We start from the raw sequence: 110,681 nt of genomic DNA on the forward strand, positions 1-110,681 counted from the left end.
GGCGATCAGCGCGAGCACCCCGGCGGCGTGCGGGGTGGCCATGCTCGTGCCGCTCAGCGTCTGGTACGAGCCGTCCGGCGCGGCCGAGAACACATCGACGCCGGGTGCCGCGATGTTCACCTCGCCGCCCTCGCCGTTGATCGCGCCGCACGAGAAGAAGGCCGTCGCCAGTTCCTTGCCGAGCGCGGCCACCGCCAGAGCGGAGGGGCAGTTGGCGGGCCGGCCGACGGCGGCCACGAACCCCGGCCGTCGGCTCTCGTTGCCCGCCGCGGCGATGGTGACCGTGCCCGGATCGCGGTGAAGCGCGCGCCGGAACACGTTCTCGTACGTCTGCGGGAACAGCTCCCCGGGGGCGACCGGCGCCCCCAGCGACATGGAGATCACCCGGGCGCCGTGCGCGACGGCCCAGGCGATGCCCGCCAGGATCTGCCCGTCGGTGCCGGTGCCGCGATCGTTCAGCACCTTGCCGGCCAGGATCCGCGCTTCGCCCGCCACTCCGTAACGGGGCGCGTGTTCGGGCTTCGCGGGACCGGCGACGGTGCCGATGCAGTGGGTGCCGTGGCCATTGCCGTCCTCCACGCTCGCGCCGGGTATGAAGGAAGCCGTCTCCTCCAGGCATCCCGCCAGGTCCGGGTGTTGGGTGGCCACTCCGGTGTCCAGGACGGCGACCTTCACCCCGCGCCCGGTCAGGGTGGAGAAGTTCGCCCGGATCGCCTGGAGGCCCCAGGTGACGCTCTGCTCGTCCCAGGCCGGGCCCAGCGCGGCGGCGAGTTCGGCCCGGGTGTGCCGGTCGACCTCGTCCTCGTCGCTGCGGTAGGTCGGGAAGAACCCGGTCAGCGTCCGCTGCGGCTCGGTGATCACCGAGGCGTACACCATCCGTTCGGGCTCGGCCGCGATGATGGAGGGCTCGCTCTGCGCCGCGGTCACCAGCGTGTGCCGCTGGTCGGGCTGCACTTCGACGACGGCGGCGCCGAGTTCGTCGAACAGCACCGACACGTCGGGGCGTTGGAGCAGTTCGGCGGCGCCGGCGGCCTCCGTACCCCGGACGCGCTCGACGGACGCGATCCCCGCCGACGAGCGCAGCGCGTCCAGTCCGCGTTCCGTCTCCCGCTGGTCGAGCAGCACCACATAGCGGCCGGTGTACTCGGTGGCATGCGGCATGAGCGGCACATCGGCCCGCTCGGGATGTTCGCCATTGGGCGGCCTGCCCATGGGTCCGTTCGTCATGGGGATCCTCCGCTTCCTCAGCGCTGCTTCCCCGGCTCGGGGGCATGCGCCGATGCGCGGAGTGTCGGACGCCAGGAATGACGGAGCGGCTGTGCCGCGTACCGGTGCTATGCCGTCGCCCGAGGCGGGGCGGTCGTCCTACGGTCGCCTCGTGGGCGCCCCCTCATCCACCGTCACCCCGCCCACGGGCGCCCGCAACTCGGGTACCGCGCGCCGCCGCTCAGCGCCGCAGCGTGGAGCCGAACCCCGCCGCCAGCGGCATGCGCAGCCCCAGCGGGGGCGGCGCGGCCAGGGCGTCGGCCACCGGGCGGGAGTAGCCGGTGGCGAAGAGGGAGCCGAGGAGGAAGTCGATGGCCAGCGCCTGGACCTCGGAGCGGTGCTGGTGCAGCCCGTGCCCGTCGCTGTGCACCTCGAAGCGGCACACATCGCGGTTGACCTTCTTGGCCCGCTCGGCGAGCCGGTACGACAGCTCGGGGTCGACGCGCTCGTCGTTCGTACCGTGCGCGATCAGCACCTGCCGTCCCACCAGGTGCTTGACCGGTTCGTCGGACTCCAGCGCGTCCGACTCCGGGAGCCAGGGCGCCAGGGCCACCACCGAGGCGACGGCGGGATGCCCGGCGGCGCGCAGCGCGGCGCGGGCGCCCATGCCGTGGCCCGCGAGGCACACCGGGACGTCGCCGTAGCGCCGTACGACCTCCTGGGTGGCCCATTCGGCGTCGGCGGCCGCGGCGGCGTCGGGCCCGTTCCAGCCGCGGCAGCGGTAGTGCACGACATGGGCGGCGAGACCCTCCTCCTGTCCCGCCCGGACCAGCCGCCGGGCCAGCGGCAGCACGGCGGCGGCGGACATCCGGGTGGGCCGCCGGGTGCCGCCGTCCGGATCGCCGCCCGGAAGCAGCAACACCACACCGTGCACGGTCCTCCGCGAGGCGGCCGCGCCCATCGGCCGCCCCAGCCGGGCGCCCCGTTCGGGCAACGCTTGCTGAGCCATGGCAAAACGATCGCAGAACGGGGGGTGGAGTCCACTACCCGTGCGGGTCACTGTTCCGTATCTATCCGCGACCATCTACGCGCGTAGGGGCTATGGTGCGCAGATGACGAGCGAGCACACCCACCACCCCACCCCCGAACAGATCCGCCGTGCCCCCAAGGTGCTGCTGCACGACCACCTCGACGGTGGGCTGCGCCCCGGCACGGTCCTCGACCTCGCCCGGGAGACCGGATACGAGGCGCTGCCGGAGAGCGAACCGGACAAGCTCGGCCTCTGGTTCCGCGAGGCGGCCGACTCCGGCTCGCTGGAGCGGTACCTGGAGACCTTCGCCCACACCTGCGCCGTCATGCAGACCCGGGACGCCCTGGTCCGGGTCGCCGCCGAATGCGTCGAGGACCTGGCCGAGGACGGCGTCGTCTACGCCGAGATCCGCTACGCCCCCGAGCAGCACCTCACCCAGGGGCTCACCCTGGAACAGGTGGTCGAGGCGGTGAACGAGGGCTTCCGGCTGGGGGAGCGGCGGGCCCACGACAACGGTCACCGGATCCGCGTCGGCGCCCTCCTCACCGCGATGCGCCACGCGGCCCGCGCCCTGGAGATCGCCGAACTCGCCAACCGCTACCGCGACCTGGGCGTCGTCGGCTTCGACATCGCGGGCGCCGAGGCGGGCTTCCCGCCCACCCGCCACCTCGACGCCTTCGAATATTTGAAGCGGGAGAACAACCACTTCACGATCCACGCGGGCGAGGCGTTCGGGCTGCCCTCCATCTGGCAGGCGCTCCAGTGGTGCGGCGCCGACCGGCTGGGCCACGGGGTGCGCATCATCGACGACATCGAGGTCGCCGACGACGGCTCCATCACGCTGGGCCGCCTCGCGTCGTACGTCCGGGACAAGCGCATCCCGCTGGAGCTGTGCCCGACCTCCAACCTCCAGACGGGTGCGGCCACTTCGTACGCCGACCACCCCATCGGGCTGCTGCGCCGCCTGCATTTCCGGGCCACCGTGAATACGGATAATCGTCTGATGAGCGGCACGAGCATGAGCGCCGAATTCCAGCACCTGGTCTCGACGTTCCACTACACGCTGGACGACATGCAGTGGTTCACCGTTAATGCGATGAAGTCGGCCTTCATTCCTTTCGGTGAACGTCTGGCGATGATCAGTGACGTGATCAAGCCTGGGTATGCTGAATTGAAGTCCGAATGGCTGTTCCGGCAGGTGGGCTCGACCACCGCTGTGACCAGGGGATCTATGGTCGAGGGCAGCTGATCGTACGGACGGAAGAAAAGTCCGGGGAAAGGGTTCGCGGGTCGTTCCGCTGCCGTTTTTCCCTGTTTGCGGGCGTCCGAAAATCAGGGCTACGTTTCCGTATCGGTCAAGCCCCTCGTCTGCAAGGACAGATTTCTGATGAAGCAGGGAACCCTCAAGACCATCGGCGTGATGGCCCTCGGTGCTGCCGCCCTCGTGGCCGGAGGCGGTGTCGCGTCCGCGGCCAGCGCCCCGGGCCCGCACGGCTCCGGTGCCTCCGGCCTCGGCCCGGGCGTCTCCGCCCCGCAGCAGCTCCCCGGCCAGGCCGCCCCCGCCAAGGGCCGCCCCGCCGCCCCCCGGCCCACCCAGCCCGACGCTCCCCAGGGCCTGCTGGGCGGGCTCGGCGGACTCGGCGGACTCAAGGGCAGCCTGCCCACCAACGGCATCATGCGGCTGGGCTGATCCTCCGTCCGGCACCCGCGGCCGGGCCGCACACCCGCCCAGGGTGCGCGGCCCGGCCGCGTCGTCACCGGCGGACTGCCGGGATCAGACTGGCGGGATCACCAGGCCTCGCGGTAGGAGTCCTCCGCGGGTAGGAGGATCCACAGCGCGATGTAGAGCAGGAACTGCGGGCCCGGCAGCAGACAGGAGACCAGGAAGATCACCCGCATCGTGGTCGGGGTCGTCCCGAACCGGCGGGCCAGCCCGGCGCAGACACCGGCGATCATCTTTTCGTTGCGGGGGCGTACCAGTGCGGCGGCCATGATGGCGGCTCCTCGGCGTATCGGGTTCGTACCGTCTCGGTGCGTCTTGCCCGAGCTGATACCTCCACGCTAGGTGCGCGAGCCGGACGAGGCGTCGCCCCACGGTGCGAGGCCGACCCTGGTCATCGTCGGGGTCACCGTCCGGGCGCCCTCCTCCCGGGGGAGGGCGGCGACCCGGGCCCGGTCCGCCCGGCGGCGGAGCAGGGTCCGTACGGCGGGTACCACCAGCAGATGCGCGAGCGCGACCCCGACGGTGTTCAGCAGCAGCGCGTCCACGCTCACGATCTGGCCGGTCACCTCGCTGCGCAGCAGCGCGATCGCCATGGCCGTCATCGCCCCGGTGAAGGTCGTCCGGGCGAACGAGGCGAAGGGGTACGCGTCCACCCGGCCCCCGGCCAGCGGCAGCAGCACCCCCAACGGCGCGAGCAGCAGCAGCCCCCCGCCGATCGAACGGGCCGCGGCCCACGGGGTGAGCGCCAGATCGGCGCGGATGGCGCCCAGTGGTTCCAGGGTCTCCGCCGTCACCCACGGCACGGTCAGCGGGCGCAGGGTCAGCCAGCAGACGAACGCAAGGTGGGCGACGAGGAGTACGAAACCCGCGGCGCGGTAGCGGAAGGCGGCCCGACGGCCGAAACGACCCTGCACGTATCTCAGGACGCGACCGGCCCGGGTCCCGGTTCCGCGCGCCACCTCGCTGGTCAGTAACGGGTTACCGACTGGTCGGTCACCGGATCGTCACGGGAAACGGGCCGGGAACGGGCGGCGAACCGCAGGGAATCGGTCAGTCCGCGGGCCACCTGGTCTTCCGTCCGTTCCGTCAGTGCACCGGTCCTCCGTCCGTCAGGACACCAGTACCCCCGAGGTCACCGCGGCCTCCGGACGGCTCCGCATCTCCTCGGTGCACTCGTACCGCTTCAGCGGGTCCCGGTCACTGTCCGGACCGCCGAGCACCACCTTGTGGTCCTCGTCCGCCGCCGCCGAGCCCGCGAAGGTGCAGATGATCTGCGCGAGCGCGTGGGGCGGCAGCTCCTCCGGCGGCTGGTTCAGCCGCAACGCGTCGTCCGGATCGCCCCGCGCAGGGCCGGAGACCGTGATCCAGTCCTCCACCGCGGTGGAGAACCCGGCCGAGGACTCGGCCGCCGAGGGCGGCTGCCGCAGCTGCTCCAGCAGCGCCCGGGCCGCCTCCACCCGCTCGATCGGCGCCTTCTTCTCCGAGAGCTGCGCGTTCCGGTCCACCGACAGCAGCCGCGAGGTGCACAGCAGATAGATCCGTACGGAGACCCGGCCCGCCCCCGTGGCGGCCCGGCCCGTCTCCGGCGCCTGGCACGACGCGCGCGACGGCGCGGCCCCGGCGTCCACCGGCACCGAGGTGCCGCGTATGCCGCACCCGGCTGCCAGCAGCGCGGCCACGACGGTCAGCAGCAGGGCGGCCGGCCGCCGCCGGGTCGCTCGCGGGCTCATGGCGCGCCCCCTTCGTTCGTACGGCCCTCATCGCTCGTACGGGGACCGTCCGGGCCGTCGCCCTTCCGCTCCTTCTCGCGCTTCCGGTCCTCGATCGAGGCGAGGCGCGAGGCGTCCATGGGCAGCCGCAGCGTGAAGACGGCGCCGCCCTCCGGAGAGTTCGCGGCGCTGATGTCGCCGCCGTGGATGTGCGCGTTCTCCATCGCGATCGACAGCCCCAGCCCGCTGCCCTCCGAGCGGGGCCGGGAGGCGCTCGCCTTGTAGAAGCGGTCGAAGACATGCGGCAGCACGTCCTCCGGGATTCCCGGACCGTGGTCCCGCACCTTGATCAGCAGATCCTCGCCCTCCGGCAGCACCGACACCCGCACCGGGGAGCCGCCGTGCTTGAGCGCGTTCCCGATGAGGTTCGCCAGGATGACGTCCAGCCGCCGCGGGTCCAGCCGGGACATGATCCCGCGCGCCGCGTCCAGCTCCACCGCGTCCAGCCAGGCGCGCGCGTCGATGCACGCCGTCACCTGGTCCGCGACGTCGACGTCGTCGAGCACCAGCCGGGCCGTGCCCGCGTCGAAGCGGGTCACCTCCATCAGGTTCTCCACCAGGTCGTTCAGCCGCCGGGTCTCGCTGACCACCAGCTGCACCGCCGGGGCGATCATCGGGTCGAGCGAGTCGGCCTCTTCCTCCAGCACCTCGCTGACAGCCGTGATCGCGGTGAGCGGGGTCCGCAGCTCATGCGACATGTCCGCGACGAAGCGACGGCTGGAAGCCTCCCGCGCGCTCAGCTCGTCCACCCGCTTCTGCAGCCGCTCCGCGGCCCGGTTGAAGGTGTGCGACAGATTGGCCAGCTCGTCCGAGCCCGAGACCTGCAGCCGGGTGTCCAGATGCCCCTCGCCCAGCCGGTTCGCCGCCTCGCCCAGCCGCTGCACCGGCCGCAGCACGGTGGCCGCGGCCGCCTGCGCGAGCAGCGCGGAGCCGACCAGCGCCAGGGCGGTGGCGATGCCCAGCGACCAGGCGAGCGAGTTCAGGTCCTGGCGCTCGGTGTCCAGGGACTTGAGCATGTAGCCGGTCGGCCCGCCCCCGTTCACCTTGGCCCCGCCCACCAGGTACGGCGTGCCGTCCAGCGTGATCCGCTGCCAGTAGAGGTGGTACGGGGCGGAGCGCGACCCCTCGGCCGAGCGCCGCTCGTCCACCGCGCGCCGCAGCACCCGCGGCACGGACTTCATGGTGAACAGGTCCGACTCGGAGGCCGCCGTGCAGCCGCCGCTGCCCCGGGTCCGGGTGACCAGCAGCACCTCGTACTTCTGGGTGTTGTCCGCCATGCGGTCCGCGGCGTCCTGCAGCTCTGGGCAGGTCGGCGTGGCGGGCAGCGGGTCGGTGTCGTCCTTCAGCGACTTGCGGAACTCGTCCAGCGCCGCGTCCTGCGTGCGCGTCAGCACCGCGTCACGGTTCAGCCAGTACGCGATCGCCGACGCGGACACCGCGGCCGCAAGCGCGACCAGACCGAACACGAGCATCAGCCGCAGCCTCAGGCTGAGCCACCGCAGAATCCCCGCGGCCCAGCCCCGCGCCCGGCCGCGCTCCTCGCTCACACCGCTCAATTCCGTACGTCTCCGCCCCACCAGCGCGCACCGGACGCCACCGCGTCTCTCACGCCGGTACGTCCAACCGGTACCCGACCCCACGCACCGTCCGGATCAGCGTCGGCGACGACGGCACATCCTCCACTTTGGCGCGCAGCCGCTGGACGCACGCGTCCACCAGCCGGGAGTCACCCAGATAGTCGTGTTCCCACACCAGCCGCAGCAGCTGCTGCCGCGACAGCGCCTGCCCCGGCCGCCGGCTCAGCTCCAGCAGCAGCCGCAGCTCGGTGGGGGTGAGCTGAAGATCCTCACCGTTCTTGGTCACCGTCATGGCCGCCCGGTCGATCACCAGGCTGCCGAACGACGCCGCGTCGTTCGCCTCCCGCTCGCCCCGGCGCAGCACCGCCCGGATACGGGCGTCCAGCACCCGTCCCTGCACGGGCTTCACCACATAGTCGTCCGCACCGGACTCCAGCCCCACGACCACGTCGATGTCGTCGTTGCGTGCCGTCAGCAAAATGATCGGCAACTGGTCGGTACGGCGGATACGGCGGCACACCTCGAAGCCGTCGATCCCGGGCAGCATCACATCCAGCACGATCAGGTCCGGCCGCTGCTCGCGCAGCAGCTTCAGGCCATCCTCGCCCGTCGCCGCCGTCGCCACACGGTGGCCCTGGCGGGACAGGGAGAGTTCAAGGGCCGTGCGGATGGCGTCGTCGTCCTCGATCAGCAACAGGAAAGGCACGTTGGTCATTCTGGCCTACAAGGGGCCTGTAGTTCGACCGTCGGGGGTGTACAAGCTTGATCCCCTGTGACGAGCCTGTGACAGTCGGCAGACAGCGCCATGAAACTGGTTCGGCAAAGTCTTCTGTGCACCGGCCGGAACGAGCGGCCGGGCAGCCAGCAGACGACCGAGCAGGCTCCACCGACGGGGGGCGCGACATGAGCACACTGCACTTCACCCACAACAGCGCAGTCATTCGCACGCGTCTCCACGACGCCGTCCGGAGCGGAGAGAAGTCCGGTGCCGTGAGCGGGCGGGGGTGCGCTCGCGGCACCGGGCGTCAGCGGCCGCCGTACATGGTGGCCATTGACGCGAAGCCGGGGGCCGGGGAGGGCCCCGGGGGGAACGGGGAAAACGGGGGTCCCGGGGGGGACCACGGGGGAAGCAACGGGGGCAGCTCGTACAGGGAGGCAGAGGGGGAGCGGCGCGCGCAGAGCGGGGCGGAGGCGGAATTCACCGCCTACGTCCAGGAGCGCCGCGCCTCCCTGTACGCAACCGCCTACCACCTGACCGGCGACCGGTTCGAGGCCGAGGACCTGCTGCAGAGCGCGCTGTTCTCGACCTACCGCGCCTGGGACCGGATCAGCGACAAGGCCGCGGTCGGCGGCTATCTGCGCCGCACCATGACGAACCTGCACATCAGCGCCTGGCGTCGGCGCAAGCTCAACGAGTACCCGACGGAGGAGCTGCCGGAGACGGCGGGCGACCAGGACGCGATGCGCGGCACCGAACTGCGCGCCGTGCTCTGGCAGGCCCTGGCCCGGCTCCCCGAACTGCAGCGCACGATGCTGGTGCTGCGGTACTACGAGGGCCGGACGGACCCGGAGATCGCGGACATACTGAACATAAGTGTCGGCACGGTCAAGAGCAGTATCTGGCGCTCGCTGCGCCGGATGCGCGAGGACGACGTCCTCAGCTTCGGCCGTGACGAGGAAGAGTCCTTCGGCGAACTCGTCGCCTGAGGGCAAGGGGAAAACGGGGGCCGGCGCTCGGGGGAGCGCCGGGAGCACGGGGAAACGGGGAACAGAGGGAAACGGGGGAAAACGGGGAACAGGGGAAAATCGGGGAAAACGGGATCGGGGGATCCCAGTGGGGGGAGAGCGGGTCCGGACGGCCGGGGGGGCCTGTCCGGGCCCTTTCTCGTGTGCGGTCGTACGGCGGGGTTTGAGTACGGATACTCATGCCCCGTATCGCCCGTTTCGGCAGGCTGATCCACATGAAAACACGCGACGTTCCACGACGCGTCCTCGATGTGGTCGCGGGCGACTGGCTGTCCCGCGGCTACCTCGCCGTGGTCCTCGCCCTGCTGGCCTGGGCCTGGGCGGACGCGAGCTTCTTCCCGTACGACGACGCCTCGTTCGCGGCGGTCGTCCCCGCCCTGTTCACGGCACCGGCCAGCCTGCTCTTCGTCCTCCTCCCGGAGGGCACCGAGGGCTCCTACTTCGGCCTGGTCACGGCGGCGGCCATCCTCAACGCCACCGCGATCACCCTCCTGGCCCGCGCGGCGCGCAGCGCGTGAGTGTGCCCAGAGATTCGGGTTCCCTGGGCGGGGCGTTTCTTTGGTCTTTCCCTAGTGTGGCGCCGGTAAGGGCCGGTCGGTGCTTGCGCATTGATACTCTCCCATTCATCGCCCCTGCCGCCAGGAATTCCGGTCGTGCGGGGGCGAAGTGACAGATCGTGTATTTCCATACTCGACTGGAGAGTCCTATGAAGAAGGCCATGCGCGTAAAGGCACTCGCCGTAGCCGCGGTTGCCACGGCCGCCGTTGCCCTGCCCCTCGCGACGGCGGGCACGGCCTCCGCCGAGACCCGTCTCCTCCCGCACTACACGCACTCCTACCTCGAGTGCCAGACCCTGGGCAACAAGGCGGCGCAGGCCGGTCAGCTGAGCGGCTTCAAGTGCGTCCAGGAAGGCAGCTGGGTCGTCATGTACCCCTGGTAAACAGCCCCTTCCGGCGGCCCTTTTCCGGCCGTGGGCTGAATACCCCGGCGGGGCGCCGCGATTCCGTGGCGCCCCGTCTTTTCGCATCGCGTGAAAGCCGTCGTTCCACGGGCATGAATTCCGCGGAATGCGGTTCGTGCTGCTCAGGTCCGTACACTCTCGTGGCGTCGACTCGCCGTGGCCGCCGCTATCCGCTCCAGTGCCTCGTCCCGCCCGCACGCGTGCGCGCCCAGCGCCGTCTGCCGCTCCACGATGCCGCGCTCCGAGCGCATCAGCCGCCAGCCCCTGCGCACCAGATACGGCGCCGACTTGCGCCCCTCCCGCAGATCGCGCGCCAGCCGCCGCCGGAACGTCGTCGAGGGCCGCCCCCGCAGACAGATCGCGTCCGCCAGCACCCCCAGCGCCCGGCACCGGTCGATGATGTCCGCCGCGAAGATCCCCTCCGCCACGAACACCGCCGCCCGCCCGATGTCCATCGGCTCCGCCCCCACCCGCGAGCTGGAGGCGATGTCGTACACCGGCACGGTCGTCCGCGAGGTCCGGCACAACGCCTCGACCGCCGCCACCGCCGCGTCCGCGTCCCACGACAACGGCGAGTCCCAGTCGGCCCCTTCACCTCCGGCGAGCTGTGGGAGCGTCGGGTCGTCCCCCTCCTTGTAGAAGTCGTCGAGATTCAGCACGGGCAGCCCGGTACGGGCCGCGAGGGACGACTTTCCCGAGCCGGAGGGCCCGGTGAGCAGGACGACGCGCGCGGAGGCGGGATGAAGGGTCACGGAACACCAGTCTGACGCATCCCTGCCGCCCCTTGAACCCATGGGGCCGGGCCCTGTCCGTCACGGCGAGTGGTGACCGGCACCGCTTCGGGGCTCGCCGACGAGATGGAGGCCGTGCAGCTCAACGCGGGGGCCGAACTCCTCGGGCATGTGGGCGTGATGCTCGAAGATCGGCGGGTTGGTGTCAGGGAGCTGCGGTTCCTGGTCAAGCGCCTGTCCGAGGCGCTGCGCGATGCGTTGCGGGTCGCCGAGAGCCGGGGCGGGCGGCTGGGCGCCGATGTGGCCGAGGGCGGGGTGGGGGAATGAGCGAGGTTGTGCCCGTACCGGCGAAGGCGCCGGAGTGCCGGGCGGCGGTGCGGTGTTCCGGTGGGCGGGAGCGGTATTGAGCGGCGGGCCCCTCGCCCCGTGGGGGAGGGGCCCGACCGCTCAGACGCCCATGGGGTGCCAGACCGTTTTGGTCTCCAGGAAGGAGAGGAGGCGGCCGGTGCCGGGGTCGGCGGTCCAGTCCACAGGGTGTGGACGGACCACGCGCTTGAGGTTGTCGGCGGCGGCCGTTTCCAGGGTGGTGGCGAGGGACGGGTCCGCGCCTGCCAGGTCGATCGCGTTGACGTCCTGGTGGGCGGCGAGGGGGGTGGCGAGTTCGGGGGTGCGGCCGGAGAGGATGTTGACCACGCCGCCCGGGAGGTCGGAGGTGGCCAGGACCTCGGCCAGGGAGAGGGCGGGGAGCGGGGCGCGCTCGGCGGCGATGACGACGGCCGTGTTGCCGGTGACGATCGCGGGGGCGAGGACCGAGATCAGGCCGAGGAAGGTGGAGTCCTGGGGGACGACGAGGGCGACCACGCCCGTGGGCTCCGGGGTGGAGAGGTTGAAGTACGGCCCGGCCACGGGGTTCGCGGAGCCCGCGATCTGGGCGATCTTGTCGGACCAGCCCGCGTACCAGACCCAGCGGTCGATCCCCGCGCTCACGGTGGAAGCCGCCTTGGGCGCGGACAGGCCCTCGGCAGCGGCCACCTCGCGCGCGAACTGGTCGCGGCGGCCCTCCAGCATCTCGGCGATGCGGTACAGGATCTGGCCGCGGTTGTACGCGGTGGCACCGGACCAGCCGCCGAACGCCTTGCGGGCGGCGGTCACCGCGTCGCGGGCGTCCTTGCGGGAGGCCAGGGGGGCGTTGGCCAGCCAGCGGTTCTTGGAGTCGGTCACCTCGTACACCCGGCCGCTCTCGGAACGCGGGAACTTCCCGCCGACGTACAGCTTGTAGGTCTTGAAGACGCTGAGACGGTCAGACATCGAGGTATGCCTCCAGGCCGTGGCGGCCGCCCTCGCGGCCGTAGCCCGACTCCTTGTAGCCGCCGAACGGCGAGGCGGGGTCGAACTTGTTGAACGTGTTGGACCAGATGACGCCCGCGCGCAGCTTGCCGGCCATGGCCAGGATGCGCGAGCCCTTCTCCGTCCAGATGCCCGCCGACAGGCCGTACGGGGTGTTGTTCGCCTTGGCGACCGCCTCGTCGGGGGTGCGGAAGGTGAGGACGGAGAGGACCGGGCCGAAGATCTCCTCGCGGGCGATCCGGTGGGCCTGGGTGACGCCGGTGAAGAGGGTGGGCGCGAACCAGTAGCCGGAGCTGGGCAGCTCGCACTCGGGGGCCCAGCGCTCGGCGCCCTCGGCCTCGCCCGCGTCGGCCAGGTCGCGGATACGGGCCAGCTGCTCGGCGGAGTTGATCGCGCCGATGTCGGTGTTCTTGTCCAGCGGGTCGCCGACGCGCAGCGTGCGCATACGGCGCTTCAGGGCCTCCAGGAGTTCGTCCTGCACGGACTCCTGGACCAGTAGGCGGGAGCCCGCGCAGCAGACGTGGCCCTGGTTGAAGAAGATGCCGCCGATGATGCCCTCGACCGCCTGGTCGATCGGCGCGTCGTCGAAGACGATGTTCGCGGCCTTGCCGCCCAGCTCCAGGGTGACCTTCTTCTCCGTACCGGCCACCGTGCGGGCGATCGCCTTGCCGACCTCGGTCGACCCCGTGAAGGCCACCTTGGCGATCCCGGGGTGGGCGACCAGCTCGGCGCCGGTCGAGCCGTCGCCGGTGACGATGTTGACCACGCCCTTGGGCAGGCCCGCCTGGCGGCAGATGTCCGCGAAGAAGAGGGCGGAGAGCGGGGTCGTCTCGGCGGGCTTCAGCACGACCGTGTTGCCGGTCGCCAGCGCCGGGGCGATCTTCCACGCCAGCATCAGGAGGGGGAAGTTCCAGGGGATGATCTGGCCCGCCACGCCCAGCGGCCGGGGATCTTGCCCGTACCCGGCGTAGGACAGCTTGTCGGCCCAGCCCGCGTAGTAGAAGAAGTGCGCCGCGACCAGCGGCAGGTCGGCGTCCCGCGACTCGCGGATCGGCTTCCCGTTGTCCAGCGACTCCAGCACCGCCAGCTCGCGCGAGCGCTCCTGGATGATCCGCGCGATGCGGAACAGATACTTGGCGCGCTCGGCGCCCGGCAGCGCCGACCAGGACTCGAACGCCTTGCGGGCGGCCTTCACCGCGCGGTCGACGTCCTCGGCGTTGGCCTGGGCGACCTCGGAGAGGACCTCCTCGGAGGAGGGGGAGAGGGTCTTGAAGACCTTGCCGTCACCCGCCTCGCGGAACTCGCCGTCGATGAACAGCCCGTACGACGGGGCGATGTCGACGACCGCCCGGGACTCGGGAGCGGGGGCGTACTCGAAAACGGGCATGGCGTATCAGTCCACCGTCACGTAGTCGGGACCGGAGTACCGGCCGGTGCTCAGCTTCTGGCGCTGCATCAGCAGATCGTTCAGCAGACTCGACGCGCCGAAACGGAACCAGTCCGCGGACAGCCACTCCTCGCCCAGCGTCTCGTTGACCATCACCAGGTACTTGATGGCGTCCTTCGAGGTACGGATGCCGCCCGCGGGCTTCACCCCCACCTGCACCCCGGTCGCGGCGCGGAAGTCGCGGACCGCCTCCAGGAGGACGAGGGTGACCGGCGGCGTGGCGTTGACGGACACCTTGCCGGTCGACGTCTTGATGAAGTCGGCGCCCGCGAGCATCGCCAGCCAGGAGGCGCGGCGCACGTTGTCGTATGTCTGCAGCTCGCCGGTCTCGAAGATCACCTTCAGGTGTGCGGCGCTGCCGTCGGGGCGGGCGCAGGCTGCCTTGACCTCACGGATCTCCTCGAAGACGTCGAGGTAGCGGCCGGACAGGAACGCCCCGCGGTCGATCACCATGTCGATCTCGTCCGCGCCCGCGGCCACCGCGTCCCGGGTGTCGGCCAGCTTCACCGGCAGCGCGGCCCGGCCGGACGGGAACGCGGTCGCCACGGCCGCCACGTGGATGCCGCTGCCGCCCAGGGCCTCCTTGGCGGTCGCCACCATGTCGCCGTAGACGCAGATCGCCGCAACCTGGGGGACGGAGCGGTCGGTGGGGTCGGGGTGGATCCCCTTGGCGCACAGCGCCCGGACCTTGCCCGGGGTGTCCGCGCCCTCCAGGGTCGTCAGGTCGATCATCGAGATCGCCAGGTCGATGGCGTACGCCTTCGCCGTGGTCTTGATCGAGCGGGTGCCGAGGGTCGCGGCACGGGCCTGGAGGCCGACCGCGTCGACGCCCGGCAGGCCGTGCAGGAAGCGGCGCAGCGCGCTGTCGGAGGCGGTCACGTCCGCCATCGACGCCAGTCGCTCCGCGGCCTCTTTGCCGAATGCGGGAACTGTGGTGGGCATGGTCACCACCTGAGCATATCTACGCGCGTAGCGGTATGTCACCCCCCGGCCTGGGGCCGAACCGGACGGGAACGGCTCCGATCCGTATTCGTTCCGTGTTGATCCCGAGGCCCAACGCGCTCGGCCGTGCGGCACAATCGGCCGCATGACGAGCCCGGACGACCCCGCCGACCCCCCGCAGCCCGCCGAGGAGCCCGGGGAGCCCACTCCGTACGCCGACCGCGTCTACCGCTCCCCGGGCGGCATCGTGGGTGGCGTGCTGCTGCTCGGCATCGGCGGCTGGCTCGGCATCGACGCGATCCTGCGCGGCGAGGGCCGGACGCCGTGGCTGGCCCTGGCCGGGCTGCTGTTCGCGGTGCCGGTGGTGATCGCCTTCACCGTGCGCCCTGCGGTGTACGCGGGCGCGGACCGGCTGCTCGTACGCAACCCCTTCCGCACGATCACCCTGCCCTGGGGATCCGTCGACACCCTGCGGGCGGGCTACACCAGCGAGGTGCTGGCGGGCGACGCGACGTACCAGCTGTGGGCCGTCCCGGTCTCGCTGCGGCAGCGCAAGCGTGCCGCCCGGCAGCAGAACCGCGAGGCGGCGCCGGGGTCCTTCGGCCGCACGCCCGGCCGCGGCCCCGGCCGCGCCTCCGGCCAGGGCGCGACGGCGGACCGCCGCGCCCTGGCCGACCAGACGATCGGCGATCTGCGCGAACTGGCCGAGTCCCACGCGGACCGCGAGGGCGCGCAGGGCGAGCCCGAGGTGCGCTGGGCGTGCGAGGTCATCGCGCCGAGCCTGGCCGGGGCCGTGCTGCTGGTGATCATGCTGCTGATCTGAGGGGCGTCTCAGATCCCGGCCGCCGTCGAGAGGTCCTTCTTCAGGGCCGCCAGAACCGTTTCCGCCGTGCCGCGGGCCGGGGGCAGGTCCGCGGCGGCGGGGACGTCCACGACCACCTCCAGGTAGCACTTCAGCTTGGGCTCCGTGCCGCTCGGGCGGACGATCACGCGGGCCGAGCGGACGGTGTCCTTCCCGGCGAGCTGATAGCGCAGGCCGTCCGTCGGGGGCAGGGTCTCCGTCCCCCGGGTCAGGTCCTCGGCCGAGGTGATCTTCAGGCCCGCCAGTTCGGCCGGGGGCTGCTCGCGCAGGCGCCGCATCGCCGCGCCGATCAGGGACAGGTCCTCGACCCGTACGGACAACTGGTCCGCGGCGTGCAGACCGTGCGCGACGGCGATGTCGTCCAGCAGGTCGGCGAGGGTGCGCCCCTGCCCCTTCAGCTCCGACGCCAGCTCCGCCACCAGCAGCGCGGCCGTGATCCCGTCCTTGTCGCGCACGCCGTCCGGGTCCACGCAGTAGCCCAGCGCCTCCTCGTACGCGTAACGCAGACCGTCCACCCGGGCCAGCCACTTGAAGCCGGTCAGCGTCTCGGCGTACGGCAGGCCCGCGTCGGCCGCGATGCGGGACAGGAGCGACGAGGACACGATCGTCGTCGCGAAGGCCCCGCGGGCGCGCTGGTGGACCAGGCGCGTGGCCAGCAGCGCGCCGACCTCGTCGCCGCGCAGCATGCGCCAGCCGGTCTCCGTACCGGGCGCCGGTACGGCCACGGCGCAGCGGTCCGCGTCCGGGTCGTTGGCGATGACGAGGTCCGGCGCCGCCTCGCGGGCCGTCGCGAACGCCAGATCCATCGCCCCCGGCTCCTCCGGGTTGGGGAACGCCACCGTCGGGAACGCCGGGTCGGGGTCCGCCTGCTCGGGAACCACCGTGGGCGCCGGGAAGCCCGCCCGCGCGAAGGCCGCGGTCAGCGTCTCGCGGCCCACGCCGTGCAGGGGCGTGTAGACGACGCGGGCGTCACGCGGCGAGCCGGGGGTCAGCACGGCGTCGGTACGGGCCAGATACGCGTCGAGGATGCCGTCGTCCAGCGTCTCCCAGCCGGTGTCGGGGCGGCGTACGTCGTTCAGGCTGCCGATCGCCGCGATCTCGGCCGCGATCTCCGCGTCGGCGGGCGGGACGATCTGCGAGCCGTCGCCCAGATAGACCTTGTACCCGTTGTCGCGCGGCGGATTGTGGCTCGCCGTGACCTCGATCCCCGCGACGGCCCCCAGGTGGCGGATGGCGAACGCGAGCACCGGCGTCGGCAGCGGGCGCGGCAGAAGCGCGGCGCGGAAACCGGCGCCGGTCATGACGGCGGCCGTGTCGCGGGCGAAGTCCGCACTCTTGTAGCGGGCGTCGTAGCCGATGACGACGAGGCCGGCGGTGCCCTGCGGCTGCTTCGCGAGGTACGCGGCCAGGCCAGCGGCGGCACGGATCACGACGGTGCGGTTCATCCGCAGGGGGCCCGCGCCCAGTTCGCCGCGGAGGCCCGCGGTGCCGAACTGGAGCGTGCCGGAGAAGCGCTCGGCGAGCGTGCGGCGCGCCCCCTCGGGGCCGCCCCCGGTGTCCGCCTCGGCCGCGTCGAGCAGCGCGCGCAACTCGTCGCGGGTGTCGGGGTCGGGGTCCTCGGCCAGCCAGGTGCGGGCCTGGTCGATGAGGTCGGGCGCCATGCGGGGGCCTCCTGGGTGGGGGAGCGATGTGTGGTTGTGGGGTGGGGCGTTGCCGATGGGTGCGGGGCCTGCCGGTGCTCCGCACCGGCACCCGCCACCGGACCGTCCGCGCCCCGCCCACCCGAGGAGAGCCCGGGGGCCGGGGCAGGGCCCCGGCGGGGGCTTGGGCGCGGAGCCCCGGACCTCAGAGGCGGTCCAGGGCCTGGGCCAGACCTCAGAGGCGGTCCAGGACCTGGGCCAGCAGGGTGCCCATGCGGGTGGCCGAGTCGCGGCCCGCCTGGAGGACCTCTTCGTGGTTGAGGGGTTCGCCCGTCATGCCCGCGGCGAGGTTCGTGACCAGGGAGATGCCCAGGACCTCGGCGCCCGCCTCACGCGCCGCGATGGCTTCGAGGGTGGTGGACATGCCGACCAGGTCGGCCCCGATGGTGCGGGCCATGGTGATCTCGGCCGGGGTTTCGTAGTGGGGGCCGGGGAACTGGGCGTAGACGCCCTCTTCCAAGGTGGGGTCGACCTGCTGGCAGAGGGCCCGCAGCCGGGGCGAGTAGAGGTCGGTGAGATCGATGAAGTTGGCGCCGACGATGGGGGAGGCGGCGGTGAGGTTGATGTGGTCGCTGATCAGGACCGCCTGGCCGGGGCGCATGCCTTCGCGGAGGCCGCCGCAGCCGTTGGTGAGGATGATGGTCTTGCAGCCGGCGGCGACGGCGGTGCGCACGCCGTGGGCGACGGCGGCGACGCCGCGGCCCTCGTAGTAGTGGGTCCGGCCGAGGAAGACGAGGGCCCGCTTGTCGCCCAGCTTGTACGAGCGGATCGTGCCCGCGTGGCCCGCGACGGCGGGCGGCGGGAAGCCGGGCAGCTCGGTGACGGGGAACTCGTGCTCCGCGCTGCCGAGCGCGTCGGTGGCGGGTACCCAGCCGGAGCCCAGGACCAGGGCGACGTCGTGGGTCTCCGCGCCGGTCAGCTCGCGCAGGCGCGTGGCGGCGGCGTCGGCGGCGGCATGGGGGTCGGCGGGGTCGCCCTGGCTGTTCCTGGTAACAGATGCGTTCACGCGCACGAGGGTAGCCCCTTGTGGCCTACGCGCGTAGACGGCCTCCGTGGGTGGTGTTCGGATCGTTGTGAACCCGGCGCGCTACGACAGGGAGGCGAGGCGCTCGTAGGGCTGGGAGAACCGCTCCAGGGGGTCGCCGTCGGCGTTCCAGGGCCAGGGGGTCACCACGCCCGTGGTGGCGCGCAGGGCCATCGTGGCGTCGGCCATGCGGCCGGACCTGACCAGGGCGTAGGCCAGGACGTTGAGGTCCGCGAGGGCGGCGGCGTGGTGGAGGAAGCCGGGGCGGGTCCAGTCCTGGGTGGCCTGGTCGAGGACCGAGGCGACCTGCTCGCGCCGCCAGTACTCCCCGGAGCTGATCGCCTCCATGCCGCCGGTGGCCATGGCGCGCTGGTGGCCGCGGACGATCGAGGTCAGCTCCAGGGCGGCGGTGGGGGCGTCGGCGGGCATGCGGCCCCGGACCGAGTCGAGCAGGTCGAGGAGCTGTACGGCGGACCCGCACTCGTCGGGGGACAGATAGCCGAGGACCTGAAGGTGCGCCTCGCGGTTCCACGGGTCGCGGGCCATGACCTCCTGCCAGACCGCCGACAGCTCGCGGTGCGGTCGCCGCTCGCGGCGCAGCGTGGCCAGATGCACCACGTGCGGGGTGGGGTCGGCGGGAACCAGCTCGGCGGCGAGGCGGCAGGCGTCGCGGGCGTCGCTCAGGTCGGACTGGGCCTGGAGCAGGTCCGACCAGGCGTGCAGCAGCAGGGCTCCCTGGTCGCGGGGGTGGTGACGCCGCCAGATCCCGGGCAGTGCCCGCCCGGCGGCGGCGGCGAGTACGGAGAGGCGGTGGCCCTTGCGGTCCCAGTCTTCACCGGCGTCCTCGACCGCCCGGGAGACCTGGGCGATCACCGTGGTGTCGAGGTCGCCGCGGACCCAGCTCGTCTCAAGGCGTTGCCGGACCCGGCCGAGGGTGGTGTCGTCGAGTTCGGGGACCAGGCGAGGGCGGTTGCCCTTGCGGCGCCTGAAGACGGGCATATCGTCGGCTTTCGATGGTGGCGGGCGAGATCAACCCGCATCTTCACCCGGGCTCCACGGAGGAGAACAGGGGGACGACCGCATCGGCACGATGACTTCACCAGCCGCGCGCAAGCGGAGTCAGCAGGGACGCTTGCGCAGCTCCATGACGTAGTCGTGGGGCGCCCCGGCGGATTCGGCGGCGTCGGCGATCTCGCCGAGGTAGCGGGCGGAGGGCAGGCCGCCCTCGTAGCCGTTGAGGACGTACAGCCAGGCGGGTTCGTCGCCGTCCAGTGTGTGGACGCGGATCCGCATGCGGCGGTATATGTCCAGGCCGACGCCCTCCCAGCGGTCCATGGAGTCCTCGTCCATCGGGGCGATGTCGTAGAGGGCGACGAAGACCTGGGAGCGCGGGGCTTCGACGATGGTGGGAAGGGCGCCCTCCCAGCCCATCTGCTCCCCGCCGAAGGTCAGGCGCCAGCCGGTGATCCAGCCTGTGCCGCGCAGGGGTGAGTGCGGTGCGCGGCGGGACATCAGCCGCGCGTCGAGGTTGCCGGCGTACGCGGCGTAGAGCGACATGGATCAGAGGGTACGGGAGAGGGGTGGAAGCGCTCTTGGGGTGGCGGGTTCGTAGCGGAATGCGCACTCGAACCCCCGGGCGGAAGCCTAATGGGTGGGTACGGGACAATGGAGCATGTGACTCGGATCGTGATCATTGGTGGCGGACCCGGCGGCTACGAGGCGGCGCTGGTCGCCGCGCAGCTCGGCGCGGAGGTGACCGTCGTCGACTGCGACGGTCTGGGCGGGGCGTCGGTGCTGACCGACTGCGTGCCGTCGAAGACGTTGATCGCCACGGCTGAGGTGATGACGACGTTCGACTCTTCGTACGAGGAGTTGGGCATCATCGTCGCCGATGACACCCCTCCGCTGGAGCAGGCGGCCCGGGTGGTGGGCGTGGACCTGGGCAAGGTCAACCGGCGGGTGAAGCGGTTGGCGCTCGCGCAGTCCCACGACATCACGGCCTCCGTGACGCGCGCCGGCGCGCGGGTCGTACGGGGGCGCGGCCGGCTGGAGCCCGCGCAGGCGCCGGACGGATCGCGGAAGGTGATCGTCCGGGCGGCGGACGGCTCCGAGGAGACCCTGATCGCGGACGCGGTGCTGGTGTCGACCGGCGCGCACCCGCGGGAGATCCCGGACGCGCAGCCGGACGGCGAGCGCATCCTGAACTGGACGCAGGTGTACGACCTCGACGAGCTGCCCGAAGAGCTGATCGTGGTCGGATCCGGTGTCACGGGCGCCGAGTTCGCGGGCGCGTACCAGGCGCTGGGCTCCAAGGTCACGCTGGTCTCCAGCCGGGACCGGGTGCTGCCCGGCGAGGACTCGGACGCGGCGGCGGTGCTGGAGGACGTCTTCCGGCGGCGCGGCATGAACGTGATGTCCCGGTCGCGGGCAACGGCGGTGAAGAGGGTCCCCGGACCTGCATCGGCACAGGGACCCTCCTCGCCGAAGGCGGGCGAGGAGGGACGCGTGGGCGACCGGGTGGAGTGCACGCTCGCGGACGGGCGGGTCATCACCGGCAGCCACTGTCTGATGGCCGTGGGCTCGATTCCGAACACCGCGGACATGGGCCTGGAAGAGGCCGGGATCCGTACGAAGGAGTCCGGGCACATCCTGACCGACAAGGTGTCGCGCACCAGCGCGCCGGGCGTGTACGCGGCCGGTGACTGCACCGGGGTGTTCGCGCTGGCGTCGGTGGCGGCGATGCAGGGCCGGATCGCGATGTACCACTTCCTGGGGGACGCGGTCACGCCGCTGAACCTGAAGACGGTGTCGGCGAACGTCTTCACCGACCCCGAGATCGCCACGGTCGGCTACTCGCAGGCCGATGTGGACGGCGGCACGATCGACGCCCGGGTGGTGAAGCTGCCGCTGCTGCGCAACCCGCGGGCGAAGATGCAGGGCATCCGGGACGGCTTCGTGAAGATCTTCTGCCGTCCGGGCACCGGCATCGTGGTCGGCGGTGTGGTGGTCGCGCCGCGCGCGAGCGAGCTGATCCATCCGATCGCGCTCGCGGTCGACAACAACCTGACGGTGGAGCAGATCGCCAAGGCGTTCACCGTGTACCCGTCGCTGTCCGGCTCGATCGCCGAGGTGGCACGGCAGTTGCACACGCGCAAGTCGTCCGAAGGGTAGTCGGGACGGACTCCAGTGGCGTGAGGTGCGCCCCTTATAGCAGCTTGCGCCCGCGCAGATGAACAACTTCTGCTAATTAGTGCAAGCTGCTGAAAACAGACAGTCGTTGGCGTTACTGTCAGTTTCGTGTTCGCTGCAGAACGTCGCCAATTGATCCTTGAAATGGTGCGTGCGAACGGAGCGGTGTCGCTCCGTGAGCTCGCCCGCGTCGTCCAGACCTCCGAAGTGACCGTACGGCGTGATGTGCGGGCGCTGGAGGCAGAAGGACTGCTCGACCGCCGGCACGGCGGTGCGGTGCTGCCGGGCGGATTCACCAGGGAGTCCGGCTTCCCGCAGAAATCCCATCTAGCGACCGCGGAGAAGACGGCGATCGCCGATCTCGCGGCCGGTTTCGTCGAAGAGGGCGAGGCCGTCGTGGTCGGCGCCGGTACGACCACGCAGGAGCTGGCCCGCCGGCTCGCGCGGGTCCCCGGGCTGACCGTGGTCACCAATTCCCTGCTCGTCGCGCAGGCGTTGGCGCATGCCAACCGGGTCGAGGTCGTGATGACCGGCGGCACCCTGCGCGGCTCCAACTACGCGCTGGTCGGCAGCGGTGCCGAGCAGTCCCTCCAAGGGCTGCGGGTCTCGCGCGCCTTTCTGTCCGGCAGCGGGCTGACCGCCGAGCGCGGGCTGTCCACCTCCAACATGCTGTCGGCCAGCGTCGACCGGGCGCTGGTGCAGGCCGCGGCGGAGGTGGTGGTGCTCGCCGACCACACCAAGCTGGGCTCCGACACCATGTTCCAGACGGTGCCCACCGATGTGATCACGCGGCTGGTGACCGACGAGCCACCCGCCCAGGACGACCGTGCGCTGACCGAGTTGCAGGCCCTGGCCGATCAGGGCGTGCAGATCGCGGTGGCGGGGCCGGGCGCGGGATCCGGCCAGTCCGGTGGCGAGGGCGGCGGCCCGCCGGGCGCGGCGCGCCAGGCGGGACGGCTGGGCTCCTCGGCCCCGCGGACCGGTGAGGACGGGCTGCCACTGCCCGGGCCGCGCCGCAATCCGCACGGCCAGGGGCCCGGTTCCGCCCAGCTGCGCAGCGCGGCATCGCTGCCCGAGCAGCAGACGGGCAGTGGCCGGGTGGCGGATCTGGCGCCGCGGCGGCGCTGACCGGGCGGGCATCGCCGGGGACGGGGACCGGTTCAGTGCGCCTTGAGGCCGGTGAAGGTCAGGGCGAGCAGCCGGTCCGCCAGCTCCGGGTCGTCGGGCGACTGCTCGACGGCCAGCGCGATGGCGTTGGTCAGCTGCATCAGGTCGGCGATCACCACGTCCGGCCGTACGGCCCCGGCCTGCTGGGCGCGGGCGAGCAGTTCGCTGCCCGCCTCGCGCAGCGGCAGTCGGCAGCCGCGGGACAGCTCCGAGCTCTCGTCCCCCGAGCACGCCATCAGGGCCTGGGCGAGTCCGCGGTAGGTGCTCGCGTGCTGCACGATCGCCCGCAGCCAGTCGACCAGCGCGGTGCACGGCTGCGGCGCCTTCGCCAGCTCGCGGGAGCGCGTCAGCAGGGCGTTCATCTCGCCCTGGAAGACGGCTCCCATGAGCGCGGTGCGGTTGGGGAAGTGCCGGTAGAGCGTGCCGATGCCGACGCCCGCGCGGCGCGCGATGTCCTCCAGCGAGGCATCGGTGCCGTGCTCGGTGAAGGCGGCGCGCGCCTCGCCGAGCAGCCGCTCGTAGTTGCGGCGCGCGTCGGCGCGCATGGGGCGGGGGAGCGGTGGCGTATGCGCCGGGGCTGTCTCGGTCGCCATCGCGATCCTCCCTGCTGTGCCGTGCGGTGCCTGCCTGTACGTCAAGCATGCCATTGAGTGACATCGAGAGGACGGAGACCGTCGTCTCCGGCGCGCGAGGAGGGGGGAAACGGATGCGGATCAACGTCCGCGCCGGGCAACGCCCATGGGACTGACCAGCCAACCGCTGGAGTATGTGACGATCGCCACCGCCGTGGTGTGCGTCGCGCTCACGGCCTGGCTGTGGCCGCGCTTCGCCGGGCGGGGCGTACGGGCGTGGCTGGGCAGGCTCGGTTCGCTGGCGGTGACCCAGTGCGCGATGGTCGCCGCGCTGGCGCTCGCGGTCAACGCGCACTTCCAGTTCTACGGGTCCTGGGACGAGCTGCTGGGCCGGGGCGACGAGACCCCCGCCGCCCTCTCGGGCGGGCCCGGCGGCGAGGCGGCCCCGTCCGGTCCGTCCGGGGCCCTGGTGCAGCCCGCGCCGCCGCAGGGTCTGGACCGGGTGCACGGGCTGCCCGGCGGGCCGCCGGAGCGGACCGGCAAGGTCGAGTCGGTGCGGATCCTGGGCCGCCGCAGCCAGGTCGCGGGCCCCGCGTACGTGTTTCTGCCGCCGCAGTACTTCCAGCGCCAGTACGCCCGCCAGCGCTTCCCCGTCACCGTCGCGATCAGCGGCTACCCCGGCGGGTCCTTCCTGCTGGCCCAGCATCTGCGGGTGCCGCAGACCGCGGCGGACCTGATCCGCCGGGGGACGGTGCAGCCGACCGTGATCGTGATGGTCCGGCCCACCATCGCCCCGCCGCGGGACACCCAGTGCGTGGACGTCCCCGGCGGGCCGCGGGCCGAGACGTACTTCGCCGAGGACCTGCCCGAGGCGTTGGCGCGCCACTACCGGATCGGCCATGACCCCAGCGCCTGGGGTGTCATGGGCTACTCCTCGGGCGGCACCTGCGCGCTTCAGCTGGCCATGCGCCATCCGCGGGTCTACTCCGCGGCGGCCGCGCTGTCGCCCGACTACCGCGTGGTCAACGACCCCACCACCGGGGATCTGTTCGGTGGCGGCACGGCGGGCGACCGCCGCAGGAGGGAGCACGACCTGATGTGGCGGCTGCGGAACCTGCCGCGGCCCGAGGTGTCGGTGCTGGTGGCCTCCAGCCGCCGGGGCGAGCCGAATTACGGCGCGACCCGGTCGTTCCTGGCCGCCGTCCGGCCGCCGATGCGCGCCGAGTCGATCATCCTCGACCAGGGCAGCCACAACTTCCGCACCTGGCGGCGTGAACTGCCCACGGCGCTGCGCTGGATGAGCGGACAGCTGACCTTCCCGCAGGACGTGGTGCGCCGGTGAGAGGCCGCGGGCCCCGGCCGTCGGGAGGACAGCGCGCGGGCCCCGGCCGTCGGGAGGACGGCCGGGGCCCGGCTGCGCGCTACGGGGGCGGCGTCAGTCCTTGATCTCGCAGAGGACCGAGCCGGAGCTGACGGAGGCGCCGACCTCGGCGCTCAGGCCCTTGACGGTGCCCGCGCGGTGGGCGTTGAGGGGCTGTTCCATCTTCATGGCTTCGAGGACGACGATGAGGTCGCCTTCGGCCACGGTGTCGCCTTCGGCGACGGCGACCTTGACGATGGTGCCCTGCATCGGGGAGGCCAGGGCGTCGCCGGAGGCGGCGGAGCCGCCCTTCTTGACGGCCTTGCGCTTGGGCTTCTTCGACGCGGCGGCCGGGGCCGCGGCCATTCCGAGGGAGGCGGGCAGGGAGACTTCCAGCCGCTTGCCGCCGACCTCGACCACCACGGTCTCGCGCGCGCCGGTGTCCTCGTCCTCGTCGGTGGCGGCGGGGGCGTAGGGGGCGATGGTGTTGGTGAACTCGGTCTCGATCCAGCGGGTGTGGATCGTGAACGGGTCGCTGGTGAAGGCCGGATCGGCGACCACGGCGCGGTGGAAGGGGATGGCGGTGGCCATGCCCTCGACCTGGAACTCCGCCAGCGCGCGAGCCGCCCGCTGGAGGGCCTGGGTACGGGTGGCGCCGGTGATGATCAGCTTGGCCAGCAGCGAGTCCCACGCCGGACCGATCACCGATCCCGACTCCACGCCTGCGTCCAGCCGGACGCCGGGGCCGGTCGGCGGGTCGAAGGTGGTGACGGTGCCGGGGGCGGGGAGGAAGTTGCGGCCCGGGTCCTCGCCGTTGATGCGGAACTCGAAGGAGTGGCCGCGGATCTGCGGGTCGTCGTAGCCCAGGGCCTCGCCGTCGGCGATACGGAACATCTCGCGGACGAGGTCGATACCGGTGACCTCTTCGGTGACCGGGTGCTCGACCTGGAGGCGGGTGTTGACCTCGAGGAACGAGATCGTGCCGTCGAGGCCGACGAGGAACTCGACGGTGCCCGCGCCGACGTATCCGGCCTCTTTCAGGATGGCTTTCGAGGCGCGGTACAGGTCGGCGTTCTGCTCGTCGGTCAGGAACGGCGCGGGCGCCTCTTCGACGAGCTTCTGGTGGCGTCGCTGGAGGGAGCAGTCGCGGGTGGAGACGACGACCACGTTGCCGTGGGTGTCGGCCAGGCACTGGGTCTCCACATGCCGCGGCTTGTCGAGGTAGCGCTCGACGAAGCACTCGCCGCGGCCGAAGGCGGCGACCGCCTCGCGGACGGCGGAGTCGTACAGCTCGGGGACTTCCTCCATCGTGCGCGCGACCTTCAGACCGCGTCCGCCGCCGCCGAAGGCGGCCTTGATCGCGATCGGCAGCCCGTGCTCCTGCGCGAAGGCCACGACCTCGTCCGAGCCGCTCACGGGGTCGGGGGTGCCCGCGACGAGCGGGGCGCCGGCGCGCTGGGCGATGTGGCGGGCGGCGACCTTGTCACCGAGGTCGCGGATGGCCTGCGGGGGCGGGCCGATCCAGGTCAGCCCGGCGTCGAGGACGGCCTGGGCGAATTCGGCGTTCTCCGAGAGGAAGCCGTAGCCGGGGTGGACGGCGTCCGCGCCGGACTCGGCTGCCGCGGCCAGGACCTTGGCCTGGTCCAGATAGCTGGCCGCCGGGGTGTCACCGCCCAGCGCATAGGCCTCGTCCGCCGCGCGCACATGAACGGCGTCCCGGTCCGGATCGGCGTAGACGGCTACGCTCGCGATCCCGGCATCCCGGCAGGCACGGGCAACACGGACAGCGATCTCGCCACGGTTGGCGATGAGCACCTTGCGCACGATGGCTCCCTCCTTGAAACAAGCCGAGTTTAGGTACAGGTGACACCCCACGCCGAGAAGCACTCGGGCGTGAGCTTGACCACACGGAGCGTTAACCCTGCCCAGGGCAGGCAGCCGAATCCCCCGTCGCTCCACGGTACGCCCGGTTTTCGGGCCCGGGGCGGAGTCCGTGGTGTGGGCAGGATCTCCGCCCCGCCGTGCAGGGGAGCTTCACGTTTCTTTGTGGGATCCCTACGAACGAAGGGCGGAAACTTTGCCGCACGGTCCTGCTCGGACTAGGGCCTCGCACACCCCTTGTGGGGCGGCTTACCCGTTAGTAGCGTTCGTGATGTCGAACGGAAGAGGGTGGGCGGGGTGGCACGCAGACCAGTGGCCGCGGTGGCGGCCGTGACGCTGATGCTGGAAGCGGTCGGCATAGCGCTGCTGAACTGGATCCTGGGCCTGGTCGTGGACCGGCAGCAGATGTCCCTGGGCGGCCTGGACACCGACGCGATGTCCGTGGGGACTTGGGTCGGCGGCGCCCTCTTCGGTGTCTATCTGCTGCTGTGCGGCGTCGTGCTGCTCCGCATGGCGCTGCGCGACCGCGCGCCCGGCCGGCTCGGCCGCATCCTGCTCCTCACCTGCGCGGTGACGCACGGCGTGGTGGGCGCGTTCTCGGTCGGCCTGGTGGGCTGGCCCGCGTTCGCGTTTCTGATGGTGGTGCTGGGGCTGGTGGTGCTCAGCCTGCTGGCGTACGAGCCGGAGGCCGCGGACCGGGGCGGGGCCGCCAAGGCCGAGGGCGGCCAGGACGCCCCCAGCCCCGCCTGAGGCGCTTTCAGGCATCACGCCCAGAGGTCGGTGAGACCTCAGGCCCAGAGGTCGGTGATGCCCACGCCCAGCTCGGCCAGCAGCGTGCGCAGCATCGGCAGCGACAGTCCGATCACATTGCCCGCGTCGCCCTCGATGCCCTCGATGAACGGCGCCGACCGCCCGTCGAGCGTGAACGCGCCCGCCACATGCAGCGGTTCGCCGCTCGCCACGTACGCGGCGACCTCGGCGTCGGTCGGCTCGCCGAAGTGGACCGTGGTGGAGGCGGTGGCCGAGGTGCGGCGGCCGCTCGCGGTGTCGATCACGCAGTGCCCGGTGCGCAGGATGCCCGCCCGGCCGCGCATCGACTTCCAGCGGGCGGTGGCCTCCTCGGCGTCCGCGGGCTTGCCGAGCGCCTGCCCGTCCAGCTCCAGCACCGAGTCGCAGCCGACGACGATCGCCCCGTCGGCCTCCGCGAGACCGGCCACGGCCGCCGCCTTGGCCTCCGCCAGCACCCGCGCCAGCGCGGCGGGCGTCTCGGCGCTCAGCGCGTCCTCGTCCACTCCGCTGACGATCACCTCCGGCGCGAATCCGGACTGCCGCAGCAGTCCGAGGCGGGCGGGGGAGGCGGAGGCGAGGATCAGGGTGCGCTGGGCAGTCATGCGCACCAGGGTAGGCGGGCGGCGTGCCGGGTGTCAGGGCTCGGGCGTGGTGCGGAGGGCGGACCGGGGCCGCCCGTCAGGGGTGCAGCGTGAGGAGACAGGTGGCGATCATGATGGCGATCGCCAGGACGGCTCGGACGCGGCGGAGCATCGCCTGAGCGCGCCGTAGATCTTCTGGCGGCTCATCGGGCGGCTCGGACCACAGCATGCGACCGATAGTGCGTCCGGACGGTCGTGTGGCGCCTGAGTACGCGTACTCAGGCGCCACAGCGCGGAAGAACTATTTCCGGGTAGAGCCGTTATGTCGGATCCGGCCGGATCAGTAGGTACGTCGGATAAGTAGGCACGCCGGACCAGGCGGATCAGGCGGGCCAGTACGTCGTGCGCCACGCCTTGGGGCCGGGCTGCGGGACGCGGTGGCTCGGGATGGTGCGGGCCGGATCGGACCACTCCTCCGGTACGCCCTCGCCCTGCGCGACGGCCGCCGCGGCCGCCGCGCGTGCTTGTACGACCGCCAGTGCGGCTGCCAACTCCTCTGGGGTGGGATTGCCCCGGACGATTCGGATCATGGAAACAGCCCTTCCTGAACCTAGAGCGGGATGTTGCCGTGCTTCTTCGGGGGCAGTTGCTCGCGCTTGTTCCGCAGGGTGCGCAGCCCCCGAACGATGTGGCGGCGGGTCTCGGACGGCATGATGACCGCGTCGACGTAGCCGCGCTCGGCCGCCGTGTACGGGTTGAGCAGGGTGTCCTCGTAGTCCGCGATCAGTTCGGAGCGGGTCGCCTCGGGGTCGTCGGCGGCCGCGATCGTACGGCGGTGCAGGATGTTGACCGCGCCCTGGGCGCCCATGACGGCGATCTGCGCGGTGGGCCAGGCCAGGTTGAGGTCGGCACCCAGGTGCTTGGAGCCCATCACGTCGTACGCGCCGCCGAAAGCCTTGCGGGTGATGACGGTGATGAGCGGGACGGTGGCCTCCGCGTACGCGAAGATCAGCTTGGCGCCGCGCCGGATGATGCCGTTGTACTCCTGGTCGGTGCCGGGCAGGAAGCCGGGCACGTCCACGAAGGTCAGCACGGGCACGTTGAACGCGTCGCAGGTGCGGACGAAGCGCGCGGCCTTCTCCGAGGCGTCGATGTCCAGGCATCCGGCCAACTGCATCGGCTGGTTGGCCACGATGCCCACCGGGTGGCCCTCGACCCGTCCGAAACCGGTGATGATGTTGGGCGCGAAGAGCGTCTGGGTCTCCAGGAACTCGCCGTCGTCCAGGACGTGCTCGATGGCCCGGTGCATGTCGTACGGCTGGTTCGCCGAGTCCGGGATGAGGACGTCCAGCTCCCGGTCCTCGTCCGAGGTCTCCAGGTCGGCCTCGTCGGGGAAGGCGGGCGGCTCGGAGAGGTTGTTGGACGGCAGGTACGACAGCAGCGTCTTGACGTACTCGATGGCGTCCTTCTCGTCGCCGCCCATGTGGTGGGCGACACCGGAGGTGGTGTTGTGGGTGCGGGCGCCGCCCAGCGCCTCGAAGCCGACGTCCTCACCGGTGACCGTCTTGATCACATCCGGTCCGGTGATGAACATGTGCGACGTCTGGTCGACCATGACCGTGAAGTCGGTGATCGCGGGCGAGTAGACCGCGCCGCCCGCGCACGGCCCGACGATCAGGCTGATCTGCGGGATCACCCCGGATGCGTGAACGTTACGGCGGAAGATCTCGGCGAACAGGCCGAGCGCCACCACGCCCTCCTGGATCCGGGCGCCGCCGCCGTCGTTGATCCCGACGATGGGGCAGCCGGTCTTCAGCGCGAAGTCCATCACCTTCACGATTTTCTCTCCGTAGACCTCGCCCAGCGAGCCGCCGAAGATCGTGAAGTCCTGGGAGTAGACGCACACCGGGCGCCCGTCGACCGTGCCGTATCCGGTCACGACGCCGTCCCCGTAGGGCCGGTTCTTCTCGATGCCGAAGTTGGTGGAGCGGTGCCGGGCGAACTCGTCCAGCTCGGTGAAGGACCCCTCGTCGAGGAGCAGGTCGATGCGCTCGCGCGCGGTCAGCTTGCCCTTGGCGTGCTGCTTCTCGACCGCCCGCGCGGAGCCCGCGTGTGTCGCTTCTTCGATGCGGCGCTGCAGATCCGCGAGCTTCCCCGCGGTGGTGTGACGATCTGGGATCTCGGGGGCAATCTCCGGCTGCTCGGACATCGGGATGCGGCTCCTGCTCGTCCTGGGGGTGAGGGTCATGACGCTGGGGGCGGGGCGATACCGGTTGCGTGGACGGGGTTGGCGGGGGTTTGTGCTGACTGGGCTACCGGTCCGTAGCGTATCGGCGGGATCGCCGGGTGGCACTGCGTCGTTGGCCACACCTCCTGGTCCTAGGCTGGCCCGTATGACGCCATCTGACACCCCCGGGGGCCCAGGAGATCCGCGCGGCCGCTGGACGGACCTGGAACGGCCGCCGCTGAACACGGCCGCCCTGCGCCGCGCCCTGGTGCGCCCCGGCGGGCTGTGGACGGAGCTGGAGGTGGTGCAGGCGACCGGCTCGACCAACACCGACCTGGTGGCCCGGGCCGGGGCCGGAGCCCCGGAGGGCGTCGTCCTCGTCGCCGAGGAGCAGAACGCCGGGCGCGGCCGCCTGGACCGCACCTGGACCGCCCCGGCCCGGTCCGGGCTGTTCTTCTCCATTCTGCTGCGGCCCGGCGCGGCCGGCGTCCCCACGGTCCGCTGGGGCTGGCTGCCGCTGCTCGCCGGGGTGGCGAGCGCCGGGGCGCTGAGCCGGGCGGCGGGCGTGGACACCGCGCTGAAGTGGCCGAACGACCTGCTGGTGACGGTCGGCGGCGAGGAGCGGAAGTTCGGCGGCATCCTCGCCGAACGGGCCGACGAGGCCGTGGTGATCGGTGTCGGCCTGAACGTTTCCCTGCATGCCGGTGAACTCCCGGTGCCGACGGCGGGCTCGCTGGCCCTCGCCGATGCGATCTCCACCGACCGGGACCCGCTGCTGCGGGCCGTGCTGCGGTCCATCGAGCAGTGGTACGGGGAGTGGTGCCGCGTCGAGGGCGACCCCGCGGCCTGCGGGCTGCAGGAGGCGTACGCGGCGGGCTGTGCGACCTTGGGACGACGGGTCCGCGCGGAACTTCCGGGCGGCGGGGCGACCGTCGGCGAGGCGGTCGCGATCGACGGCGACGGACGGCTCGTGCTGGCCTCGGACGCCGGGATGCAGGAGCCGGTCTCGGCCGGTGACATCGTGCACCTGCGTCCCGCGTCGCCGGAGGAGTGAGCGACGGGACTGGAGAGTGAGCTAGGGCACACCTGACGTATCGTGGTGGCGGTCCGTCCAGTTCGGGGCGGCCGCGGGCCGAACCGGAAGAAGGAACGTAAGGGCAGTGCGCAGGGATCGGACAGGGGGCGGGCGGTGACCGCCGACGACGCGGGTTCCGGCACGGCCGACGGACGCGGTGTGCGGGACGATGCCGTGGACGCCGCCGCCGGACGGGATGTTGCCGGGCAGGAAGCCGCCATACGGGACGCCGCCGACGACACCGGCCACGCCGACGGCCCCGCCGCCACGGAGAACGGCGCGGTCACGGAGAACGCCGCGGCCACGGAGAACGGCGCCGCCGCCACGGAGGACGGCGCGAAGTACAGCATCGAGGTCGGCATCGAGGACGAGACCGAGTACGGCATCGAGGACGACGCCGATGCCCCGGACCCCATCGCGCTCCGGCTGGAGCAGCTGATCCTCGGCGCCGAGCGGCGCTACACCCCCTTCCAGGCGGCCCGCAGCGCGGGCGTCTCCGTCGAGCTGGCCACCCGCTTCTGGCGGGCCATGGGCTTCGCCGACATCGGCCAGGCCAAGGCGCTCACCGAGGCGGACGTGCTGGCGCTGCGCCGGTTGTCCGGTCTGGTCGAGGCGGGGCTGCTGAGCGAGCCCATGGCGATCCAGGTGGCCCGGTCCACCGGGCAGACCACCGCACGGCTCGCCGACTGGCAGATCGACTCCTTCCTGGAGGGGCTCACCGAACCCCAGGAGTCCGGGATGACCCGGACCGAGATCACCTATCCGCTGGTCGAGCTGTTGCTGCCGGAGCTGGAAGAGTTCCTGGTGTACGTCTACCGGCGGCAGCTCGCCGCCGCGACCGGCCGGGTGGTGCAGGCGGCGGACGACGCGGAGATGGTGGACCGGCGGCTCGCGGTCGGCTTCGCCGACCTGGTGAGCTTCACCCGGCTGACCCGGCGGCTGGAGGAAGAGGAGCTGGGCGAGCTGGTCGAGGCGTTCGAGACCACGGCCGCCGACCTGGTGGCTGCGCACGGCGGACGGCTGATCAAGACGCTGGGCGACGAGGTGCTGTACGCGGCCGACGACGCGGGCATCGCCGCCGAGATCGGGCTGCGGCTGATCGAGACCCTGACCCACGACGAGACGATGCCCGAGCTGCGCGTCGGGATCGCCTTCGGCACGGTCACGACCCGCATGGGCGACGTCTTCGGTACGACGGTGAACCTGGCGAGCCGACTGACCTCCATAGCCCCCAAGAACGCGGTCCTGGTGGACGGCGCGTTCGCGGAGGAGCTGAGCCACACCGGGGAGGCCCCGGTGTCGGAGGCGGAGGCCGCGGAGGCGGCCGCCAAGGCCGAGAAGGAGGGCGAGGAGCCGCCCTCGTACCGCTTCGCGCTCCAGCCGATGTGGCAGCGGCCGGTGCGTGGCCTCGGGGTCGTGGAGCCGTGGCTGCTGAGCCGCCGGAGCTGAGCCGCCGGAGCTGAGCGGCCGGAGCTGAGCCGCCGGAGCTGACTCGCCAGCGCGGCGAATTGACGAATATCACCAATCACCGAAGTCGGCACGGAGCGGAAAACCGTTCCGCTAGCGTACGTCGGCATGATCGACGATCCGGCCGGAACGGGCGCGGCTGAGCCGCTGTATACGCCCGAGTTCGCCAGGGACCCGTCCGCCGTCTACCAGCGACTGCGCGAGACGTACGGCCCGCTGGCGCCCGTGGAGCTGGACCCGGGCGTCACCGCGACCCTGTGCGTCGGCTACGACACCGCGCTGGAGATCCTGCGCCGCCCCGAGACGTTCTCCAAGGACCCGCGGCGCTGGCGGGCGAAGAACGAGGGCCGGGTCCCCGACACCAGCCACGCCGGGCAGCTCATCCGCTACCGGCCGCAGCCCACCGCGGTCGACGGCGAGGAGCACAAGCGCTACCGCAGCGCCATCGACGACTCCACCAGCCGCATCGACCCGGGCGCGCTGCGCGGCTACGTCGAGCAGATCGCCGACTCCCTCATCGACCAGTTCTGCGACGCGGGCGAGGCCGACCTCATCGGCGAGTACTGCGCGCTGCTGCCGCTGCTCGTCCTCGGCGAACTCTTCGGCTGCCCGCGCGAGATCGCGGACCGGCTCTTCACCGGGCTCGCGCACCTCTTCGACGGTACGGACGTGGCGGAAGCCGACCGTACGATCACCGCGTCGCTCCAGGAACTCGTCTCCCTCAAGCGCGCCCGGCCCGCCGCCGACGTCACCTCCTGGCTGATCGCCCACCCCGAGCGGCTCGCCGACCACGAACTCGTCGAGCAGCTGATGCTGCTGACCGCCTCCGGCAGCGACCCGGTGATCAACCTCATCGGCAACGCCCTGCGGGTGCTGATGACCGACGACGGCCTTGCGGGCGGCCTCTCCGGCGGCAGCATGCTCGTCGAAGACGCCCTGGACGAGGTGCTGTGGACGGACCCGCCGCTGGCCAACCTCGCGGTCCACTTCCCGCGCCACGACGTCACCCTGGCCGGGGTGCGGCTGCGCGAGGGCGAGCCCGTCGTGATCAGCTTCGCCGCCGCCAACCAGGACGCGCTGCGGAGCTCCGACCGCAATCGCGGCAACCGCGGCCACCTGGCCTTCAGCGCCGGTCCCCATATGTGCCCCGGCCGCGGCTCGGCCCGCCTCATCGCCTCCGTGGCGATGGAAAAGCTGCTGGACCGACTGCCGGACGTGGAACTCGCGGGCCCCGAGGAGGCCCTGCGCTGGCGCCCGGGCATCTACCAGCGCGGCCTGGTCTCCCTCCCGGTCCGCTTCCCGCCCACGCCGCGCGACCCCGACCCGCCGCAGCCGCAGCCGCGGCCGGAGGCTTCGGGCGAGGGCGTGGCCGCGGATCCCGCCCCGGCCCCGGCCCCGGTCCCGTCCTGGGCCCTGGACTCCGCCGAGGAGGCCGAAGCGGACGACGCGGCCGCCCCGCGCCCCCGGCCGTCGATGTTCGCCGCCCTGATGCGGTGGCGGCGGCGCCGGTAACGTGTCCCGGGCAAGGTTCACGGTCGTTAACCGGGAGGGTGCGAGATGGGTGAGCAGCGGTACGGGGAGTGGGTCGCGGTCCGGCGGGACGGCTTCGTGGCCGAGCTGGTGCTGGACCGGCCGAAGGCCATGAACGCGGTGTCCTCCGAGATGGCCCGGAGTATCGCGGCGGCGTGCGCGGCGCTCGCGGACGACGCCTCGGTGCGGGCCGTCGTGCTCACCTCCACCCATGAGCGGGCCTTCTGCGTCGGCGCGGACCTCAAGGAGCGCAACTCCTTCTCCGACGCCGAGATGCTGCGCCACCGCCCGGTCTCCCGCGCCGCCTACCGAGGCGTGCTGGACCTGCCCGTACCCGCCATCGCCGCCGTGCACGGCTTCGCCCTCGGCGGCGGCTACGAGCTGGCCCTGTCCTGCGATGTGATCGTCGCCGACCGCACGGCCGTGGTGGGGCTGCCCGAGGTGTCCGTCGGCGTGATCCCGGGCGGCGGCGGTACGCAGCTGCTGCCCCGTCGCGTTGGGGCGGCGCGCGCCGCCGAGCTGATCTTCTCCGCCCGCCGGGTGCCCGCCGAGGAGGCCCACGCGCTGCGGATGGTGGACGAACTGGTCGCGCCGGGCGAGGACCGTACGGCCGCGCTGGAGCTGGCCGGGCGCATCGCCGCGAACTCGCCCGTCGGCCTGCGCGCCGCCAAGCGGGCCCTGCGGCTCGGGCACGGCCTCGACCTCCCGGCCGGGCTGGAGGTCGAGGACGCGGGGTGGCGGACGATCGCCTTCTCCGCGGACCGCGCCGAGGGCGTCGCGGCGTTCAACGAGAAGCGCAAGCCGGAGTGGCCCGGCGAGTGAGGGCCGCCCCTTCGGCCAATACCGGCGGTGAACGGCCTAAAGCGGATTGTCCTCGACATTCTTACTCTTGAGTGCAGAGCGGACGCGCGCGCTCCCGGTGGGTGCGTGCGGTGAGGAATGCGAGGCCGACGTGAGCGACAACGGGGACGACGGGGGACGAGGGGTCGACCGGCGGATGCGGGCGGTGGTGGGGCTCGCGCAGGCGATGGCCGCGGCGCCCGCCCCGCGCGAGGCGGTGGGCGCCGCCGCCGAGAGCGCGCGCCGCGCGCTGGACGGCACCTTCGCGGCGGTTTCGGTATGGGAGCGGGAGCGGGGCCGGTTGCGGGTCCTGGCGAACGTCGGCGAGCTGATGCCGGGGGAGGAGCCGGTGCCGGACGACGAGTCGTATCCGGTGCACGACTTCCCTGAGATCGCCGAGTTTCTGCACGAGCGCTGGGCCGCGGGCGGCGAGCCGCACGCGTGGGTGGAGACCGCGGAGGGCACCGGGCCGGGCCCGGCCTCGTACTGCCATCAGCGCGTGGCCGCCCTGCGGCGGCGCGGCCGCGGCTCCTGCGTGGTCGCCCCGCTGGTGCTGCACGGGCGGGCGTGGGGCGAGCTGTACGTGGCCCGGGCGGCCGGGAGCCCGGTGTTCGACCGGGGCGACGCCGACTTCGCGACCGTCCTGGCCTCGGTGGCGGCCGCCGGGCTCGCCCAGACGGAGCGCCTGGAGGAGGCCCGCCGCCTGGCCTTCTCCGACCCCCTGACCGGGCTGGGCAACCGCCGTGCGGTGGACATACGGCTGGACGAGGCGCTGGAGGCGTACCGCGAGCACGGCACGGTGGTGACCCTGGTGGTGTGCGACCTGAACGGCCTCAAGCGGGTCAACGACACCCTGGGGCATGCGGTGGGAGACCGCCTGCTGGAACGTTTCGGCACGGTGCTGTCCCTGTGCGGGGCGATGCTGCCGGGGGCCTTGGTGGCGCGGCTGGGCGGCGACGAGTTCTGCCTGCTGGGGGTCGGGCCCCCGGCGGACGAGGTGGTGCGGGTGGCCGACGAACTGTGCCGCCGCGCCGCGGAGCTGGAGATGGGCGAGGGCGTCGCCTGCGGCATCGCCTCCACCGGCGACCCGATCGGCCCCGTGCCGTCGGCCCGCCGCCTGTTCCGCCTGGCGGACGCGGCCCAGTACCGCGCGAAGGCCGCGCGCTCGCTCAAGCCGGTCGTCGCGGGCCGCGAGGGCGGCCCGGACGACCCGGTGATCCGCCTGGCCGACACCCCCGCGGACCGCCCCCGAGAACGCCGCCGCTTCCGAGGCCGCCGCCCGTAGGTGCCGTTTGTTCGCCGACGCCTCAGCGCTACGCTCGCGTCATGCCTACGTCTCACAGCGTGATGCTTCGGACGCTCGATGGCCTCCACCTGGCGGGCACGCTCGTGCACCCCGATGCGCCGGGTTCGCGCGGTGTCGTGCTGGTGCACGGCGGGGGTGTGACCCGCGAAGAGGGCGGGTTTTTCACGCGCCTTGCCGACGGACTGGCTGAAGGCGGTGTGGCATCTTTGCGCTTCGACCTGCGCGGCCATGGTGAAAGCGAAGGTCGGCAGGAAGAGCTGACCCTGGCCTCGATCCTCAATGACATTCGTTCAGCTATCGCCTTCATTCGTGAAGCCGCGAGTGTCCAGGACGTCACGTTGTTGGGCGCCAGCTTTGGTGGCGGTATCTGTGCGTACTATGCCGCCAAGCGCTCGTCAGACCTTTCACGGCTGGTATTGTTCAATCCGCAGCTGGACTATAAATGGCGCACCATCGATACTCGGTCCTATTGGGTCGATGATTCGATCAGCGAGGAAGCTGCGCAGCGGCTGTCCGACGACGGGTTCATTCAATTTACGCCTACGTTGAGGCATGGGCGGCCTCTGCTCAATGAGGTCTTCTGGCTGCATTCCCATGAAGTACTCGGCGAGGTGCAGGCCCCCACGTTGATGGTGCATGGCACCGAAGACACATTCGTTCCCGTTGGATTATCGCGAGCTGCTGTGCAGAAGTTCGGTGGCGCCTGTGAACTCATCGAGATCGAGGGATCGCAGCATGGTTTCGCTGTACACGACGACCCGCAGTACCTGAACCCTCAAAGTCAGGAATGGCAGGCGTTTGTCATCCGTTCCGTAACCGACTGGGTGACCGGTTAGGCTGCGCGGAGCGTTTCGCGGAATTCCTGGACCGCAGGCCGACTGCGCCAACGGCTGAGCGTCTGCAGCGCTTCACCAAGTACCCGCATGGTGCGGGCCGACTTCATCGCTCGGGCGACTTCGGCGGAGGCAGTGCCGATCCTGGCCGCCTCGTCAGGCTCGCCGCCCAGGGCCGGCGCCGCAGATCGCCGGGCATTGAAGAAGCCAGCATCACGGTGTGAGAGCTTACCGGTCGAAATGATGTCGCCGAACAGAGCGGCGGCGGCGCGCGGCTTTCCCGCCTCGGTGTATGTTACGGCGTTCCTGAGCAGCAACGTATGCTCGCTGAAATACGCGCCAAGGCCGTTCGGTTCACTGTCGGCGCGCGTCAGTAATTCGTGGGCAGTGTCGAGTTTCTGCTCGATCAGCGAGATCGGCTCGCCGAGCATGGCGCACCCCAGTGCTTCCTGTTGCAGCAACTCTGCTTGCACCCGAGTGGGGAGCTGCCACCGCTCATGCTGGCCCGCCTGGGCCAGCGTCAGCATACGCACGCCGTCCCCATCGTCGTACGCCATCTGGGATTTCTTGAGCAGCATATACCCCTGCATGGCGGGGTCATCGGCTTCTTGTGCCCATTCCATCGCCCGGTCGTACCAGAAAAGAGCGACAGTCGGTTGATGGATATCCCGGTACAGCCATCCAGCGAATTCCGCCCCGTCGGCGCCGACCGACAGCATCTCTCGCCGGACGGCGGGTTTCACATTCCGGGCTTGCTGCTCAATGGTGCCCAGTAGGGCCAGCATCACCGGCAGGGTCTGTTGCGCGCCGAGTCGGCCGTCGTCGCGCTTGGCTGTTTCAAGTCGACTGCGAAAGTAGTCGACTACCGTCCCGTCGAAATAGCGGTGAGCGTCATCCAGGGCGGCGGCTGTGTGTGAGAACTCTTCAAGGCCCGCCCCTGTCAGAGCGGTGGCGACAAATCCGCCTTTGAGGAGGGTGCGCCGGTTGAGGGGGCTCATCATCTCGTCTTCCGTGGGCGGTGCGCTGCTGGTTTCGTCAACGCCTTCCGGGTGGCTTTCCCATGGCCGTCTCGGCAGATCGAGCATTGCGCCGGGGATGCCGAAGGCATCGGCAATGCGTTCGATTACCGCCTGTCCTCGGATCCGCCGCACGCCTCGAATCACGTCACTGACCCGGGAACTCGTCATCTTGCCGACAGCGGCTGCGATGTCCGCATGGCTCGATCCGGTGCGCCGATTGACGAGACGGAAGACTTCCTGAAAGTCCCGGGTGGCACAGGCGCGCCGCATGGCATCGCTCTGCAGCAGCGTCTCGGGGATCGTCAGTGGACAGTCGCCGCGTCGGGTCTCGAGTTCGTCCATGGGCCACCTAGCAGGGGCGGAAGTGATGTGCACCAGCGTAGCCCCGTGGCCCGAACGGGGTTGGCCGGAAAGGTCATAACGGGGTTCCCCAAATGGGGTTGCGGGGATCCCCGTTCGCTGTTCCCGCGTTCCTCCGCTGCCTCGAAGCTCGTGGGGCGGCGCGCATCTGCGCCGAGGAAGGAGCAGGCAGCGTGCGAAAGAATATCCAGGCCATTCGAATGTGGGTCCGCCGGTGAGAGATATGGCCAACGATCGCGTGGAGCGCGAGGTCTCCGACTGCCCCCGCGCCGCCGACTTTGAGCAACTTCAGTCGGCGTACCTGATGCACAGGGGCGAGTGCCGGACGTGTGCGACCGACCGGTCGTGCGAGATGGCCCGACAACTGGAAGAGGCACTGCGTACGGCGGAGGCGTCATGACCACGGACTGCGCGGAATGCGTCCGCCTGGAGCGCGAGAAGGAAGCGGCGCGCAAGTCCGGAGATCTGAGCAAGGTCACTGACTGTGCCGTGTTGCTGGGTCGACATCCGGACCACGGCAAGAGGGTCGCGAACGCCGGAAAGGAAAAGGCATGACGCGCGCTATGGATCACCTGGACCACCGGGAGCTGCCGGACTGGCTTCCGGGCACGGCCGGGGACGACGTGATGACCGTGCACAAGGTGCGCGACGGGCGCCCCGTCTGTGGTGCCACCGGAGAGGTGGCCGAGTGGCGACGGGCGATCACCTGCCCCGCCTGTCTCGCCACCGGATAACCCCGCCCCGCCCTGCACCTTCCCGAGCCGGGGGCAAGCCCCGCACCCCGCGTCCAGGGCCCCGCTCCGGGCGTGGCGCGCCCCCTGTCGGTCCCGGGGTGGCGGGGGCGTCTTTCAGCCTCTCCGGCGGTTGAGGAGCGGGGTGCGGGGCGGAGCCCCGGTATGGGGTGGGGTGGCATTGGGGTGACAGGTCGAGATTCACTCTCTAGGGTGCCTGAATATGGATATGCACACTGTGGTGGTGGGGACGTCCGGAACGACCGCCGAGGACGTTGTCGCCGTGGCGCGGGGCGGGGCGCGGGTCGAGCTGGCGGAGGAGACGATCGCGGCCGTCGCCGCCGCGCGGCGGGTCATCGACGACCTGGCGGCCAAGCCCGAGCCCGTGTACGGCGTCTCCACCGGCTTCGGCGCGCTCGCCGTACGCCACATCAGCCCCGAACTCCGCGCCCAGCTGCAGCGCAACATCGTGCGCTCGCACGCGGCCGGGATGGGGCCTCGGGTGGAGCGTGAGGTGGTCCGGGCGCTGGTGTTCCTGCGGCTCAAGACGCTCGCGTCCGGCCACACCGGGGTGCGGCCCGTGGTCGTGGAGACGATGGCGGCCCTGCTCAACGCGGGGATCACGCCCGTGGTGCACGAGTACGGCTCCCTCGGCTGCTCCGGCGACCTCGCGCCGCTGTCCCACTGCGCGCTCGCGCTGATGGGGGAGGGTGAGGCCGAGGGGCCCGACGGGGAGGTGCGGCTCGCCGCCGAGCTGCTGGCCGCGCACGGCATCGAGCCGGTCGAGCTGCGCGAGAAGGAGGGCCTGGCGCTGCTCAACGGCACCGACGGGATGCTCGGCATGCTGGTCATGGCCTGCGCCGACCTGGCGCGGCTGTACACCGTCGCCGATGTGACGGCCGCGCTGTCGCTGGAGGCGCTGCTGGGGACGGACCGGGTGCTCGCGCCCGAGCTGCACGCCATCCGCCCGCACCCCGGCCAGGCGGCCAGCGCGGACAACATGCTGCGGGTGCTCGCCGGTTCCGGGCTCACCGGGCACCACCAGGACGACGCGCCGCGCGTCCAGGACGCGTACTCGATCCGCTGCGCCCCGCAGGTCGCGGGCGCGGGGCGGGACACGCTCGCGCACGCCCGCCTGGTCGCGGACCGGGAGCTGGCGTCCGCCGTGGACAATCCGGTGGTGCTGCCGGACGGCCGGGTGGAGTCGAACGGCAACTTCCACGGCGCGCCCGTCGCGTACGTCCTGGACTTCCTCGCCGTGGCGGCGGCCGACCTCGCCTCGATCGCGGAGCGCCGTACCGACCGGCTGCTGGACAAGAACCGCTCGCACGGGCTGCCGCCCTTCCTGGCCGGTGACCCGGGCGTGGACTCGGGGCTGATGATCGCGCAGTACACGCAGGCGGCGCTGGTGAGCGAGCTGAAGCGGCTCGCGGTGCCCGCCTCGGTCGACTCGATCCCGTCCTCCGCGATGCAGGAGGACCACGTCTCCATGGGCTGGTCGGCGGCGCGCAAGCTGCGCACGGTGGTGGACAACGTGACCCGGGTGCTCGCGATCGAACTGGTCGCGGCGGCCCGCGCGGTCGAGCTGCGGAAGGGCCTGGTGCCCGCGCCCGCGACGCGGGCGGTGCTGGCGGCGGTGCGCGGGGCCGGGGTCGAGGGCCCGGGCGGGGACCGCTATCTGGCGCCGGACCTGGCGGCCGCCGAGGCGTTCGTACGGTCCGGGAAGCTGGCCGAGGCGGTCGAATCGGTGACCGGGCCGCTGGCCTGACGGAGCATGGTCAGGACGGCAGGGTCAGGGCGTCTGCGCGCGCGTACGGCGCGCGGAGGCGGTCACCATCGTGACCCCGAGCCCCAGGAAGGCCGTGCCCCCGGCGAGATACGGGGTGACGTCCACGCTGCCGGTGTCGGCGAGGTATTCGTCCGGGACGGCCTCCGTGCGCGGCCGGGACGGCGCCTCGTCCCGGCTCCCGGAGGACGCGCCTCCGGAGGATGAGGACGAGGATGAGGGCGAGGACGAGGCCCCGTCGGTCTCGACCGTCGCGTTGGCGGAGGGGACGAACCACAGGGCGCACAGCAGCGAACCAGCGGCGGCAGCGGTCAGCAGCGGTCGGCGTGCGGACACAACGGCACCCTCCTTGCGGCTGCGGCGAATTGACCCCGCGTGCCCGATCGTAGTGACTTACTGGGGTCAGACGGTAGCGAACCGGGTCGGCAGCCCGCTCCGCGCCATATGACTAATCCCGCACTGTCATGGTTTGTCCGGATTAACGGCGCTGCGTCATAAGCTGGACCAGCGTCTTTGCTAAGTGGCGTCGCGCACAGTTTTACTGGGCGTGGAACCGACCAAAAGGTACAGGCGTTCTTCCTGGATAGGTCTTGCTGGATAGGTCTTGGGTTTCTGGGGTCCAGTCGTAAATGGAGAAGCGTGTGATGACGTACGGCAAGCGCCGTAGGGGGCTGGTGGCCGCGGCCGCTCTGCTCAGCGGAGTACTCACCCTCGCCGCCTGTGGCGGGGGCGGCGGCGACAGCAGCGACGGCAAGGGCGGCGGCAAGGGCCAGTCGGAGGTGGACGAGGCGGCGGCCAAGGACGCTTCGGACGCCCGCATCAAGATCACGCCGAAGTCCGGTGCGACCAATGCGGGCATCAACCGCGACACCAAGGTCAGCGTCAGCGGAGGCAAGCTCACCTCGGTGACCATGACCTCGACCGCCGATGGCTCCAGCGTGGCCGGATCCATATCGTCCGACGGGACCTCCTGGAAGCCCGACGGGCAGCTGGAGCGGTCCACCCAGTACAAGATCAGCGCGAAGGCCAAGGACTCCGACGGCCGCAAGGCCACGGAGCACTCCTCCTTCACCACGGTCTCCCCGTCCAACAGCTTCATCGGCAACTTCACGCCGGAGGACGGCTCGACGGTCGGTGTGGGCATGCCGGTGTCGATCAACTTCGACAAGGCGGTGACCAACAAGAAGGACGTCCAGTCCCACATCAAGGTCACCTCCAGCAGCGGTCAGGAGGTCGTCGGCCACTGGTTCAACGGCAACCGGCTGGACCTGCGCCCGAAGGACTACTGGAAGGCCAACTCCACCGTCACCCTGAAGATGGACCTGGACGGCGTCGAGGCGTCGTCGGGTGTGAAGGGTGTCCAGGAGAAGACCGTCACGTTCAAGGTCGGCCACTCGCAGGTCAGCACGGTCGACGCCAAGTCCAAGACGATGAAGGTCGTCCGCGACGGCAAGCTGATCAAGACCATTCCGATCTCGGCCGGAAGCCCCGACAACACCACGTACAACGGTCAGATGGTGATCTCCGAGAAGTTCAAGGAGACCCGGATGAACGGTGCGACGGTCGGCTTCACCGACGACGACGGCAAGGGCGAGTACGACATCAAGGACGTGCCGCACGCGATGCGGCTGTCCACCTCGGGCACCTTCATCCACGGCAACTACTGGGGCGCGAAGTCCATCTTCGGCAGCCAGAACACCAGCCACGGATGTGTGGGCCTGTCGGACACCAAGGGCGCGAACGACCCGAACACCCAGGGCGCCTGGTTCTTCAACAACTCCCAGATCGGTGACGTCGTGGTGGTGAAGAACTCCAACGACAAGACCGTTTCTCCGGACAACGGCCTCAACGGCTGGAACATGGACTGGAACCAGTGGGTGGCGGGTAGCGCGACCGGCGCCTGACGCCGCGTCCGACCACTGACGCCGGGCGGCGGCCGACCCGATGAGGGCCGGCCGCCGCCCGGCGTTTTCGGGTCTTCCGGCCCGCCGTCGGCCGGGGTACCCCAGCCGCTCGTCAACCCAGGTACCCCAGCCGCCGGAGATCCTTCACACGCACGTACGCGATCTTGCAGTGGTCCTCGTACGGATCCCCGTCCGACCAGACCAGGCTGCGCAGCGGCTGCATCGGCAGCCAGGTCATTCCGACCAGCCAGCGGTGGATCAGCCGCCAGAACCCCGGCCGTCCGGCGTCGGTCTCGCGCACCACGCGCATCCGCAGCATCCACTTGCCGAGGGAGGCCCGGAAGATCCAGGCCCCCAGCACCTGGTTGATGATCGACAGCCCGAACACACAGCCCACGGCCAGGAGCAGGGAGTTGGCCTCGACCTTGGCCATCGGCAGGACGCGCAGGCCGAGGGCGCAGCCGCCGCCCAGGGCGAGGAGGCCGTCCACCGCCGCCGCGAGGATGCGCCGCTCGTCACCGGCGGGCTCGGGGACGCGGGGCGGCTGAGGCGGTTGCGGCCCCTGGAAATGCGGTGGATGCGGCGGATAAGGCTGGCCGTAGGGCTGGGCGGGAGGCTGGCCGTAGGGCTGGGCATAGGGGTGGGAAGGCGGGTAGGGCTGCTGCTGCCCCCGTGGATCATTCATGATCGAAATCTTGCCAAAGCCGGGGCCGGGGCCCGACGGCCCCCCGCCCGAGTGGCGGCCCCGCCGCACCAGGGGAGAATTGACGGCAGAGGCCCAACTGGAGGCAGCGATGTCCGAAGTCACCACTCCGTATCAGCCAGGCACCCCCTGCTGGATCGACCTGACGGCCTCCGACCAGCAGGCCGCCCTCGACTTCTACTCCGGGCTGTTCGGCTGGTCCGGGGAGATCGGCCCGGCCGAATTCGGCGGGTACACGGTCTGCGCGCTGAAGGACCTGCCGGTGGCAGGGGTGATGGCCGCGCAGGCGATGGACGATCAGCCCGCGCCGCCGACCGTCTGGACCACGTACTTCGCCTCCACCGACGCCCAGGCCACCTCCGACGCGATCAGCCGCAACGGCGGCACCGTGCTGCTGCCCGTCATGGACGTGATGGACCTCGGGAAGATGCTGGTGGCGGCCGACCCCACCGGGGCCGTCTTCGGCGTCTGGCAGGCGCGGGAGTTCCCCGGGGCGGGCATCGTCAACGAATCCGGCGCGCTGGTGTGGAACGAGCTGAACACCAGCGACCGCGAGGCGGCGAGCGCCTTCTACGCGGAGGCGCTCGGCATCGAGACGAGGCCCATGGAAGGCGCCACGGGCGACGCCGAGGGCTACTGCGCGCTCACCGTGGACGGCCGCACGGTCGGCGGGCTCCAGACGCTGCGCGAGGGGGTGCCGCCCGGCACGCCCTCGCACTGGCTGGTCTACTTCTCCGTCGACAACACCGACCGGACGGTGGCGAAGCTGTCGGCGGAGGGCGGGACGGTGCTGAAGCCGCCGTTCGACATGGTGGCCGGGCGGATGGCCCTGGTGCAGGACCCGCAGGGCGCGCCGTTCGCGGTCATCGCCCCGCAGCCGATGGACTCTTGAGCCGGAGCAGGAAGGTGCCCCCGGCGGTCGCCAGCGCCTCGTAGCGCGCCTTCGGGTGCAGCTGCTTCGCGTACGCCAGCTCCTGCCGCACCGTGCGGTCCGGCGGTTCCGACAGGGCCAGGTACTGCGGGGTGACGCCCTGGGTGGAGCCGACCCAGAAGACCCGGCAGCGGCTGGTGAGGCGGGCTATCGGCCCGACGTTGGCCTCGACCGTCGCGCCGTCCGGTATTCGCTCCAGCAGCCGCTCCACCGCGCCGACGTGGGGCGGCTTGCGGTAGGTGGCCTCCTCGGCGAGCCCGGCCAGCGGCAGTGAGGTGGTCAGGGCCAGGGCCGCGGCGCAGACCGCGGCGGGCAGCTGACGGGCGTACCGGACGAGCCAGCCGCGGCGGCTCTTCCCGATCCGGTCGAGCGCGTCGACCAGGGCCAGGAAGACGACCGGCATCAGCACCGCGCTGTAGTGCCAGTCCGTGCCCCAGTAGTGCTCGTCGTGGGAGACGAAGCGCCAGCCGAGGGTGGGCAGGGCGGCCAGCAGCAGCGGGGAGCGCAGCGCGAGCAGCCCGGTGGTCGGCAGCAGCGTCCACAGCAGGGTGCCCAGCGCGGTGGCGAACGGGATGGTGGCGTCGGAGCCGCCGCTGCCGACCTTGTCCCAATAGTCGTACGCACCGGCCCCGTTGAAGCCGGGGATGACGACGCCCAGCGCGAGGGCCGAGCCCAGCACGCCGAAGCCCATGAGGGAGACGGCGAGCGGCGCGATGCCCTGCTCGCGCTCCCGCTCCCGGTCGCGCCAGACGCATACGACGATGACGGCGCCGATCGCGGCGACCGTGGCGCCCATGTCCTCCTTGACGAAGACCAGCGGGGCGGCCCACAGCATCGCCGCGTACCAGCGCCGGAGTATGACCGCTTCGAGGGAGAAGGCGATCATCGGGAGGGCGAAGCAGATCTCGTGGAAGTCGAAGTCCACGGCCCGCTGGAGGCCCCAGGCCAGTCCGTACGCGGTGCCGATCGCGAGCCCCCGGGCCCGGCCCAGCAGCCGGGCGGCGGTCCGGGCGACGGGAACGGCGGAGAGGGCGAACAGGGCGGCCTGCGCGACGAGCAGCGTCATCGGGCTCGGGAAGACCCGGTAGAGCGGGGCGAGCAGGGCCGTGATGGGGCTGAAGTGGTCGCCGAGGATGTTGGCGCCGGGACCCTTGAGATCGGCTATCGGGGCCTGGAAATGCGCGTACCCCCGTATCGCCTGTTCGAAGATGCCCAGGTCCCACGACATGGTGGCCATGCGGCGGTAGCGGCATATCGACAGGGTCGCGAAGGCGGCGAACAGGCCGAGGGCCAGCCAGTACGGATCCAGCCGCGGGTGGCGCAGCGCCGCCGTCCGGACGCGCAGCCGCTCGGCGCCTGTGGCGGCGGCGGTCGCCCCTTCGGCCGTGGTGCCGGGCGGGGCTGTCGCTGCCGTGTCCATCCAGGGTCCTTGTCGTGGGGCGTCAGAGGGCGGGCATGGGGGCGGAGCGTCATGGGTGCGGGGCGGTCCGGTCGAAAAGATACGCGACAGGGGCGGGGCGGTCGCACCGCCGCCGTTTCCCGTCCCGCGCACCGGTTCCGGGCGGGTTCGGGGGCGGAGGCTGACCAAGACCCCGGTGAATCGTTGTCCAAGCAGTGGCCTAGGCCGCGCCGACTCCATACCATCGATCAACGCCAGATCGTTTGTCGCGCCGCACGATCTCTGCCGGGAGGCTCAATGATCCGCCGCCGTACTGCGCTCTCCGTATCCGCCGCGTCCGCCCTACTGGTCTGCGCCCCCCTGCTGACCGCCTGCGGGGGCACCCCGCGGGCCGGTTCCGCGGCCGTCCTGCACGACGGGCGGATCACCGAGTCGCAGCTCCAGGGCCAGGTGAAGGACGTACGGGACGCGCAGCGCGGCTCGCCGAGGGCGGACCAGCTGGTGGCCGCCAGCGGTCAGCTGACCCAGAACACCCTCATCCGCATGATCCAGTTCAAGGTCATCGAGCGGGCCGGCCAGGACAACGGCATCGGCGTCAGCCGCCGCGCGGTGCAGCGCGCCCGCGACGCCTCCGAGCAGCAGGCCGGCGGGGCCGCCGCGCTGCGCGCCGCCTACCTGGAGCAGGGCATCGCCCCGGACCAGATCGACGGCGCGGTGCGCATGGAGCTGACCCGCACCGCGCTGCTGCGCAAGCTCGGCGTCGCCAAGGTCAACGCGGTGTTCACCCGCACCTCCAAGGACCTCGACATCAAGGTCAACCCGCGCTACGGCAGCTGGGACGACACCAAGGGCACCGCGGTCCTCGCCAAGGCGGCCTGGCTGCGCACCTCCACCGACTCCCGGCAGCCGGCGTAGGTTACGTTTCAAGGGTGACCACGCCTGACTCCGCCGCCCCCGCGGCCGACCTCGCCACCGGCCGCGTCGTCCTCCTCACCACCAGCCACCGGGTGGCCCCCGGGCTGCTCTCCTGGCCCGCCTGGCAGGCGCTGCGCGGCGCTGACCGGGTGCTGTGCGGGGACCCCGACCATCCGCAGCTGCCGTATCTGCGCGAGGCGGGCATCGACGTCGAGCACACGGTCCCGGCGGCGCGCGAGCTGGTCGACTACTGCGTCACGGAGGGCGGCCGCGACGCAGTCGTGATCACCTCGGCCGACGGCGAGTCCGCGCTGACCGACGGGCTGGCCCGGCTGGCGGGTTCGGGCCGCGAGACGATGCCGGACCTGGAGCTGCTGCCCGGTTCGTACGACCTGCCGGGCGCCCGGCTGCTCGACCTGGTCCAGGTGATGGACCGGATCCGCGCGGAATGCCCGTGGAGCGGGCAGCGGACCAACGAGGATCTGGTCAAGTACGGCATCGAGGAGGCGTACGAACTCGTCGAGGCCATCGAGGAGGGCGACCGGGAGGCGCTGCGCGAGGAGCTGGGCGATGTGCTGCTGCAGGTCGTCTTCCACGCCCGGATCGCGCAGGAGGACGAGGACGAGCCGTTCTCGATCGACGATGTGGCCGGTGCCATCGTGGACAAGCTGATCCGCCGCCATCCGCATGTCTTCGGCGAGGAGGTCGCGGAGACCGCCGAGGACGTCAACGCGCACTGGCTGCGCACCAAGGCGATAGAAAAGCAGCGCGACTCGGTCACCGAAGGGGTGCCGCTCGGTCAGCCCTCGCTCGCCCTCACCGCCCAGCTCGCCTCCCGCGCCCGCACCGCCGGGCTCGCCGTCGCCCTTCCGGAGGGCGAGGGCATCGGCTACGAGCTGCTCGCGCTGGCGATCCGCGCCCAGGAGGCGGGTGTGGAGCCGGAGACGGCGCTGCGCGCCGCGGCCCGTGCCTACCGGGACGCGATCCGGGCGGCGGAAGGCACGGCCTGAGCGGGGTGGGTTGACGGGGGCGTGTGGGGTACCCGGCCGCCATGGATGCGTACGCCATGGACCTCGCCGTGAACCACGGCCTCCTGGTCGGCACGGGGCCTCTCGTCGTCGGCATCGTGGTGGTCGTGATCCTCATCGTGGCCACCTGGTACGGCATACGGGTACGGGCCCGCGAGCCGGTGCCCACCCAGCGGCCGCAGCGCCGTGCCAACGCCTGGCAGCGGGTGGACGAGACCGAGCGCGAGGCGCGGCAGGCGGGTCACGGTCCGGGGCATCAGGACGATCACGACCGGGTCGGCTATCAGACCCGGAACCGCGAGCCCGACGAGCTGGCCCCGGACGGTATCCGGCGCCGCCCACACCAGCTGGGCGGCTCGGGCACCAGGGACTCCGGCCCGGTCGGCGACGAGGGCCGGAGTCCCTGGAACTAGGCGGCGGCGGACCGTTCGGCAGCGGCTGAGCCGCCCTCCTCAGCGTGCCGCGGTGGCGGTGCGCCCGGCCGCTCGTGCTCCGGTGGCGGCCGGCACCGGTACCGGCTCCAGCTTGGCCCGGAAGTGGCGCAGGATCGGGGACTGGTCGAAGATCCGGAAGCCGGTCACCGAGTCCGCCTTGGCGGCGATCTTCGCCAGGGTCTCGCCGATGTGGTCGTAGTGGCTGCGGGTGTAGACCCGGCGCGGCAGCGCGAGCCGGACCAGCTCGTACGGCGCGCTCTTCACCGGGTTTCCGGCCTCGTCCTCCTCGCCGAGGTAGAGGGAGCCCAGTTCGGCCGAGCGTATGCCGCCCTCCAGGTACAGCTGGCACGCCAGCGCGTGGCCGGGGTACTGGTGCGACGGTATGTGGGGCAGCAGGCGACCGGCGTTGAGGTAGAGGGCGTGCATGCCCGGCGGTTCGACGATGTCGACTCCGGCGGCGCGGACCCGCCGGGCGAGGTGGGCGGCGATGTCGGCGCGTTCGGCGAGGTAGCCGGGGTCGGTGACCTCGGTGAGGCCCTGCGCCATCATGTCGAGGTCGCGGCCGGCCAGGCCGCCGTAGGTCGCGAAGCCTTCGGTGGCGATGAGCAGCAGTTCGCACCGCTGGGCCAGCTCGGGGTTGTTCATGCCGATAAAGCCGCCGATGTGGACGATGCCGTCCTTCTTGGCGCTCATCATGCAGCCGTCCGCCAGCCGGAACGCTTCCTCGGCGACCTGCCGCGGGGTGCGGTCGCGGTAGCCGGGTTCGTGCCGGGTGACGAGCCAGGCGTTCTCGGCGAACCGGGCGGCGTCCAGGAACAGCGGAACCCGGTGCTTGCGGCACAGGGCCGCGGTCTGCTTCAGGTTCTCCATGGAGACGGGCTGACCGCCGCCGCCGTTGTTGGTGATGGTCATGACCACCACGGCGACCCGGGAGGCGTCCGGCCCGGTCAGCGTCTGTTCGAGCGCCTTGAGGTCGATGTTCCCCTTGAACGGCTCCTTGCTGTCCAGGTCCTTGGCCTCGGGGCAGGGCAGGTCGCGCGCCTCGCAGTGGTTGAGTTCCACGTTGGCGCGCGTGGTGTCGAAGTGCGTGTTGGCCAGGACGAGGGAGTCCGGCTTGAGCAGGGAGGAGAAGAGCACCCGCTCCGCCGCGCGCCCTTGGTGGGCCGGGAGGATGTGCTGATATCCGGTCAGCTCGGTGACCACTTCGTGGAACCGGTAGAAGGAGCGCGAGCCCGAGTAGGACTCGTCGCCCGCCATCCCGGCGGCGAGCTGCGCGGCCGACAGCGCACCGGTGCCCGAGTCGGTCAGCAGATCGATGGTCACCTCCTCGGCCCGCAGGTCGAACAGGTTGTAGTGGACGCGCTTGAGCGCCTCTTCGCGTTGCTTCCGCGTCGTCATGGGGATCGGTTCGACGACCTTGATCCGGTAGGGCTCCACGCTGACCATTTCTCCTGTCTCATCGCTGTCGCGCGTATGGCTCCGCGCCTGGGTGAGGCCGTGGACCACCGGGGTCTGGTGTTCCGGTGCTGCCTCGTGGACCGGTTGCGGCTCGTAGACGGGTTCCGTCTCCCGGGGTGGCCGTACCTCGTACGCCTCCGAGGAGAGGTACGCGGTCACCCGCGGCGGCCGGCCGCGTTCATGGACCAGGGCCAGATACGAGATCAGGCCCGCGCCGTCCTCCAGGGAGCGCGAGGTGATGGCGGTCAGCGCCCGGTCGAGCGCCTTGTCGTCCATGCCGTGGCGGCGCAGGACGGCCACGGCCCGCTCCCGCGCCTGTGCGTCGTCGCGCACGTAGTCACGGATGGGCACATGGGAGGTGAAGCCGCTGGGCAGGCCGGTCCGGGTCTCCGTGATGGAGTGGCAGGAGATGGCGGGGCGGCCGTACAGCCCCTGGCCGGTCCCGGGGGGGAGACCCCCGGCGGTGCGGAAGAACTCCTCCAGCCGCGCCTGGCCGGGGTGGGGGTCCATCCGGGAGAGGCTGGCGGCCCGGGCGGGGGACAGGCCGTCGTGGGTGAGGTAGACCTTCAGCCGCGGCGCGGGCCAGTCGCCGAGGTCCAGGGCGACGAAGGGGTAGCCGTCGGCCGCCGGCAGGGCGTCGAACGCCTGCCGGCAGCCGAGTCTGCCCAGCGCCTCGCCGACCGTCTCGGCTGCCCGGTCCGGGCCGTTGGCCGAGGGGCTGAGATAGACCTTGACCGCGGGGACGCCGCCGGGCCGCAGCTCCAGGGCGTACCACAGGGCCAGCGGCCCTTGGGGGGAGTCGGGGAGGAACAGGTCTTCCAGCCGGTCGAGCCGCTCGGTGGAGAAACCCCAGCGGTCGGCCATGGCGTGGACGGCGCGCAGGCCGACGCGGCCGCTTTCCCTCAGGTCTTCGGCCTCGCACCCCGGCTCCACCAGCATCCTGAGTGCCGGGAGCCGGCCCGGGGTGAAGGCCAGGGAGTATTCGACCGGAGTGTGGTCGTCGGACACGAAGCTGGGGGACGGCGGCGGCAGCTCCAGCGAGCGCTTGGCCACCGGCCCCAGGGTCTCGGTCAGCACCTGTGCGTAAGCCGCCGTGTCGGCTTCGCTCAGTCCCGCCACACCGCCCAGCCGGGTGAGCTGGCCGGTGACGAGGTCGCCGAGCCGGGTGGGGTGCGTACGGGTCTCGCCCGCACCCGCACGTTTCCTTCTCCCGAAGCGGAAAAGCTTCACCGAACCCCCCGGGGAGCGGAGGAGTGAAGCAATCGAAGTGGGGGAGGCGCCAAAACGTAGTGTGGTGTCGCACTACGGCAATCGAATATATTTTCGATTGAATCCACAGAACGTTGATCGACCGCGGCGTCGTCGGCAATAGGCTCCACGACGGCTCCTTTTTATAACTCTGCCAACAAAATTTTCGCGATACGGCCTACCCGATCCATTGATTAACCATGCGGTACGAGAAATGTGGGGGGTGTTGCGTGGATCACACTCTCCACCAAGCGAGGAACGAACTCCACAAGCCGCCCTTTTCCCGCTTGGTGCTCTGTTGGCCACGATCCACTGGCGTAACAGGCTGTTGCTGCTGAGAAGGCTGTTTATCCGTCCGTATCGGAGTGAAACGGGCGGGCAGTGCGGCCAGTCCACGATTGAATGGGCCGGGGCGCCAGGTCAGGCTTTCGCTGGGCACCGCCAGCTCCACGTCGGGCAGCTGGTTGAGCAGGTTCTCGATGGCCGACACCGTGATGAGCTGCGCCGGATCCTTCGCCGGGCAGGCGTGCGGACCGGCGCTCCAGGCCAGGTGGGCGCGCTTGCTCTGGCGCTCGCGGGAGGCGGCGAGCGCCGGATCCGAGTTGGCCGCGGCGTAGCTGACCAGGACGAGATCGCCCGCCCTCAGCTTGGTTCCGGCGAATTCAACATCGGATACCGGGTAATGCGGCGAGTAATTCGCCATGGGCGGGCTGTTCCACAGCACATCGTCGATGGCGTCCTCGACCAGCAGTCCGCCGCCCGAATACCGGTCGTCGGTGAGCAGCAGGTGGAGGCAATTGGCGATGAGATTCCGCAGCGGTTCCGCACCGGATCCCAGCAGCAATACCAGCTGATGCGCCATTTCCTCGTCGGACAGCTGCGCCGGGTGCTGCATAAGCCAGGAGGTGACGTCGTTCCCGGGCTGGGTACGCTTCAGCGCGACCAGCTCGCCGACGCTCTGGGTCAGCACCTCGTTCGCCTTTTCGGCGTTGACGCCGTCGAAAATACCGGAGATGCCGAAGATGACCCGGTCACCGATTTCCGCAGGGCAGCCGAACAGCTCGCTGAACACGAAGAGCGGCAGCAGCTTGGCGTAGTCGTTCAGCAGATCGGCCGAACCGCGCGAGCTGAACTGCTCGATGAGGTAACGGGAGATCCCGTCGACCTGCCTGCTCAGCTGGTGGGTGTCCACCTTGGCCAGGCTGTCGGTGACCGCCTGACGCAGCCGCATGTGATCGGCACCGTCGGTGAACATGCAGTTCGGACGGTACGCGAGCAGGGGCAGCACCGGGCTGCTGTGGCTGATCTTGCCCTCGTTCAGATCACGCCAGCGGCGTGAGTCCTTGCGGAACGTGTCCGAGTTCTGCAGCAGCTGGAGCGCGGCCGAGTAATCCGTGACGAGGGTGGCCTCGACGTCGGGCGCCAATTCCACCGGAGCGGTGGCCCCGAACCGGCGCATCCAGGCGTAGTACGCCTCCGGATGGGCCTGGAACTCGGGCCCGTGCAGGGGTACCCGCCCATGCGCAGGGCAACCCGGCGGCGGAGCCGGGAAGTCCGATTGTGTATCCATAGTTGTGCTCCTAGCGGGTACGTGCCTGTAGGTAGCGGACAAGTTCCATCAGTGCATTGGCCGATGACTTCTCGTCACGCGCGTCACAGGTGACGATGGGTGTCTCAGGCAACAGATCCAACGCCTCGCGCAGTTCGTGATCGGGGCGCACCGGGGTGCCGTCGAAGTGGTTGACGGAAATCGCGTAGGGAAGTCCGTACTGTTCGACCAGGTCGATCACGGGGAAGGATTCCTGGAGGCGTTCCGGATCGACGAGGATCAGCGCCCCGAGGGCACCCCGCGTCATGTCCTCCCACACCTGGACGAAGCGCTCTTGTCCGGGTGTGCCGAAGAGATAGAGGACAAGCCGCTCGCTGAGGGTGAGGCGGCCGAAGTCCATGGCCACCGTGGTCGTGGTCTTGCCCCGGGTGCCCATCAGATCGTCGACGTGCGCACCGGCCTGCGTCATCCGTTCCTCGGTGCGCAGCGGCGGGATTTCGGACATGGTGCCGATGAACGTCGTCTTTCCGACCGCGAAGTGCCCCACGACCAGGATCTTGGCCGCGATCTGCACCGCGTCGTCCAGATAGACGTCCTCATCCGAAGCGGGCCTGGAGACCATCCAGTACCTCCTGAAGGAGTGAAACGTCGACGAGCTGGGCGGGGGGCGCGGGGGCACGCGTGACGAGATAGCCGTCCGACGACAGGTCGGACAGCAGGACCTTGACGATGCCGATCGGCAGCCCCATATGGCCCGCGATCTCGGCAACCGAGAGATAGCCCCCTGAACACAGGTCCAGCAGGCTCCGCTTCTCCGGGTCGAGCGTCGGCGAACGTCTCTGTTCGGAGGCGGTGACCAAGGTGATCAGGTTGAACTGATCGGTGTCCGGGCGCCCGCGGCCGTTGGTGATGACGTACGGTCGCACTAATCCGGCGGTTTCGGGCTCCTGCTCCTCCGGGGCAGTCATGCCTGAACGCCCGATTCGCGGGGCGGTGTGGTCAGCGCCTTGCCGAGCTGACCGACGAGCTGCTGCATGCGGAAGGTGATGTCGGCCATGTCGACATCGGGCGCGGAGGAGACCGCCAGGTACGCGCCCTCGCCGGCCGAGATCAGGAAGACCCAGCCGCCGTCGAACTCCACCAGGGTCTGACGCCAGTTCATATGGGGGCCGCCGCAGAAGCCGGCCATGGTGCGGCTCAGCGACTGGATGCCGCTCATCGCGGCGGCGACGGTGTCGGCCTCGTCCTTCCTGACCTCTTGAGATCGGGCCATCAGCAGACCGTCGGCGGAAACCAGGATCGCGTGACGCGCGCCGGGTACTTCAAGGGCGCTGTCAAGCATCCATGACAGGTCGTTGTTCACTGAGGATCATGCCCTTCCCTGTTCGGGTTTGCGGAGCGACCGGACTGTGTGCCGCGCTGGAAGGCGCCCATGATCGAGGCGGTTTCCTCGCTCGTCCGGGCGGGAGCGTTCGCCGCATCCGAGTGCGGCACGATCGAAATCGACCCCTTGCGACGACGTTTGGGCAGCCCACCCGCGGTGGAATCACTCTCTTCGGGGGCTGCCGCCGGGGACGTACGGGGTGCGGGCTGTTCTTCCGGCTCGGGCATGTTGGTCAGGAGGTCCTCGGGAAGAAGCACCACCGCGCGCACGCCACCGTAAGGAGAGGCCGAATCGACGGAGACGGTGAAGCCGTAGCGGGAGGCGAGCACGCCGATCACCGCGAAGCCGAACTGCGGAGGATTGCCCAGGCCCGTGACGCCCGCCGCGCGCTGGGCGGAGAGCAGTTCGTCGGCCCGGTTCTTCTCTTCCTCGTTCATACCGACGCCGGCGTCGTCGATGATGATGCAGACGCCCTTGGGGACGGTGCGGATGGTGATGTCGATCGGCGAGTCGGGGGCGGAGTAGCTGGTCGCGTTGTCCAGCAGCTCGGCGAGCGCCAGCGCGACCGGTTCGACGGCCCGGCTGACCAGGGCGAAGTTGCTCTGGGAACGGATCTCGACGCGCGTGTAGTGGCGTATGCGGCCCTTGGCGCTGCGTACCACGTCATAGACGGAGGCGACGGCCCGCTGACGGCCCAGCCAGCCGTCACACAGAACGGCGATCGACTGCGCACGGCGGCCGAACTGCGAGTTCATGTGGTCGATCTCCAGGAGGTCCTGGAGGATGTGGTGCTCGCCGTAACGGTCCTGCAGCTTCGAGATCGCCAACTGCTGCTCGTTGGCCAGACCCTGAAGCGTCCGCATGGCGGACTTCAGTGCGCTCTTGGTGGCTTCCTCGGACCGTATCTGCGCGTCCTGGACCGCCGCCGCGTAGTTGTTTTCGAGGTCGGCGGCGCGGTTGTGAAGTTCCGCCTTCTCGGTACTGAGCTTTGCTCTCGCTTTTCGCCCGCGAATAATGGCGGTTGCGGCGAGAGGCGTGCCAGCGATCAGGGCCCAGAGCGCAGGATCCTGTATGTAATGCGTCATAAGACTCTCTTTAAACGACTAGACCGCCAGGGACTGAAGGGTTATTGCTCGATAAGAATCCGGGTGATATGGAGAGGCGGCGGTAAGTCAGCGTTCGTACGGCGCCCGAGGGGACGGGGCGCACCGCACTCGCCCTGCCGCGGGCAGCGCACAGGCAGGGGTGCGCCGGCACGGCTCCATATGCCCAACTGGCGGCATAGTGCTCCTCAGAGTGGTAACCCTCTCGGCTGATTTACCGGATCGCCGGGTGTCTTACGGGCCCTTGGCTCGCCTGGCAAGCGCGGTGATCGTATCACCAGGGGCAGGAGGCCCCGTGCATGTGCCGGAGGCCCATTCAACCACCTGACACTGTTTCAGCCACCCTCTTATTCTGCCGCATTGGCCGACGTCAGCGCATGTTCGGCAGGTCTGCCGCGCGCCCGCGCCGGGCCGCTCCGGGCAGTGGCCCCAGCCATCAGATATCGGGCATTCGCCGCGTGCTGTGAGTGCGTCGTGGAGAGTGTGTGGAGATGGTCGTCGAATTGCTTCGACATTAATTGGCTTTACTTGCGCGTTATGGATTTACTTCCGATAAGTGGCGTATCGGAATCCATGGACCGCGGCCGGTATCGTCGGAGCGTGTCCGATCAGCCTTGCCCTGCCCCCGCTCCCACCCTGTTCACCTGGGAGTTCGCCACCGATCCCTACCCCGCGTACGCCTGGCTACGCGAGCATGCCCCGGTGCATCGGACCACGCTCCCCAGCGGGGTCGAAGCCTGGCTGGTGACCCGCTACGCCGACGCCCGGCAGGCGCTCGCCGACGCCCGGCTGTCGAAGAACCCCCAGCGGCACAGTGAGTCCGCTCACGCCCGAGGCAAAGTGGGCATCCCGGGCGAACAGCGCGCGGATCTGATGACACATCTGCTCAATATCGATCCCCCGGACCACACCCGGCTGCGGCGGCTGGTGTCCAAGGCGTTCACCCCGCGCCGCGTCGCCGCGTTCGCCCCGCGGGTGCGCGAGCTGACCGACGCCCTCATCGACGCCTTCGCGGACCGGGGAGAGGCGGACCTCATCCATGAGTTCGCCTTTCCTCTCCCTATCTATGCGATCTGCGATCTGCTCGGCGTCCCGCGGGAGGACCAGGACGACTTCCGGGACTGGGCCGCGACGATGATCCGGCACGGCGGGGGCCCGCGCGGCGGAGTGGCCCGCGCGGTGAAGCGGATCCGCGCGTATCTGGCCGAGTTGATCCACCGCAAGCGCGCCGCGCTCGGCGACGACCTGATCTCCGATCTCATCCGGGCCAGCGACCACGGGGACCACCTCACCGAGAACGAGGCCGCGGCGATGGCCTTCATCCTTCTCTTCGCGGGTTTCGAGACCACCGTCAATCTGATCGGCAACGGCCTCTACGCCCTGCTGCGCAACCCCGAGCAGCGCGCCCGGCTCCAGCGGCATCTGGAAGAGGCGGAAGAAGGGGACGAGGAACTGCTCGCCACCGGCATCGAGGAACTGCTGCGCTACGACGGCCCGGTGGAGATGGCCACCTGGCGGTTCGCCACCGAGCCGGTCACGATCGGCGGCCAGCACATCGCCGAGGGGGAACCGGTGCTCGTGGTGCTCGCCGCCGCCGACCGCGACCCCGAGCGCTTCGCCCACCCCGACGTCCTCGACCTCTCCCGCACCGACAACCAGCACCTCGGCTACGGCCACGGCATCCACTACTGTCTGGGCGCCCCGCTGGCCCGCCTGGAGGCGCAGACCGCGCTCGCCACCCTGCTGCGCCGACTCCCCGACCTCCAGCTGGCGGTGGAGCCGGAGGAGTTGCGCTGGCGCGGCGGGCTCATCATGCGCGGGCTGCGCACCCTCCCGGTGACCTGGGGAAAGTGACGTTCGGTCAGGCGCATGACCACGGCGTGACCTGGGATACACCGGCTTGTGATGATCGTGTGACCTCGCTATGTTCAACCGACAACCGAGCCCCCACACGAGAGGCGATTTCGCATGCTTTCCGGAAACGGACGCCACCGCCGCCCTCGCCAGGCTCCCGCCATCGTCGTCGCGGCGGGGGTGACCGGTGCGAGCATCGCCATCCCGCTCTTCGGGGCGACCGGCGCCCAGGCCGCCCCCGCGGGCACATGGGACCGGGTCGCCGAGTGCGAGAGCGCGGGGATGTGGAGCGCCAACGAGGGCAACGGCTTCTACGGCGGTCTGCAGTTGACCCTCGACATGTGGAAGAAGTACGGCGGCACGGGCTACGCCCCGCGCCCCGACCTCGCCAGCCGCTCCCAGCAGATAGCCGTCGCCGAGTCGATACTCGGCGACCGCGGCCCGGACGCCTGGCCCAGCTGCGCGCTGAACGCCGGGCTCACCGCCGACGGCGATGCCCCGGACGTGAACCCGGGCAGCACGGCGCGCCCCTCCCAGCAGGCCCCGCAGCACGGCGACTCGGGCGACGGCTCGGACGGTGACTCGGGCCGGGACTCGGGCGGTGACTCGGACCGGGACTCCGGCGAACGGGACGGCGCCCCGGCCGACAAGACGCCGGAGGAATCGAACACCCCCACCCCCTCCGGCACTCCCGACCCCTCGGACGCACCCGACGCCACGCCCTCCCCGTCGCCCACCTCCAGCACGTCCGACCCCTCGCCGACGCCCACCTCCACGGGAGGTGCCTCCGGAGACCGCTCCGGTGAGCACCGGGGTGAATCCGGTAAACATCGGGGCGAATCGGACCCGGGGGAGCGGCCGAGCGGCCATGCCTCGCGTGGCGGAGCCGACCGCGCCGAAAACCCCACGGATGGCGGCTACACGGTGCGTCCGGGTGACAATCTTTCAGCAATCGCCGAAACGCAGGAATTGGGCGGCGACTGGCGTCGGCTCTACGTGTCCAACGAGAACCTCATCGGAACCGACCCGGATCTCATTCTCCCTGGTCAGCGGCTTGACCTCACCATCAGGGGCCGGTAGTTCGGGGGGATTTGCCCGATCTGAAACCGGTGAGACATACCTCTCGTCACATTTCCCGGGCCGTCCCTCGTGTCCGGTCTCTCCGCACCCGGCCCCACCTGCGCCGATGTGCGCCGAGTGAGATCGATAACGTCCCTCTTCGCTGGGATAAGGGTGTTTGAACGTTTCCCGCACGTGTGTTTAACGTCTTTCCGCTCGCCACCGCGAGCACCGTCGACCGTCACGCCGAGTCCTGCCGGCGGTCGTCCGGTACCGACGCGCCAGCGCCGAAGGCAGGAGCGGGGGACCCAAGGTAAGTGCCGGGAGGCCAGCGGAATCGGCCGAACGGCTAGGGGTGAAGCCGGGTGCGTACTCCGCATCCGGCCGGGCAACTCACGCCCGAACCCGACAGCTCACCTCGTAGGCGTCGGTGAGGAAACGAACGAACATGTCCAACGCTCAGGGCAAGCACCGTCGTCCTTCCAAGGCCACCCGTATCGCCGCGCTCGCCGGTCTCGCCGGAGCCGCCGTGGCCACCCCGCTCATCGGTGCGACGTCCGCCTCTGCCGCGACCAGCTCCCAGTGGGACCAGGTCGCGCAGTGCGAGGCCGGTGGCAATTGGTCGATCAACACCGGCAACGGGTACTACGGCGGCCTGCAGTTCTCCTCCTCCACCTGGGCCGCCTACGGCGGTACCGCGTTCGCTCCCACCGCCGACAAGGCGGGCAAGGCCCAGCAGATCCAGGTCGCCGAGAAGGTCCTCGCCAGCCAGGGCAAGGGCGCCTGGCCGGTCTGCGGCAAGGGTCTGACCTCCGGTGGCGCCCCCGCCGCCCCCGCGCCGTCCACCCCGTCGCAGAGCCAGCCCGACTCCTCGCAGCCGGCCCCCTCCGCCAAGCCGAAGGCCGCGCCGCGCAGCGCGCCCGAGCACGCCGCGCGCGCCGAGACCCGCGGCCCGATCAAGAAGGGCGACGGCGAGTACAAGGTCAAGTCCGGTGACACCCTTGGCAAGATCGCCAAGACGGAGGACGTCAAGGGCGGCTGGAAGAAGCTGTTCGAGCTGAACAAGAACGTCATCCAGAAGGCCGACCTGATCTTCCCCGGCCAGCAGCTCCACCTGAGCTGAGCCGTCCCACCCCGTTGACGAGCCCCGGCCGGGTGCGCCGCCCCCACGGTGCACCCCGCCGGGGCTTCGGTGCGGTTAGGCTCATGCTGCTACCGAAGACCCATACGAAGGAGATCCTCGTGCCGTCCATCGACGTCGTCGTAGCTCGCGAGATCCTCGACTCGCGAGGCAACCCCACGGTCGAGGTCGAGGTCGGCCTCGACGACGGCAGCACCGGCCGTGCCGCTGTCCCGTCCGGCGCCTCCACCGGCGCCTTCGAGGCCCTCGAACTCCGTGACGGCGACAAGAACCGCTATGGCGGCAAGGGCGTGGAGAAGGCCGTCCTCGCCGTCATCGAGCAGATCGGCCCCGAGCTGGTCGGATATGACGCCACCGAGCAGCGCCTGATCGACCAGGCGATGTTCGACCTGGATGCCACTCCGGACAAGTCCTCGCTCGGCGCCAACGCCATCCTCGGCGTCTCCCTCGCCGTCGCGCACGCCGCTTCCGAGGCGTCCGACCTGCCCCTCTTCCGCTACCTCGGCGGCCCGAACGCGCACCTGCTGCCGGTCCCGATGATGAACATCCTGAACGGCGGCTCGCACGCCGATTCCAATGTGGACATCCAGGAGTTCATGATCGCGCCGGTTGGCGCCGAGTCCTTCTCGGAGGCCCTGCGCTGGGGTGCCGAGGTCTACCACACCCTCAAGGCGGTGCTGAAGGAGCGCGGCCTGTCCACCGGTCTCGGCGACGAGGGCGGCTTCGCGCCGAACCTCGACTCCAACCGGGACGCCCTCGACCTGATCGTCGAGGCCATCAAGAAGGCCGGTTACCAGCCCGGCCAGGACATCGCGCTCGCGCTCGACGTCGCCGCCACCGAGTTCTACAAGGACGGCGTCTACCAGTTCGAGGGCAAGGACCGCACCGCGTCCGAGATGACCGCGTACTACGCCGAGCTGGTCGACGCGTACCCGCTGGTCTCCATCGAGGACCCGCTGAACGAGGAGGACTGGGACGGCTGGAAGACGATCACCGACCAGCTCGGTGACAAGGTCCAGCTGGTCGGCGACGACCTGTTCGTCACCAACCCCGAGCGGCTGGCCCGCGGCATCGAGAACGACACCGCGAACGCCCTGCTGGTCAAGGTCAACCAGATCGGCTCGCTGACCGAGACCCTCGACGCCGTCGAGCTGGCCCAGCGCAACGGCTTCAAGTGCATGATGTCGCACCGGTCCGGTGAGACCGAGGACGTCACCATCGCCGACCTGGCCGTCGCCACCAACTGCGGCCAGATCAAGACCGGCGCCCCGGCCCGCTCCGAGCGGGTGGCCAAGTACAACCAGCTGCTGCGCATCGAGGAGATCCTGGACGACGCCGCGGTGTACGCGGGCCGTTCCGCCTTCCCGCGCTTCAAGGGCTGACCGCTTCCCGATCCTGAGGAGCGGACACGTCTGACGCATGTCCCCGGCCGCGGTCCCGTACCGTGGCCGGGGACGGCGTTACTCAAGCGGGCGTTACTCACGACTCAAGCGAAGTCATCACCGGGGAGGCGACGTGCCGGCGGATCGGTTCTCCACCGCGACCAGGCTCAAGGCGCTCGGCGAGCACGCCGCCGCCCGGGTCTACCGTGCCCGGATCAAACGCCGCCGCAGCAGGCTCACCGGCCGGGCCGCCCTCCTCGCACTGGTCGTCTGCTCGCTGGTGGTCGCGCTGGCCTATCCCATGCGGCAGTACATCTCCCAGCGCTCGGAGATCGCCGACCAGCGCCGCCAGGCCCAGCAGGAGCGCGCCGAGGTGGCCAAGCTGAGCGAGCAGAAGGCCCGGCTGCGCGACCCCGCGTACATCGAGCGGCGAGCCCGCGAGCATCTGCACTATCTGATGCCGGGGGAGACCGGCTTCAGCATGGTGGACCCCGGCGCCCGGGCCGAGCGCTCCACCGACCATGGCGCGGGCGACCGCCCCTGGTACACCAACCTCTGGGACACCGTGGACACGGCGGACGCGCCGAAGGCGGCCGCCGCCGCGGACCGCTGACGCGTCGCGTCGGCGCCCGTACGGTCGCACCCGGTCCGACACCGATCGAAGAGAACTTTCCCCTCATGGACACGCCCCCTCCGCAGACGGAGCCCACCGCGCCCACCGACGCGGACATCGCCGCCGTCAAGGAGCAGCTGAACCGCGTACCGCGCGGCCTGCGCGCCGTCGCGCACCGCTGCCCCTGCGGCAACCCCGATGTCGTCGAGACCGCGCCGCGCCTGGAGGACGGGACCCCGTTCCCCACCCTCTACTACCTGACCTGCCCGCGCGCCGCGTCCGCGATCGGCACGCTGGAGGCGGAGGGCGTGATGAAGGAGATGACGGCCCGGCTGGGCAGCGACCCCGAGCTGGCCGCCGCCTACCGCGCCGCCCACGAGGACTACATAGCGCGCCGCGACGCCATCGAGGAGCTGAAGGGCTTCCCCAGCGCGGGCGGCATGCCGGACCGGGTGAAGTGCCTGCACGTTCTGGTCGGCCACTCCCTCGCGGCCGGTCCCGGGGTCAACCCGCTGGGCGACGAGGCGATCGCCCTGCTGCCCGAGTGGTGGCGCAAGGGCCCGTGCGTCGCGCCCTGCGCCCAGCCGACGGAACAGGCGCCGGAACAGGCGCCGGAACAGCCCGCGAAGGGGGAGACCGCATGACCCGCGTCGCGGCCGTGGACTGCGGCACCAACTCGATCCGGCTGCTGGTCGCCGACGCCGACCCGGCCACGGGCGAGCTGACCGAGCTGGACCGCCGGATGAAGATCGTCCGGCTGGGCCAGGGCGTGGACCGCACCGGGCGGCTGGCCCCCGAGGCGCTGGAGCGCACCTTCGCCGCGTGCCGGGAGTACGCGGAGGTCATACGCACGCTCGGCGCCGAGCGCGTCCGCTTCGTCGCCACCTCGGCCTCGCGGGACGCCGAGAACCGCGAGGAGTTCGTGCGCGGCGTCGTGGACATCCTCGGCGTCGAGCCCGAGGTGATCACCGGGGATCAGGAGGCGGAGTTCTCCTTCACCGGCGCCACCAAGGAGCTGACCGGCCATGAGCATCTGAGCGGTCCGTTCCTGGTGGTGGACCTCGGCGGCGGCTCGACGGAGTTCGTCAGCGGCGACGACGGGGTGCGGGCGGCCCGCAGCGTCGACATCGGCTGTGTGCGGCTGACGGAGCGGCATCTCGTCGCGGACGGCCAGGTCGCCGAGGTGCCGACGGAGGATCAGCTCTCGGCCATCAGGGCGGACATCGAGCGGGCGCTGGACCTCGCCGAGGAGACGGTGCCGCTCACCAACGGCTGCCGCCCCGGCGAGGGCGGCCACACCCTGGTCGGGCTGGCCGGTACGGTCACCACCGTCGCCGCCATCGCGCTGGGGCTGACGGAGTACGACCCGGCCGCGATCCACCACGCCCGGGTACACGCCGGGCAGGTCGGCGAGATCACGGCCAAGCTGCTGACCTCGACCCACGCGGAGCGGGCGGCGATCGGGGCGATGCATCCGGGCCGGGTCGACGTGATCACCGCGGGCGCCCTGGTGCTGCTGTCGATCATGGATCGGACCGGTGCCGAGGAGGTCGTCGTGAGCGAACACGACATCCTCGATGGCATCGCCTGGAGCATCTCCTGAGCGGGATCGATATCGTCTGAGCGGCCGTGGAGGGTCCTTCCGGGGCCTTCCGCGGACCGCCGCCAAAAGAGTTCGTGAAACTCTTCACATGAAAAAGTGCCCTGGTGGCCGCCTTCTGGGCCACCCCGAGGCCGCTATTGGTGACGGTGTTCATCAAGTCGGCCGGATCATGGCCGGGCGCCCCGCGTCGCGGACCGCCGGGGAACGTCATGGTCTACTCGCGCGTTCAACGGCTATCGCTGCTCAGAGCGCATGGGAACGTCTTGATCCGCTTCTCGGTTCCCCTGCTGGAGTATGGCGTCCGTCACGGGGGCGGCGGAGTGTAGCAGATACCCCCACATTGCTTGTGAAGGGGCTCACGAGGACCCCCTCGTGAGGTGCTGGATACTCGAAACATGAGCACCACGGAGCGTCCCAGGATCCTCGTTGTAGGCGGTGGGTACGTAGGCCTGTACGCGGCGCGCCGCATCCTCAAGAAGATGCGGTACGGCGAGGCGACTGTCACGGTCGTCGACCCTCGCTCGTACATGACGTACCAGCCCTTCCTCCCCGAAGCTGCGGCCGGCAGCATCTCTCCGCGCCATGTCGTGGTTCCGCTGCGGCGTGTGCTCCCCAAGGCGGAGGTCCTCACCGGCCGGGTGTCGAACATCGACCAGGACCGCAAGGTGGCCGTCGTCCAGCCGCTCGTCGGCGAGTCGTACGAGCTGCCCTTCGACTACCTCGTCATCGCGATGGGCGCGGTCTCCCGCACCTTCCCGATTCCCGGCCTGGCCGAGAACGGCATCGGGATGAAGGGCATAGAAGAGGCCATCGGCCTGCGCAACCACGTCCTCGAGCAGCTCGACAAGGCCGACTCCACCACGGACGAGGACATCCGCCGCAAGGCGCTCACCTTCGTCTTCGTCGGCGGCGGCTTCGCGGGCGCGGAGACCATCGGCGAGGTCGAGGACATGGCCCGCGACGCGGCCAAGTACTACCCGAGCGTGAAGCGCGAGGACATGCGCTTCGTGCTCGTCGACGCGGCCGACAAGATCCTTCCCGAGGTGGGCCCGAAGCTCGGCCAGTGGGGCCTGGAGCACCTGCAGAAGCGCGGTGTCGAGGTCTACCTCAACACCTCCATGAACTCCTGCGTCGACGGCCATGTGGTGCTCAAGAACGGCCTCGAGGTCGACACCAACACCCTCGTGTGGACCGCGGGCGTCAAGCCCAACCCGGCGCTCGCCCGGTTCGGCCTCCCGCTCGGCCCGCGCGGCCACGTGGACACCGGCTCCAACCTCCAGGTGAAGGGCACCGACTACATCTGGGCCGCGGGCGACAACGCCCAGGTGCCGGACCTCGCCTCCGGCGAGGGCGCCTGGTGCCCGCCGAACGCCCAGCACGCGCTGCGTCAGGCCAAGGTCCTCGGCGACAACGTGATCTCGGGCATGCGGGGCTTCCCGCAGGGCGAGTACAAGCACGCCAACAAGGGCGCCGTCGCGGGTCTCGGCCTCCACAAGGGCGTCGCGATGATCGTCATGGGCAAGATGAAGATCAAGCTCAAGGGCCGGCTGGCCTGGTACATGCACCGTGGCTACCACGGCCTGGCGATGCCGACGTTCAACCGCAAGATCCGGGTCATCGCCGACTGGACGCTGGGCATGTTCCTCAAGCGCGAGGTCGTCTCGCTCGGCGCCATGGAGAACCCCCGCGAGGAGTTCTACGAGGCTGCCGCCCCGGTCTCCGCGGCCGCCGCCGCGAAGCCCGCCGCCGATGTCGCCGCGGAGAAGGCCAAGGCGTCCTGACCTGGGACTGGCCTCGGACTGACCCCGGACTTCGGCACCGGGCAGAGCTGAACATCTGAACACCTGAATATCGAGCAAGCGCCAAGGGCGTCCGCCATCCGTGGGGCGGGCGCCCTTCGCATGCGCGCTTTTTACTGATTCAAGACGTGTCGGCGGGACTGTTCGTGCGGTTCCATGGTGTTTACGTGATGAGTGAATCTTCCCTGACTCGCCATCATGGAGGTGTGCCGACATGACCGACGTCGCCGCGCGACTCGCCGCCCTGGCCGAGGAGGTGCTGGGGACCCCGCTCCCGCTGCGCATCCGGGCCTGGGACCGCAGCGAGACGGGTCCGCCCGGCACCCCGGTCCTCGTACTGCGCCGCCGCCGGGCGCTGCGCCGGATGCTGTGGAAGCCGGGCGAACTCGGCCTGGCCCGGGCCTGGGTGGCGGGCGATCTCGACATAGAGGGCGATCTTTACGAGGCACTGGAGGGGCTGGCCGGGCTGCTGTGGGAGCGGGACGAACCCGCCGCCGGGCGCCCGAGCCGCCTCGCCGCGGCCCTGAGAGCCCTGCGCGATCCGAAGACGCGCACCGCCGTCCGTGATCTGCTCGCCCTCGCCGGTCCCGGACTGCCACCCGCCCCGCCGCGTGAGGAGGCCGGGGCGACCCGGGGGCCGCTGCACACCCTGCGCCGCGACAAAAAGGCCATCAGCCACCATTACGACGTCGGCAACGACTTCTACGAGCTGGTGCTCGGCCCCTCGATGGTCTACTCGTGCGCGTACTGGGAGAGCGCCGACACCCCGTTGGAAGACGCCCAGTGGGCCAAGCTCGACCTGGTCTGCCGCAAGCTCGCGCTGGAACCCGGGCAGCGGCTGCTGGACGTGGGGTGCGGCTGGGGCTCGATGGTGCTGCACGCGGCGCGCGAGTACGGGGTGCGCGCCGTCGGCATCACGCTCTCCGAGGAGCAGGCGGTGTACGCCCGTAAGCGCATCGCGGACGCCGGGCTGACCGAGAAGATCGAGATCCGGGTGCAGGACTACCGCGAGATCGACGACGGTCCGTACGACGCGATCTCCTCGATCGGCATGGCCGAGCACGTGGGTTCCGTGCGGTACGCCGAGTACACCGGCATCCTGCACCGGCTGCTGGCCCCCGGGGGGCGGCTGCTGAACCACCAGATCGCCCGGCGCCCCGAGCCGGACGAGGAGGCGTACCACGTGGACGAGTTCATCGACCGCTACGTCTTCCCCGACGGCGAACTGGCCCCCGTCGGCCGGACCGTGACCCAGCTGGAGGAGGCCGGTTTCGAGGTGCGCGACGTGGAGGCGATCCGTGAGCACTACGCGCTCACCCTGCGCCACTGGGTCGGCAATCTGGAGCGGTCCTGGCCGCAGGCCGTCCGGCTGACCTCCCCGGGCCGGGCCCGGGTCTGGCGGCTCTACATGGCCGCTTGCGCCCTGTCGTTCGAACGCAACCGGATCGGCGTCAACCAGGTCCTCGCCGTCCGTACGCCGGACAGCGGCGCCTCCGGGCTGCCGCTGCGGACCCGCGACTGGCGCGGCTGAGACGGCGGCTGAGAGGGCGCGGCCGAGAAAGCGCGGCCGGGAAAAGCAGAACGGGCTTGACGCGCGGGAAGCGCGTCAAGCCCGTTCGCGTAGCTCGGAGAGCTGAGCCGTTACTCGGCCTTGATGGACTCCAGCATGTTGAGCCTGGCCGCCCGGCGCGCGGGCCACAGGGCCGCCAGCACGCCCACGAACGCGGCCATCGCCAGGAACAGGCCCATCCGGCCCCACGGCAGTACCAGTTCGTAGGTCGTCAGCCCGGTGGAGATCAGCTCACCGGCCGCCCAGCCGAAGAACACGCCGAGCCCGATCCCGAGCACCCCGCCGAAGAGCGAGATGACCAGCGACTCCAGCCGCACCATCCGCTTGATGCCGCGCCGGTCCAGGCCGATGGCCCGCAGCATGCCGATCTCCTGCGAGCGCTCGAAGACCGACATGGCCAAGGTGTTGATGACCCCGAGCACCGCGACGATCACGGCCATGGCCAGCAGGCCGTAGAGCATGTTCAGCATCAGCGTGAACAGCTTGGCGATGCCGTCGGAGATGTCCTTCTTGTTCTGGATCTGGAGGGCCGGGTTGTCGCCGAGCGCCTTCGTCAGCTTGTCCTTGTTGGCCTCGGTCGCCCCGCCCTTGGTCTTCAGCATCACCTGGAAGTCGGTGACGGTGGCCATGTGCGGGGTCATGGTGGCGGTGTCGGTCCAGACGCCGCGGACCATCTGGTTGCCCTCGTACACGCCGCCGACGGTCAGCTTGGCGCTGCGGCCGTCCTGGTACGTCACCGGGACGGTCGAGCCGACCTTCCAGTGGTTGCTGTCGGCGGTCTTGTCGTCGACGACGACCTTCTTGCCGCCGAAGTCGGAGAAGGACCCCTGGCGGAAGTCCACGCCGACCAGTTCGGTGATGGTCTTGGGGTTGACGCCCGTCAGGATGGTCGTCTTGTCGCCGATCTTGGCCGGGGCCTGGCGCAGCGGGCTGACCGCGGTGACCTCGGGCTGCTTCGCCAGCGTCTTGGCCACGTCCGGGGAGAGCGGCCGCGAGCCGCCGGCGCCGCCCATGCTGACGACGTAGTCGGACTTCAGGCCGTCCGAGGCCATCTGGTCGATGCCCTTCTGGACGCTGCCCGCGATGACCGTCATGCCGGTGATCAGGGTGAGGCCCACCATCAGCGCGGAGGCGGTGGCGGCGGTACGGCGCGGGTTGCGCACCGCGTTCTGCCGGGCGAGCTTGCCGGACATCCCGAAGAGCCGCAGCACCGGCGAGGCGGCCGCGATCAGCGGCCGGGACAGCAGCGGGGTGAGCACGAACACGCCGATCACCAGGACCGCGGCGCCGAACGCCATCGAGCCCTTGCCGTCCATGCCCTGGCCGGAGCCGTACAGCACCAGCCCGACACCGGCCGCCGCGAGCAGCGCGCCGATCGTGTTCCGTACCACCAGACCGCGGGTCGTCGGCGCGGCGTGCACGCTGCTCATCGCGGCGACCGGCGGGATCTTCGCGGCGCGGCGGCCCGGCAGCCAGGCGGCGAGCACGGTCACCACGACGCCGACGAGCAGCGAGGCAGCCACGGTCGTCGGCTCGATGACCAGCGGTCCGTCCGGGACGACGGCCCCGGTGGAGCTGAGCAGCGAGCGCAGCCCGGCGCCGATGCCGACACCGGCGGCCATGCCCACGACGGCCGCGACGGCGCCGACGGCGGTGGCCTCGATCAGCACCGAACGGGTCACCTGGCGGCGGCTCGCGCCGACCGCCCGCATCAGGGCCAGTTCCTTGGTGCGCTGGGCGACCAGCATGGTGAAGGTGTTGGCGATGATGAAGATGCCGACGAAGAGCGCGATCCCGGCGAACACCAGCATGGCGGTCTGCATGCTGCTCATGCCCTGCTTGATCTGCTCGGCCTGGTCGTCGGCGAGCTTCTGGCCGGTGGCGGCCTCGGCGTCCTTCGGCAGCACCTTGTCGACCGCGGACTTCAGCGTGGCCTGCGAGGTCCCGGCGGCGGCCTTCACGTCGATCTCGTCGAACTGGCCGGGCTTGGCGAACAGCTTCTGCGCGGTGGCGTTGTCGTACAGCGCGAGGCTGCCGCCCGCCGCCACATTGCCGTCCTCGGTGGTGAAGACGCCGGAGATCTTCTCGGTGCGCACCGGGCCGTTCACGGACACCCGGATGGTGTCACCGGCCTTGTAGTGGCCCTTCTCGGCGGACTTGGCGTCGAGCGCCAGCTCGCCCGGGCCCTTGGGCGCGCGGCCCTCGGTCATCGTGTACCGCGGGTCCTTGCCGTCGGGGCCCGGGTAGTAGTTCCCACCGAGGGTGGAGAAGCCGCTGCCGAGCATGTCGCCGTTCCGGTCGGAGAGGGCGGTGAAGCCCTTCACGACCCCGGTGGCGGAGGCGGCGCCGGGCACCTGGGACGCCTTGTCCAGCACCTGCTGGCCGAGCCGCGGCGTGGAGCCGGGGGCGCCCGCGTCGGAGTCGGACTTGTGCGGGGTGATGGCGACGTCGACGCCGTCGAAGCCCTTCTCGGAGCTCTTCTGGTAGGCGGCGGAGATGGTGTTGGTGAAGACCAGGGTGCCGGAGACGAAGGCCACGCCGAGCATGACGGCGAGGACGGTCATCAGCAGCCGGGCCTTGTGCGCGAGCACGTTGCGCAAGGCGGTACGGAGCATGGAAGTCAGTCCAGGGGAGGAAGGGGAGAGGTGCGGAGGCGGGAGCGGCCCGCGATGACGGGCGCGCGCCTCGCGTCAGCTCGTACGGCCCTTGGCGTCGAACCGCTTCATGCGGTCCAGCACCGAGTCGGCGGTCGGGCCCGTCAGCTCGTCCACGATCCGGCCGTCGGCGAGGAAGACCACCCGGTCGGCGTAGGCCGCGGCGACCGGGTCGTGGGTCACCATGACCACGGTCTGGCCCAGTTCGCGCACCGAGTTGCGCAGGAAGCCCAGCACCTCGGCGCCGGAGCGGGAGTCGAGGTTTCCGGTGGGCTCGTCCGCGAAGATGATGTCGGGCTTCCCGGCCAGCGCGCGGGCGACGGCGACGCGCTGCTGCTGACCGCCGGAGAGCTGGCTCGGCCGGTGCTTGAGCCGGCCGGCGAGGCCGACCGTCTCCACGACCCGGTCCAGCCACGCCGAATCGGCCTTGCGGCCCGCGATGTCCATCGGGAGGGTGATGTTCTCCAGCGCGTTCAGCGTGGGCAGCAGGTTGAACGCCTGGAAGATGAAGCCGATCTTGTCGCGGCGCAGTTGGGTGAGCTTCTTGTCCTTCAGGGCCGTCAGCTCGACGTCGCCGATGCGGGCCGAGCCGCTGGAGACGGAGTCGAGGCCCGCCATGCAGTGCATGAGCGTCGACTTGCCCGAACCCGACGGGCCCATGATCGCGGTGAACTCGGCCTGCCGGAACTCGACGGAGACGGCGTCGAGGGCGACGACCTGGGTCTCGCCCTGTCCGTAGACCTTGGAGAGGTCCGTTGCTCGGGCCGCTGCCGTCGTGGAACGGGCGGCGGTCTCGACGCCGGAGGTGGTGGTGGTCACGGTGCGGAGCTCCTGTCGTGCGGTGCGGGTCGGCCAGGACGTCCTTCCATCGTCCTTGCCATAAAGGGGGACGGGATCCGTCGCTCCTCCGGTTCTGCGCGCGACTCGGGTCGTAGGCGCGTCGGCCGGAGTCCTCCTTGGGTAGGAGAGGACCCCCGAACGGGGGCATCGAGATTGCGTCAATCCGCCGTCAAAGGGGCCACAGGGCATATAAGCAGGTCCGCTCGGGCGCCGGCATCGGCGGGTACCCTGACCCACTACTGATGGGCCCTCAGTTGCCAATAAAATAAGACAACCTCGGTCCGGTGGTTCGCTGTTCGGGTCCATCGGCCCGGATAGGCTCGTGCTGCTCTCCTATGGGGAGGGAGGTACGCACTTCGTACGTCCCAGGGTGAGCCGCTGCCCGGATGGTGGAATGCAGACACGGCGAGCTTAAACCTCGCTGCCCCTCGCGGGCGTACCGGTTCAAGTCCGGTTCCGGGCACCTCCAGATCTCGTGGGCGCACTCTGCGTGCGTGGCCCGTAGCCCACTGTGCGACCGGGGTCCGCACCCGGGTCCCGCACCCGTTCCGGGGGGACCTCGCGCTGTCCGGGCGCGCGTGAAAAGATCCTCCTTGGGCACTAGGGTGCTTTCTTTGCTTACCCATTACTCTTGAGTCAAGGTCGCGCAGGGCGGCCACGGAGGAGTGAGATGAGGAGCAGCAACCCGGTCTTCTCGCGACGGGGGTTCAGCCGCGGCGGCGGCTACGCCGGCTTCGGCGCGGCCCAGCAGGCCGGGGGCCCCGCCGCAGCCCAGGGCAACCCCTACGCGGGCAGCAACCCGTACGCGCAGACGCAAGCGGCACCGGCCAATCCCTACGCGGCAGGTGGCCAGCAGAACCTGACGCCCGAGCAGCTCCAGCAGATGTACGGAGCGCCCCCGGCCGGTCCGCAGACCGGCCGGATGACGATGGACGACGTCGTCATGCGCACCGGCATGACGCTGGGCACCGTGATCGTCGCCGCCGCTGCCGCCTGGATCGCGCACCTTCCGATCGGTGCGGGCATCGGCGCCGCGCTGGTCGCGATGGTGCTGGGCCTGGTGCAGTCGTTCAAGCGCACGCCCTCGCCCGCGCTCATCATGGGGTACGCCCTCTTCGAGGGGCTCTTCCTCGGCGTCATCAGCCAGGTGTACAACGAGCGCTGGTCCGGCGCCCCGATGCAGGCGGTCCTCGGCACGATGGCCGTCTTCATCGGTGTGCTCGCCGCGTACAAGACCCGGCTCATCCGGGTGAACGCGCGCTTTCAGCGCTTCGTGATCGCGGCGGCCATCGGCTTCGTCCTGCTGATGGCGGTCAACCTGCTGTTCGCCGCCATCGGCGGCGGTGACGGCATGGGCTTCCGCAGCGGTGGCCTGGGCATCGTCTTCGGGATCATCGGCGTCGTGCTCGGTGCCGCGTTCCTGGCGATGGACTTCAAGCAGGTCGAGGACGGCGTCCGGTACGGTGCTCCGCGCGAGGAGTCCTGGCTGGCCGCGTTCGGTCTGACGCTCTCGCTGGTGTGGATCTACCTGGAGCTGCTCCGGCTGATCTCCATCTTCAGGGACTAGCGTCCAGGGGCCCGAGCGCCCCTGACGACCCCGTAACAGCCGAAGGGCCCGTGGAGGCGATTGCCTCCACGGGCCCTTCGAGGTCTGCGGCCTGAGCCGCTCTCGTGTCGTGCCCCTCTGTGGTACACGATTGAAGCCTCCAGGCAGCGGGCTACAGCAGTTTGCGTGCCGCGCGCCTCAGGTCGTGTTCATGGATGATCGCTTTGGCGTGCCCATAGGCGAGCTGGTGCTCGCCTCGCAGCCAGCTGACCTTCTCCTCGAAGCGGAAGAAGGCGGGACCTTCGTCTACGGTGCGCAGCCAGTCGGCAACGTCACGACCGGTGCATTGGGGGATGCGGGAGAGTAGGTTCCGGTGAGTCTCGTCGGAGAAGATCTGGGACATCGGCGCCTCCGGACGCGTCCATTCCGGCCCCGGGTTCAATCACCCGGGTGGGGTCCTTCAGCTCACCGTGCCTGAGTGTTCGGCCGTTGGCAACAGTCCGTCGGTGGCGCATACGCTCTCGGCGTGGATGATGCGACCCCCTTGCTCCGTGCCGTCGACCGTTTCGCCGACCGGCTGCGCACCCTTCCGCAGTCCCGGCTGCGCCAGGGCGCGGCAACCGAAGGACTCGCTCTGGCGAGGGAATTGTCGGTGCGGGCCCAGCGTCTGGAGGAGCCCGGGAGCCCGCCGCGGATCATGCCGGATGCGGGGATATTCATGATCGCCGACCAGGTCGCGGTGGCCGGTCATGACTTGGCGCACGCGCTGGAGCGCGCGCCGGGCGGCGCCGCGGATGCGGGGGCCGCGGGTGCGAGTGCGGGGGCCGCGGAGGGCGAGGAGAACGCGCGCGTGGCCGAGGCGGTGGCGCTCGTCGAGGCGGCGGCCGGACGCTGCGGCCTCTGAGGCGGCAGCGCGGGGTTCTACGGGGTCACAGCGAGGCGATGACGCGGTCGGCGAGGACATACACGTTCTCGTCCCCGCAGCCGAAGGTGAGCGCGTACGCGCCCGAGACGCCCGAGCCGCCGAGCAGCACCGGCGCGGTGCCCCCGCGCAGCGCCTCCGCCAGCCGTTCGGCCGTCTCCCGGTGGCCGGGGGTCATGCAGATCGTGGTGCCGTCGGCGAAGACGTACACGTCGAGCGTGCCGAGCGGCCCGGGCCGTACGTCCGCCAGCGGGGTACGGGCTTCCGCCAGCTCGGTCAGCCGGGCCACGGTCCGGTCGTGGTCGGCGATCGGCGACGAGGGGCTGAAGTCGGGGTGCGAGGGGTGGCGGCGGCGCGCGGCGGCCAGCTCGGGCGACTCGAACGCCTCGGCCTCCTGCTCCGTCTCGGTGCCGATCTCCGCGCCGACCTCGGCGCCCACCTCGGCGCCGATCTCCAGCTCCATCGGCTCCTCCGGCTCGTGCTCGGCGGCGGAGTCGCGGGCGTCCGGCCCCAGCGCGTCCAGGCCGAGCAGGGGTTCCAGACCGGCCAGATCGGCCTGGCGCGGCACGAAGAGGGCGTCGTGCGGCGCGTCGTGCTGGGCGTCCTCGCCGAGCCCGGCCAGCCCGCCGAGCAGCGAGGGGGCGTCGGACGACCCGGCCGAGTCACGGGCCTCCTGCGCGGCCCAGAACGCCCGGGCCTCGGCCAGCTCGCGCTCCCGCTCCTCGGCGAGCGCGTCGGCCACGGCCGCCCGTATCTCGGCGGCGGGCGTGGCGCGGGCGGCGGGCACCGCGACGGCGTCCTCCCCGGACCGGTCCGCCCGACCGGCCGCGGTGGCGGCGGCGACCGTGGCGGCCAGCTCGGCGCGCAGCTCGGTGATCTGCCGCCGCACTCCGCGCGCGGTGTGCAGGGCTGCGGCGCCGGTGGCCGTGGCGGCCACCGCGGCCAGCAGGAGGGCAAGGGTCATGGGGCTCACTGACGTAACTCCCGGTTGCTGTCGATCCCCCGAATTCCTACCTCAGCTTGACTCGGTTCGCCTCTCGGCGTCAGTGCAGGACGTCACCCAGCGGACCGAAGTCCATGCCCGGAAGGGGGCCGTCCACCGTCGCTGAGCTGCGAAGACGGGGCTCCCCCAGGACGTTGGTCACATCCTGGGGGAGATTGGGTCACAACTCGCGATCGGGCCGTGTATCCGCCGGAGCGCGGGTCAGCTCAGCCGCTCGACGACCATCGCCATGCCCTGGCCGCCGCCCACGCACATGGTCTCCAGCCCGAACTGCTTGTCGTGGAACTGCAGCGAGTTGATCAGCGTGCCGGTGATGCGCGCGCCGGTCATGCCGAAGGGGTGGCCCACCGCGATCGCGCCACCGTTGACGTTGAGCCGGTCCAGGTCGATGCCCAGGTCGCGGTAGGACGGGATGACCTGGGCGGCGAACGCCTCGTTGATCTCCACCAGGTCGATGTCGCCGATCGCCATCCCGGCCCGGGCCAGCGCCTGCTTGGACGCCTCGACCGGTCCGTACCCCATGATCTCGGGGGAGAGGCCGGAGACGCCGGTGGACACGATCCGCGCCAGCGGGGTGATGCCCAGCTCGCGCGCCTTGGTGTCGGACATGATCACGAGCGCGGCGGCGCCGTCGTTGAGCGGACAGCAGTTGCCCGCGGTGACCAGGCCGTCGGGGCGGAAGACCGGCTTGAGGCCCTGCACGCCCTCCAGCGTGGTCCCCGCGCGCGGCCCGTCGTCCGTGGCCACCACCGTGCCGTCGGGGGTCGTCACGGGGGTGATCTCGCGCTCCCAGAAGCCCTTCTTGATGGCCTCCTCGGCGAGGTTCTGGGACCGCACGCCGAACGCGTCCATGTCCTCGCGGGTGACCCCCTTGAGCCGGGCCAGGTTCTCGGCGGTCTGCCCCATCGCGATGTACGCGTCGGGGATCAGCCCGTCCTCCCGCGGGTCGTGCCAGTCGGTGCCCTCCTGCTGGGCGAGCGCGGCCGTACGGGCCTCGGCGTCGGCGAACACCGGGTTGTGGGTGTCCGGCAGCCCGTCCGACGTGCCCTTGACGCTGCGCGACACCATCTCGACGCCCGCCGAGATGAACACGTCGCCCTCGCCCGCCTTGATGGCGTGCAGCGCCATCCGCGACGTCTGGAGCGACGAGGAGCAGTACCGGGTGACCGTGCACCCGGGCAGATGGTCCATCCCCATCTGCACGGCCACGATCCGCCCGAGGTTGTGCCCCTGCTCCCCGCCCGGCAGACCACACCCGAGCATCAGATCGTCGATCTCCCGCGGATCCAGCTGCGGAACCTTGGCGAGCGCGGCCTGGATGATCTCGGCGGTCAGATCGTCGGGACGCAGATCCTTCAGCGACCCCTTGAAGGCGCGGCCGATGGGCGAACGGGCGGCAGAGACGATCACGGCTTCGGGCATCACGGCTCCATGGGGCGGATCGGGGGTGCGACTGGGACTCTGAGGGAAGTTACCCGCACGTATAGCAGGGGTCACGGGGCGCGGGCTGTGACGCGGAACTCTTTTTTCCAAGCGTACGCTCAGCCGCCGCCGGACCCCACATCCCAGCCCCTCCGGCGATTGAGGAGCGGGGGTGTGGGGGCGGAGCCCCCGCCCCGGGGCGGGGCCCCGGTCAGTGCGGCAGTGGTGGGGCCTTGGCCGGGCCCTTCGCCGGTTGCTCACCGCCCGGCTGGCCGCGCCGCAGCAGCCGCGCCCAGGGCCCGCGGGCGGCCGTCACCTCGGTGCCGCCCTCCGCCGCGGCCTCGGCCGCCGCCGTGGCCACCGGCAGGATGCCCTCGTCGCGGGTCTCCGGCGCCTCCTGCGGCCACAGCCCGAGCGCGTCGCACAGCGTGGGCAGCACGGCCATCGCGGCCGTGGCGTACCCCTCCGCCGAGGGGTGGAAGTTGTCCGGGCCGAACAGCTCCCGCGGATTGGCCGCGAACTCCGGCCCCAGCAGATCGCCCAGCGACACCGTACGGCCGCCCTGCTCCACCACCCCGATCGTCTGCGCCGCCGCCAGCTGGCGGCTGAGGCGGCGGGCGACGAAGCGCAGGGGCTGGTAGACGGGCTCGATGGTGCCCAGGTCGGGGCAGGTGCCCACCACGACCTCGCACCCCGCCTCGCGCAGCCCCCGCACCGCCTCCGCCAGCAGCCGCACCGACTGGGCGGGCGGCATCCGCCCGGTGACGTCGTTCGCGCCGATCATGATGACGCAGACGTCCGGCAGCTGCTCCGGGTCCGCCAGCACCAGCGTGACCTGCCGCTCCAGATCGCTGGACTGCGCTCCCGGGAGCGCCACGTTCCGCAGGTCCACCGGGCGCTCCGCCACCGCCGCGAGCCCCGAGGCCAGCAGCGCGCCCGGCGTCTGACTAGGGCGGTGGACGCCCTGCCCGGCGGCCGTGGAGTCGCCGAGAAAGGCCAGCCGCAGAGGTGGCTGGCCGGTCCTTCGCGCGAAGGCGAAGCCGTAGCGGCCGTCCGCGCGCGGCGGAGCCTCCTCCGACCCGCCCACGATCCGCCTCGCCAGTGACAGCTCGGTGAGCAACAGCACGGCGGTCACCCCGCCCAGCAGCCCGATCCCGCCGCCCCCGTACGCCGCCGCGGCCGCGATTCGCCGCGCAACCCTCGCCCTCGACATCGACATGGGTCCAGCCCACCTCCGTCCGAACGCCTTCTGTACCTTTGTACGCCCTGCTAACCACTTGGTGCCCCCTGCGTGCTCGGCCACAACCGCACGGGTCGGCGGGCGGTTCCGCGCAATAAGCTGGCTGTACGGGCCCGCGACGCGGCCGTCCCGACGCGGAGATCCCGCGGATTCCGGACCAGGAGCAGGCGTGCAGTACTACGAATCGATGATTGAGCTGGTCGGCAACACCCCGCTGGTAAAGCTCAACACCGTGACCGAGGGCATCCGGGCGACGGTTCTGGCCAAGGTCGAATACTTCAACCCCGGCGGCTCGGTGAAGGACCGCATCGCGGTGCGGATGATCGAGGCGGCGGAGGCATCCGGCGCGCTGCGGCCCGGCGGCACGATCGTCGAACCGACCTCCGGCAACACCGGAGTGGGCCTCGCGATGGTCGCCCAGCGCAAGGGCTACAAGTGCGTCTTCGTGTGCCCGGACAAGGTCTCCACGGACAAGATCAACGTGCTGCGGGCGTACGGCGCCGAGGTCGTCGTCTGCCCGACCGCCGTCGACCCCGAGCACCCCGACTCGTACTACAACGTCTCCGACCGCCTGGTGCGCGAGACCCCCGGCGCCTGGAAGCCCGACCAGTACAGCAACCCTGACAACCCGCGCTCCCACTACGAGAGCACCGGCCCCGAGCTGTGGGAGCAGACCGACGGCCGGATCACCCACTTCGTGGCGGGTGTCGGCACCGGCGGCACGATCAGCGGCACCGGCCGCTATCTGAAGGACGTCAGCGAGGGCCGGGTCAAGGTCATCGGCGCCGACCCCGAGGGCTCCGTCTACTCCGGCGGCAGCGGGCGCCCGTACCTCATCGAGGGCGTCGGCGAGGACTTCTGGCCCACCGCGTACGACCGGACCGTCGCCGACGAGATCGTCGCCGTCTCCGACAAGGACGCCTTCCAGATGACCCGGCGGCTGGCCAAGGAGGAAGGGCTGCTGGTCGGCGGCTCCTGCGGCATGGCCGTCGTCGGCGCGCTCAAGGTCGCCGAGAAGCTCGGCCCGGACGACGTGGTCGTCGTGCTGCTGCCGGACAGCGGCCGCGGCTACCTCTCCAAGATCTTCAACGACGAGTGGATGGCCGACTACGGCTTCCTGGAGGAGGAGGGCCCGTCCGTGCGCGTCGGCGACGTCCTCCAGGGCAAGGCCGGGGGGCTGCCGTCGCTCGTCCACATGCACCCCGACGAGACCGTCGGCGAGGCCATCGAGGTCCTGCGGGAGTACGGCGTCTCGCAGATGCCCATCGTGAAGCCCGGCGCCGGACACCCGGACGTGATGGCCGCCGAGGTCATCGGCTCCGTCGTGGAACGCGAGCTGCTGGACGCGCTGTTCGCCCAGCGCGCCTCCCTCGGCGACCCCCTCGAAAAGCACATGAGCCCGCCCCTGCCGCACGTCGGCTCCGGCGAGGCGGTCGAGGACCTGATGGCCGTCCTGGGCCGGGCGGACGCGGCGGTCGTGCTGGTGGAGGGCAAGCCCAGGGGCGTGGTGAGCCGACAGGACCTGCTCGCGTACCTGGCCAACGGCGCGAAGTGACGCCCCGGTTCGGGTTTTGACCAAGTGGTACGTGAGCGTCACGCTCCCGCAGCACAGGGTTAACACGGATACGGCAGATTAGGGGATGTCGGAAAGGACGACACCGACACCCTGAATGCGGCGACAGGACCTCCGGAGCGGCTCCCGGACCTCCATGGTCGCCCGGGACGCGGCTTGCCGCGTCCCTCGCGGGAACCGCCGTCGTCCCGCCCTCGGCCAACCGGCCGGGGTGCGGCGGTTCCCGCGACACCTCTCCCTTTCCGGCGCCCGGCGCTTGTCGCCCGGCGCCATCGGGCGTTCGCCCGACTCCCGCTCATGGGCATCGATGCTTCCGAAGGTACGGTCACGGGGACGCTGTGTCGGTAGGGCCAGCCCCCGAAAGGCATAGGGGGCCGAAAGGAGTCAGTTCCGTGACCGCACCTCTCCTCACCTCCCTCGCCGCGCCGGGCGGAGACCGCCCCGACGCGCTCACCGTCGGCGGCCGCGCCCTCTCGCGCGAGGAACTGCTGGGCGCCGCGGGCGCGGTGGCCGCCCGGGTGGCCGGGGCGCCGGTCGTCGCGGTCCGCGCGACCGCGACCGCGGAGACGGTGACGGCGGTGGTCGGCGCGCTGCTCGCCGGGGTGCCCGTGGTCCCCGTACCGCCGGACTCCGGGCCCGCCGAACGCGACCACATCCTGCGCGACTCGGGTGCCACCATGCTGCTGACCGGCGACCCGACGGCCGCGGCCGATGCGCCGATCGAGACGGTCCCGGTGGACCTGACCGAGCGGGCGGCCTGGACCAAGCCCGAACCCGACCCGGAGTCCACCGCCCTCCTCCTCTACACCTCGGGCACCACGGGCGCGCCCAAGGGCGCCCTGATCTCGCGCCGCGCGGTCGCCGCCGACCTGGACGGGCTGGCCGAGGCATGGGACTGGACGGCGGACGACACCCTGGTCCACGGGCTGCCGCTGTTCCACGTCCACGGCCTGGTGCTCGGCGTCCTCGGCGCGCTGCGGACGGGCAGCCGCCTCGTCCACACCGGCAAGCCGACCCCGGCGGCGTACGCGGCGGCGGGCGGCAGCCTCTACTTCGGCGTGCCGACGGTCTGGAACCGCGTCGTCCAGGACCCCGAGGCCGCCCGCGCCCTCTCCGCCGCCCGCCTCCTGGTCTCCGGCTCGGCCCCGCTGCCCGCCCCGGTCTTCCGCGACCTGGAGCAGCTCACCGGCCAGCGCCCGGTCGAGCGCTACGGCATGACCGAAAGCCTCATCACCGTCTCCACCCGCGCGAACGGCGAACGCCGCCCCGGCTCCGTCGGCACCCCGATCAACGGCGTCCGCACCCGGATCGTCGCCGAGGAGGGCGCCGAGATCGGCGAACTCCAGCTCACCGGCCCCACCCTCTTCGACGGCTACCTGGGCCGCCCCGAGGCCACCGCCGGTTCCTACACCGACGACGGCTGGTTCCGCACCGGCGACATCGCCGCCGTCGACCCCGACGGCTTCCACCGCATCGTCGGCCGCGCCTCCACCGACATGATCAAGTCCGGTGGCTACCGCATCGGCGCGGGCGAGGTCGAGAACGCCCTCCTCGACCACCCCGCCGTCCGCGAGGCCGCGGTCGTCGGCGCCCCCCACGACGACCTCGGCCAGCAGATCGTCGCGTACGTCGTCGCCGACGGCGTGACCGAACAGGACCTGATCGACTTCGTCGCCACCCAGCTCTCCGTCCACAAGCGCCCCCGCAAGGTCCGCTTCCTGGACGCCCTCCCCCGAAACGCCATGGGCAAGCCCCAGAAGAAGCTCCTCCCCCCGGCCTGATCCCGATCTTCGGCCCCGGAGCGCCATTGCCACCCGTGAACTCCCTGTCTACCGTTGGCCATTCAGGACAGACGGATGAGTGGAGGAACCGATGGCCCGCGCCTGGGAAGCCGACCCGTCCGCCTCGTTCGCGCGCCGATTGGGCAAGTCGGCGCGCGAACTCGGCAAGACCGGAGGGCGCGATGGATGCCCCGACATCTGGCAGCTCGACAACGGTGACATCGCGGTCATCGGCCGCGACCTGACCGACGCCTACCGTGCGAAGCTCCCCGGGGACGCCAGCATCGCCCCGGACGAGCGGCTGGTCGTCATTCCGGGCGCCACTCTGAGCGCGGCCAAGCCGGATATACCCGACGCCCAGGCTTGACGACCTCCGGCTGCGAGCCGGTCACTCCGGTGGCACGCTGTACCGCTCCAGGGTCGCCTTCGAGGTCGAGGTGTCCATCAGGCGCAGTTCCCACGGTCCGGTGTTGACGTCGAAGTCCTTGCCGAACCCGACCCACTTGCCGGCCATACGGCGACTGGTTGGCTCCACGAGCATCTGGATCGCGCCGTGGTAACACGCTCCCTGGTAGTAGCCGTCCGTGGCCGTCTGCTCGGTCCAGGCCCCCGTGACCACGCTGCGGTCGACGGTGAGGTCCAGGGAGAGCGGGGAATCAGGGTTCAGGGACGCCCCGTTCAGTGATCGTCCCGTCAGACGGTTGCCGTGCTGGACGAGCACCACGTAATGCCTGCCTTCATAGGCGTCGTCACGGCCCGACGAGTAGTACTCGTACCGGGAAAGCCAGACGCCGCTGAAGTTGTCTCCTGCCGTCTGCTGAGCCGCCCGGGTGTCGGCGGAAGCAGGGGCGATGCCGACGATGCCCTCCGTGCTCGGTGCCATGTCATGGCCTCCTGTCTCATCGCCCTGGACCCTCGCCATGGGCACCTGCGGGGCGAATCCCAACGACTCGACCGGCACCCCTGTGACCCTCTCCAGTGCGCGGATGTAAACGGGCCTCGGCGACCTGCTGATGCCGGATTCCCAGCGTTGGACCAGCCGCTTGCTGGCCTCGTTCGGCTCGCCCATCTCCACACCTGCTCGGCGGAGCGCCTTCGCCAGGTCGTCCTGGCTCATCCGCAGGCCGATCCGCACGGCCCGCAGTGCGTCGTTCGGTGCGTGCACCTCGGTCGTCATGACGTCCACGCTAGCCCCAGATACCCATCCATGACACCTAAATGACGCCTTTTGAGGGACGCCCGAACAACACCTTTTCTGCCGTCGCGATGGCCTGGGCGCCAACGGCACCATCGCGACCGAATGCGACAGAGGAGGCGGATCGTGATGGACAGGGCAGCAAAGCGACAACGGCTCATGAGTATTCGCGTGTCCCGTGACAGCGGCCGGACGTGGGGCGCCGAAGTGGTGGTCATCAGCAGTGACCCGCTGGCTCCCCTGGCCACCTCGGCGTGGCCACCATGCCAATGCTTACGGTGTGTGACCGGATCAGGTCCGGCCTTCGGCCGGATCACTGGCGGAACAACACGGTGATCGGGTTATGGCCGACCCCGATCGCTATGAGTTCCACGACCTGCTGCGCGCCTACGCGGCCGACCAGGCGCGGCACGAGGAGTCTGCGGAGGGTCGCGAGGCGGCGTTGCGCCGGGTGCTGCTCTGGTACCTGCACTCGGCGGACGCGGCCCAGACCTGGATCAACCCGCACGAGGCCCATATCCCGCTCGAACCCCTGAGTGAGGGCGTCACCCCCGCGTCCTTCGCGGACTACGAGGCGGCCATGCGGTGGTACGAGGCGGAGCGCGGCAATCTGCTGGTCGCGACGCGGGCCGCCGAGGAGGCCGGTCTCGATGTGATCGCCTGGCAGCTTCCCGCGGTGCTGCGGAGCGTGCACATGATCCTGAACCCGTTCGAGGAATGGCTCCACATGAGCCGGATCGGGCTCAGTGCGGCGCGCCGGGTGGGCGACCGCACGGCGGAGGCCGAGCTGTTGGAAAGCCTGGGGATGGCCTGCACGCAGTCCCATCGCCTTGAGGAGGCCGCCGAGTATCACCAGGGTGCCCTGGCCGCCCGCCGGGAGACGGGGGACCGGCTCGGGGAGGCGCTGTCGCTCAACGACATCGGGCTGATCCATCTGCGGGGGCGTCAGCTGGAGGTGGCGAAGGGGCACTTCGAGCAGGCCGCGCCCCTGTTCCAGGAGCTGGAGGCTGCCCACTGGGAGGCCGTCGTACTGGCGAACCTCGCCGAGGTGACGTACGAACTCGCCCAACTGGAGGAGGCGTCGGCCTTCGTCCACCGCGCACTGGAGGCGCACCGCGAACTGGGCAACCAGGGCGGCGAGGGCAACGCGCTGCGCATCCTGAGCGCCGTGCAGCGGGATCGCGGGCGGGCGGAGGAAGCGCTGCGGTCCGCTCACGACGCGCTGGACATCGCCCTCAGCCACCGCAACCACATGTGGGAGGGGTACTGGCTGCTGGAACTGGGCCGGGCGCAGCAGGCGAATGGCGCGTTCGGCGACGCCTTGGTCTCGTTCCAGCGGGCCGCCTCGCTCCAGCGCCGTCTCGGCGACCGGTCGCGGGAGGCGCTGGCGTGGGACGGCGCGGGGGAGACGTACCGCCTGCTCGGACGCCCGGCGGAGGCGGCCGACCTCCACCGCCGCGCGGCGGCGGTCCACCGGGAGCTGGACGACCTGTGGCACATGGCGCTCGCCCTCGACGGCCTCGCCGGTGCGCTGCGCGAGGCGGACGAAACGGAGGATGCGCGGCCGCACTGGGCCGAAGCCCTGCGCGCGCTGACCCCCTTCGACGACCCTCGGGCGGCCGCCCTGCGCGAACGCATCACGGCCGCCCTCGCGTAACGAGGCCGTCAGGAATGCTCGTGCTCCACGGTGGACGCCAGCGCCTCCAGCGTCCGTTTCATCGTCCATCGATTGCGAGCCGAGCGCCGGCCCAGCCCGGTGGTGACCACCGAGGTCACCTTGAAGAACAAGCTGCGCTGATCGATAGTCCGCTGCGTGACCTCGCACCCACCGTCACGCGGGACGATCTCGAACTCCCAAGCCGCGACCGGTCGGCCAGCCGCCCTGACGTCGAACGCGAAACGCTTCCCGGGGTCGGCCGCGGTGACGGTGCAGATCGTGCTCCACTTCACCCAGGGACGCCGGTTGTGTCCGCGAAACGTCGATCCGACCGCCCCCGGCTCGCCCTTCAGCCACTCGGCTCCCGTCGCCTCAGGGCTCCACTCCCCTATCCGGGTCACGTCGGCGATCAGCTCGTACACGTCCTGGGGATCGGCGGCCATCGTGCGCCGCGCCTCGACCGTGGCCACGAACCACACTCCTCGACTTCACGCTTCCACGCAGTGGGGCGTCTGGTGGGTGAGCAGGAACCCGAAGATTGTTTCTGCCCAACTCCGGCTCGACGCACGGAAGAAGCACTCTTCAGGCGACGAAGCGTATCGAACCCATGCCGGTGTGTCCGTGCCGTAGGCGGCCGACGCGGCGTGGCCTTCTGCGGCGATCTGCGGGCGGCCGCTCCGCGCGAACGCATGACAGCCGCCTCGCGCAAAGCGGCCTGTCAGGAGCGCTCGGCGCGGTCGAACGCGGCGGCTCGGGAGGGAGCCAGCCAGACGAGTCGCGCGGCCTGGATGGAGCCATCGCTCCGTGGGCCGAAATACCGGGTTGCCCGCTCGGGCGATTTGAGGGCGAGCTGCCGGGTGCCGTCCACGCTGGCCACGCGCACTGCGCCGTCGTCGAAGGCTAAGCCCCAGGCGGCGATGACGCCGTCCCGCTGCCTGGTTCCACGTCGTACTCCTGGACCACGGCGAAGAGTCTCGGTGCGAAGTCGATGACGAGGTCGCACAGTTCCTTGTCGAAGGTATCGGGGGTGTCGGGCGTCTCCATGTGAGCCTCCGAGAGGTAGTTGCCGCCCCTTCCGGCATGCCGGTGCCAGGGCATGGGGGCATGGAGGGAGCGGTACGGTCATCCGTAGGTGATGAACGTGTCACTCAGGGTAGGTCATAAGGTTAGTCCGTAACAACCTTATGACGGTGACGGTTGGAACTCGTTGGACCGCCGCATGGGATGCGCGAGAAACTGTTCGACGGGCCAGGAGGGGGAGACGCATGCCACCCAGGAACAGCCCCACGGCGCGTCAGCAGCGTCTGGGTGCCGAGCTGCGAAGGATGCGCGAAGCGGCGGGCATGACCGCACGTCAAGCCGCTGAACGGCTCGGGGCCAACGCGATCCAGATGAGCCAGATCGAAGCGGGGAAGGCCGGTGTCAGCGAGGAACGTCTGAGGCGGATGGCGTCCCAATACGCCTGTCTCGAACCCGCGTTGGTGGACGCACTGACCGCCATGGCGACGGAGCGCGCCAAGGGGTGGTGGGAAGAGTATCGAGGCACGCTCGCGCACGGGGCACTGGACCTGGCCGAACTGGAGCATCACGCCACGTATATGCGTACGCTCCAAGCCGCCTATGTGCCGGGTCTGCTGCAGACGGAGGACTATGTGCGGGCTCTCATGGCCTATGGCCTTCCCGAACCGCCGCTGGAGCAGCTTGAAGCGCTGGTTTCCTTCCGCGTGCGGCGTCGAGAGGTCTTGCAACGAGATCCGGCACCCCGCTACGAGGCGGTCATTCACGAGGCCGTGCTGCGCACACGGGTTGCCGACCGCACGGTCGCCCGCGAGCAGCTTTCCTTCATCCTGGCGCAGTCCGAGCGGCCGAACGTGACGGTCCGGGTGATCCCCTTCGATGTGGACGGTTTCGGCGGAGCCGGGGCGTCCATGCTCTACGTGGGCGGCCCCATGCCCAAGCTCGACACCGTGCAGCTCGATGCCTGGCACGGTTCGCTATGGATGGACGCGGAGTCGCAACTCGCCAGGTACCGCTTGCTGCTCGACAGGGCGGCGCGCTCCTCTTTGGCGGTAGCGGAATCGCGAGACTTTATCCATCGCATCGCACAGGAACTGTGAAAGGTCGGCAATGGTCAGCTCTGGAGTCTGGCGCAAGTCTTCGTTCTCCGGCACCAACGCGGAAAATCACTGCGTGGAACTCGCCGCCCAGGACGGCAAGATCTCACTGCGCGAGAGTGACGACCCGGCAGCCGTCGTCACCACCACCCCCGCCTCGCTCGGTACCTTCATACGCACCGCCAAGCGCGGTGGCCTCGACCACCTCACCCGGTCTCAGCCGGTTGCTGTCAGGTGATGTGGGACTCGGGAACGAGTAGCCGTGCCACGGGGAGAGGGCTGGTCCGGGTGACCGATCGTGCCGCCTTGGCCGCCGAAGTGTGCACCACGTTGGAGCGGTGTTGTCCGGGCTCGGGCGCGGAGCTGACCGGTTCGCTGGGGTCAGGCACTGCGGACGCCTTCAGTGACATCGATATCGCGTGGGTGGTACCGGACGCGCGGTTCCCGGACTGCCTGGGGCGCGTGGTGGAGGTGCTGGGAGAGGTCCAGCGGGTCGACAGCGTCCGCCGTGACCCGGACTTTCACCGATCCGACCGCCGCCGCCTGTTGTTCGTCCGCTTCGCGGGGGTGCCGCTGTTCTGGCGGCTTGATCTGGATGTCCGCGCCGCATCGGTCGCGGATGACCCGCACTACGACGCGGGGAATCCGGCAGCGCGTGCCCGTGAGGGCGAGTGGTCACGGCCGGCCAGTGCCCTGGCGAATGCTGTCGGCGCGGTCAAAGCGGTGGCCCGGAAGAGGGACGACGAGGCTCGCGGTCTGCTGGACCGGGGGTTCGCCCGGATCAGCGAGGATGACCGGGCCACCGGCACCTGGGCGCACGATGTGGCCCGCCTCGCGCATGCCGCCGCATTGCGTGATTCCTCCCTGATGGACCTGGCCGCCCAGGTCACCGCGCTCGCGGCCCGGCACCTCGGCAGTGGCGGCGCCTGACGCCCGGCATCCCCTCGGCGCCGGACGCCAGCGCTAAGCGTTGTGCCGGAGTGCATCGTAGATGGCCGTGAGGCGGATGCCGTCGACCTCGCCACCGCGGGCGATCACAGACAGCACGCGCGCGACGGAGCGGGCGTCGCCGTGCCCACGAACCCCTGCCTTGCTCGGCATATTCATACGCACCCGCCAAAGAGGTGGGGCAGCTTGGTTGTTCTGCTGCCCCACCTCGATCTACGTCAACTTCAGCATTCTCCGCGCCACCTGACGCTGTACGCGACGAGCTGGCGAGGGGCCGTCCATTGGTATTGCCCGGGCCCTGGGTTGTAGTGGAAGCACGTGGTGGCGGTGGCGTCGCCTTCGTACCAGTAGGTCAGGTCGACGTGATCCGCGCCAGGGAAGCTGTATCCGTTGTTGAACACCCTGACGAAAGCCGCTTGTCCGCTCCAGTTTCCCGCCGTGTGCAGCGTCCTGTTGCCGCTCGCGTCCCAGGCGCAGAAGTACCCTTTCTCGCAGCCGGGCGGGTTGGGTTCTGCGGCTGCCGTGGGCGCGAATCCCACCACTCCGCCGAGCGCCGCCGCAGATGCCGCCACACCTAAAATGCTCTTGCGCACTCTGATACTCCCCGTTTCCTGTGTGATGTCATACGAGTCCCAGGAGTTACGTTCGGTGAGCAGTGTGTAATCCGAAAGCAACGCATGCAATAGGAAGCACAGCATCCGGTAGACGGCGTTGGAGCGGTGTCGTCCGGGCTCGGGTGCGGACGGCGCCTCGTCAGACCTTCTCGACTCGCACGGAGTGTCCCGCGACGAGTTGATTCATGTCGTCGGTGTCGGAGGTGAAGATGGTTGCCTGAGCTCCCTGCGCGGCTTCCCGCCCGGCCACAGCCGCCAGAATGGCGTCGATGGCGTACTTGTGCCCATGCAGCCCGGCTGCCTTCAGCATGTCGCGCGCCATGGCGATCAGCCGGTCGTCCGTGTGCACGACGCGGATCCGGGACAGCGTCCAGTCCCACAGTGCCTGCCGCGACGTCTCGCGCGGGTCCCATGCCTCCAAGATCGTGAGCGCCGAGGTGACGATCGGGATGTCGAGCCGCGGAGCCGTCTTGATCAGCGCAGCCATCTCCCGGTCGCCCTGCACCGCCTTGGAGAGGGCTTCGGAATCAAACACGAAGACGCGCTGTCGCGGCCGAGCCGGCTTCGCTCGGGTGGTGCGGCTCACGCAGCCTCGCCCGAATGGGATCGCTGGTCCTCATGCCAGCCGTCGATGGCGGCGATGCGGTCCAGCGCTGCCTGCTGTTCGTCGTCCGTTACGGCACCGTGCTCTTCTTCGAGGCGCTCGGCCAACTCGTGCAGTCGGTCCATGGCGTCTTGATGGGCGGCGGCAGCGGCGATGTAGCTGGACACGCCACGCGCGTCGACGCGCTCCTTGATCGATTCCACCAGCTCTTCCGGCACGGTGATGGTGATCTTCCGGGTTGCCATACTTTGAGTATGCCATGTTCTGGGAGGTCTCCTGCTCTTCTCGGGGAAGCCGTCTCCGGAGCGCAGGTGACGCGAGATGCCAGCCCGCTGGAATGGTGCGTCCGGCTCACTCGGGCTCGGCGGCATACGGACGACCGGCGGCCGCTTCCGCCGGGGTGAGGATCATGTGGTCCGGGACGTGGGCCGTGTCGTGGCGGGCCAGGGCCCAGTAGAGGGCGGCGGGGATGGTGAGGCCGATGAGCCAGGAGATGTCGGCGCCGCCCAGGGGGGTGACGAAGGGGCCGGTGTAGAAGGTGGTGGAGAGGAAGGGGAGTTGGGCGAGGACGCCCAGGGCGTAGGCGGTCAGGGCCTTCCAGCGCCAGGCGCCGTAGCGGCCGTGGGGGTCGCTGAGTGCCGGGATGTCGTAGCGCTCGCGCGCGATGGCGTAGTAGTCGACGAGGTTGATCGCGCTCCACGGGGTGAAGAAGGTCAGCAGGAACAGCAGGAAGTCCTTGAAGGAGGACAGGAAGCTGTCCTTGCCGAGGAGGGCGACCGCCGTGCCCGCGACCATGATCGCGGCGATGTACGCGGTCCGGCCGCGCGGCGAGAGGGTGGCGGTGCCGCGGAAGCCGCTGACGCTGGTCACCATCGACATGAAGCCGCCGTAGGTGTTCAGGACGTTGATCGTCAGCTTGCCCAGCGCGATGACGAAGTAGAGCAGCGAGGTGATCACGGCCGCGCCGCCGCCGAGGCCGACGACGTACGACACCTCGCGGCCGACGAAGGCGTCGCCCGCCGCGGCGGCCGCGAGGGCGCCGAAGGTCATGGACCACTGGGAGCCGAGGACCGTGCCCGCGAGGGTCCAGGAGAACGTGGCCCGGGCGGAGGTGGAGCGCGGCAGGTAGCGGGAGTAGTCGGCGACGTACGGGCCGAAGGCGAGCTGCCAGGAGGCGGAGAGCGACACCGCGAGGAGGAAGAGCGGGAAGTCGAAGCTCCGGTCGTGGAGGAGGGCGGCCAGGTCGGCGCGGTCGAGCAGTCTGATGCCCAGGTAGACGAAGGCCAGGGCGCAGATGACGCCCGCGATCCGGCCCAGGGTGTGGATCAGGCGGTAGCCGACGGCGGCGGTCACGGCGGTGAGCAGGGCGAAGAGGACGATGCCGGTGGTGTCGCCGAGGTGGGTGAGTTCGCCGACGGCCTGGCCCGCCAGCACGCTGCCGCTGGCGAAGAAGCCCACGTACATGACGATGACCAGCAGCAGCGGGACGATCGCGCCGCGGACCCCGAACTGGGCCCGCGAGGAGATCATCTGGGGGAGGCCGAGCCGTGGGCCCTGGGCGGAGTGGAGCGCCATGACGGCTCCGCCGAGGACGTTGCCGACCAGCAGGGCGATGACCGCCCAGAAGGCGCCCACGCCGAAGACGACGGCCAGGGCGCCGGTCACGACGGCGGTGATCTGGAGGTTCGCACCGAGCCACAGCGTGAACTGGCTGAAGGCGGTGCCATGGCGCTCCGCGTCGGGGACGACGTCGATCGAGCGCTTCTCGACCAGGGGTGTGGGCATGCGCCCCTACTTCTTTGTGAGGCCGTGGTCGGCGGACCACTGGGCGGCCACCTCGTCGGGGTCCTTCTTCTCCTTGTCGACCAGCTTGTTCAGCTTGGCCAGCTCATGGGTGGTCAGGGCGACGCCGAGCTTGGCCAGGGCCTTGCGGACCTTGGTGTCGGCCTTGGCGCTGCGGATGACGGGGACGATGTGCTGGGCGGGGATGAGGGCCTTGGGGTCGGCGAGGATGACCCAGCCGTTTTCCTCGATGTCGGGGTCGGTGGAGAAGAGGTTGGCGACGTCGACGTCGCCCTTCTTCAGGGCGCCCTTGACCAGGGGGCCGGAGGCGTCGAGGGCCTTGAACTCCTTGAAGGTGACGCCGTAGCGGCTCTTGAGGCCGACCAGACCGACGACCCGGTTCTTGTCCTCCGCGGGGCCGCCGAAGACGAGCTTGCCGTTCTGCTTCTTCAGGTCGGTGAAGCTGCGCAGACCGTGCTTGTCGGCGGTTTCGCGGGTGACGCAGAAGACGTCCTTGTCCTCGGCCGCCGCGTATGAGAGGGCTTCGAGGCCGGAGGGGAGGGCGACGGTGAGGGCGTTCTGGAGGTCGCCCGCCTGGGTCTGGGTGGCCTTGTCGTCGAAGTGGAGGAGCAGGTTGCCCTGGTACTCGGGGAGCAGATCGATGTCGCCCTGCCGGAGGGCGGGGATGACGATCTCGCGGGAGCCGAGGTTGGGGCGGACGCTCGCCTTGACGCCCTGGCCCTTCAGGGCCTCGGCGTAGAGGTAGCCGAGGAGCTGGTTCTCGGTGAAGTTGGCGGTGCCGATGACGAGGCCGCCCGCGCTGCTGCCGCCGCCCCCGCCGCCCCCGCCGTCGCCCTTCAGCGAGGTGACGCCGCCGCTGCAGGCGGCGAGGGCGGGCACGGAGGCGCCGGCGAGCAGGCCGCCGAGCAGTTTCCTGCGGTTCATGGGTCTCCTTGGGGCAAGTCGTCGGTGCGGGCGGGCGTCAGTGCGCTTGGGAGGGGGCGGGGCGGTTGCGGAAGAGCAGGCGTTGGACGGAGGCCAGGGCCAGGTCGAGCAGGATGGCCAGGATGGCGACCAGCACCGCCCCGCCCAGCACCTGCACCAGGTCGCGCTGGGCGAGCCCGTCGAAGACGTAGCGGCCGAGGCCGCCGAAGCTGACGTACGCGGCGATGGTGGCGGTGGCCACGACCTGGGTGCAGGCCAGCCGCAGCCCGGTCATGATCAGCGGGAGGGCGAGGGGCAGTTCGACCTGGAAGAGGACCTGGTGCCAGCGCATGCCCTGGCCGCGTGCCGCGTCCCGGACCTCGGGGTCGACGGCGGCCATGCCCGCGTAGGTGTTGGTGACGATGACCGGGACCGCGAGGGCGACCAGCGAGATGTAGACCGGCCACATGCTCAGCCCGCTGGCCAGGAAGACCAGGGTGACCAGGCCGACGGTGGGCAGCGCGCGGCCGAAGCCGGAGATGTTGATCGCGAGGAACGCGCCGCGCCCGGTATGGCCGATGAGCATCCCGACGGGAAGGGCGATCAGGGCCGCGACGAGGGTGGCCAGCGCCGAGTACTGGAGGTGTTCCAGCAGCCGGGTCGCGATGCCGTCGGGCCCGGACCACTGGGCGCCGCTGGTCAGCCAGCGGCCGAGGTTCTGCAGCAGTTCGATCATGTCAGGCACGCCTCCTCAGCCAGGGGGTGCACAGCCACTGGATGGCGACCAGGACGGCGTCCGCGACCAGTGCGAGCAGCAGGGACAGGACGACTCCGGCGACGACCGGGGTGGGGTAGTTGCGCTGGAAGCCGTCGGTGAACAGCTGGCCGAGGCCGCCGTATCCGATGTAGCTGGCCACGCTGACCAGGGAGATCGCCATCACCGTGGAGACCCGTACGCCCGCCATGATCACCGGGAAGGCGAGCGGCAGCTCGACCGTGAGCAGGGTGCGCAGCGGGCGCGCGCCCATGGCCGTGGACGCCTCGCGCGCCTTGGCGGGGACGCTGTCCAGGCCCTCGACGGTGTTCCGGAGCAGCACGGTCAGGGTGTAGATCGTGAGGCCCGTGATCGCGGTGGTGCGGGTGAGGCCGGTGATCGGCAGCAGCAGCACGAAGATCGCGATGGAGGGGATGGTGAAGAGGACGTTCGACAGGCCGAGGAGGACGCCGCGCAGCGGCCGTACGCGATGCGCGACGACCGCCAGCGGCACCGCTATCAGCAGCCCGAAGAGGACGGCCGGAACGGCGGTCGAGAGGTGGTCGAGGGTGAGCGTGGTGAGGTCGTCCACGTGGTCGGGGAACCAGCCCCAGTCGACGGTCATGCGCTCACGCTCGCGTCGGGGCCCGGGGTGTCCTCGGGAGCCTCGGATGCCTTGGTGTCCTCGGGGGCCTCGAACGGCTTGGTGTCCTCAGGGGCCTTGGTGTCCTCGGGCGCCTTGGCGATCGACGTACGGCCCGCCTCCGCGTGGCGGCGGCCCGCGTGCTCGTGGATCCGGTCGCGCCCGGTGACCCCGGTCAGCACGCCGTCCGCGTCCACCCGGGCGACCAGCCCGGCGGGGGAGGCCAGCGACTCGTCGAGGGCGGACAGCAGCGAGTCGGAGTCGCGCAGCGGGCGCACCGGCACCAGCGGGGCGTTGTCGCCCTCCGGCCCCTCGGTGTCGCGCCAGCCCAGCGGCTCGCCGCCGCCGGAGGTGACCAGCCGCCAGCGGCCCGCGTCGTCGGCGGGCTTCTGCGGCACGTCGGCGAGGGTGGACAGCGAGAGCAGCTTCAGCCCGCGCTCCGCGCCGAGGAAGCCCGCCACGAAGTCGTCGGCGGGGGCGGCCAGCAGTTCGGCCGGGGGCGCGCACTGGACGAGGTGGCCGCCGGTACGGAAGATCGCTATCCGGTCGCCCAGCCGGACCGCCTCGTCGATGTCGTGGGTGACGAAGACGACGGTCTTGCGCAGCTCGCTCTGGAGCCGCAGCAGCTCGTTCTGGAGCTGGGTGCGGACGACCGGGTCGACCGCGCCGAACGGCTCGTCCATCAGGAGCACCGGCGGATCGGCGGCCAGCGCCCTGGCCACTCCGACGCGCTGCTGCTGACCGCCGGAGAGCTGATGCGGATAGCGCTTCCCGGAACCGGCGGGCAGCCCGACCAGCTCCAGCAGCTCGGCGGCGCGCGCCCGCGCCTTGCGACGGCCCCAGCCCAGCAGCAGCGGGACGGTCGCGATGTTGTCGAGGATCGTGCGATGCGGGAACAGTCCCGCCTGCTGGATCACATAGCCGATGCCGCGCCGCAGCTCCGCGGCGTCGGCCTGGAGGATGTCACGCCCGCCGACGCTCACCGTGCCGCTGCTCGGCTCGACCATGCGGTTGACCATCCGAAGGGTGGTGGTCTTGCCGCAGCCCGAGGTGCCGACCAGGACGGTGATGTCTCCCTCGGGTAGCTCGAGGCTGAGATCGTCCACGGCGGTGGTGCCGTTCGGGTAGTGCTTACTGACGTGCTTGAAGCTGATCATCCGCTTCCCCTTGCCCTGCCTGCATATAGTCATGCACAGTCATAGTCGAGTGAATAGAAGTCAATAGGTGTGCGTTAATCGCCGGTTACTTCTGCTCGCAATATGGGACGAAAGTGCTTGGCGGCTAGCCCGAAAAGGGTGGGATCGAGAGGGGTTGCCCTGGATGGTGTCTCACATGCTGGATTCGACGGCGCCTGTCGCCGTGAGCGGCCCCGGCCCCGCCGCGCCGCGGATCACGCTCGACGGCCACAGCCTGCGCGTCGCTGACGTCGTACGTCTGGCCGACCGCAGAAACCTACCCGCTGCCCCCGACCCCGCCGCCCTCGCCCTCACCGAACGGGCCTGGGAGACCGCTGAGCGGCTCGCCGCCACCGGACGGGTCTACGGCCGCTCCACCGGCGTCGGCGCCAACCGCACCGAGGACGTCGGCCCCGGCGCCGACCACGGCCTGCGGCTGCTGCGCAGCCACGCCGGCGCCATCGGCACCCCGCTGCCCGGCCGCGAGGTCCGCGCCATGATGGCCGTCCGCGCCAACCAGGTGCTCGCGGGCGGCGCCGGACTGCGCCCCTCCGTCGTCACCTCCCTCGTCCAGGCACTGGACGCCGGTGTCCACCCCGTGGTCAACGAGTTCGGCGCGGTCGGCACCGGAGACATCGCCGCGCTCGCCCAGGCCGGGCTCGCCCTCGTCGGCGAACACCCCTGGGACCTCACCGACGCCTCCTCCGGCGGCCGGGCCCCCGACCCCATCGACCTCGACAGCAACGACGCCCTGGCGCTGATCAGCAGCAACGCCCTCACCCTCGGCCAGGCCGCGCTGGCCCTCGACGATCTGCGGCGGCTGCTGTCCGCCTCGCTCCCCGTCGCCGCGCTCTCGCTGATCGCGGTCGGCGGCTCGTACGAGGCGTACGCCGAACCCGTCCAGCTCGCCCGCCCGCACCCCGGCTCCATCCGCGCCGCCGCCCACATACGGGCCCTCCTCGGCGCCCCGGCCCGGCCCACCCCGCCGCTCGGCCGCATCCAGGACCCGTACGGCTTCCGCTGTCTGCCGCAGATCCACGGCCCGGCGCTGGACGCCGCCGACATGCTGGAGCGGGTGCTGAACGTCGACGTCAACGCCGCCGCCGAGAACCCGCTGATCAGCTCCGAGGACGAGGCCGCGTACCACAACGGCAACTTCTACGTCGCGCACGCCGCCCTCGCCCTCGACCACTTCCGGCTCGCCGCCCTGCAGACCGCGCGGCTGTCCACGGCCCGGCTCGCCGCGCTCAGCGAACCCGACTTCACCCGGCTGCGCCCCTTCCTCGGCGACCCGGCGCCCGCCAGCTCCGGCGTGATGATCCTGGAGTACGCGGCGGGCGCGGCCCTCGGCGAGATGCGGGCCGTCTCCCACCCCGCCTCCCTCGGCCACGCCGTGCTCTCACGCGGCGTCGAGGAACAGGCCAGCTTCGCTTCGCTCGGCGCCCGCCAGACGCTGCGGGTGGCCGACCACTACCGGCAGGTGCTGGCCTGCGAACTGGTCGCGGCGGTACGCGCGCTGCGGCAGCGCGGCCTGGAACCGGAGCCCGACGTACCGGCGGCCGCCGCCTACGCGCTGGCGGCGGAAGTTCTCGATCCGCGGATGGAGGACCGGCCGTTGACGGAGGATGTGGCCGATGCGGTGGGTCTGCTGGACCCGCTGGCCGACGTGTGCGAGGGCGTTGAGTTCGCCGAGGGCCAGGAGGACTGATGGGTAGGGACAACGGGGTGGCGGACATGGCGGATACGGGGGACACGTTGAGCGCGGCGGGCGGGGGAAGCGCGGCGGGTGCCGGGAGCGCAGCGGGTGCCGGGAGCGCGGCCCGCCTCCAGGCCCTGTTCGAGGGCCACCGCCTCACCCCCACCCAGCGCCGCATCGCCCACTGCATGGTGCGGCGGGCGGCCGACGCCCCGTTCCTCTCCAGCGTCGAACTCGCCGAACTCGCCGGGGTCAGCCAGCCCTCCGTGACCCGCTTCGCGGTCGCGCTCGGCTTCGACGGCTACCCCGCGCTGCGCAAGCACCTGCGCGACGTCGCCCCCGCCGCCGACGAACGGGCCGCGGGGGACGGGGCGTACAACGAGTACCAGCAGGCCGTGCAGTCCGAGATCGACAACCTGCGCCACCTCGCCACCCTGCTCGCCGACCCCGAACCCGTCCTCCGCGCGGGGCGGCTGCTCGCCGCGTCCCGCCCGCTGCCGGTCCTCGGCCTGCGCGCCGCCTCCGCCCAGGCGAGGGGCTTCGCCTACTTCGCGCGCAAGGTCCACCCCGACGTCCGGCTGCTGGACGAGGGCGGCACGATGCTCGCCGACCGCGTCGACGCGGCCCACCGCGCGGGCGCCACCGCCCTGCTCTGTTTCGCCCTGCCGCGCCATCCGCGGGAGGTCGTGGAGGGTCTGGAGTACGCGCACGACACCGGCCTGACCGTCGTCACCGTCGCCGACAGCGCGTTCGCCCCGGTCGCCCGCCACAGCGATCTGCTGCTGCCCGCGGCCGTCGGCACCGGACTGGCCTTCGACACCGCCTGCGCGCCGATGCTGCTGGGCCGGGTGCTGCTGGAGGCCATGTGCGACGCGCTGCCGGACGCGCAGGCGCGGCTGGAGGAGTTCGACGCGCGGGCGTCGGCGCGCGGCCTGTTCGTGGAGTAGCCCCCGCAGCCCTACAGACCCGTCAGGCCCTCGGCCTGCGCGCCTCCGCTCTCGGCCACGATCTCCGCGACCGTCTGCGGCTTCCGTACCTCCGCGAAGCGGACCCCGTCGCCGCTGTCGCCGTCGTCCGCGTATCCGTACACGCCCGGCCGGGGCAGGCTGTTGTAGGCGAAGTGGTTCGAGAAGTAGTACGCGCCCGTGTCCAGCAGGCCCACCAGGTCCCCCGCCGCCAGCTCCGGCAGCGCCCGGTTCTCGGCCACCAGGTCGCCCGCGAAGCAGCACGGGCCCGCGATGTCCTGGGCGACCGGGCCCCCGGGGCCCGTCGGCTTGGGGCGGCCGTCCGCGTCGTACGCGGCGACTCGCAGCGGCCAGGAGTCGGGCGCGAAGACGGTACGGGTGGCCAGCTGCGCGCCCGCGTGCGTCACGGCGATCGGGCGGCCCCCGGCCGACTTCGCGTACTCCACGCGCGCCAGCACCACCCCCGACTTGGCGAGGAGCGACCGCCCGAACTCGGTGACCAGGCCGTACCGCCCGTCGAGCAGCCCCGGCACGGTGCTCCGCAAGAGCCGTGCGTACTCCCGGTAGCTGGGCGTGACCTCGTCGGATGTGAAGTTCACCGGGAGGCCGCCGCCGATGTCGAGGGTGCCGATCTGGCGGCGGCCGATGGTCTCGTTGATCTCCTCGGCGAGTTCGTACGCGGCCCGCACGCCCGCTGCCATGAGGTCCAGCGGGCATCCCTGCGAGCCGACGTGGGCGTGCAGCCGGGTCAGCCAGGGCCGCTCGGCGAAGGCGCGTACGACCCACTCGCGCGCCCCTGCGTCACGCAGTGCGACCCCGAACTTGGAGGTCGCCGTGGCGGTGCTGAGCGCCCCGATGCTGCCGCCGCCCACCTGCGGGTTGACCCGCAGGCCCAGCGGGGAGCCGGTGGGGCCCGCGGCCACGAGCGCGTCGAGCCGGGCCAGCTCCTGCGGGTTGTCGGCGTTGAGGGCGATGCCCAGGCCGAGGGCCTCGCGCAGTTCGGCGGGGGTCTTGGCGGGCGAGTCGAGGACGATGCGGCCGGGGCCCGCCCCGGCGGCCCGGGCGAGGGCCAGCTCGCCGGGGCTGGCCACCTCGCAGCCCAGCCCCTCGTCGGTCAGCAGCCGCAGTACGGGGACGAGCGCGGCGGCCTTCACGGCGAAGGCGTGCAGCACGGGCGTACCGGGCGCCACGACCTCGTCGAACGCCGCCCGCAGCTCGGCCGCGGCGGCGCGGATGCCGCTGACGTCGAGCAGCCCCACGACGGGCTGCCCGGGCCCGAGCAGCCCCCGCGCGACGGCGGCCCGCACGGCCCGCTCCCGCCGCGCGACGGCACTGTCCGGGACCGAAACCGGGTTCGCAGTCATGCCCTCAGCCAACCACCCGAGCCGGGCCAGGGGCCAGGACGCGGGTGCGCCGTGGCGGGGAGCGGGAGCGGGAGCGGGTCGGCGTGACGCCGCGTCGGACCGGGGCGGGTGGGCCGCGCGGGCCGGACCGCCCGGCCCGGTCGCAGCGTTCCCGCCGCCCCGGCAGGGAGGCGGTAGCGACGGCAGGGGCAGCGCCGTCCGCGCGGTGTGCGCCGCCGTACGCCCTCGGTGTCGGCCGCGGACCGGCTTGGCGCGGTGGCGGGACGACGGGCGGCAATGGTCCGGGCGGGCCGGGGCGGCCCTCCGGCCCCGGTCACAGCTCCACCAGCACCGCGCCCAGGTGGCGTCCCTCCAGCAACTCCACCAACGCGCGCGGGGCTTGGGCGATGCCGGTCAGGCGGGTGTGCGGGTAGGTGAGGGTGCCCTCGCGCAGCGAGTGGCCGAACTCGCGCAGGTACGTCGGCAGCGCGTCCCGGTGGTCGTAGGCGCTGATGCCGCGGAGGGTGACGCCGCGCGCGATGAGGGTGAGGGTGCTGATCGGGGTGGTGGCGAGGGCGTCGTCGGACAGCTGGGCGGCGAGCGCGCCGACGATGGCGAAGCGGGCCTTGCGGCGGGCCAGGGCGAGCGCGGCGCGCAGCTGCTCGCCGCCGACCGTGTCGAACAGGACGTCGATGCCGTCCGGGGCCGCCGCGCGCAGCTGCTCCTCGATGGAGCCCGCGCCGCGGATCACGGCCGCGTCGTAGCCCAGCTCCCCGACGATACGGTCGGCCTTCGCGCGGGAGCCGGTGGAGCCGATGACCCGCGTGGCGCCGTGCAGCCGCGCGAACTGCCCGGCCAGCGTGCCGACCCCGCCCGCCGCGCCGGTGACGAACACCGTGTCGCCGCGCCGCACCCCCGCGCCGCGCACCACGCCCAGCCAGGCGGTGAAGCCCTGGGAGAGGTACGCGGCGGGGTCGGGCAGCGTGCCGGGGGCGAGCGGGGACGCCTCGGCCGCGTCGAGGACGGCGTACTCGCGCCAGCCGGAGTGGTGGCGGACGAGGGCGCCGGGGGTCAGCCCGGTGTCCGGCGGGGCGCCGATCACCTCGCCGAGGGCGGGGCCCCGCATGACCTCGCCGACCCGGTTCCGCAGCTGCGGCAGCCCGAGGGCGCCGGGGTCGGCCGAGGCGAGCGGCCGTATGGCGGCGGCCACGCTCATCAGCCGGTTCCGCACCAGCACCTGGCCGCGGCCGGGCGTGGGTAGCGGGGCGTGGACGACCTCGAAGTGGTCGGTGGTGAGCGGCCCGTCGGGCCGGGCGACGAGGCGCACCTCGCGATGGGTACGGGGCAGGGGCACGGCAGGACGCTAAGTCCTGGCACCCGCGCACCGTGCGACGCCTCTCCGTGGAACCACCCGGGTGTATGCCACCGCCACCCCTATTGACTAGCTATATTCATCACAGTCAAGATGTGAATAACTCGATCCAGTCGATGGCAGGGAGGCATGGCCCATGTCAGGACCGCGACCCGTACGGGCCCCGCGTGGTACGGAGCTGAGCACCCGGGGGTGGCAGCAGGAAGCCGCCCTGCGGATGCTGCAGAACAACCTCGACCCGGAGGTCGCCGAGCATCCCGACAAGCTCGTCGTCTACGGCGGCACCGGCAAGGCGGCCCGCGACTGGCGTTCGTACGACGCCATGGTCCGTACGCTGCGCACGCTGAAGCAGGACGAGACGATGCTCGTCCAGTCGGGCCGTCCGGTCGGCGTCATGCAGACCCACGAATGGGCGCCCCGCGTCCTGATCGCCAACTCCAACCTGGTCGGCGACTGGGCCAACTGGGAGGAGTTCCGCCGCCTGGAGGCGCTGGGCCTGACCATGTACGGCCAGATGACCGCGGGCTCGTGGATCTACATCGGCACGCAGGGCATCCTCCAGGGCACCTACGAGACGTTCGCGGCCGTCGCGGAGAAGAAGTTCAGCGGCACCCTCGCCGGGACGATCACCCTCACCGCCGGTCTCGGCGGCATGGGCGGCGCCCAGCCGCTCGCGGTGACCATGAACGACGGCGTCGCGATCTGCATCGACTGCGACCCGCGCGCCATCGAGCGCCGTATCGAGCACCGCTATCTGGACGTCCGCGCCGACAGCCTCGACCACGCCCTCCAGCTCGCGACCGAGGCGCGCGACGCCCGTCGCCCGCTGTCCATCGGCGTGCTGGGGAACGCGGCCGAGCTGGTCCCGCAGCTGCTCGCGATGAACGCGCCGATCGACATCGTCACCGACCAGACCAGCGCCCACGACCCGCTGGCGTACCTGCCGATCGGGGTCGACTTCGACGAGATGGCGTCGTACGCCGCCGAGAAGCCCGCCGACTTCACCCAGCGGGCGCGCGAGGCGATGGCCCGGCACGTGGAGGCCATGGTCGGCTTCATGGACGCGGGCGCCGAGGTCTTCGACTACGGCAACTCGATCCGCGGCGAGGCCAAGCTCGCGGGCTTCGGGCGCGCCTTCGACTTCCCCGGCTTCGTCCCCGCCTACATCCGGCCGCTGTTCTGCGAGGGCAAGGGCCCCTTCCGCTGGGCGGCGCTGTCCGGCGACCCGAAGGACATCGCGGCCACGGACAAGGCGCTCCTCGACCTCTTCCCGGAGAACGAGTCGCTGGCCCGCTGGATCAAGATGGCGGGGGAGCGGGTCCACTTCCAGGGGCTGCCCGCACGCATCTGCTGGCTCGGCTACGGCGAGCGCGACAAGGCGGGCGAGCGCTTCAACGAGATGGTGGCCGACGGGACGCTCGCCGCGCCGCTGGCCATCGGCCGCGACCACCTGGACTGCGGCTCGGTGGCCTCCCCGTACCGCGAGACCGAGGCCATGCTCGACGGCTCGGACGCCATCGCCGACTGGCCGCTGCTCAACGCCATGGTCAACGTCGCCTCGGGCGCCTCCTGGGTCTCGATCCACCACGGCGGCGGGGTCGGCATGGGCCGCTCGATCCACGCGGGCCAGGTGACGGTCGCCGACGGTACCCGGCTGGCGGGCGAGAAGATCCGCCGCGTCCTGACGAACGACCCGGGCATGGGCGTGATCCGCCACGTGGACGCGGGCTACGACCGCGCGGACGAGGTGGCGGAGGAGCGAGACGTCCGCATCCCCATGAGGGAGGCAGGAGAGTGACCGCTGTGGGCAATCGTTCCGCGGAGGGGGCACCTCCCAGCGGTAGCTGGGGGAGGGACGGGTGGGCACAACCCACCCACCGGCCGTCAGCCGCCAACGAAACCCCGTCGTTCCACGAGATGTGGCGCGACCTCGCCCCCATCGGCCGCCACGCGGAAACCGGCGGCTACCGCCGCTACGCCTGGACCGGCGCGGACACCGACTGCCGCGCCTGGTTCCAGGCACAGGCGGAGACCCGCGGCCTCACCTACGAGCTGGACCGCAACGGCAACCAGTGGGCCTGGCTGGGCGACCCCACCGCGGGCGACGCGGTCGTCACCGGCTCCCACCTGGACTCCGTCCCCGACGGCGGCGCCTTCGACGGCCCCCTCGGCGTGGTGTCGTCCTTCGCCGCCCTGGACGAACTCCGATCGCGCGGCGCACAGCCCACCAAACCCCTCGCCATCGTCAACTTCGGCGACGAGGAGGGCGCCCGCTTCGGCCTGGCCTGCGCGGGCTCCCGGCTCACCGCGGGCCAGCTCGACAAGGACCGGGCGCACGCGCTCCGGGACGCGGACGGCGTCACGCTGCCCCAGGCCATGGAGCGCGCCGGGTACGACCCGGAGGCCATCGGGCCGGACCCGGAGCGGCTGGCCCGCATCGGCGCCTTCGTGGAGCTGCACATCGAGCAGGGCCGGGCCCTCGCGGACACCAAGGACCCCGTGGGCGTCGCCTCCGCGATCTGGCCGCACGGCCGCTGGCGGTTCGACTTCCACGGTGAGGCCAACCACGCCGGGACGACCCGGCTGGACGACCGCCGCGACCCCATGCTCACGTACGCCAACACCGTCCTCGCGGCCCGTAAGAAGGCCCGTGTCGCCGGGGCGCTGGCGACCTTCGGCAAGGTCGGCGTCGAGCCGAACGGGGTGAACGCGATCGCCAGCCTGGTGCGCGGCTGGCTGGACTCCCGGGCCCCCGACGAGGAGACCCTGGCCGCCGTCGTCGGCGAGATCGAGCGCGCGGCGGTCGAGCGCGGGCAGCGCGACGGGGTGGACGTCCGGGTCACCCGGGAGTCCTTCACCCCGATCGTGGAATTCGCCCACGACCTGCGTGACCAGCTGTCGGGCCTGCTCGGGGGCGTGCCGGTGCTCCCCACCGGCGCCGGGCACGACGCGGGCATTTTGTCCGCGTCGGTTCCGACCGCCATGCTGTTTGTAAGGAACCCCACCGGCGTCTCGCACTCACCCGCGGAGACGGCGGGCGAGGATGACTGCCTCGCCGGTGTGGCCGCGCTCGCGCAGGTACTGGAGGGGTTGGCGTGTCACTGACGGCGCAGACCTACTGGGCGGAGTACGCCTGGCTGGACGGCCAGGTGGTGCCGGACGTGGTCATCGTGGTGGCCACGAACGGGCGGATCAAGGCCGTGCGGCCCGGGGAGGGGCAGCCCGCGCATCCGGCCGGTGCCGTCACCCTGCGCGGGCTGACCGTCCCCGGCCTGGCCAACGCGCACAGTCACGCCTTCCACCGGGCCCTGCGCGGCATCGTGCAGGCGGGCGCCTCGGCGAGCCCGGCGGACGGCGCGGCACCGGACTCCTTCTGGACCTGGCGCAAGGTGATGTACGAGGTGGCCGACCGGCTCACCCCGGACAGCTACTTCGATCTGGCCCGTGCCGTGTACGCCGAGATGGCCATGGCGGGCATCACCTGCGTCGGTGAGTTCCACTATCTGCACCACGCACGCGGCGGCGGCCGCTACGCCAACCCCAACGCCATGGGGGAGGCCCTGATCGCGGCCGCGGCCGAGGCCGGTATCCGCATCACCCTCCTCGACACCTGCTATCTCTCCTCCGGTTTCGGCGCGGAGCCCGATCAGCACCAGCTCCGCTTCTCGGACGGCACCGCGGACGCCTGGGCCGAGCGGGTCTCCGCGCTCAAGGGCGACGGCAACACCCGTATCGGCGCCGCCATCCACTCGGTGCGGGCCGTCCCCGTCGACCAGCTCGCGACCGTCTCCGGCTGGGCCGAGGGGCAGGCGGCGCCCCTGCACGTGCACCTCTCCGAGCAGACCGCCGAGAACGACGCCTGCGTGGAGGCGCACGGCTTCACCCCCACCCGGCTGCTCGCCGATCATGGGGTGCTGGGCCCGCGCACGACCGCCGTGCACGCGACCCACCTCACCCCCGGCGACATCCGGTTGCTGGGCCAGTCGGCCACCGGTGTGTGCATGTGCCCGACCACCGAACGGGACCTCGCCGACGGCATCGGCCCGGCCGCCCAGCTGCACCACGCGGGCTCACCGCTGTCCCTGGGCAGCGACAGCCACGCCGTGATCGACATCCTCGAAGAGGCCCGCGCCATGGAGCTGGACGAGCGGCTGCACACCCGCACCCGCGGCCACTGGACCGCTGCCCAGCTGCTGCGCGCCGCCACCGCCGACGGTCACGCGGCGCTCGGCTGGGGCGAGGACACCGGCCGGATCGAGGTGGGCGCGCTCGCCGACCTCACCACGATCGCGCTGGACTCGGTCCGCACGGCGGGGCCGCCGCCCCGGCTGGGCGCCGAGACGGCGGTATTCGCGGCGACCAGCGCGGACGTCCGGCACACCGTGGTCGGCGGCCGCCATGTCGTACGGGACGGGGCCCACCAGCTCGTCCCGCGCGTCCCCGAAGCACTGGCCGAAGCCATCGCGGCCCTCCACGGCTGATAACACGGCTGACGACCAGGCCGACCAGACCGACCACACCGGTCAGGTTGACCACCCCGACCAGCCCGAGCCGGTTGATGAAGGAGAACGCCCCCACCATGACCACCGCCACGGACACGGTCGCGACCCCCACCACGACCGCCCTCACCCACATCTCCAGCCTCGTCACCAATGACCCCTCCCTCGGCGAAGGCCCCCTCGGCCTGATCCAGGACGCGACGGTCGTCATCGACGGTGACCGCATCGCCTGGGTCGGTGAAACAAGCAAAGCACCCGCCACCGACAACCGGGTCGACGCGGCGGGCCGGGCCGCCATTCCGGGCTTCGTCGACTCCCACTCCCACCTGGTCTTCGCGGGCGACCGGACCCAGGAGTTCAACGCCCGGATGTCCGGCCTGGCCTACAGCGCGGGCGGCATCCGCACCACCGTGGCCGCCACCCGCGCCGCCTCGAACAACGTGCTCAACGCCAATGTCGCCCGCTATGTGGTGGAGGCCCTGCACCAGGGCACCACCACGCTGGAGATCAAGTCCGGCTACGGCCTCACTTCGGAGGACGAGGCCCGCGCCCTGTCCATCGCCGCCGCCCACACCGACGAGGTGACGTTCCTCGGCGCGCACATCGTCGCCCCCGAGTTCGCCGACGACCCCGCCGCGTACGTCGACCTCGTCACCGGCCCGATGCTCGACATGTGCGCCCCGCACGCCCGCTGGGTCGACGTCTTCTGCGAGCGGGGCGCCTTCGACGGCGACCAGGCCCGGGCCGTCCTCACCGCGGGGAAGGAGCGCGGGCTCATCCCGCGCGTCCACGCCAACCAGCTCTCGTACGGCCCGGGCGTGCAGCTCGCCGTCGAGCTGGGCGCGGCCTCCGCGGACCACTGCACGCATCTCACCGACGCCGACGTGGACGCCCTGGCGCAGGGCGACACGGTCGCGACCCTGCTGCCCGGCGCGGAGTTCTCGACGCGCTCGACATATCCGGACGCGCGCCGGCTGCTGGACGCGGGCGCCACGGTCGCGCTGTCGCCGGACTGCAACCCCGGCTCGTCCTTCACCAGCTCGATGCCGTTCTGCGTCGCCCTGGCCGTACGGGACATGGGGATGACCCCCGACGAGGCGGTCTGGGCGGCCACCGCGGGCGGGGCGCGGGCGCTGCGCCGCGACGACGTGGGACGGATCGCCCCCGGCGCACGGGCCGACCTCGCGCTGCTGGACGCGCCCTCCCACGTCCACCTCGCGTACCGCCCCGGCGTGCCGCTGGTCTCGGCGGTCTGGCGGGCGGGCACGCTCGTCTGACGTCACGTCACGTCAGGAAAAGAGGGCACGAATAAGGACCCGTCCCGGCAAGCGGGGGCGGGCCCTTACCCGTCTGCGGAAGCGTTACTCCTCGACCATCAGGCCCTTGCGGAGCCGACGGAGGGTGCGCGACAGCAGCCTGGAGACGTGCATCTGGGAGATGCCCAGTTCCTCGCCGATCTCCGACTGCGTCAGGTTGGCGACGAAGCGCAGGGAGAGGATCTGCTTGTCCCGGGCGGGCAGATCGGCGATCAGCGGCTTCAGGGACTCGACGTACTCGATGCCTTCGAGCCCGTGGTCCTCGTACCCTATGCGGTCCGCCAGCGCGCCCTCGGAGTCGTCCTCCTCCGGCTGGGCGTCCAGCGAGCTGGCGGTGTACGCGTTGCTCGCGGCCATGCCCTCGACGACCTCGGCGGTCGTGATGTCCAGGCGCTCGGCCAGCTCGCCGACGGTGGGTGCGCGGTCGAGTCGCTGGGCCAGCTCGTCACCGGCCTTGGCCAGGTCCAGCCGCAGCTCCTGCAGCCGCCTGGGGACGCGCACGGACCAACTCGTGTCCCGGAAGAAGCGCTTGATCTCGCCGACGATGGTCGGCATCGCGAAGGTGGGGAACTCGACGCCACGGCCCGGTTCGAACCGGTCGATGGCCTTGATGAGGCCGATGGTGCCGACCTGGACGATGTCCTCCATGGGCTCGCTGCGGGAGCGGAAGCGGGAGGCGGCGAACTTGACCAGGGCCAGGTTCAGCTCGACCAGGGTGTTCCGGACGTAGGCGTACTCGTGGGTGCCTTCTTCGAGCACCTCGATGCGCTCGAAGAGCGTCTTCGAGAGGGCCCTCGCGTCGGCCGGACTCACCGTCTCAAACGACGGGATTTCCGGCAGATCAGACAATTCGGTCAGTTCGTCGAAGGAATATCCGGCGAGCGCCTGGGCATCCGCATCAGGGACGAACTGTTCGGGTACGGGAGTCGACGAGACGGTCGCCCTGGTACTCCAAGACGGGTCGGTACGCGAGTCGTCGAGCTGGGGTGACATAGTCTCCTCCGTCGTTCTCGGCATATGGCTGCCGATGCCATGACGTGCTGCTCCGGTGAGCGGCGCCTCCAAAGCCGGGCCGTGTTCGAGTGTGTCCCTACTACGCCTACCCGTAGTGGCCTGTGCGTGGCAAGTCCACGTTGTCCATATTTGCCGAACTATGCGAAATGTTCGGCTACCGGAGGGCCGGTCAAAGGCGTAAGGTTCATTGCGCGCAATCGAAAGCAACGAGACGCCAGAAGAGGTGCGCACATGGACCGCGGGATGGTCGGCAGCGCCAGCAAGGGCCGACTCCAGGTCGAGGTTCGGCACCATGGGGCGAGCGCGGTCGTGACACCTACGGGTGAGTTGGACCACCACACCGCCGAGGTGCTGCGAGAGCCGCTGGAGCAGTGCGTGGAGGGGGGCCGCGTGCGGCTTGTCGTGGACTGCTCGCATCTGGAGTTCTGCGATTCCACCGGGCTGAACGTGCTGCTCGGCGCCCGCCTGAAGGCCGAAGCCGAAGGTGGGGCGGTCCATCTTGCCGGGATGCAGCCGGTCGTTGCCCGCGTATTCGAGATCACGGGCGCGGAGGCCGTCTTCACGGTCCATGAATCCCTTGACGCAGCGCTTGTCGAGTGATCTACGCCACTCCTGTTTCCGGTGTGTCGGCAGGGTGTCATCGAGGCGTTGTCCGCGTCACATGAGCCGTACCGGAGAAGTGGGTGTTCTCACGCTTTGGCCGGGCAGGAGACAGGCTGAAACTGTTGAAGAGATCAGGTATCCCTTGTCCCTGAATCGGTGAATCGGTGAGGTGAAGCGCTGATGAGCACCACCCGGCCGTACCCGCCGGGCGACCGCGGCCCGGATCCGGACGGCCCTGCCGCTTCGGCTGCCCCACCGGCCACTCCACCCCCCGGGCCGGCCCCGGGGCGGGTCCGCCAGCTCCGCAGGCTCCATCTGATCGGGGCCAGCGGTGCCGTGCCGCGCGCCCGGGATTTCACGCGCGAGGCGCTGCGTGACTGGGGCTGGCTTCCGGCTGCGACCGCCGATCAGCGGGCCGCCGCGGAGGATGTGCTGCTCGTCGTCTCCGAGCTGGTCACCAACGCCTGTCTGCATGCCGACGGCCCCGAGGAACTGCGGGTCAGCTGCAACGCGAAGGTGCTCCGCCTCGAAGTCGTGGACCTCGGCACCGGTACGCCCGCCCCGCGCACCCCGCACCGCGCCGGTCGGCCGGGCGGCCACGGCATGTTCATCGTGCAGCGGCTGTGCCTCGACTGGGGGGTCGTGCGGAACGCGGAGGGGTCCGGCAAGACCGTCTGGGCCGAGCTGGCGGCGCCCGCCTGAAGAGCGCGGCCCCGGCCCCTCTCCGTCCGGGTGCTGAGCGCCCGCTAGTCCGGCCATCCGTTTCACGCCGATTCGGCGTGCTCTTTGTCTTCCCTCGGCAAGGTCCCCGGCGTACTGTCGGCGCCCGATCTGATGTGCCGTCAGTTACATTCGGCTGCGGCGCTTGACGAGAGGGGATCTCGGGTGTCCCAACCACAACGCCGCGCGGTTGCCCGCGGCGGTGCCCTCACGTTGGCCGCGGCCATGGCCGGTTCCGCGGTACTGCTCACCGCTCCGGCCGCCCACGCGGCCACGGTGGACGTCAACTATCAGTGCAAGACGCCGATCGGCGACAAAAGCGCCGTATCGCCCATTGACATCAAGGGCGTTCCGAGCGGGAGCGCCTACAAGCTCACCATGTCCTTCGAGAAGGGCGTCTCCTCCAGCCCCGTGGAACTGGGCAAGGGGGCCATGCACCCGAGCGCGCTCATCAAGCTCGGCGGTGCGGAGACCGGCACGGTGTCGGTGTCGGGCCCCGCCAACGCGCAGGCCATTCCCGCCAATACGCCCATCAAGATCAGCACACTGACGGGCACATATACCCCCAAGAAGAGCGGAAAGGTCACCTTCACCGCCTCGACCCTGACCATCAAGGCGCTGGGCACGACCACGACCTGCACGCCGGGCAACAGCCCCAAGCCCTCGCTGACACTGGACGTCACGGGCGGCAGTGGGGATACCGGGGATGAGAACGGCACCGGCGGTACGGGCAGCACCGGCGGTACGGGCAGTACGGGAGGCACCGGCAGCACCGGCGGTACGGGGAGCACCGGCGGCACCGGCAGCACCGGCGGTGGCCAGCTGCCGCAGACCGGACCCGCCGACTCCGCCCTCGCGCTCGGCACCCTCGGCGGCACGGTGCTCCTCTCCGGAGCGGCCGGGGCGCTCTGGCTGACCCGCCGCCGGCGGGCCACCCCCTAGAGCAGCGGCGATGCCGTCCCGTACCGGCGCCGCGTTACGCGTGGCCGCCGCAGTCGCGCTTGCGACGGTGCCGCTGGGCGCGCCCGCGACGCCCGCCACCGCCGCCGGACCCGGCTGGTCGGCGGCGCCCGCGCCCGGAGCGGGCGCCGCATCGGACGCCGCCGACCGGCCGTACTTCTACCTGGAGGGGCGGCCCGGCACCGTACTCCAGGACAAGCTTTCGGTCACCAACAAGGACAAGCGCCCCCGCACCCTGCGGCTCCGGGGCGAGGTGGCCGCGGGAACCTGGATCGCGTTCGCCGCACGCACGGTGAAGGTCCCGGCCCGCACCCGCGCCGATGTCCCCTTCACCGTCACCGTGCCGCCCGACGCCGCGCCCGGCGACCGCTCCGGTGCGCTCGTCGTCACCGGCGGCGGCCACCGGACCGGCGTACGGATGCATCTGCGGATCAGCGGAGCCACGCTGTCCGCGCTCTCCGTCGAGGACGTACGGGTCGTACGGGCCGGGGGCGGCGGCGGGGCGGCCATCCGCTACGCGGTCGTCAACCGCGGCAACACCGCGCTGACGCCCCGGCTGGCCGTACGCGCCGACGGCCTCCTCGGCGCGGTGCTGCGCCGGGACGCCCGCACCCTCCCGGTCCGGGTGCCGCCGGGCAAGCGGGTGCGGCTCACCGAGCGCTGGCCGGACGCCCCCGCCCTCGACGCGGTGGACGTGAAGCTCACCGTCACCGCGAGCGGCGGGGCGCACGCGACGGCCTCCGCCACCTACACCGCCGCCCCTGGGTGGCTGCTCGCCGCCGCGGCGGCCGCGGCGCTGGGCGCGGCGGGCGGCGGCACCTGGCTGGTGCGCAGCCGCAGCCGCAGCCGCAGCCGGAACCGGAACCGAAGCCGGGAACGCGGCACGGAGTCAGGAGCGACCACGTGAACGCCGGTACGCACCCCCGTCGGTACGCCGGGCTGCTGGCCGCCCTGCTCGCCGCGCTCGCCCTCGTCGTACCGCCCCCCAAAACCGCCGTCGCGGCCGATGACGGCCCGGCCGCGACGGTGTCCCGGGAGCAGGCGGGCACGGGCGGCACGATCACCGTGAGCGGCACCGGCTGGCGGCCGCGCGCCCTGCTCACCCTGCTCATCTGCGGTCAGAACATGATCGGCGGCACCAACTCCTGCGCCAACGCCGACGGCAGAGCGGTCACCACCGGAGCGGACGGCACGTTCCGCCGGAAGCTCCCGGTCGCCGAGCCGCCCAAGCCCTGCCCCTGCGTCGTCCATGTCGCGACCGTGACCGGCGAGGCCGCCGCCGCGGACGTGGCGTTCAAGGTCGCCGGGCATCCCGTCGCACCCCTGCCCGAGCAGCGCACCGGCGGCGAGCGGCTCAGCGTGCTCTCCGCGCGGCTCGACGGTTCGAGCGGGCTGCTGACCTGGTTCGGCGCGCCCCCGCAGCGACGGCTCGTCGTCACCGTCGGCAATCTCGGCTCGACCCCGGCCCGCGATCCGGTCTTCCGGGTGGGCACCTCGCACGGCGTCTTCGCCCCCGACTGGGAGGAGCAGCAGTGGCGGGGCACCATCCCGCCGGGGAAGAAGGCGCAGGTCAAGCTGCCGGTCGAGCTGTCGGCGGGCGCGCATGGCGACTATCAGGTGTCGCTGAAGTACGGGCGCAAGGTGCTCGTCGAACAGCCGTGGGGCGTGGGGCGGCCCTGGGGCGTCACCCTCTTCTGGATCCTGCTGTGCGTCGTCGTCCCGGCGGCGCTCTTCCGTATCGGCATGGCCGTCGTGGACAAGGTACGGCCGCGCACACCGCCCACCAGCAAGGCCGCACCGGCCACCGCTCCCGCCGCCCCGGCGCGGGGCGGCGGCGCCCTGCCCTGGTTCACCCCGGACACCCTGCCGGGGACATCGACGCACCACCTTTCCGCACCGTCCGAGGAGAACCGACCGAACCCGAAGGGAACGACGTGAGGACGCAACGAAGAGTGAGTGCGGCGGCCGTCGCACTGCTGCTCGGCGGTGCGGGCGTGCTGTTCGGCGCGAGCACCGCGTACGCCGCCGAGGTCTCGTACCAGACCGAATGCCTGCCGCCGCCCATCTCCGGGCTGCCCCCGGTGCAGGGCACCACGACCGTGGACGTCCAGGCCCCGGCCACGGCCAAGGTCGGCGACGAGGTCGAGGTGGTGTGGAAGACGGTCGAGGCCGCCTCCAAGAATCCACCGATCCTCGACCTGGAGGAGAACACGGTGAAGCCCACCGGCACGCTCACGGTGGGCGGCGCGCAGACCGGTGAACTGGCCATGGAGGGGCCGCGGGAGAACCCGGCGATCCCCAAGGACAGCCCGATGAAGCTGTCGGACATGACGGCCAAGCTGAAGCTGACGAAGGCCGGGGAGGTCACGCTGACGCCCGGTGCGTACAACATCAACGTCAGCAAGCCGCTGGAGACCGACACCAAGTGCGCGGCGAAGGAGACCGTGAAGGCGGCCGCCACCATCAAGGTGACGGACGGCAGCACGTCGGGCGGCACCACCAGCGGTACGACGTCCGGAACCACGTCCGGTACGACATCGGGAACCACGTCCGGCACCACGAGCGGTACGACGTCCGGCACCACATCCGGAACCACCAGCGGTACCACCGCCGGTGGCGACGGCGGTGAGGGCGACTCCTTCACCGGCAAGGAGGTGCAGGTCGAGTACGCCTGCAAGACGCCCATCGGCGACAAGACCGCGACCTCACCGGTCCGCATCGACGCCACCAAGAGCGGCGGCAGCTTCGCCCTGACCGTGAAGTTCGGCAAGTCCGTGATGGACAGCCCGGCCGACATCCCCGCGGACTCGGTCAAGCCGTCCATGGCGGTCAAGGTCGGCGGCGCGGACAAGGGCACCGTCTCCGTGCAGGGCCCGACGAACAAGGAGCCCATCAAGTCCGGCGCCCCGATCGAGATCCCGGATCTCACCGGCACCTACAAGCCGGGCGCGAGCGGCAAGGCGACGCTCACCCCGGGCGTGCTGACGGTCAAGGCGCTCGGTACGACCACCACGTGTACCCCCGCCAAGGACCCCGGCGCCTCGCTGGAGCTGGACACGACGAAGCAGCCCGGCGGCACCTCGGGCGGTACCACCACCTCCGGCGGAACCTCCACCTCGGGCGCCTCCGGATCCACCGGAACCTCGGGCAGCGGCACCAGCGGTGGGCTCGCCGAGACCGGTTCGAACGACCATGGCGGCCTCACGGCGCTCGGCCTGATCGCCGGTACGACGATCCTGCTCGGCGGCGCGATCTTCACCCTCACCCCGTGGCGCAAGCTGCGCGGCACCCGCTGAACGAGCACGCTTCGCCCCGCCCCACACCGTGCGGCGGGGCGAACCGCTATGACGAAATACCGCGTTAGCGGGACGTTAGCCGAAGCGTTCTAGCCTGTGGCCTGCACGAGCGCCCCGTGGTGCTTGCCAAAGCGCCCGCCGGGTCGCTCCCCCCACAGCTCATCAGGAACTTCATATGGACGCCGTACGCATCGATCCCGAAACCCACTCCACCCCCCAGCGGCAGCGGCACCGGCACCGCAAGCCCAAGGCGATGAGCGTGGCCGCCCGCCGCGCGCTCGTTCTCGCCGCGACCGCCCCCGTGGCCGGGGCCGTGCTCGCCGGGCCGTCGGCCTTCGCCGCCGACAAGAGCGCCGCCGTGGCCGCCACGGCCGATTCCCCGGACGCCGCGGGGCAGCTCGACGACGCCGACCGCACGATGGCCGCGAAGCTCGGCGAACGCATCAACAACCCGAGTCTGCTCAACGACGGCAGCAGCCTCAGCGGGGTGGTGCTGGACGCCGCCTCGGACCAGGTCATTTGGGGCCACGACGCCTCGACCGCCCTGATGCCCGCCTCCAACGCCAAGCTCGCCACCGCCACCGCCGCCCTCAACGAGCTGGGCCCCGAGCACCGGTTCACCACCAAGGTCGTCTACAGCGACGGCACCCTCACCCTCGTCGGCGGCGGCGACCGGACCCTGAGCAGCGACGATCTCGGCGAGATGGCCCAGACGGCCGTCGACGGGCTCAAGGCGGCGGGCGTGACCAACGTGAAGGTCCACATCGACGACAGCCTGTTCCCGGAGCCCACCATGGCCGACGGCTGGCGCGCGGACTATTACGACGACCAGGTCGCCCCCGTACGCGCCCTGTCGGTCGACCAGAAGCTCGCCCCGGACACCGCGCTGGACGCCGGGAAGGTCTTCGCGGCCAAGCTCGCCGACCGGGGCGTCACCGTGGACGGCGAGGTCGCGCGCGGGACGGCGGGCCCCGGCGATGTCCCGGTGGCGCAGAAACTGTCGCCCACGGTGGCCGAGCTGATCCGTACGATGCTCAAGACCAGCAACAACGACATGGCCGAGACGCTGCTGCGCATGACCGCCATCAAGGCGAGCAAGCCCGCCACGTTCGCGGGCGGCACGGAGGCCGTCCGGGACGTGCTGGCGCGGTACGGCGTCCCGCTCGACAACGTCGTGCTGAACGACGGCAGCGGTCTCTCCCGGACCACCCGGATACCGGCCGCCACCATCGCGGCCATCCTGGACAACGCCACCGAACCGGGTAACCGGTATCTGCTCGGGCCGATCCTGGAGGGCCTCCCGGTCGCCGGTGAGGCGGGCAGCACTCTCGGGCCGGAGTACGCCCGCTTCGACGACCCGGACTCCAAGTGCGCCGTGAACAAGGTGCGGGCGAAGACCGGCACCCTGACCGGCGCCATCGCGCTGAGCGGGGTGACCCAGGGTACGGACGGGCGCTGGAAGGTCTTCTCCTTCGTGGAGAACAACTCCACCGCCCCGAACGCCAAGATCACGGATGCCATGGACGGCCTGGCCGCCACGGTCAACGGCTGCTGGGCGTAGCAACCACAGAGGGCCCGGGGGGGGGGGGGGGGGGGGGGGGGGGGGGAGGGGGGGAGGGGAGGGGGGGGGGGGGGGGGGGGGGGGGGGGGG

At 71.2% G+C, this 110,681-nt stretch carries 108 protein-coding genes, 1 tRNA gene and 1 riboswitch (1 of these 110 cut by a window edge); of the genes, 57 read left to right on the forward strand and 52 right to left on the reverse strand.

Annotated elements, in window-relative coordinates; all coding sequences use genetic code 11:
- Positions 1–1,227: the 5' portion of a S8 family peptidase gene (locus tag ACZ59A_RS23620; protein ID WP_470961394.1), read on the reverse strand. It extends 114 nt beyond the left edge of the window; 1,227 of the gene's 1,341 nt are visible here — the first part of the coding sequence; its start codon is at positions 1,225–1,227; its stop codon lies off the left edge, out of view.
- 220 nt (positions 1,228–1,447) lie between these two features.
- Positions 1,448–2,215 (reverse strand): alpha/beta hydrolase, encoded by a 768-nt coding sequence (locus ACZ59A_RS23625; RefSeq protein WP_468056487.1) that lies wholly within the window; start codon positions 2,213–2,215, stop codon positions 1,448–1,450.
- A gap of 103 nt (positions 2,216–2,318) precedes the next feature.
- Here ACZ59A_RS23625 and ACZ59A_RS23630 point away from each other — a divergent pair, with 103 nt between their 5' ends.
- Both ACZ59A_RS23630 and ACZ59A_RS23635 read left to right on the forward strand, forming a co-directional pair.
- On the forward strand, positions 2,319–3,485 hold the full coding sequence (locus ACZ59A_RS23630; RefSeq protein ID WP_470961397.1) for an adenosine deaminase: 1,167 nt from the start codon (positions 2,319–2,321) through the stop codon (positions 3,483–3,485).
- Positions 3,486–3,623: 138 nt separating this feature from the next.
- Positions 3,624–3,926, forward strand: coding sequence for an ATP-binding protein (locus tag ACZ59A_RS23635; RefSeq protein WP_468056483.1), 303 nt, complete (start codon positions 3,624–3,626; stop codon positions 3,924–3,926).
- A 98-nt stretch (positions 3,927–4,024) separates the two neighbouring features.
- Here the strand turns inward: ACZ59A_RS23635 and ACZ59A_RS23640 are convergent, their stop codons facing one another.
- From ACZ59A_RS23640 to afsQ1, 5 genes are all read right to left on the reverse strand, one after another.
- Complete coding sequence (locus tag ACZ59A_RS23640) at positions 4,025–4,228, reverse strand: PspC domain-containing protein (RefSeq protein ID WP_468056482.1); 204 nt, start codon at positions 4,226–4,228, stop codon at positions 4,025–4,027.
- Between the two features lie 69 nt (positions 4,229–4,297).
- Positions 4,298–4,873, reverse strand: coding sequence for a VanZ family protein (locus ACZ59A_RS23645; RefSeq protein ID WP_470961400.1), 576 nt, complete (start codon positions 4,871–4,873; stop codon positions 4,298–4,300).
- Between the two features lie 195 nt (positions 4,874–5,068).
- Positions 5,069–5,689: a hypothetical protein gene (locus ACZ59A_RS23650; RefSeq protein ID WP_470961403.1), complete on the reverse strand. Its 621-nt coding sequence runs from the start codon at positions 5,687–5,689 to the stop codon at positions 5,069–5,071.
- A complete protein-coding gene (locus ACZ59A_RS23655) occupies positions 5,686–7,200 on the reverse strand; it encodes an ATP-binding protein (RefSeq protein ID WP_470961829.1) in 1,515 nt (504 codons plus the stop codon). The genes ACZ59A_RS23650 and ACZ59A_RS23655 overlap by 4 nt, the downstream gene beginning before the upstream one ends.
- A 133-nt stretch (positions 7,201–7,333) precedes the next feature.
- Complete coding sequence (gene afsQ1 / locus ACZ59A_RS23660; RefSeq protein ID WP_468056477.1) at positions 7,334–8,011, reverse strand: two-component system response regulator AfsQ1; 678 nt, start codon at positions 8,009–8,011, stop codon at positions 7,334–7,336.
- A gap of 197 nt (positions 8,012–8,208) precedes the next feature.
- Between afsQ1 and ACZ59A_RS23665 the strand changes: the two genes are divergently transcribed.
- The 3 genes from ACZ59A_RS23665 to ACZ59A_RS23675 all read left to right on the forward strand — a co-directional run bounded on the left by ACZ59A_RS23665 (position 8,209) and on the right by ACZ59A_RS23675 (position 9,991).
- Positions 8,209–9,012, forward strand: a complete 804-nt coding sequence (locus ACZ59A_RS23665; RefSeq protein WP_470961406.1) for a SigE family RNA polymerase sigma factor — start codon at positions 8,209–8,211, stop codon at positions 9,010–9,012.
- Between the two features lie 254 nt (positions 9,013–9,266).
- Positions 9,267–9,569 (forward strand): SCO4225 family membrane protein, encoded by a 303-nt coding sequence (locus ACZ59A_RS23670; protein ID WP_470961410.1) that lies wholly within the window; start codon positions 9,267–9,269, stop codon positions 9,567–9,569.
- 200 nt (positions 9,570–9,769) lie between these two features.
- On the forward strand, positions 9,770–9,991 hold the full coding sequence (locus ACZ59A_RS23675; protein WP_470961413.1) for a hypothetical protein: 222 nt from the start codon (positions 9,770–9,772) through the stop codon (positions 9,989–9,991).
- A 143-nt stretch (positions 9,992–10,134) separates the two neighbouring features.
- Here the strand turns inward: ACZ59A_RS23675 and ACZ59A_RS23680 are convergent, their stop codons facing one another.
- The gene (locus ACZ59A_RS23680; RefSeq protein ID WP_470961416.1) at positions 10,135–10,806 is read right to left on the reverse strand and encodes an ATP-binding protein; all 672 of its coding nucleotides are present in this window, start codon (positions 10,804–10,806) and stop codon (positions 10,135–10,137) included.
- 30 nt (positions 10,807–10,836) lie between these two features.
- On the opposite strand from ACZ59A_RS23680, the gene ACZ59A_RS23685 reads away from it, so the two are divergent.
- Positions 10,837–11,070, forward strand: coding sequence for a hypothetical protein (locus ACZ59A_RS23685; RefSeq protein WP_470961419.1), 234 nt, complete (start codon positions 10,837–10,839; stop codon positions 11,068–11,070).
- 120 nt (positions 11,071–11,190) lie between these two features.
- Here ACZ59A_RS23685 and ACZ59A_RS23690 read toward each other — a convergent pair whose 3' ends face one another.
- From ACZ59A_RS23690 to deoC, 3 genes are read right to left on the reverse strand one after another with little or no spacing between them, the layout of a single operon-like run.
- Positions 11,191–12,051: an aldehyde dehydrogenase family protein gene (locus ACZ59A_RS23690; RefSeq protein ID WP_470961423.1), complete on the reverse strand. Its 861-nt coding sequence runs from the start codon at positions 12,049–12,051 to the stop codon at positions 11,191–11,193.
- A complete protein-coding gene (locus tag ACZ59A_RS23695) occupies positions 12,044–13,477 on the reverse strand; it encodes an aldehyde dehydrogenase family protein (RefSeq protein ID WP_470961426.1) in 1,434 nt (477 codons plus the stop codon). The genes ACZ59A_RS23690 and ACZ59A_RS23695 overlap by 8 nt, the downstream gene beginning before the upstream one ends.
- A gap of 6 nt (positions 13,478–13,483) precedes the next feature.
- Positions 13,484–14,479 carry a deoxyribose-phosphate aldolase gene (gene deoC / locus ACZ59A_RS23700; protein ID WP_470961429.1) on the reverse strand — a complete coding sequence of 332 codons (996 nt, stop codon included), beginning with the start codon at positions 14,477–14,479 and terminating at the stop codon, positions 13,484–13,486.
- 145 nt (positions 14,480–14,624) lie between these two features.
- Between deoC and ACZ59A_RS23705 the strand changes: the two genes are divergently transcribed.
- The gene (locus ACZ59A_RS23705) at positions 14,625–15,302 is read left to right on the forward strand and encodes a PH domain-containing protein (RefSeq protein ID WP_470961432.1); all 678 of its coding nucleotides are present in this window, start codon (positions 14,625–14,627) and stop codon (positions 15,300–15,302) included.
- 8 nt (positions 15,303–15,310) lie between these two features.
- Here ACZ59A_RS23705 and ACZ59A_RS23710 read toward each other — a convergent pair whose 3' ends face one another.
- From ACZ59A_RS23710 to ACZ59A_RS23725, 4 genes are all read right to left on the reverse strand, one after another.
- The gene (locus ACZ59A_RS23710; RefSeq protein WP_470961435.1) at positions 15,311–17,002 is read right to left on the reverse strand and encodes a phospho-sugar mutase; all 1,692 of its coding nucleotides are present in this window, start codon (positions 17,000–17,002) and stop codon (positions 15,311–15,313) included.
- Between the two features lie 214 nt (positions 17,003–17,216).
- Positions 17,217–18,053 carry a purine-nucleoside phosphorylase gene (locus ACZ59A_RS23715; RefSeq protein WP_470961438.1) on the reverse strand — a complete coding sequence of 279 codons (837 nt, stop codon included), beginning with the start codon at positions 18,051–18,053 and terminating at the stop codon, positions 17,217–17,219.
- Positions 18,054–18,128: 75 nt separating this feature from the next.
- Complete coding sequence (locus ACZ59A_RS23720; protein WP_470961441.1) at positions 18,129–19,064, reverse strand: hypothetical protein; 936 nt, start codon at positions 19,062–19,064, stop codon at positions 18,129–18,131.
- Between the two features lie 120 nt (positions 19,065–19,184).
- On the reverse strand, positions 19,185–19,622 hold the full coding sequence (locus ACZ59A_RS23725) for a gamma-glutamylcyclotransferase family protein (RefSeq protein ID WP_055547017.1): 438 nt from the start codon (positions 19,620–19,622) through the stop codon (positions 19,185–19,187).
- A gap of 108 nt (positions 19,623–19,730) precedes the next feature.
- Between ACZ59A_RS23725 and ACZ59A_RS23730 the strand changes: the two genes are divergently transcribed.
- Together ACZ59A_RS23730 and ACZ59A_RS23735 are read left to right on the forward strand one after the other, a co-directional pair.
- Positions 19,731–21,236, forward strand: coding sequence for an NAD(P)H-quinone dehydrogenase (locus ACZ59A_RS23730; protein ID WP_470961445.1), 1,506 nt, complete (start codon positions 19,731–19,733; stop codon positions 21,234–21,236).
- A 126-nt stretch (positions 21,237–21,362) separates the two neighbouring features.
- Positions 21,363–22,382, forward strand: coding sequence for a DeoR/GlpR family DNA-binding transcription regulator (locus tag ACZ59A_RS23735; protein WP_468056450.1), 1,020 nt, complete (start codon positions 21,363–21,365; stop codon positions 22,380–22,382).
- A gap of 32 nt (positions 22,383–22,414) precedes the next feature.
- Here the strand turns inward: ACZ59A_RS23735 and ACZ59A_RS23740 are convergent, their stop codons facing one another.
- On the reverse strand, positions 22,415–23,014 hold the full coding sequence (locus ACZ59A_RS23740) for a TetR/AcrR family transcriptional regulator (protein ID WP_470961449.1): 600 nt from the start codon (positions 23,012–23,014) through the stop codon (positions 22,415–22,417).
- A gap of 145 nt (positions 23,015–23,159) precedes the next feature.
- On the opposite strand from ACZ59A_RS23740, the gene ACZ59A_RS23745 reads away from it, so the two are divergent.
- Positions 23,160–24,335, forward strand: a complete 1,176-nt coding sequence (locus ACZ59A_RS23745) for an alpha/beta hydrolase (RefSeq protein ID WP_470961452.1) — start codon at positions 23,160–23,162, stop codon at positions 24,333–24,335.
- Positions 24,336–24,428: 93 nt separating this feature from the next.
- Here the strand turns inward: ACZ59A_RS23745 and ACZ59A_RS23750 are convergent, their stop codons facing one another.
- Complete coding sequence (locus ACZ59A_RS23750) at positions 24,429–26,177, reverse strand: acetyl/propionyl/methylcrotonyl-CoA carboxylase subunit alpha (RefSeq protein ID WP_470961455.1); 1,749 nt, start codon at positions 26,175–26,177, stop codon at positions 24,429–24,431.
- Between the two features lie 354 nt (positions 26,178–26,531).
- Between ACZ59A_RS23750 and ACZ59A_RS23755 the strand changes: the two genes are divergently transcribed.
- Entirely contained in the window at positions 26,532–26,984 is a 453-nt protein-coding gene (locus tag ACZ59A_RS23755) for a hypothetical protein (RefSeq protein WP_470961458.1), read from the forward strand.
- A gap of 38 nt (positions 26,985–27,022) precedes the next feature.
- Here ACZ59A_RS23755 and ACZ59A_RS23760 read toward each other — a convergent pair whose 3' ends face one another.
- From ACZ59A_RS23760 to ACZ59A_RS23775, 4 genes are all read right to left on the reverse strand, one after another.
- A complete protein-coding gene (locus ACZ59A_RS23760) occupies positions 27,023–27,625 on the reverse strand; it encodes a Maf family protein (protein ID WP_470961461.1) in 603 nt (200 codons plus the stop codon).
- Positions 27,626–27,701: 76 nt separating this feature from the next.
- A complete protein-coding gene (gene mmpB, locus ACZ59A_RS23765; RefSeq protein ID WP_398303652.1) occupies positions 27,702–27,833 on the reverse strand; it encodes a morphogenic membrane protein MmpB in 132 nt (43 codons plus the stop codon).
- A gap of 154 nt (positions 27,834–27,987) precedes the next feature.
- Positions 27,988–28,194, reverse strand: a complete 207-nt coding sequence (locus ACZ59A_RS23770) for an acyl-CoA carboxylase epsilon subunit (protein ID WP_470961465.1) — start codon at positions 28,192–28,194, stop codon at positions 27,988–27,990.
- A gap of 20 nt (positions 28,195–28,214) precedes the next feature.
- Positions 28,215–29,813 (reverse strand): acyl-CoA carboxylase subunit beta, encoded by a 1,599-nt coding sequence (locus tag ACZ59A_RS23775; protein WP_470961468.1) that lies wholly within the window; start codon positions 29,811–29,813, stop codon positions 28,215–28,217.
- 184 nt (positions 29,814–29,997) lie between these two features.
- Between ACZ59A_RS23775 and ACZ59A_RS23780 the strand changes: the two genes are divergently transcribed.
- From ACZ59A_RS23780 to ACZ59A_RS23805, 6 genes are all read left to right on the forward strand, one after another.
- The gene (locus tag ACZ59A_RS23780; RefSeq protein ID WP_470961471.1) at positions 29,998–30,885 is read left to right on the forward strand and encodes a biotin--[acetyl-CoA-carboxylase] ligase; all 888 of its coding nucleotides are present in this window, start codon (positions 29,998–30,000) and stop codon (positions 30,883–30,885) included.
- A 381-nt stretch (positions 30,886–31,266) separates the two neighbouring features.
- On the forward strand, positions 31,267–32,355 hold the full coding sequence (locus ACZ59A_RS23785) for an adenylate/guanylate cyclase domain-containing protein (RefSeq protein ID WP_470961832.1): 1,089 nt from the start codon (positions 31,267–31,269) through the stop codon (positions 32,353–32,355).
- A 126-nt stretch (positions 32,356–32,481) separates the two neighbouring features.
- Positions 32,482–33,885 carry a cytochrome P450 family protein gene (locus ACZ59A_RS23790; RefSeq protein WP_470961474.1) on the forward strand — a complete coding sequence of 468 codons (1,404 nt, stop codon included), beginning with the start codon at positions 32,482–32,484 and terminating at the stop codon, positions 33,883–33,885.
- 45 nt (positions 33,886–33,930) lie between these two features.
- Entirely contained in the window at positions 33,931–34,725 is a 795-nt protein-coding gene (locus ACZ59A_RS23795) for an enoyl-CoA hydratase/isomerase family protein (protein WP_470961477.1), read from the forward strand.
- 205 nt (positions 34,726–34,930) lie between these two features.
- On the forward strand, positions 34,931–36,028 hold the full coding sequence (locus ACZ59A_RS23800) for a GGDEF domain-containing protein (protein WP_470961835.1): 1,098 nt from the start codon (positions 34,931–34,933) through the stop codon (positions 36,026–36,028).
- A 41-nt stretch (positions 36,029–36,069) separates the two neighbouring features.
- Positions 36,070–36,885: an alpha/beta hydrolase gene (locus ACZ59A_RS23805; RefSeq protein ID WP_470961480.1), complete on the forward strand. Its 816-nt coding sequence runs from the start codon at positions 36,070–36,072 to the stop codon at positions 36,883–36,885.
- Here ACZ59A_RS23805 and ACZ59A_RS23810 read toward each other — a convergent pair.
- Positions 36,882–38,243: an XRE family transcriptional regulator gene (locus ACZ59A_RS23810; protein WP_470961483.1), complete on the reverse strand. Its 1,362-nt coding sequence runs from the start codon at positions 38,241–38,243 to the stop codon at positions 36,882–36,884. The two genes, ACZ59A_RS23805 and ACZ59A_RS23810, sit on opposite strands and share 4 nt — an antisense overlap.
- Positions 38,244–38,657: 414 nt before the next feature.
- On the opposite strand from ACZ59A_RS23810, the gene ACZ59A_RS23815 reads away from it, so the two are divergent.
- The 3 genes from ACZ59A_RS23815 (at position 38,658) to hutH (ending at position 40,760) form a co-directional block, all read left to right on the forward strand.
- On the forward strand, positions 38,658–38,816 hold the full coding sequence (locus ACZ59A_RS23815) for a hypothetical protein (RefSeq protein WP_470961486.1): 159 nt from the start codon (positions 38,658–38,660) through the stop codon (positions 38,814–38,816).
- Positions 38,813–38,995, forward strand: coding sequence for a hypothetical protein (locus ACZ59A_RS23820; RefSeq protein ID WP_470961489.1), 183 nt, complete (start codon positions 38,813–38,815; stop codon positions 38,993–38,995). The genes ACZ59A_RS23815 and ACZ59A_RS23820 overlap by 4 nt, the downstream gene beginning before the upstream one ends.
- A gap of 220 nt (positions 38,996–39,215) precedes the next feature.
- Positions 39,216–40,760: a histidine ammonia-lyase gene (hutH, locus tag ACZ59A_RS23825; protein WP_470961492.1), complete on the forward strand. Its 1,545-nt coding sequence runs from the start codon at positions 39,216–39,218 to the stop codon at positions 40,758–40,760.
- A gap of 24 nt (positions 40,761–40,784) precedes the next feature.
- Here hutH and ACZ59A_RS23830 read toward each other — a convergent pair whose 3' ends face one another.
- Complete coding sequence (locus ACZ59A_RS23830; RefSeq protein ID WP_470961495.1) at positions 40,785–41,114, reverse strand: hypothetical protein; 330 nt, start codon at positions 41,112–41,114, stop codon at positions 40,785–40,787.
- A gap of 308 nt (positions 41,115–41,422) precedes the next feature.
- Between ACZ59A_RS23830 and ACZ59A_RS23835 the strand changes: the two genes are divergently transcribed.
- Positions 41,423–42,682, forward strand: coding sequence for a L,D-transpeptidase (locus ACZ59A_RS23835; RefSeq protein WP_470961498.1), 1,260 nt, complete (start codon positions 41,423–41,425; stop codon positions 42,680–42,682).
- 112 nt (positions 42,683–42,794) lie between these two features.
- Here the strand turns inward: ACZ59A_RS23835 and ACZ59A_RS23840 are convergent, their stop codons facing one another.
- A complete protein-coding gene (locus ACZ59A_RS23840) occupies positions 42,795–43,367 on the reverse strand; it encodes an RDD family protein (RefSeq protein ID WP_470961501.1) in 573 nt (190 codons plus the stop codon).
- A gap of 109 nt (positions 43,368–43,476) precedes the next feature.
- Here ACZ59A_RS23840 and ACZ59A_RS23845 point away from each other — a divergent pair, with 109 nt between their 5' ends.
- A complete protein-coding gene (locus tag ACZ59A_RS23845) occupies positions 43,477–44,277 on the forward strand; it encodes a VOC family protein (protein ID WP_470961504.1) in 801 nt (266 codons plus the stop codon).
- Here the strand turns inward: ACZ59A_RS23845 and ACZ59A_RS23850 are convergent.
- Positions 44,249–45,736 (reverse strand): DUF2079 domain-containing protein, encoded by a 1,488-nt coding sequence (locus ACZ59A_RS23850; RefSeq protein WP_470961507.1) that lies wholly within the window; start codon positions 45,734–45,736, stop codon positions 44,249–44,251. The two genes, ACZ59A_RS23845 and ACZ59A_RS23850, sit on opposite strands and share 29 nt — an antisense overlap.
- A 276-nt stretch (positions 45,737–46,012) precedes the next feature.
- Between ACZ59A_RS23850 and ACZ59A_RS23855 the strand changes: the two genes are divergently transcribed.
- The 3 genes from ACZ59A_RS23855 to ACZ59A_RS23865 are packed head-to-tail and all read left to right on the forward strand — an operon-like array spanning position 46,013 to position 48,071.
- The gene (locus ACZ59A_RS23855) at positions 46,013–46,630 is read left to right on the forward strand and encodes a SurA N-terminal domain-containing protein (protein WP_470961509.1); all 618 of its coding nucleotides are present in this window, start codon (positions 46,013–46,015) and stop codon (positions 46,628–46,630) included.
- 14 nt (positions 46,631–46,644) lie between these two features.
- Positions 46,645–47,640, forward strand: a complete 996-nt coding sequence (locus tag ACZ59A_RS23860) for a nucleoside triphosphate pyrophosphohydrolase (protein ID WP_470961512.1) — start codon at positions 46,645–46,647, stop codon at positions 47,638–47,640.
- Positions 47,641–47,681: 41 nt separating this feature from the next.
- Positions 47,682–48,071, forward strand: coding sequence for a DUF6479 family protein (locus tag ACZ59A_RS23865; RefSeq protein ID WP_470961515.1), 390 nt, complete (start codon positions 47,682–47,684; stop codon positions 48,069–48,071).
- A gap of 39 nt (positions 48,072–48,110) precedes the next feature.
- On the opposite strand, the gene ACZ59A_RS23870 is transcribed toward ACZ59A_RS23865, so the two are convergent.
- The 6 genes from ACZ59A_RS23870 to ACZ59A_RS23895 all read right to left on the reverse strand — a co-directional run bounded on the left by ACZ59A_RS23870 (position 48,111) and on the right by ACZ59A_RS23895 (position 54,816).
- Positions 48,111–50,780: a tryptophanase gene (locus ACZ59A_RS23870; protein ID WP_470961518.1), complete on the reverse strand. Its 2,670-nt coding sequence runs from the start codon at positions 50,778–50,780 to the stop codon at positions 48,111–48,113.
- Between the two features lie 253 nt (positions 50,781–51,033).
- On the reverse strand, positions 51,034–52,368 hold the full coding sequence (locus ACZ59A_RS23875; protein WP_470961522.1) for a cytochrome P450: 1,335 nt from the start codon (positions 52,366–52,368) through the stop codon (positions 51,034–51,036).
- Between the two features lie 10 nt (positions 52,369–52,378).
- A complete protein-coding gene (locus ACZ59A_RS23880; RefSeq protein WP_470961525.1) occupies positions 52,379–52,969 on the reverse strand; it encodes a GTP-binding protein in 591 nt (196 codons plus the stop codon).
- The gene (locus ACZ59A_RS23885; RefSeq protein ID WP_398303694.1) at positions 52,944–53,315 is read right to left on the reverse strand and encodes a DUF742 domain-containing protein; all 372 of its coding nucleotides are present in this window, start codon (positions 53,313–53,315) and stop codon (positions 52,944–52,946) included. The genes ACZ59A_RS23880 and ACZ59A_RS23885 overlap by 26 nt, the downstream gene beginning before the upstream one ends.
- A complete protein-coding gene (locus ACZ59A_RS23890) occupies positions 53,312–53,710 on the reverse strand; it encodes a roadblock/LC7 domain-containing protein (protein WP_055557694.1) in 399 nt (132 codons plus the stop codon). Before ACZ59A_RS23890 ends, ACZ59A_RS23885 begins: the two co-directional genes overlap by 4 nt.
- A complete protein-coding gene (locus tag ACZ59A_RS23895; RefSeq protein ID WP_468052550.1) occupies positions 53,707–54,816 on the reverse strand; it encodes an ATP-binding protein in 1,110 nt (369 codons plus the stop codon). The genes ACZ59A_RS23890 and ACZ59A_RS23895 overlap by 4 nt, the downstream gene beginning before the upstream one ends.
- Before the next feature lie 591 nt (positions 54,817–55,407).
- Between ACZ59A_RS23895 and ACZ59A_RS23900 the strand changes: the two genes are divergently transcribed.
- The 9 genes from ACZ59A_RS23900 to ACZ59A_RS23940 all read left to right on the forward strand — a co-directional run bounded on the left by ACZ59A_RS23900 (position 55,408) and on the right by ACZ59A_RS23940 (position 65,816).
- Positions 55,408–56,688 (forward strand): cytochrome P450 family protein, encoded by a 1,281-nt coding sequence (locus ACZ59A_RS23900; protein ID WP_470961528.1) that lies wholly within the window; start codon positions 55,408–55,410, stop codon positions 56,686–56,688.
- A 114-nt stretch (positions 56,689–56,802) separates the two neighbouring features.
- Positions 56,803–57,768, forward strand: a complete 966-nt coding sequence (locus ACZ59A_RS23905; protein ID WP_470961531.1) for a transglycosylase family protein — start codon at positions 56,803–56,805, stop codon at positions 57,766–57,768.
- Positions 57,769–58,022: 254 nt separating this feature from the next.
- Positions 58,023–58,189: riboswitch (cyclic di-AMP (ydaO/yuaA leader) on the forward strand.
- A 6-nt stretch (positions 58,190–58,195) separates the two neighbouring features.
- Positions 58,196–58,870: a transglycosylase family protein gene (locus ACZ59A_RS23910; protein WP_470961534.1), complete on the forward strand. Its 675-nt coding sequence runs from the start codon at positions 58,196–58,198 to the stop codon at positions 58,868–58,870.
- 119 nt (positions 58,871–58,989) lie between these two features.
- Positions 58,990–60,270 (forward strand): phosphopyruvate hydratase, encoded by a 1,281-nt coding sequence (eno, locus tag ACZ59A_RS23915; protein ID WP_470961838.1) that lies wholly within the window; start codon positions 58,990–58,992, stop codon positions 60,268–60,270.
- Between the two features lie 133 nt (positions 60,271–60,403).
- Positions 60,404–60,883 (forward strand): FtsB family cell division protein, encoded by a 480-nt coding sequence (locus ACZ59A_RS23920; RefSeq protein WP_470961537.1) that lies wholly within the window; start codon positions 60,404–60,406, stop codon positions 60,881–60,883.
- A gap of 65 nt (positions 60,884–60,948) precedes the next feature.
- Entirely contained in the window at positions 60,949–61,527 is a 579-nt protein-coding gene (locus tag ACZ59A_RS23925; RefSeq protein ID WP_470961540.1) for a DUF501 domain-containing protein, read from the forward strand.
- Positions 61,524–62,486 carry a Ppx/GppA phosphatase family protein gene (locus ACZ59A_RS23930; protein WP_470961543.1) on the forward strand — a complete coding sequence of 321 codons (963 nt, stop codon included), beginning with the start codon at positions 61,524–61,526 and terminating at the stop codon, positions 62,484–62,486. The genes ACZ59A_RS23925 and ACZ59A_RS23930 overlap by 4 nt, the downstream gene beginning before the upstream one ends.
- Before the next feature lie 395 nt (positions 62,487–62,881).
- Positions 62,882–64,267, forward strand: a complete 1,386-nt coding sequence (locus tag ACZ59A_RS23935; RefSeq protein WP_468052562.1) for an NAD(P)/FAD-dependent oxidoreductase — start codon at positions 62,882–62,884, stop codon at positions 64,265–64,267.
- A gap of 232 nt (positions 64,268–64,499) precedes the next feature.
- Positions 64,500–65,816: a class I SAM-dependent methyltransferase gene (locus ACZ59A_RS23940; protein ID WP_470961546.1), complete on the forward strand. Its 1,317-nt coding sequence runs from the start codon at positions 64,500–64,502 to the stop codon at positions 65,814–65,816.
- A gap of 110 nt (positions 65,817–65,926) precedes the next feature.
- Here the strand turns inward: ACZ59A_RS23940 and ACZ59A_RS23945 are convergent, their stop codons facing one another.
- Together ACZ59A_RS23945 and ACZ59A_RS23950 are read right to left on the reverse strand one after the other, a co-directional pair.
- A complete protein-coding gene (locus ACZ59A_RS23945) occupies positions 65,927–68,470 on the reverse strand; it encodes an ABC transporter permease (protein ID WP_470961549.1) in 2,544 nt (847 codons plus the stop codon).
- A gap of 75 nt (positions 68,471–68,545) precedes the next feature.
- Positions 68,546–69,328: an ABC transporter ATP-binding protein gene (locus ACZ59A_RS23950; protein WP_468052567.1), complete on the reverse strand. Its 783-nt coding sequence runs from the start codon at positions 69,326–69,328 to the stop codon at positions 68,546–68,548.
- Positions 69,329–69,729: 401 nt separating this feature from the next.
- Between ACZ59A_RS23950 and ACZ59A_RS23955 the strand changes: the two genes are divergently transcribed.
- Positions 69,730–69,812: transfer RNA gene (locus tag ACZ59A_RS23955), tRNA-Leu, on the forward strand.
- Positions 69,813–70,019: 207 nt separating this feature from the next.
- Positions 70,020–70,916 (forward strand): Bax inhibitor-1/YccA family protein, encoded by an 897-nt coding sequence (locus ACZ59A_RS23960; RefSeq protein ID WP_470961553.1) that lies wholly within the window; start codon positions 70,020–70,022, stop codon positions 70,914–70,916.
- Between the two features lie 151 nt (positions 70,917–71,067).
- Here the strand turns inward: ACZ59A_RS23960 and ACZ59A_RS23965 are convergent, their stop codons facing one another.
- A complete protein-coding gene (locus ACZ59A_RS23965) occupies positions 71,068–71,298 on the reverse strand; it encodes a DUF4287 domain-containing protein (RefSeq protein ID WP_055557681.1) in 231 nt (76 codons plus the stop codon).
- 123 nt (positions 71,299–71,421) lie between these two features.
- Here ACZ59A_RS23965 and ACZ59A_RS23970 point away from each other — a divergent pair, with 123 nt between their 5' ends.
- On the forward strand, positions 71,422–71,799 hold the full coding sequence (locus tag ACZ59A_RS23970) for a hypothetical protein (protein WP_470961557.1): 378 nt from the start codon (positions 71,422–71,424) through the stop codon (positions 71,797–71,799).
- 25 nt (positions 71,800–71,824) lie between these two features.
- Here ACZ59A_RS23970 and ACZ59A_RS23975 read toward each other — a convergent pair whose 3' ends face one another.
- The 3 genes from ACZ59A_RS23975 to ACZ59A_RS23985 form a co-directional block, all read right to left on the reverse strand.
- Positions 71,825–72,790 carry a hypothetical protein gene (locus ACZ59A_RS23975; RefSeq protein ID WP_470961560.1) on the reverse strand — a complete coding sequence of 322 codons (966 nt, stop codon included), beginning with the start codon at positions 72,788–72,790 and terminating at the stop codon, positions 71,825–71,827.
- Between the two features lie 231 nt (positions 72,791–73,021).
- Entirely contained in the window at positions 73,022–74,242 is a 1,221-nt protein-coding gene (locus ACZ59A_RS23980; protein ID WP_468052575.1) for an acetyl-CoA C-acetyltransferase, read from the reverse strand.
- A 211-nt stretch (positions 74,243–74,453) separates the two neighbouring features.
- Entirely contained in the window at positions 74,454–75,461 is a 1,008-nt protein-coding gene (locus ACZ59A_RS23985) for an SGNH/GDSL hydrolase family protein (RefSeq protein WP_470961562.1), read from the reverse strand.
- A 190-nt stretch (positions 75,462–75,651) separates the two neighbouring features.
- On the opposite strand from ACZ59A_RS23985, the gene ACZ59A_RS23990 reads away from it, so the two are divergent.
- The 3 genes from ACZ59A_RS23990 (at position 75,652) to ACZ59A_RS24000 (ending at position 79,203) form a co-directional block, all read left to right on the forward strand.
- Positions 75,652–77,037, forward strand: a complete 1,386-nt coding sequence (locus ACZ59A_RS23990) for a cystathionine beta-synthase (RefSeq protein ID WP_470961565.1) — start codon at positions 75,652–75,654, stop codon at positions 77,035–77,037.
- A gap of 410 nt (positions 77,038–77,447) precedes the next feature.
- Entirely contained in the window at positions 77,448–78,836 is a 1,389-nt protein-coding gene (locus ACZ59A_RS23995; RefSeq protein ID WP_470961568.1) for an acyl-CoA synthetase, read from the forward strand.
- A gap of 91 nt (positions 78,837–78,927) precedes the next feature.
- Positions 78,928–79,203, forward strand: coding sequence for a hypothetical protein (locus ACZ59A_RS24000; RefSeq protein WP_468052582.1), 276 nt, complete (start codon positions 78,928–78,930; stop codon positions 79,201–79,203).
- A 21-nt stretch (positions 79,204–79,224) separates the two neighbouring features.
- Here the strand turns inward: ACZ59A_RS24000 and ACZ59A_RS24005 are convergent, their stop codons facing one another.
- Positions 79,225–80,013 carry a helix-turn-helix transcriptional regulator gene (locus tag ACZ59A_RS24005; protein ID WP_470961571.1) on the reverse strand — a complete coding sequence of 263 codons (789 nt, stop codon included), beginning with the start codon at positions 80,011–80,013 and terminating at the stop codon, positions 79,225–79,227.
- Positions 80,014–80,374: 361 nt separating this feature from the next.
- On the opposite strand from ACZ59A_RS24005, the gene ACZ59A_RS24010 reads away from it, so the two are divergent.
- Entirely contained in the window at positions 80,375–81,688 is a 1,314-nt protein-coding gene (locus tag ACZ59A_RS24010; protein WP_470961575.1) for a tetratricopeptide repeat protein, read from the forward strand.
- Between the two features lie 8 nt (positions 81,689–81,696).
- Here ACZ59A_RS24010 and ACZ59A_RS24015 read toward each other — a convergent pair whose 3' ends face one another.
- The 3 genes from ACZ59A_RS24015 to ACZ59A_RS24025 form a co-directional block, all read right to left on the reverse strand.
- Positions 81,697–82,158, reverse strand: coding sequence for an SRPBCC family protein (locus ACZ59A_RS24015; protein ID WP_470961579.1), 462 nt, complete (start codon positions 82,156–82,158; stop codon positions 81,697–81,699).
- 248 nt (positions 82,159–82,406) lie between these two features.
- Positions 82,407–82,571: a hypothetical protein gene (locus tag ACZ59A_RS24020; protein WP_470961582.1), complete on the reverse strand. Its 165-nt coding sequence runs from the start codon at positions 82,569–82,571 to the stop codon at positions 82,407–82,409.
- A gap of 17 nt (positions 82,572–82,588) precedes the next feature.
- Positions 82,589–82,732, reverse strand: a complete 144-nt coding sequence (locus tag ACZ59A_RS24025; RefSeq protein WP_470961586.1) for a hypothetical protein — start codon at positions 82,730–82,732, stop codon at positions 82,589–82,591.
- Positions 82,733–82,953: 221 nt separating this feature from the next.
- On the opposite strand from ACZ59A_RS24025, the gene ACZ59A_RS24030 reads away from it, so the two are divergent.
- The 3 genes from ACZ59A_RS24030 (at position 82,954) to ACZ59A_RS24040 (ending at position 84,732) form a co-directional block, all read left to right on the forward strand.
- Positions 82,954–83,805 carry a helix-turn-helix domain-containing protein gene (locus ACZ59A_RS24030; RefSeq protein WP_470961588.1) on the forward strand — a complete coding sequence of 284 codons (852 nt, stop codon included), beginning with the start codon at positions 82,954–82,956 and terminating at the stop codon, positions 83,803–83,805.
- 10 nt (positions 83,806–83,815) lie between these two features.
- Complete coding sequence (locus ACZ59A_RS24035) at positions 83,816–84,040, forward strand: DUF397 domain-containing protein (protein WP_470961591.1); 225 nt, start codon at positions 83,816–83,818, stop codon at positions 84,038–84,040.
- Between the two features lie 68 nt (positions 84,041–84,108).
- Entirely contained in the window at positions 84,109–84,732 is a 624-nt protein-coding gene (locus ACZ59A_RS24040) for a nucleotidyltransferase family protein (RefSeq protein WP_470961594.1), read from the forward strand.
- Between the two features lie 242 nt (positions 84,733–84,974).
- Here ACZ59A_RS24040 and ACZ59A_RS24045 read toward each other — a convergent pair whose 3' ends face one another.
- The 8 genes from ACZ59A_RS24045 to ACZ59A_RS24080 form a co-directional block, all read right to left on the reverse strand.
- Positions 84,975–85,343 carry a hypothetical protein gene (locus tag ACZ59A_RS24045; protein WP_470961597.1) on the reverse strand — a complete coding sequence of 123 codons (369 nt, stop codon included), beginning with the start codon at positions 85,341–85,343 and terminating at the stop codon, positions 84,975–84,977.
- Between the two features lie 160 nt (positions 85,344–85,503).
- The gene (locus tag ACZ59A_RS24050; protein ID WP_470961600.1) at positions 85,504–85,950 is read right to left on the reverse strand and encodes a hypothetical protein; all 447 of its coding nucleotides are present in this window, start codon (positions 85,948–85,950) and stop codon (positions 85,504–85,506) included.
- Positions 85,947–86,213 carry a hypothetical protein gene (locus ACZ59A_RS24055; protein WP_470961603.1) on the reverse strand — a complete coding sequence of 89 codons (267 nt, stop codon included), beginning with the start codon at positions 86,211–86,213 and terminating at the stop codon, positions 85,947–85,949. The genes ACZ59A_RS24050 and ACZ59A_RS24055 overlap by 4 nt, the downstream gene beginning before the upstream one ends.
- A gap of 106 nt (positions 86,214–86,319) precedes the next feature.
- Positions 86,320–87,753, reverse strand: a complete 1,434-nt coding sequence (locus ACZ59A_RS24060; protein WP_470961606.1) for a purine-cytosine permease family protein — start codon at positions 87,751–87,753, stop codon at positions 86,320–86,322.
- A gap of 6 nt (positions 87,754–87,759) precedes the next feature.
- Positions 87,760–88,695, reverse strand: a complete 936-nt coding sequence (locus tag ACZ59A_RS24065) for an ABC transporter substrate-binding protein (RefSeq protein ID WP_470961609.1) — start codon at positions 88,693–88,695, stop codon at positions 87,760–87,762.
- Positions 88,696–88,732: 37 nt separating this feature from the next.
- On the reverse strand, positions 88,733–89,410 hold the full coding sequence (locus tag ACZ59A_RS24070) for an ABC transporter permease (RefSeq protein WP_470961841.1): 678 nt from the start codon (positions 89,408–89,410) through the stop codon (positions 88,733–88,735).
- Between the two features lies 1 nt (position 89,411).
- Complete coding sequence (locus ACZ59A_RS24075) at positions 89,412–90,053, reverse strand: ABC transporter permease (RefSeq protein ID WP_468052597.1); 642 nt, start codon at positions 90,051–90,053, stop codon at positions 89,412–89,414.
- Positions 90,050–91,228: an ABC transporter ATP-binding protein gene (locus tag ACZ59A_RS24080; protein WP_470961844.1), complete on the reverse strand. Its 1,179-nt coding sequence runs from the start codon at positions 91,226–91,228 to the stop codon at positions 90,050–90,052. Before ACZ59A_RS24080 ends, ACZ59A_RS24075 begins: the two co-directional genes overlap by 4 nt.
- A gap of 163 nt (positions 91,229–91,391) precedes the next feature.
- Between ACZ59A_RS24080 and ACZ59A_RS24085 the strand changes: the two genes are divergently transcribed.
- Together ACZ59A_RS24085 and ACZ59A_RS24090 are read left to right on the forward strand one after the other, a co-directional pair.
- On the forward strand, positions 91,392–92,954 hold the full coding sequence (locus tag ACZ59A_RS24085) for an aromatic amino acid ammonia-lyase (RefSeq protein WP_470961612.1): 1,563 nt from the start codon (positions 91,392–91,394) through the stop codon (positions 92,952–92,954).
- On the forward strand, positions 92,954–93,889 hold the full coding sequence (locus ACZ59A_RS24090; RefSeq protein WP_470961615.1) for a MurR/RpiR family transcriptional regulator: 936 nt from the start codon (positions 92,954–92,956) through the stop codon (positions 93,887–93,889). The genes ACZ59A_RS24085 and ACZ59A_RS24090 overlap by 1 nt, the downstream gene beginning before the upstream one ends.
- A gap of 11 nt (positions 93,890–93,900) precedes the next feature.
- On the opposite strand, the gene ACZ59A_RS24095 is transcribed toward ACZ59A_RS24090, so the two are convergent.
- Together ACZ59A_RS24095 and ACZ59A_RS24100 are read right to left on the reverse strand one after the other, a co-directional pair.
- On the reverse strand, positions 93,901–95,271 hold the full coding sequence (locus ACZ59A_RS24095; protein WP_470961618.1) for a type III PLP-dependent enzyme domain-containing protein: 1,371 nt from the start codon (positions 95,269–95,271) through the stop codon (positions 93,901–93,903).
- 313 nt (positions 95,272–95,584) lie between these two features.
- Positions 95,585–96,604, reverse strand: a complete 1,020-nt coding sequence (locus ACZ59A_RS24100; RefSeq protein ID WP_470961621.1) for a zinc-binding dehydrogenase — start codon at positions 96,602–96,604, stop codon at positions 95,585–95,587.
- 154 nt (positions 96,605–96,758) lie between these two features.
- Between ACZ59A_RS24100 and hutU the strand changes: the two genes are divergently transcribed.
- The 4 genes from hutU (at position 96,759) to hutI (ending at position 102,398) form a co-directional block, all read left to right on the forward strand.
- Positions 96,759–98,420, forward strand: a complete 1,662-nt coding sequence (hutU, locus tag ACZ59A_RS24105) for a urocanate hydratase (protein WP_470961624.1) — start codon at positions 96,759–96,761, stop codon at positions 98,418–98,420.
- A gap of 119 nt (positions 98,421–98,539) precedes the next feature.
- Positions 98,540–99,727 (forward strand): allantoate amidohydrolase, encoded by a 1,188-nt coding sequence (locus ACZ59A_RS24110; RefSeq protein ID WP_470961628.1) that lies wholly within the window; start codon positions 98,540–98,542, stop codon positions 99,725–99,727.
- Complete coding sequence (locus ACZ59A_RS24115; RefSeq protein ID WP_470961847.1) at positions 99,724–101,103, forward strand: formimidoylglutamate deiminase; 1,380 nt, start codon at positions 99,724–99,726, stop codon at positions 101,101–101,103. The genes ACZ59A_RS24110 and ACZ59A_RS24115 overlap by 4 nt, the downstream gene beginning before the upstream one ends.
- A gap of 98 nt (positions 101,104–101,201) precedes the next feature.
- Complete coding sequence (hutI, locus tag ACZ59A_RS24120; protein ID WP_468052609.1) at positions 101,202–102,398, forward strand: imidazolonepropionase; 1,197 nt, start codon at positions 101,202–101,204, stop codon at positions 102,396–102,398.
- Between the two features lie 84 nt (positions 102,399–102,482).
- On the opposite strand, the gene ACZ59A_RS24125 is transcribed toward hutI, so the two are convergent.
- Positions 102,483–103,430 (reverse strand): RNA polymerase sigma factor SigF, encoded by a 948-nt coding sequence (locus ACZ59A_RS24125; RefSeq protein ID WP_470961632.1) that lies wholly within the window; start codon positions 103,428–103,430, stop codon positions 102,483–102,485.
- Between the two features lie 252 nt (positions 103,431–103,682).
- Here ACZ59A_RS24125 and ACZ59A_RS24130 point away from each other — a divergent pair, with 252 nt between their 5' ends.
- From ACZ59A_RS24130 to dacB, 7 genes are all read left to right on the forward strand, one after another.
- A complete protein-coding gene (locus tag ACZ59A_RS24130; RefSeq protein WP_009717368.1) occupies positions 103,683–104,051 on the forward strand; it encodes an STAS domain-containing protein in 369 nt (122 codons plus the stop codon).
- Positions 104,052–104,234: 183 nt separating this feature from the next.
- Entirely contained in the window at positions 104,235–104,756 is a 522-nt protein-coding gene (locus ACZ59A_RS24135) for an ATP-binding protein (protein ID WP_470961637.1), read from the forward strand.
- 243 nt (positions 104,757–104,999) lie between these two features.
- Complete coding sequence (locus ACZ59A_RS24140) at positions 105,000–105,716, forward strand: LPXTG cell wall anchor domain-containing protein (protein WP_470961850.1); 717 nt, start codon at positions 105,000–105,002, stop codon at positions 105,714–105,716.
- Positions 105,717–105,726: 10 nt separating this feature from the next.
- On the forward strand, positions 105,727–106,641 hold the full coding sequence (locus ACZ59A_RS24145) for a COG1470 family protein (protein ID WP_470961640.1): 915 nt from the start codon (positions 105,727–105,729) through the stop codon (positions 106,639–106,641).
- Positions 106,638–107,672, forward strand: a complete 1,035-nt coding sequence (locus ACZ59A_RS24150) for a neocarzinostatin apoprotein domain-containing protein (protein WP_470961645.1) — start codon at positions 106,638–106,640, stop codon at positions 107,670–107,672. Before ACZ59A_RS24145 ends, ACZ59A_RS24150 begins: the two co-directional genes overlap by 4 nt.
- Before the next feature lie 14 nt (positions 107,673–107,686).
- A complete protein-coding gene (locus ACZ59A_RS24155) occupies positions 107,687–109,030 on the forward strand; it encodes a hypothetical protein (protein WP_470961648.1) in 1,344 nt (447 codons plus the stop codon).
- Between the two features lie 253 nt (positions 109,031–109,283).
- Positions 109,284–110,591 (forward strand): D-alanyl-D-alanine carboxypeptidase/D-alanyl-D-alanine endopeptidase, encoded by a 1,308-nt coding sequence (gene dacB, locus ACZ59A_RS24160; RefSeq protein ID WP_470961853.1) that lies wholly within the window; start codon positions 109,284–109,286, stop codon positions 110,589–110,591.
- The last annotated feature ends 90 nt before the right edge of the window (positions 110,592–110,681 follow it).

This window comes from Streptomyces sp. NPDC040405, assembly GCF_055595765.1.

Bases quoted from the DNA above. Each gene is read 5' to 3' on its own strand.
- ACZ59A_RS23625 (WP_468056487.1), bottom strand. From the start codon at position 2,215: ATGGCTCAGCAAGCGTTGCCCGAACGGGGCGCCCGGCTGGGGCGGCCG.
- ACZ59A_RS23630 (WP_470961397.1), top strand. From the start codon at position 2,319: ATGACGAGCGAGCACACCCACCACCCCACCCCCGAACAGATCCGCCGT.
- ACZ59A_RS23635 (WP_468056483.1), top strand. From the start codon at position 3,624: ATGAAGCAGGGAACCCTCAAGACCATCGGCGTGATGGCCCTCGGTGCT.
- ACZ59A_RS23640 (WP_468056482.1), bottom strand. From the start codon at position 4,228: ATGGCCGCCGCACTGGTACGCCCCCGCAACGAAAAGATGATCGCCGGT.
- ACZ59A_RS23650 (WP_470961403.1), bottom strand. From the start codon at position 5,689: ATGAGCCCGCGAGCGACCCGGCGGCGGCCGGCCGCCCTGCTGCTGACC.
- ACZ59A_RS23655 (WP_470961829.1), bottom strand. From the start codon at position 7,200: ATGCTCGTGTTCGGTCTGGTCGCGCTTGCGGCCGCGGTGTCCGCGTCG.
- ACZ59A_RS23665 (WP_470961406.1), top strand. From the start codon at position 8,209: ATGAGCACACTGCACTTCACCCACAACAGCGCAGTCATTCGCACGCGT.
- ACZ59A_RS23670 (WP_470961410.1), top strand. From the start codon at position 9,267: ATGAAAACACGCGACGTTCCACGACGCGTCCTCGATGTGGTCGCGGGC.
- ACZ59A_RS23675 (WP_470961413.1), top strand. From the start codon at position 9,770: ATGCGCGTAAAGGCACTCGCCGTAGCCGCGGTTGCCACGGCCGCCGTT.
- ACZ59A_RS23680 (WP_470961416.1), bottom strand. From the start codon at position 10,806: ATGGGTTCAAGGGGCGGCAGGGATGCGTCAGACTGGTGTTCCGTGACC.
- ACZ59A_RS23690 (WP_470961423.1), bottom strand. From the start codon at position 12,051: ATGTCTGACCGTCTCAGCGTCTTCAAGACCTACAAGCTGTACGTCGGC.
- ACZ59A_RS23695 (WP_470961426.1), bottom strand. From the start codon at position 13,477: ATGCCCGTTTTCGAGTACGCCCCCGCTCCCGAGTCCCGGGCGGTCGTC.
- deoC (WP_470961429.1), bottom strand. From the start codon at position 14,479: ATGCCCACCACAGTTCCCGCATTCGGCAAAGAGGCCGCGGAGCGACTG.
- ACZ59A_RS23705 (WP_470961432.1), top strand. From the start codon at position 14,625: ATGACGAGCCCGGACGACCCCGCCGACCCCCCGCAGCCCGCCGAGGAG.
- ACZ59A_RS23710 (WP_470961435.1), bottom strand. From the start codon at position 17,002: ATGGCGCCCGACCTCATCGACCAGGCCCGCACCTGGCTGGCCGAGGAC.
- ACZ59A_RS23720 (WP_470961441.1), bottom strand. From the start codon at position 19,064: ATGCCCGTCTTCAGGCGCCGCAAGGGCAACCGCCCTCGCCTGGTCCCC.
- ACZ59A_RS23725 (WP_055547017.1), bottom strand. From the start codon at position 19,622: ATGTCGCTCTACGCCGCGTACGCCGGCAACCTCGACGCGCGGCTGATG.
- ACZ59A_RS23730 (WP_470961445.1), top strand. From the start codon at position 19,731: ATGGAGCATGTGACTCGGATCGTGATCATTGGTGGCGGACCCGGCGGC.
- ACZ59A_RS23740 (WP_470961449.1), bottom strand. From the start codon at position 23,014: ATGGCGACCGAGACAGCCCCGGCGCATACGCCACCGCTCCCCCGCCCC.
- ACZ59A_RS23745 (WP_470961452.1), top strand. From the start codon at position 23,160: ATGGGACTGACCAGCCAACCGCTGGAGTATGTGACGATCGCCACCGCC.
- ACZ59A_RS23760 (WP_470961461.1), bottom strand. From the start codon at position 27,625: ATGACTGCCCAGCGCACCCTGATCCTCGCCTCCGCCTCCCCCGCCCGC.
- mmpB (WP_398303652.1), bottom strand. From the start codon at position 27,833: ATGCTGTGGTCCGAGCCGCCCGATGAGCCGCCAGAAGATCTACGGCGC.
- ACZ59A_RS23770 (WP_470961465.1), bottom strand. From the start codon at position 28,194: ATGATCCGAATCGTCCGGGGCAATCCCACCCCAGAGGAGTTGGCAGCC.
- ACZ59A_RS23775 (WP_470961468.1), bottom strand. From the start codon at position 29,813: ATGTCCGAGCAGCCGGAGATTGCCCCCGAGATCCCAGATCGTCACACC.
- ACZ59A_RS23780 (WP_470961471.1), top strand. From the start codon at position 29,998: ATGACGCCATCTGACACCCCCGGGGGCCCAGGAGATCCGCGCGGCCGC.
- ACZ59A_RS23790 (WP_470961474.1), top strand. From the start codon at position 32,482: ATGATCGACGATCCGGCCGGAACGGGCGCGGCTGAGCCGCTGTATACG.
- ACZ59A_RS23795 (WP_470961477.1), top strand. From the start codon at position 33,931: ATGGGTGAGCAGCGGTACGGGGAGTGGGTCGCGGTCCGGCGGGACGGC.
- ACZ59A_RS23800 (WP_470961835.1), top strand. From the start codon at position 34,931: ATGGCCGCGGCGCCCGCCCCGCGCGAGGCGGTGGGCGCCGCCGCCGAG.
- ACZ59A_RS23805 (WP_470961480.1), top strand. From the start codon at position 36,070: ATGCCTACGTCTCACAGCGTGATGCTTCGGACGCTCGATGGCCTCCAC.
- ACZ59A_RS23810 (WP_470961483.1), bottom strand. From the start codon at position 38,243: ATGGACGAACTCGAGACCCGACGCGGCGACTGTCCACTGACGATCCCC.
- ACZ59A_RS23815 (WP_470961486.1), top strand. From the start codon at position 38,658: ATGACCACGGACTGCGCGGAATGCGTCCGCCTGGAGCGCGAGAAGGAA.
- ACZ59A_RS23820 (WP_470961489.1), top strand. From the start codon at position 38,813: ATGACGCGCGCTATGGATCACCTGGACCACCGGGAGCTGCCGGACTGG.
- hutH (WP_470961492.1), top strand. From the start codon at position 39,216: ATGGATATGCACACTGTGGTGGTGGGGACGTCCGGAACGACCGCCGAG.
- ACZ59A_RS23835 (WP_470961498.1), top strand. From the start codon at position 41,423: ATGACGTACGGCAAGCGCCGTAGGGGGCTGGTGGCCGCGGCCGCTCTG.
- ACZ59A_RS23840 (WP_470961501.1), bottom strand. From the start codon at position 43,367: ATGAATGATCCACGGGGGCAGCAGCAGCCCTACCCGCCTTCCCACCCC.
- ACZ59A_RS23845 (WP_470961504.1), top strand. From the start codon at position 43,477: ATGTCCGAAGTCACCACTCCGTATCAGCCAGGCACCCCCTGCTGGATC.
- ACZ59A_RS23850 (WP_470961507.1), bottom strand. From the start codon at position 45,736: ATGGACACGGCAGCGACAGCCCCGCCCGGCACCACGGCCGAAGGGGCG.
- ACZ59A_RS23855 (WP_470961509.1), top strand. From the start codon at position 46,013: ATGATCCGCCGCCGTACTGCGCTCTCCGTATCCGCCGCGTCCGCCCTA.
- ACZ59A_RS23865 (WP_470961515.1), top strand. From the start codon at position 47,682: ATGGATGCGTACGCCATGGACCTCGCCGTGAACCACGGCCTCCTGGTC.
- ACZ59A_RS23875 (WP_470961522.1), bottom strand. From the start codon at position 52,368: ATGGATACACAATCGGACTTCCCGGCTCCGCCGCCGGGTTGCCCTGCG.
- ACZ59A_RS23880 (WP_470961525.1), bottom strand. From the start codon at position 52,969: ATGGTCTCCAGGCCCGCTTCGGATGAGGACGTCTATCTGGACGACGCG.
- ACZ59A_RS23885 (WP_398303694.1), bottom strand. From the start codon at position 53,315: ATGACTGCCCCGGAGGAGCAGGAGCCCGAAACCGCCGGATTAGTGCGA.
- ACZ59A_RS23895 (WP_468052550.1), bottom strand. From the start codon at position 54,816: ATGACGCATTACATACAGGATCCTGCGCTCTGGGCCCTGATCGCTGGC.
- ACZ59A_RS23900 (WP_470961528.1), top strand. From the start codon at position 55,408: ATGGACCGCGGCCGGTATCGTCGGAGCGTGTCCGATCAGCCTTGCCCT.
- ACZ59A_RS23905 (WP_470961531.1), top strand. From the start codon at position 56,803: ATGCTTTCCGGAAACGGACGCCACCGCCGCCCTCGCCAGGCTCCCGCC.
- ACZ59A_RS23910 (WP_470961534.1), top strand. From the start codon at position 58,196: ATGTCCAACGCTCAGGGCAAGCACCGTCGTCCTTCCAAGGCCACCCGT.
- ACZ59A_RS23925 (WP_470961540.1), top strand. From the start codon at position 60,949: ATGGACACGCCCCCTCCGCAGACGGAGCCCACCGCGCCCACCGACGCG.
- ACZ59A_RS23930 (WP_470961543.1), top strand. From the start codon at position 61,524: ATGACCCGCGTCGCGGCCGTGGACTGCGGCACCAACTCGATCCGGCTG.
- ACZ59A_RS23935 (WP_468052562.1), top strand. From the start codon at position 62,882: ATGAGCACCACGGAGCGTCCCAGGATCCTCGTTGTAGGCGGTGGGTAC.
- ACZ59A_RS23940 (WP_470961546.1), top strand. From the start codon at position 64,500: ATGACCGACGTCGCCGCGCGACTCGCCGCCCTGGCCGAGGAGGTGCTG.
- ACZ59A_RS23945 (WP_470961549.1), bottom strand. From the start codon at position 68,470: ATGCTCCGTACCGCCTTGCGCAACGTGCTCGCGCACAAGGCCCGGCTG.
- ACZ59A_RS23960 (WP_470961553.1), top strand. From the start codon at position 70,020: ATGAGGAGCAGCAACCCGGTCTTCTCGCGACGGGGGTTCAGCCGCGGC.
- ACZ59A_RS23965 (WP_055557681.1), bottom strand. From the start codon at position 71,298: ATGTCCCAGATCTTCTCCGACGAGACTCACCGGAACCTACTCTCCCGC.
- ACZ59A_RS23980 (WP_468052575.1), bottom strand. From the start codon at position 74,242: ATGCCCGAAGCCGTGATCGTCTCTGCCGCCCGTTCGCCCATCGGCCGC.
- ACZ59A_RS23985 (WP_470961562.1), bottom strand. From the start codon at position 75,461: ATGTCGATGTCGAGGGCGAGGGTTGCGCGGCGAATCGCGGCCGCGGCG.
- ACZ59A_RS24000 (WP_468052582.1), top strand. From the start codon at position 78,928: ATGGCCCGCGCCTGGGAAGCCGACCCGTCCGCCTCGTTCGCGCGCCGA.
- ACZ59A_RS24005 (WP_470961571.1), bottom strand. From the start codon at position 80,013: ATGACGACCGAGGTGCACGCACCGAACGACGCACTGCGGGCCGTGCGG.
- ACZ59A_RS24010 (WP_470961575.1), top strand. From the start codon at position 80,375: ATGGCCGACCCCGATCGCTATGAGTTCCACGACCTGCTGCGCGCCTAC.
- ACZ59A_RS24025 (WP_470961586.1), bottom strand. From the start codon at position 82,732: ATGGAGACGCCCGACACCCCCGATACCTTCGACAAGGAACTGTGCGAC.
- ACZ59A_RS24030 (WP_470961588.1), top strand. From the start codon at position 82,954: ATGCCACCCAGGAACAGCCCCACGGCGCGTCAGCAGCGTCTGGGTGCC.
- ACZ59A_RS24035 (WP_470961591.1), top strand. From the start codon at position 83,816: ATGGTCAGCTCTGGAGTCTGGCGCAAGTCTTCGTTCTCCGGCACCAAC.
- ACZ59A_RS24055 (WP_470961603.1), bottom strand. From the start codon at position 86,213: ATGGCAACCCGGAAGATCACCATCACCGTGCCGGAAGAGCTGGTGGAA.
- ACZ59A_RS24060 (WP_470961606.1), bottom strand. From the start codon at position 87,753: ATGCCCACACCCCTGGTCGAGAAGCGCTCGATCGACGTCGTCCCCGAC.
- ACZ59A_RS24065 (WP_470961609.1), bottom strand. From the start codon at position 88,695: ATGAACCGCAGGAAACTGCTCGGCGGCCTGCTCGCCGGCGCCTCCGTG.
- ACZ59A_RS24070 (WP_470961841.1), bottom strand. From the start codon at position 89,410: ATGATCGAACTGCTGCAGAACCTCGGCCGCTGGCTGACCAGCGGCGCC.
- ACZ59A_RS24075 (WP_468052597.1), bottom strand. From the start codon at position 90,053: ATGACCGTCGACTGGGGCTGGTTCCCCGACCACGTGGACGACCTCACC.
- ACZ59A_RS24080 (WP_470961844.1), bottom strand. From the start codon at position 91,228: ATGATCAGCTTCAAGCACGTCAGTAAGCACTACCCGAACGGCACCACC.
- ACZ59A_RS24085 (WP_470961612.1), top strand. From the start codon at position 91,392: ATGGTGTCTCACATGCTGGATTCGACGGCGCCTGTCGCCGTGAGCGGC.
- ACZ59A_RS24090 (WP_470961615.1), top strand. From the start codon at position 92,954: ATGGGTAGGGACAACGGGGTGGCGGACATGGCGGATACGGGGGACACG.
- ACZ59A_RS24095 (WP_470961618.1), bottom strand. From the start codon at position 95,271: ATGACTGCGAACCCGGTTTCGGTCCCGGACAGTGCCGTCGCGCGGCGG.
- hutU (WP_470961624.1), top strand. From the start codon at position 96,759: ATGTCAGGACCGCGACCCGTACGGGCCCCGCGTGGTACGGAGCTGAGC.
- ACZ59A_RS24110 (WP_470961628.1), top strand. From the start codon at position 98,540: ATGTGGCGCGACCTCGCCCCCATCGGCCGCCACGCGGAAACCGGCGGC.
- hutI (WP_468052609.1), top strand. From the start codon at position 101,202: ATGACCACCGCCACGGACACGGTCGCGACCCCCACCACGACCGCCCTC.
- ACZ59A_RS24125 (WP_470961632.1), bottom strand. From the start codon at position 103,430: ATGTCACCCCAGCTCGACGACTCGCGTACCGACCCGTCTTGGAGTACC.
- ACZ59A_RS24130 (WP_009717368.1), top strand. From the start codon at position 103,683: ATGGACCGCGGGATGGTCGGCAGCGCCAGCAAGGGCCGACTCCAGGTC.
- ACZ59A_RS24135 (WP_470961637.1), top strand. From the start codon at position 104,235: ATGAGCACCACCCGGCCGTACCCGCCGGGCGACCGCGGCCCGGATCCG.
- ACZ59A_RS24140 (WP_470961850.1), top strand. From the start codon at position 105,000: ATGGCCGGTTCCGCGGTACTGCTCACCGCTCCGGCCGCCCACGCGGCC.
- ACZ59A_RS24145 (WP_470961640.1), top strand. From the start codon at position 105,727: ATGCCGTCCCGTACCGGCGCCGCGTTACGCGTGGCCGCCGCAGTCGCG.
- dacB (WP_470961853.1), top strand. From the start codon at position 109,284: ATGAGCGTGGCCGCCCGCCGCGCGCTCGTTCTCGCCGCGACCGCCCCC.